The following is a 110227-nucleotide window of genomic DNA, read 5'->3' on the forward strand; positions in this document are numbered from 1 at the left end:
TGGGCATCGGCAGCGGCCTGGGCATCGGCGGCGGCCTGGGCATCGGCAGCGGCCTGGGCATCGGCGGCGGCCTGGGCATCGGCAGCGGCCTGGGCTGCAGCGGCCTGCGCGGCTTCAGCTGCGGCTACTGCGGCCTGGGCCTGTGCGGCGGCATTCTGGGCAGCAGCGGCAGCAGCACCTGCATCGCCCTGTTTCACAGCCTGTTGAGCAGCGGCAGCTGCGGCGCTGGCTTGCTCGGCCGCTGTTTGTGCGGCGAAGGCTGCACTTTCCGCGACTTGTGCAGACGTCTGCACGGGCGGATACTCTGCGGCGCGCAGCTCGTTCACCAGGTGATCGGCATATGCCTTGTCGGTACGCAGCACATCACCTGCATTCAGTACGCCATAGCGGGAGGTAATCACCTGACCCTTGATTTTCACTTCGACCAATTCCATGTCAGCTCCAGTTGGGATAAGAAGAAAGGGGCAGTTAGCCCCTTTCGGTTGAACAGTCGGAATTAGGCCGGGACCAGGTCGCCGTAGCGGCAAGCTGCCGGCTTCTCGACGGTCAGAGCTACCCGGCGCTCGGCGCGGATCGTGATCAGGTTGTTGGTAAAGTTGTCGGCATCGCTGTCCGACAGCGCAATGCCCACACCCTCGCGCTCGTGCAGCGTGACGGCCTGCGCCAGGGAACCCACCCACACCTTGCCGGTCGGGACAGCGTTGGAGGCAACGACCGGCAGACCGAACAGCATCGGCGGCGCCGACGAGCTGGGATCACCCATCAGGTAGCGGCCGGTGGAGTCCTTTTGCAGGCGAATGATCCACCAGTCGATGATGCTCAGCATGATCACGTCAGCCGGGTAGTCCGCCGCCGCGCAGTCGCCGATCATCTTGCCGATCACATCAAAGCGATTGTTCGCCAGGCCCTGCGCCGACAGCAACGATGCTGTGTAGCCATGCGGCGTGAAGTTGCCGGCCATGGTCAGGCCGCCGAGGTTGGGTGCAGCACCGTTCCCGGACACGATCTGCGACTCCACGCGCATGTTCACACCGTAGATCATGCGGCGATTGATGTAGGCGGCCAGCGCTGCATTGTCCGATGCGAGCTGCTTGGTGATGCGGATCCAGTGCGCGATGGTCTGCACCGGCGAGGTTTTCGGCACGAAGGTGATGGAGCTCTGCGGCTTGGCACTACCTTCGGCCACCTCGGCAGCGTTGTTGACGAAGGTCGACTCCTGGATCCAGTCGATGGCGTTCGAAGTCGTGGGAATCGAGGTCAAGAGGTTCTCGATGGTGAACACGCGCCAGGCGCCCTCCACCAGGCCTGGCCGACGCTCACTGTAAGTGTTCGCCACGGCATTGGTCACCGTGTTCTTCACTTCGGCATGAGTCTTGCCTTGCAGATTGCCGCTCACGAAGTTCTTGTATTGGGTGGTCTCGATGAAGAGCTCGCCGGCCGACTTCACTTCCGGCTCCACCTGATCTTCGCTGCTGGCTTTTTGCTCGATGGCGAGCAGACGATCTGCGAGTGCCTTCTGCTCATTGCCCAGCGCATCGATGGTGCTCTTGGTCTCCTGGGTGACCTTGCCGAGTTCCTTGATTTCGGCGGTGGCCTTTTCGCTGGCCTCGCCCATCTTCTTTTCCACGCGGTCGAGCGCCTCCATGATCTTGGCGTCGGCGGTCTCGCCCATGAAAGCCAGGCCACCGAGACCGGCCATGCCGGCAGCGCCAGTACCGAGGTGCGCCGTGACGAACGCCGCGACATCATAGCCGGCAGCATGAGCGCCGAAAGCGATCAGACCCATGCCCAGCAGGACCAGGGCACGCAGCGGGATGCGGGAGAAGCTGAAGTTTTTCATAACAATCCTCAAAAAAATAGCCGCTCAAGGCGGCTGTGGTTTCGACAAAAAGGGAACGAATTACGGCGCCGCCATGGCCTCCAGGCGGCGTAACATCTCGGCCTTCGCATCAGTCGGTGCATCCCGCACTTCCGTCAGCGTCTTGAACTTGGCGACCACGGCCTGGGCCGCCTGCTTGCTGAACCCGCCTGCATCCCGCAGGAAGTATTCAAGATCCCTGATGGTCTCGACCTCATCGAGCCCATCCAGATTCGATTTCACGCTGGCCCGGTCCAGCAGAGCCTTACCATCAGCAGGGAATGTCACGATTGAGACCTCGGGCAGGCGTGCGACCTTGCGAATGGTCCGCCCCGTCTCGGTGATGTCGAAATCACCCTTCTTCAGTCGGTATCCGATGGACAGGCCATCCAGCGTGCCGTGCTTGATGGCAGCGCGCACCTGGTCGGCAAGGGTGTTGCCCGGCGTGAACTCACCGGCCAACTTAAGCCCATGATCATCTTCAGCAGCATCGACCCACTTACCCATCGGAACTTCATAGGTGTTGTGGTTGAAGAACATCTTGGGCAGACCGTACTGCTTGAGCGTCTCGGCATAGGCGCCCTTGACGATAGTATCGCCATAGGAGTCAACATTGCCAAAGGTGCTGGCGTAGCCCTGGAAGGTCTTGCCATTGTCATCCAGCTTGAATTCGCTCAGTTCCAGCTTCAATACCTTGGTTTCCATGTTTTCTTCCTATTGCTTTATGGTGTCGCCGGAACCGCCCGAGGTCACCTTGACCTTACCGAGCATATCCAGCGGCACCAGGTTGGACTGAGCCGTGAGCTGATCGCCACCGGTCATCGGCGGATCGTTCTCTAGCTGGCGGACCTCGTTACGGGTCTTGATACCGTTCTGCACTGCCTTACCGTAGATCTCGTAGCGGTCCTTGATCGAGGCACGCATCAGCGCATCGAGGCTGATTTCCACGGTCATGGTGGCACGCTGCATGGGCGTCAGCACTCGCTTGGTCACGGCCTGTACGATGTTCACCGCGAGTGGCGCCAACGAGAGCGTGTAGAAGCCGTCCTTGATTTCGAAGATCCCCGAGCCCCACGATGTCACGTTGGCGTGATGTACCAGGACGGGCGGAACATCGAACCAGCGACAGATCTCCTCGACGCCGTACTTTCGTGTCTCAAGCAACTGCTGCTCCATCGGCGTCAGCGAGAGCTGCTGGTACTTCATGTTGGCCTCAAGAAGATGCACGCTATTTGTGGATCCAATGGCCAGATCCGCAAAGTTCTTCTTCACTGCTTTCCGTTGCTCTGTGCTCAGCACCTTGTCCAGCATCAGCACACCTGTCGGCTTCCCTCCGTTGCCGAAGGTCTCTGCTGCCGAGGCCTGCGCCTTGCGCATTTCATCGGTCGTCGAACGCATGAACTCCAGCTTCGAGAGGCCTGTGGTCCCGTTGCCCAGGTTCTTCAAGTGCAAGACGGTTTCAGCGGCATATACGACCACGTTGGCGCCGAGGGTGTACTTGTAGACCATGCTGCCGTCCTCAAGGACGATTGGCTCAACCTGGTCAGCCGGCATCGGCCACAGCGCGACAGCCTCGCCGCTCGCAGCTCGGTCGATCCGTGCGTAGGCGTTGCCGCGCAGATCATAGTTCAACATCATTGCGCGCCAGAACTCGAAGGGCGTCATCCTGGAGTTCGGTGAATCGTGCAACAGCTGGTAGAGCCGGTCCGTTCGCGAAGCCATCGTACGCGCGCCGCTGTTGTTTCGATAAACGAAGATCGGTAGGCTCGCCAGCAAGGAACCGCGCCGGTCCACGCAGGCCCAGACCGTACTGATCTGGAGAGCCGCGTCAACTGGCGTCATTGCGGTTCCGGGCACCAGCGCGACCGTCGGCTCCATGCGCTGCATGCCCTGCGTCTCTTCCAAGGCCGAGCCCCGCCACCAGCGAGTCATGGCGCTAAAAGCATTGATAAGGTTCATGTACGAATCGGGTCATTGAGGAAGCTATCGATATCCTCCTCGGTTTCAAGGGACATCGTGCCGGCGACTGCCATCACACCAGCGACGATGCCATCCACACGTCCACGCGCCTTCTGCTTGGTCACCTTCCGGTTGCCGGCAGCGTCACTATCCAGCACCGCGTTACCGGCGTTCCACGTCATCACCGGATTACCGTCATGACGCATCTTTTCGTCAACGAGGAGACGCTCGAACTCATCGACAGCAGGCGCCATATCTTTCATGCCCTGGCCGAACGGCTCAAACGGTGGCAGGGACACGTCCTCACGCTCCGCCAGTTGACGGTAGTCCTCCAGGCGCCAGCGGTCGGCATTGATGTGCCGGAGCTCGAACATCGCGGCCAGCTCTGAAACCTTGCGCAGCACCGCCAGCTTGTCGACTGCCTTGCCCGGCAGCGCCTCAAGGTGACCGGCCTCACGCCAGGCCACGTAGGGGACGCGATCGCGGTGCCCCTTCGCCTCCAGGTTGTCCCCAGGGAGCCAGAAGAAGGGGATCAGTCGCACGTACGGATCGTCCTCCGTCGGATCCAGCGACACGACAAACGATGTCAGATCCTGCGTGCTTGACAGGTCAAGACCAGCTGAGCCGGAGCGGCCGTAAAACTGAGTCCGGTCGACCATCCCTGGATCCTCGCAAGCGAACCATGCTTCCGCCGCCAGCCACGGCGCAATCGCCCCGGTCCACATGCAGAAGTTCAACCGCTTGACCAGCGCCTCCTTCGAGGGCATGCCGCGCGCCTGGGTGACCTGTTCGCGCAGATACTTGATGCCTGGAATGCCGTGGTGAAGGCTCGGATTGGCCTTGGCCCAGCAGGATTCATCCTGGAAGGGGTCATCGTCCTTGTCGAGACCGCAGATGTAACCGAAGAAGCTGTCATCGCTCAGCGTGCCTGCGCACACCTGGCGTCCGTACTCATGATAGTCACCGCACACCGACGTCATGTCGCTGCCGGAATTGGTGATCATGAAGATCAATGCCTGGCGCCGGCTCTTCGTGCCGGCACGCATCATTTCGACTACCGTGGCGGTTTTGTGCTCATGGATCTCATCCAGGATGCCCATGTGCGGGCGCGGCCCGGACTGCCCATCGTCGGCACTGATCGTCTTGAAGAAGGAGGACGTGGCGTGATACGCCAAGTTGTATTCCTTCCCCTTGCTACCCGATGGCACCAAGCGCTGCCGCAGCCGCGGGGACTGGTCATACATCGCCACCGCGTCGCGGAACAGGATCTGCGCCTGGTCCTTCTTCGTCGCTGCAGCGTAGATCTCGGCACGCTGCTCGCGGTCGGCGGTAAGGCCATACAGGCCAATGCCGGCAGCGAGCGGAGACTTCCCCGACCCCTTGGCCGTCTCTACATATGCGACCCGAAAGCGGCGCGTGCCGTCATCGGTCTGCCACCCGAAGAGGCTTCCCAGCACGAACGCCTGCCAGTCGAGCACCTCGAAGGGCTTGCCCTCGAACTTGCCACCGTTGAGCACCAGCACTTCTTCGAAGAAGGCGATGACACGCTGCGCCTCGGCCAGATTCCAGTGCAGGCCTCTCGCCGCCCCTTCTTCCAGGTCTTTCAGATGACGCCGACATGCCGCCCGCACGTGCGGGCCGGCCACGATCCTTTTCTCGACAACGTCCTGGGCGTACTGTGTGCAGCGGTCAATCTCAGTCGAAGAATCGGTCTCGTGCATCGCGCTCTTCCGTAGCGAACAACTCCCCCTGGGGGGCGCGCCAGTCATGCGCCGCGCGCGCGGATGGATTCATACCGAACGATGCGCCCGCCTTGTGCATGCGCTCCTCGGCACGGTTCGCATTCTGCATCCAGGCAGAGATCTGCTTGTAACCGCTGGGGGTGGTCTCAACGTAGCCCGAGTCTTCCTGCGCCTTCTTGATCTTCTCGCGGAAGAACTTCCAGTCGGCATAGGCCTGGCAGTAGACGGCCAGCTCGGCCCGGTCGACCCGCGCCACGTTGCCCATCAGCGCCAGGTCACCGATGATCCGCTTCCACTCGGCCTTGGCCGGCGCTGTGAGGAAGGTCGGGCACTCGGGCAGCGCCGAGGCCGGCACCGCCCCCTTCGCGCCGGCACCCAGCAGCTGGCTCGCGGGCAATTTGCTCGGATTTCCGTTGATCAGGTGGAGCGCCGCAGGCGTTTTGCGACGTCCGGAGTTTTGATTGCCAGCCATACTGGCCTCCTATTTCATCAGATACCCCCCTCCCATATTTCCCGATTTTGCGAGAAACGGGAGGCGAGCGGTCAGGAACGGGCTTTCGCGGGACTTTTTACCCGCCCTACCCCTTTTTTCCGGGCAGCTCCGCAAGTCACCAGCGCCGCCTGGAGGGCTCGAAGCGGCCCGAGATAGGCCCTCCAGGCACGGTAGCTGCGCCAAAGCCGAACGGGCCAAGGCCGAAGGCGCAGTTGGACGGCCATGGGCTTGCACCCGGCCACATCATTTTGCTGATCTTGCATAGGATCCCCAATGATGATTCGGATCGAGGGGCATGCCCGACTCATCGCACCCCCTCGCCACACCACTCTTTTCCATCTGCTGCTTTATGCTGTCGTGACAGTGCTTGCACAGCGACTGAAGGTTATCCGCATCGAAGAACAGATCTTCATTCCCGCGATGCGCCTTGATATGGTCAACGACGGCCGCCGGCCGCACTACACCTCGGTCGGCACAAAAACAACACAGCGGATCTTTCTGCAACTGCTTGTAGCGAAGCCGGTACCACCGCTTGCCTTGATAGAGATGACGGTAAGCAGCTGCTGCCATATCCGCACTCTGCCCGCACTAGGCTTCGACGAACGAGCTCGACTCTGCTAATGCAGCATAAGCCGGGCCCGAACCGAAGCTCTCGTGCAGACCGTCGATGGTGAACTCTTGGCACCCCATGAACGCTGTCACATTGGTTACCGCCGTGCCTGCCGTTCCTGCGCTGCCGCCAGGCACACCCTTCAGCGAAAGCGTATTGGCATTCACATAGGAAGCAAGCATCAGCAGGTTGCCCCCCGATGCGCCGGCCCCAGGGATATAAATCATGTGGTCGCTGTCCGAAGCAGAGACTGCTCCACCGGACACAGCGACCGTAGAAGATCCAGCAGTCGTGCTGACGGTGATGCTTCGCGCGCTCGGAAGAACCTTGAAGAAGCCCGTTCCTGCGTCGCACACTGCCGCGAAGAGGTCCACCATCTTTGCGTATGCCGACGCACTCTTCCGCCAAGCATTCAGAGCCGCCACCGCAGGAGCGCCTCCACCAGCGAGGCTCTGCCCTGCAATCGTTGTCCACTGATCGGTCGAGGACGTACGGTTCGGCAGCGTGACTCCAGCGATCCGCTTCCCCGCGATGCTTGGATGAGCGAGGAATGCCTGTTCCTTTGTGATGATCGATGATGCATCGCTCGCCGGAGCATCGTTCGTGCCGAGGCCGTTTGCGATCCCTGCACAATATTGGAGGTACGCCTTCCGCTTATCCCAGCTACTGGAGCTGGTGAAGTACTCCATCCGGTCATTCGACTCGGAAAGGTTGATGAACGCATTCGCGATCCCAAACACACGCTCCAGCGGGCCGACCAACAGGTCCGGCGTTTTGGAGATATCGCCGGATTCCGGCGCCGAACGAGAGTCGCCCAGCAGAGCAACCGAGTTCCGGCGACTGGTCGGGGCGATCAAGCATGTCGGCTTAAGCCCGAAGCCCGTGCCCAGCCAGATCACGTTGTCCGAAAGGGCAGCTCGCGCCGCTGGGGATGCATCCATGTAATCGATGCTGGTCGTACTGGAATTGACAGTCGAACCGTATGTCATGTCATGCGTGAAATCACGGGTCCAGTTCACACTCGACCCTCTCGTCATGCAAAGCTGACCACCTGCACCGGAATCGCCATAGATCCACATCCAGAACTTTGATCCGAATGGGATAGGCGCTGTCAAATTCAAGGCGTCGGAAAGAATTTTTCCACCGGAGGCCATTACGCCACGAACGGCCCCAGAGAATTGGAAGTGCTGCAACACACCGGAACCAATCGGAAATTCGATAGCAGCTCGAATAGTTGCCGTGCTCGGATTGGCCGTCTCCAGCCGACTATAGGAGTTTTCGAACCCTACTTGCAGACCGGTGAAGAGCGTGTCCATAGCGGTCATCTCGACCCGACTCTGGATCTGCGTATAGCTGCGCGTAGTGGGATAGCTGCATCGGGTCGCAACTTGGAGCACTTGTTTGGGCTTCGGTTTGACGGCGTTTGAAGGCGCCGACTGAGCTCCGTAGGCTGCCACCGCCGTGTTCTTCGCGGCCACCGTCACATATACCGGGACATCATTTGCCAGTCCAGTGATCGTCAGAGGACTAGAGCTACCGACAACCGAACCCACCAACGAGCCGTCGGACACCTTGTACGCATTCGCCTGGTAGCTCTCGATAGCAGCGCCACCGATGTCAGCCGGTGCCCCGCAGGTGACCATCACCGAGGTATCGCCAGGAGAGGCGACCACGGACGTCGGGGCACTGGGGCTCGACGCAGGCACCTTCACGCCTGGGACGACGTACGCCAGCCCTGTCACTCTACAGTCGATAGCCAGGCCCCTGTCCGATGCCAGCTGGGTATAGGTCGCAGCGGTTTGCCCTGCAATATCGACACCGTCGCGCGTCCACTGGTAGGCGGTCGCGCCATTGACTGCGTACCCCGATTGCGGTGTAACAGACAGAACGTAGCCCGCTCCTTTTGTGCCGGTTATCACGAAAGGCTTCTTCGCGAGGCCAAGCACAGCCGATTCAATCATTGCAGAAAGAATAGTCATGGTGCTTTCGTCCACTTCGAGATATTCACCTTACCATCGCTGTAGACGATGGATTTCAGGAATACCGTCCCATCATCACGGGTCGCTTTGATGCTGATCGGCCGATCACTCGAATCTTTCGTGATCTCCACATCGCACCATTCCGTCCATGTATCGCTAAGCCCCAGAGGACTGTTCGCCTTCATATCGACATACATGCGCACCACCGAATAAAAAAAGCCGCGAGGAATCGCGGCAAAGCTCCCGACCCAGCCTATGAAAATCGGAAGAAGGAGACTCATTGCAGACGTCTGCACCCGCAGAACGTCGGGATCTGGCTAGTCCGGTTCGGCGAGCAGCTGCTGCGCGAACTCACCTGAGACATCGATGTCGAGGCAGACGCCGACGCAGGTAATGACGGCCTCGACCTTGTTATCAGCAATGATCGGACGCAGCTCGATGCGTGTCACGCCTGGCACGATAGTACCGTCCGGCATAACCAGGCGCGTTCCCATTCCATTGCCATCGCTGACGATCTTGAGCATTGAAGCCTTCTGCGTTTCCATAAGCACCTCGAAAATGAAGAGCGCCGGCAACGGAAGCTTCCGGGCCGGCGCGCTGATTCGGAAAGCTGAATATTGGACGTCTGCAGTTCGTTGTTGGTGGCCGCGTATGGCGGCGGCCTCGCCAATAATTCAGGCGAAAAAAAACCGCGCAGCGGATGCTTGCGCGGTTTTTACGGACTTTTGACGTGTATCGGAAACGGACTATATATTGCCGCGATTTGGCAAGCAAGCTTTTTTTAATCGGCTGTGGATAACTCCAGAGCCGTCCTGATCTCGCCGAGTGCCTCAAGCTCCAACACCCTGAGCTTGTCCTGGATCTTTTTCTGATGATGACGCGCGGTCCGCAGGTTCATGTGCACGCGGTCTGCCGCGTCGGTCACCGAGACCTTTTTGTCAAAGTAATTCATGATGATCGCCTCTCTGACATTTGCGAAGGACAGGCCCGAGACCTGGAATGCAGACCACTCCCGCAAGAAGACTATCGCCTCGCGCCACTCTGGAAGCGGGCGCGTACCCTTGCAGCAAGGGCACTCATCGTATTTCGCCGAGAACCGAGCCACCAGGCAGTGACGACGATCATCCGCAAGGCGATCCAAGCGCTTACGAATGATCCCAGCCTGTGCCGCACCATCAACGGAAACAAGACCTTTTCCCCTGCCGAGGGCCTCCAGGCTTCCCAGTTTGGACATGGGCGACAGCGGATACTGCTGACTCTGGAAGTTGAAGGCAAAGGTCAGTGCCTCATGCTCATTGCGGAACAGGTCGTTGATATCGAGCCCAAATTCGTAGTTCATTTTTCCCTCGCTTGATGTTCACCGGACTTGCCCGGCCCAATTTTTAAATCACTGCCACCCTGGCTGCTGGCGTAATCCTCGGCATATCGATTGCCAGCAGCGTCAACTCTGATTGCCCCGACTGCCGGAGGCAGCGGCGTTCCAATTTCATGACCTCCCTCACTGGCGAAGAAGACTGGCTCGCCACGCACCCCTCTGCGCAACTGCTCATTGATCTCCGCCTCTCCAAAGGCCTGCCGCAGAAGATCGATCCAGGCGGCCACCTTCGGCATTGCCTCACGTGATTTCATCGCTTGCCTTTCCTACCCTTCACACCGTTAACATGACTGCCAACATGCTGAAACCCTTATATTTATTGAGTTTGTTAACAGTATTAATAGTGTGAAGAGTAAAAATTGATATCCAAGACGCATTAACATTTGCTCCCCTCGCACGTGCGCGCACGCACACACATGAAGGCACCTCAAAAATCTGTTCATACTGTTCACACTGTCAATAAAGCCTGATTTCATGCGGCTTTCAGCGTGTTGATAGTTGCGGACGATGTGAAGGGCTGACCGTTAACTCTCGTCCGGCTGGTCATACACGTGGCGATAGCGGCGCAGATCCTTCTCGAACATGTCGCAGGCGTTCTTGACGTAGTCCTGCAGCGACTGGCCCTCCTGAGGCTCTCCCAGGAGATAGACCGTACGCTGCTTGAACGCCTCGCCGAACTCATACTTCACGATGCGGTCCTGCAATGCATCACCGGCAATCCGCTTGACCTCAGATCCGAATCGGGTTTTCGTGGGCGTATAGCGCTCTCCGTTCAAGGTGCACCATCGCTGGAAGGCGCTGTAGAGCTGCTGCGAGCTGCAGGTCATGAATGGGACCGGCAGCGCCTGGTCTTCCCACTCACGGTAAAAGCGCTCTGAGGGCGAGAGCCCCAGGCTGATCAAGTTCTGCTTGGCCTGGTTCATGATCGGCTCTGTGTGGGGCGTGAAGCCGGCAAGGTCGACCTCGTGCTTCAGGTAGTGGAAGAAGGCCTCCATGCCGCCGTCATTGAGCTCCCTGCCGACATCGGCATAGAATTCTTTCTCGCGCTTGGGCGGCGTCCAAAGCACCAGGTAGCGGCGATCCGTCTTATCCAGGGCAAGCGGCTGCAGCTCGTTGGAGAGGAAGACGAAATTCATGTGGTTCGCCTCGTACCGCACGGACAGGTTCTTGGGATTGATCGGCAGCTCATCGCCCGAGATCATCTTCTTCATCCGGCCCTTGAGCTGCTTGAGCTCGTTGCGCGTGACCACCTCATCACAAACCAGGAACAGTTTGCGCGAGGCCCACTCGTTGAAGGGACTCTCCAGCTCGGCGTCACCGATCACCCAGGAATACTGGCCGTAGATCTGGCGGACCACCTTTTCCCAGAACAGGTTTTTCCCCGAGCCCTCATCGCCATGCATGATGATGGCCGTAGCCATCTTCGCGCCTGGATGCTGGAGCGGATAGGCAATCCACTTGAGCACCCAGGTGAACATCACCTCATCGTTGTTGCAGAGGTGCTTGAGGAGCTCCAGGATCTTCTCGCACCGCCCCCTTTTCGGAACGACGTCGAAGCCGTCGTACATGTTCACGTGCGTGACCTCATCCACCGTTTCGGTCGGATCGAAGACCAGATTCTTGATGTTGATCATCTGTCGGCGCTTCGTATTGAGCCAACCCTTGACCACGTCATTGCCATAGGCCAGGCGCAGAGCCGTGATCTCGATCTGCATCTTGCTGACGCGGTCCCAGGCAGTGCTGGTGCCGTACAGCAGCACGAAGTTATCGACCAGGTACCGCCACTTCTCTAAGTATTCAGGATCAGGCTCATCCCCATCACCCTTGGCCTTGCCCTTTCCCCTGCCCCCACGCCCGCCACCGGCGCCCGAGGCTTCGCCATCCTTACCAGGCTCCGCGTCGTCCTTGCTTTTTCGTTGCTTTTGCCCTTCGGGGGCGGGAGCCCCCGACCGACTTTCCTCCTCGGGGGAGCGGGGGACAAGGGAAAGCCGAGGGCCGGCCGCGACCGCCTCGCGTGCTGGCACCTCCGGAGCAATCGCCTCGATGATGGCAGCGGAGATCTGCTCGGAGACCGCCTCCAGGCCTTCGGCCTGGTGCAGGTCGTTGAAGTCGGTCAGCTTGTTCTCACCACGCTCCCGGAATAGTGGCTTCACGACCGAGGCATTGCCGACCTCGAAGGCCGCAGCATGGCAAGCAGCCAGGCCGGCGTTCTCGAAGCGAATCTCTTTGATGACGCGCCCGCACCGGATCTCCACATGCAGATAGGCGACGGACTGGCGATCAAAGCGATACTCCGCGCAGATCTCAGCCAGGTCGCCACGAGCAGTCTTGACCTTCCGCCACTCACCATCGACGGCCGGCGCCGGCTCAATGCCGAAATCCTCGCGCAGCCGCTCTTCGTAGCGAAGCTCCAGCTGGAAGTCATCGTCCGCCAGGAATAGCAGGTGCGCATCGGGGAAGTCTGCCCGGAGCTTCCGGGCGATATGGAGAATGTTGCCGGCGTCGAAGGCGACCATGACCGGAAGGTCGTGGCTGTGTTTTTCGGACAAGGCCGCACCCATGCGCGCTGACTGGCACGTCGCATAGCCTTCACCGACAGCGATGATCGGCGCATCCACGGCGACGCCGAGCAGGAAGCCAGCACCGATCTTGTCGAGGCCCTTGTTGTATCGCTTCTCGCCGCCATGCGAGATCTTCTGCAGGCCGACCAGGCGGCCGCCTTCATGGGAATAGTGCCGCATCGGCACCAGGAGCTGCCCTTCGCTATCGACGCGCAGCCCCTCAGCGACGACACCCTTACGCACCAGGTAGGGATGGGATCCCGCATCATCCTCGACGGCAGCTGACCACTGCCCCTTCGCGCGGTTCGCTGCCAGGCGCGCAGCATTGGCACGATCAGCAGCAGCCTTCTCCTCGAAGGCACGCTGGCGCTCCTTATACTCTTCGACATCCTCGGCTGAGAATCTTTCCGACTCGATGCGGACGGGGACCGTATTGTGATTGCTGCCGCGATTGATGCCGAAGTAGCCAGCGACGACTTCTTTGCCGGACTTCAATGTGAACTTGCGGAGTGAGTACCAGCCCTTTTTCTTAGGACCGAAGCGTAAGACTTTCTTGGAATTGAAGATGGGATGTCCAACTGGCAGTTCTGGCAGCTGATGCTCTCTCATCAGAGCGATGACTTCAGCCTCAAAATTCATGCCTGGCGTCCCTCGGCAGCATCGTGCCCTTCTGCCGGACAGTAGATCGCAAACATCAAGCCCACCAGCTCGCGCACGGTCTGATGGATTTCGTCTGCAGTGATTTCAAGCTGCGACCGCTCCCGCTTGTCGATCTTGTTATCGGAGGTGAACTCCACGTATTGCTGCGAGAGCCGGCCCAACTCTTGGTATAGCTCCTGGAACTTGTCGTGAAGCTCCTCACGATCCACGCTGCCAGGCTCGACCAGCTTATAGAAAACGCCACCGGCATCGGTGGCGATTGCCTGGGCCAGCAATGTCGTGCCCGAGGTTTTTTGCATCTGCACTGCGAGATCCAGGCTGACCGACTGACCGCGCCGCTCATAGACCCGATTTTCGAGCGCGTCACGGGTCATCCCCATTGCGGCGGACATGCTGTCCCATCCGCCTGGGAACGCCTTGATCATTCCCAGCAACGCCTGCCTTTGGTTCACAACGATTCCCCTTCAGTTGTGGTTTTGAGATTTTTTCTCACGGACTATGCTTCGCCCCATCAGTGAAAATCGTGAGGGAGAATGGGCATGAAAGCCGAGAGATATTTGGTGCTGGTCCACCTTGCCGCCAAGCCGACCCGCAAGCACCTGACCGATGTCGCCATACAGCTTGGAGCGACAATCAAGAGCAACTTGCGTCAGTGCGAGGCCGTCTGTCTGACGGCGACCTCACTCGCCTTCGTGGGCGAATCACCCTTATCAGCCGATTCGCTGTTCCGCCAGATGGCAGCAGGTCTCCACTCCGGTGACAACTTGAGCGTGCTAGCACTTGGCAACGAATTTGCGACTACGCATCCAGGGCTCTATGCATGGGCTCGCTTGCGGTCAGCGCAGGAACATCGGATGCCAACTCCGGCCAGATCTCCTGCCAATCCACAGGACGCAACTCGCGCCGAGTAACTTCCCCGTTCGTGGCACGCTCGATTCGCACACACATCAAGGGCTCAATGAGCGTTCCACGTGCACGCCAGTTACTTACAACGGACTGGCGCACTCCGATTTGGTCCGCCAATTTGGAGACCCCTTGAGCAACAGCAATCGCTTTATCTAGTGGTTTCATGACGGCATTTAATCACTGTAGTGATATTACCGTCAACACCCAAGTGATTCACACAAGTGATTTAATCCGCGCATGAACAAAGAAACCCTGGGCGCACGGCTTCGCGCCACCCGAAAAGCCAAGCAACTGACGCAAGCACAACTTGCGCAAAGGGCCGGCTTGACCCAGGGCACAATTGGCAATATCGAATCGGGTATCAGGGGGTACGGGGAAAGCCTGCTGGATATAGCCAAAGCATTAGGGGTCACTCCAGCGTATTTGCGCATGGAGACCGAAGTACCGCACGAAGAGGCGGCTTCCAACGACAGCGACGTGCCAGCGGACCTGTCAGCGCGACAGGTTGCATTACTGCAGTTATTTGACGGACTCACGTCCAAACAACAAGATGAAGTGATCAAGACTCTTGAGGCTACGAAACAAGCCAACTTTGAGCTGATCGAGGAGCTAGCCCAAAGGCGGCTGAAGTAGATCTCACTCCCGCCCTTACCCGTCGCCTGGCCAGAACATGCGATGCGGCCTCTTGCAACCTACACGTTCAGTTGCCACAAACACATCAAACTCAATTTCACCGAGACAAAATATCACTGAAGTGTTGAATTAATTAATCACTTGAGTGATACTCGCTCCCGTGTTCGATCACTGGAGCGATAAATGCCCGTCCCACAAATCCATTCCGGCTCTACAGCCCTGCCCAAGTTCTGCATTCACTGCGAACACTGCAAGCACGGCAAATATTCCGAGGCAGCCTGCACTAATCCGCGCGCCGCCATCATCGACCTCGTTCACGGCTTGCGCGCACCGCAATGCTCGGAGGCCCGCAAGTCGCAAGGAAAATGCGGCCCCGATGCGAAGCTATTCGCCAAGCTTGTCGGCAATGCTGTGAGCGGCGTCAGCCAAGGTATTTAGGCCTGGGACTGCGCGATGACTAAGCATGCTTGCCAAATACTCGGTCGCGGAAGCTTGAATAAGAGCCGCGACGATCTGCGGATATTTTTCTGCAGCCCCTTCGCCCCACTTTTCCTCAACGGCCCGAACAGCCCTGAGGAAATAGTCTTGCGCCCCTTGAGCGGCCTTCTCTCCCAGCTCCGTGTAGCTCATTGCGGTTTCAGCGCTCATTTCAATTCCCATCAGTGTTTTTCGGACATCCATTTTGCCATGGAGGCCTCAATGCACTTTCCGCTCCGTAAAGCGGCTGCTTTCCAGCTCCCGCCCAAGTTCAACTTCCTCGCGGGTCGCCGTGCGCCGCCCCCCCGCGACTGGCCGCTTGGCCATACCCCGACTGAAGCGCAGACCATCGCAGCCGCAGCCAGCAAGCGAGGCGCCAAATGACTCGCTTCCACCTGGCGCCGGAATCCGAGGCACGCTTCCGCGCTATCACCCATAAGACCCTCCATGTCTCGCACGTGCGCCACAAGTGCGCATGCGGCAAACAGACCACCGCCAAGGCCTTGACGCAGTACGGCCATTGCGTGATCTGCCAGAAGACCGTAGCGAAGCGAGCCGCCAAGATCCCCTTCGGCACCGGCCCCTGCGACCGCAGCGTCCCTGTCTTCCCTTCTGCCTGGACGAAAGCGAGGAATGCATGAGCGCGCCCGAAACCCAGAGACTCCAGGTCTCGACACCGATCAAAGCCCTGCATTTATCGGTATCTCGCTGCGAAACCCGTTGCTGGGCATCCCTTTTCTACACCTCCAAGGCACGCCCCAGCCAAATGCTGGCCTACGCAAGTGGACAAGCACTCGCGAACGCGCGCGTTGAATGCGTCGGCGGCAGTGTTTGGGCTCTGTGGATAGGAGATACGGCGTTCGACATCGCCGCGAAGGACGCTCCGAAGGTTGCCGCGTTTTTGGATTGCCAGATCAAGGAGAGCGCAGCATGAAAGCCTTCCTCGCCACCATTTCGTTTGAGAAGAAGCCCTCCCTGCGCCTCTACTACATCGCCCAGGACTGGCAGGAAGTGCATACGTCTGCACTCGATCAGTTTTGGCCGTGCGCCGTCTCCGTGAGGCCCGCATGAGTATCCGGACCGCCCTCATCCGCTTGATCGCAGCCATTGCGGTCGTCTACCTGCTCCTGATGGCCCAGGCCTTCACCAAGAACGGCCCCGAGCTGGAGGCCTTTGTTGATCTCGGCCGGCAGATGGCCATCGAGGAGAAACCTCCGGTCGATCAGCTGCGCGCCCTCTGCGCTGTCGAGTGGCCCGCCGATATTGCGGGCACCAAAACGGCAGAGGCACGCCGCAAGGCTTGCCGCGCATTTGGCGGGACGGACTGACCATGCGCCGCCTGGATCCCCCTGCCCGTCCCACGATGACGCTCCAGGAGCTGGGCCTTGCGATCACATCGAAGGCTGGCTGCTCTCCGCTGCTCGGCCAGGACGTGGCCCGCACGCTCCTGGATGAATTCAACGACATGCTCGCCGCTGGCTACCAGCTGGGCATTCCGCAACTTTGCCAGCCCGTCAGGCCTGGCTGCACTTACTGGCGCCTCGACATCGAGAACCCTCGCGATGGTTTCGCTGGCGCCGTGATTTTTTGCATTCCCACCGTTCACTAACGAGGAGTCCTCATGGAAGTCATCGACCACACCCAGCCCGCCGCTCCCTTCGATTGGGAGAAAGTCACCGAGCCTCTGTTCGGCAACATCCCCATCACCAGCATCGTCACCGCCGACTATCAGCCGCGCCAGACCTTCAATGACGACACCCTGCAAGAGCTCGCCGAGAGCATCAAAGAACATGGCATCAACCAGCCAATCCTTTTCCGCCAGGCGAAGGACCGGCCTGACATGCTGGAACTGGTCTCGGGCGAACGGCGCTTGCGCGCTGCCATCATTGCCGGGCTGGACCACGTCCCCGGCATGGTCAAGAGGATGACCGACGAAGAGGCGGCAGCCTTCCGCCTGGTCGAGAACATGCAGCGCGAGAACGTAGCGCCGCTGGAAGAAGCTCAGGGCATCAAGCGCCTGATGGACGAGTTCCACTTCTCGGTCGATGACATTATCAAGAAGCTCGGGAAGAAGCGCGGCGTGATCTACGGCAGCCTCAAGCTGCTGAACCTGTCAGCCACCGCGCAATCCCTAGTGGTCGAGAGCAAGGTGCCGGCATCGACGGCCCTCCTGGTCGCGCGTATTCCGGTACCGGCCCTGCAGGAGAAGGCCATGGCCGAAATCGTCAGCAACGGCGGTGCGAATGAGCCGATGTCGTTTCGCGCAGCCAAGCAGCACATCGAAGACCGCTACATGCTGGACCTGAGCGAGGCGGATTTCTCGCTGAAGGATGCCAAACTGATCAAGGCCTGCGGCGCATGCTCCGAGTGCCCGAAGCGGACCATCAATAGCCCCGAAGATTTTCCCGGAGTGACGGCAGACCTCTGCACGGATCCTGACTGCTTTGAAGCCAAGGAAGCTGCGCATCACAAAGCCGTCGTTGCCACGGCATTGAAGCGCAAGATCCCCGTCTTTGCTTGCCGAGTCGACGCCAATAACGACTTCCCCGGCACTGATTTCGTCTCCGGCGAGCACGCCCGCATGCACCAGTTCGAGCGCCTTGTGAGCTATTCCTCGAACCTACTCAGTCAGTCCGGCCTGCAGAAGTCTGATTACCCAACCCCAGCCGCCTACTACATGGAGGATGAGAAGGCGTTTCCGCTTTATGCGAAGAAAGCGATCCAAGCTGCTCTTGAGAAGGCTGGCCTGGCTAGAACCGAAGTAGAGGAAGAGGAATTCGAAAGGCAGGAAGAGCAACAGCGCGTCGAACTGGCGAAGGAGAAGCAAGCGACGGAAAAGGAAGACCCCGCTGCCGTTCTACGCAAACGTGTTGTTGATATCAACTGGAAGATCGCCAAGGCCTATAACGCTTTCCATGAAGAGCTCCTGGAGGAGATCAAGGATCTCGTCGATCAGCAGACCTTACTTCCGATCTACCGGACTCTGGCTGTGTTCTCAGCAGGACAGGCTGCGCGCTCCGAACAACTCAGTTTTTCGCAGAAAGTGGATGAGTCCTATAACGTCGATTTTATGGACGCAGCCGCCGTCGAGGAGTTGGTCGAGCACGCCTCCGATGAGGATATATGCCGCTTGCACCTTGACGCGGTACTCAGCAACATTCCGAGTGTCTACGGCGGCGCCATTGATGGTGGCCTGATCAAGTTCGAGGATGAATGGGAAGAGTGGAATTATCAGCACTACCAGATCCTCATCAAGCTCGGAAACATCTGCGGCATCGACATCGACCTGGCGCGAGACAAGCACCTCGCTGAGCCGCTGCAGGAGCTTGCCGAGGCAATGACGCCTGCCAAGGAAGAGCCGGCCGAAGAGCATGCCGACACGCCCAAGCCCAAGGCCACGAAGAAGCAGCCTGCCCGCCCAAAAAAAGCCGCGTCAGCACCAGAGGCTGATCCCGCCGCTGCGTGGCCCTTCCCGAAGTCGAAGGAAGGATTGTGAGCGGCCATCTGCGCAGCAGGGCGAAGCGCGCAGCCCGTAAGCACAAGCACCAGGTCGTCCGCGACCACGGCAGCCTGACGATGGCACAGATGCCGTGGCGCATGCGAGCCACCTTCGGCCCGGTGGAGGATCTGCTCACCGCGCTGGAGACCACTGGCGACATCGATGCCGACAAGGATGGTGCCGTCTACCGCGCGCCGAGTGGGCATGCCTGGTACAACCTGGCCGGCGCAATCGAGGGCTTTGCGGAGTTCTACGACGCACACGCCAGAATCAGTGGCCGCGACATGCCGACGCAGTCACTCCACCAGCTGGCGAACAAGTTCTCCTACGGCGTGATGATCTTCCAGTCCGATGTCGACGCAGTGCGCCGCGACTTGGCCATCCTCAAGCAAGAGACGCTTCCGATGACGGAGCACTACACCACGACCATCATTCAAAGTATGACGGAGGAAGCATGCTGATTAAGTGCATAGACGACTTCACTCGCCAATTCGGTGCACCAGCGGACTGGGACGGTAAGGATATGTCGTGCGGCGTTCTACCGGTCCTCGATGTCCAAACGGCGGAGGGGAATTTCATGTTCTCGGCTTGGGAGCCGACCCCGCCCGAGCTGGAAGCGCTGAACAAGGGCGCCAATATCATCCTGGGCGTGCGCGGCACAGTGCACCCTGTCGTCTCGGTACAGGTGGCAGCAGATATCACCCCGACCGAAAAGCATCCGGACGATATCGCAGTGGACCAGTTCGCAGAGGCGATGAAGGCGAAATTGGCTGACGCACGCGCCAAAGGTCGCAGCGGCTGGAAGGAATGCGATCCCGTTGAACTGTCCCATATGCTGCGCGAGCACGTCGAGAAGGGCGATCCGCGCGATGTGGCGAACTTCTGCATGTTCCTGTGGACCCTGGGAAAACCCATCGGGGATGCCCGCCCAGTGATTGGCCTACAGCTCACGCCGCTGGATGGCATCCAGGTATGGATCGAGGCATACACCAATGCCAACAACGGCCCACACTTCATGGGCCATGGCCGAATCGTTCAGCTCATGCGCGAGTATCTGGCGCTCCGCAAGTTGCTTGCCCAGCGCACCCTGCCTCCGCTTCCTGAGACGCACTACAACGGCTCGGGCGATGGCAGTGAGCCCCTATACACGGCGGACATGCTGCATCTGTATGCCAGCCAGTATGCTGCCTCTCTTGCGCTGCCTGTCGGGCGGGCGCCGACCGATGATCAAGTCAAGTCGGCCATCCGAGAACTGGACGAGTGTGAGGCATTCGATGACAACGGCGTGACCGATGAGGCTGTCGCCATCATCCGCAAGATGTTCGCTTCCTTGCCGATGGCGGATAAGCTGGATGCGGAGCGGTTGCACTGGATTGACGAGCAGCGCTCAGACTTCAATCACGGCGTCGTCCTCGGCCTGCACTTCATTAAGGGCAAGTCCGGCCAGCAGTTCCATGGCAAGACACTGCGCGCAGCCATTGACGCCGCCCGCGCCGCACGCTGCGAGCCAGCAGAAGAAGGAGGGAAATCGTGATCGCGCCGATGAAGATCTATTTCGACATAGACGAGCTTTGCGCCGCGACGACGCTCAGCGAGACGACGATTCAGAAAATGGTTCGTGAGCAAGCGTTCCCGGCTCCGCGCCACCTTGGTGGCCGTCGTGTTGGATGGCTGGTGAAGGAGATTCTGGAGTGGGCTGAAAACCGCCCAGTCTCAGATCTTCCACCACCACCCAACACCGGAGCTAAGAAGCCTGGTCGCCGCCAGCAGCAATCTGCTCCAGCCGTTCAGACAGGCGCGTGAGCCACTCGCGCCTTTCTTTGTCGTATTTGTGGCGGTTGTAGACTCCCCGCACGCCTTCCAACATATGCCCGAGGATCATTTCAGCGATGTCCTCCGGGCACCCCATCGCAGCCAACAGCGTCCGGGATGTCCGGCGCAGATCATGGGGCGCCCAGCCTGATACTGGCAGGCGCTTGCGCTGCGCCTCCGGCCTACTTTTATTCTCTGGCCGGTGATAATGCACTGCCACCCCCACGTTCTTCTGCTCCCACACCTCGCCCTTCCGCCCCGTGAACAGGTAGCCGTTCACCGGATCCTGCAGCCGACGCTTGACGACTGTAAGAGCCCGGCCGACCAGCGGGATGCGATGGTCAGTGGCGCCACCCTGGCGCCGATTCTTCGTTTTCGCCTTCGGTATCGTCCACCACCAGCCATCAGTCTCTTCAGATATTTCACTATTGTGGATCTGGCAGATCTCAGTGCCCCGTGCGCATGTCCACAGATACATGGTCAGGATGTCTTCGTTGGTGGCGGTGAAGTTTGGCAGCCATGGGATTAGAAGCGCCAGCTCGGCCTCGGATAACACCCGCTTGTCCGTTCCTCGGTACTCACCGCGCACCTGGTGGCCACGGCTCCGGAACTGCCCACGCATGATGTCACGCCAAAAATTCGGGGTATCGTCCGGAAGGTTGCCGGCGTCGAGGCTGTATGACCAGGCGGCACCGAGCTCGCGCCGGAGATTAGCGCCCTGGACCGGGATATGCAGGAACTGCTGCAGGAAAGCGAAGGCATCGCGCCGGCTGACTGTTATTGCGGCCCGATCTCCGAACTCTCCCAGCATGGTATCGAAGGTGCGCTTCACCTCACGGTAGCCCTTATCCATCCGGTTCACGCGGATGTGGCCCTCGAGGTAGAAGCGGCAAACTTCCGCGACGGAGAGGCTGGTCAGCCTCTCCGACTCCTTCATCGAATCAGCCAACTCCTGCGCCTGCTTGCGACCGTCTCGGCGTTGCACCGCCAAGTCGACGCCGGCATCGCGCTCGACCTTCAGCTCTTCCCAACGTACAATCGCGGCCGCGACCGACATTGCCGGCCAGGCACCGATCTTCACCTGGCGCATCTTCCCGTCGACGGGACTCTTATAGCGGTAGACCCAAGTCCGTGTAGACTCGGTGGCTTGCAGGCGAAGCCCAGGATGATCCGGCACCACCAGGTGCTGACCAGGCTGCAGCAGCTTCGCCGCCCTTGCGTCAAAATACATGCCCCCTCCGGCGTAACTTTTCACCACACGTGTGATGCGCCGGGATTGTAGCGTAACTTCGCCCCGAGGCGAGTCGAAAAACTTACGCTAAAAGCGAAGTGAACACTTCCTTTTACGATATTTGGCGGGGAAACCATTTACGCCACACGAAACAGCAAAGCCCTTATGAATCAAGTAGTTAAAGAAAATTCAGCCTTAAATCAACGGTTTAGCGAACAGGAGGTTTCGCGTCACACGCCAATGATGCAGCAGTACCTGCGCATCAAGGCCGACCATCCCAACACGCTGGTGTTCTACCGCATGGGCGATTTCTATGAACTCTTCTTCGAGGATGCCGAAAAGGCCTCGCGCCTGATGGGCGTCACCCTCACCCAGCGCGGCTCCTCCAACGGCAACCCGATCAAGATGGCAGGTGTCCCCTTCCATTCGGTGGAGCAATACCTGGCACGCCTGATCAAGCTCGGCGAATCGGTGGCGATCTGCGAACAGATCGGCGACCCGGCTACCAGCAAGGGCCCGGTGGAGCGCAAGGTGGTGCGGGTCGTCACGCCCGGCACCCTGACCGATTCCGACCTCTTGCCCGAGAAATCCGAGCGCTGCCTGCTGGCCATGCAGCTGCTGCCCTCGAAGTCGCGCAAGCAGATGCAGGTCGGCCTGGCCTGGCTGTCCATGGCCAGCGGCGCGCTGAAGATGATGGAATTCACGGTCGAGAGCAGCTTGCTCGATGGCCGCGTGAAGCAGGAACTGGAACGCATCTCGGCCGCCGAGGTGCTGGTGGCCGATGGCCAGCTGGAGCAGTGCGAGCCGCTCCTGCCCAACCGCGCCGTGACAGTGCCGGACTGGCATTTCGACCAGCCCAGCAGCGAGAAGGCCCTGCTCGATCAACTGGGCGTGGCCACCCTGCACGGCTTCGGTGCCGATGGCCTGGGCCTGGCCATCTGTGCCGCCGGTGCCCTGCTGCGCTATGCGCAATCGACCCAGGGACGCGGCCTGCAGCACGTGCGCACGCTCACGGTCGAATCCGAAAATGAATTCATCGGCCTGGATGCCGCCACCCGCCGCAACCTGGAACTGACCGAAACCATCCGCGCGCAGGATGCCAATGCCCTGGCCCCGACGCTGTTCTCCACGCTGGACCACTGCCGTACCGCGATGGGCTCGCGCCTGCTGCGCCATTGGCTGCATCACGCCCTGCGCGACCAGCAAGTCGCGCGCGAACGCCATGCCGCCATCAATGCACTGATGCGCACCGATGCCTGCTCGGGCCTGTCGGCCACGCTGGCGGCCGTGCCCGACATCGAACGCATCACCACCCGCATCGCCCTGCTCTCGGCCCGTCCGCGCGACCTGGCGGGCTTGCGCAGCGGCCTGCAGCAGCTGGGTTCATTGCGTGCCTACGTGGAGATGTGCGCCCGCGACGCTGAAGCACCGCTGCTGGGCCAGTTGCACGAAGACCTGGCCACGCCCGTGGAATGCCTGGACCTGCTGGAACGCGCCATCATGCTGGAGCCAGCCGCCATGGTGCGCGACGGCGGCGTGATCGCGCGCGGCTATGACGCTGAACTCGATGAACTGCGCGGCCTGTCGGAAAACGCCGGCCAGTACCTGCTGGAACTGGAAGCACGCGAGCGTGAACGCACCGGCATCGCCAACCTGCGGGTGGAATACAACAAGGTGCATGGCTTCTACATCGAGGTCACCCACGGCCAGACCGACAAGGTGCCGGAAGACTATCGCCGCCGCCAGACCCTGAAGAATGCCGAACGCTACATCATCCCCGAGCTGAAAGCCTTCGAGGACAAGGCGCTCTCAGCGCAGGAACGTTCACTGTCGCGCGAGAAATTCCTCTACGAGCAGCTCCTCAATGACATGGGCGCGCACATCGTGCGCCTGCAATCCATCGCCCATGCGCTGGCCCAGCTCGACACCCTGGTGGCCCTGGCCGACCATGCCGTGCGCAACAACTGGTGCGCGCCGCAACTGGTCGATGAGCCCTGCATCCAGATCGAGCAAGGCCGCCATCCGGTGGTGGAGAACCAGATCGAACGCTTCATCGCCAATGACTGCCAGCTCGCCGCCGAGCGCAAGCTGCTGCTCATTACCGGTCCCAACATGGGTGGTAAATCGACCTTCATGCGCCAGGTGGCGCTGATCACGCTGCTGGCCTACGTGGGCAGCTTCGTGCCCGCCACCAGCGCGGTGATCGGACCGATCGACCGCATCTTCACCCGCATCGGCGCTGCCGATGACCTGGCCGGGGGCCGCTCCACCTTCATGGTGGAGATGACCGAATCGGCCTCCATCCTCAACAACGCCACCGAACATTCGCTGGTGCTGATGGATGAGGTCGGACGCGGTACCTCGACCTTCGACGGCCTGGCCCTGGCCTGGGCGATTGCCAAGCACCTCATCGACGTGACGCGCAGCTTCACGCTGTTTGCGACCCACTACTTCGAACTGACGCAACTGCCCGAGATCCACCCGACGGCGGCCAACGTGCACCTGTCGGCCGTGGAGCACAAGGACAGCATCGTGTTCCTGCATGCCGTGCAGAGCGGCCCGGCCTCGCAGAGCTACGGGCTGCAGGTGGCGCAGCTGGCGGGGGTGCCGGCACCGGTGATCCGCGCGGCGCGCAAGCATCTGTCGGCGCTGGAAAGCCAGTCCATGCAGCCGACGCCGCAGTTCGACCTGTTCAGCGCCCCTTCCTTCATGGAAACGCAAGAGGAAACTGAAGAAGCGGACCATGAACGCAATCCCGCCAGCGCGGTCGAACCCGATCCGCTGGCCCAGGCGCTGCTGCAATCGCTGGAGGGTATCGACCCCGATGCCCTGACGCCGCGCCAGGCGCTGGATGCGCTCTACCAGTTGAAGGCCCTGAGCCGGGGACAATAACAACACCACGGGGACGCCGGCTTCGTGCCGCCCTTTGAACCGCAGAGAGACTGCATGCCGATCCGCCCGATCCGACGCATCCTGCTGTGCACCTGCTTCACCGCTGCCATCCTGATGGCGGGCGGTGCGGCGCAGGCCGCCGGGCAGGATTTCTCGTTCGGCGTGATCAACCATGCCGCGCCCGGCGTCAAGGGCGACCAGGCGCTGCGCCAGGCGCTGACCGAGACCGATGCCGACAACCTCGCCTTCGTGGTGGTCAATGGCATCAAATCCCCCTCCGAAAGCTGTGATGACGCGCTCTATGCCGAGCGCCACGAGATGCTCTCGCAGGCACAGAACGGCATCTTCGTGTCGCTGGCTGGCAGCGACTGGATCACCTGCCGCGACCGCGAGAACCGCTCGGACGCCATCGAACGCCTGGCCCGCATGCGCGAGATCTTCTATGCCAGCGAATTCTCGCTGGGCGCGAGCCGGCTGCCGATGCTGCGCCAGTCGCTCACGCCCAAGTTCCGCAGCTATGCCGAGAACACCCGCTGGGAAATCGGCAACGTGCTCTTTGCCACCGTGAACCTGCCGGCGGCCAACAATCACTTCCTGCTCGATGGCGGCCGCAACAATGAGTTCGAGGACCGCCTCATCGCCAACCGCAACTGGCTGCAGCATCTGTTCGCCTTTGCCGCCTTGAAGAAGAGCGCGGCCATCGTCTTCTTCAGTGATGGCAATCCCTTCGGTCCGCCGCCCAAGCGTTCCTTCTTCCGCACCCAGCGCGATGGCTTTGCCGAGACGCGCAAGCTGTTCTCCGAGCTTGCCGGCAAGTTCCAGGGGCGGGTGCTGGTGGTACATGCCCAGGGCGGCAAGAACAAGGCACCCGCCCATATCCTCTGGACCGGCAACCTGGGCAGCGTGGGCGTGGGTGAGCGCTGGCTCAAGGTGGTGGTGGATGACCATCTGCCACAGCTGTTTGCGGTGGCAGATGCGGATGGAGAACGGCGCTAGCTGCCCGATGCCAGGTACAAGATCCTTGCCGGTAAACGGATTTTTACGGTTTAAATGAAGAAAAACGCCCGCAGAGCGCATCTGCGGGCGTTTTTGCATGGTCGCCGGAAGGAAAATCCCGATTTCCGGGATCGGCTTGCGGCGCTGCGATCAGAATTCAGCGATCAGTTCAGCGGCTGGCTGCGGAAGTGGTCGCCGGCGTCGCCTTCATCTTCATCATCGTGGTGATGATGGTGGCCGTGGGCACCGTGGACGTGACCGTGGGCCACTTCTTCTTCGGAGGCGGCGCGCACTTCGGTGACCGCCAGTTCAAAGCGCAGCGCGATGCCGGCCAGCGGGTGGTTGCCATCGAGCACGGCCTTGCCGTCCGCCACTTCGGTGACGGTGAAGATGACCGACTCTTCGCTGTCGTCATCGGGCGAACCTTCGAACTGCATGCCCACTTCCAGCGGTTGCGGCAGGCGCTCGACCGGCTCGATCTTGACCAGCTCGGAATCATATTCGCCGAAGGCATCTTCCGGTTCGACCTGGATGGTGGTGCTGTAGCCGACTTCCTTGCCGTCCAGCGCTTCTTCGATCTTGGGCAGGGTGTTGTGATAGCCACCGTGCAGGTAGACCATCGGCTCGCTGCTTTGCTCGATCAGGTTGTTCTGGGCATCCGACAGCTTGTAGTTGACGGAAACGACGGTATTCTTCGCGATCTTCATCGTAAGGGTCCTTTGTATCGATAGTGGTGCGGGAGCGGCAGCTGCTGCGGAAGCGTCGCGCGGGACACCTGCCACCCGGGTTGGGGCCTAAGAACCATCCCCTTGCCATTCCCGCGAGGCAAGGACGCTTTCAAAAACGGTATCTCGACTCCGCGATTATACCTGCATCAAACTTGGCCGCCGCCAATGGCGTACGGCTGCGCTGGCACCTCTATAATGGCGACCATGAAAAAACTCGATCTGCTCGGCGGCATCACGCCCGCCCAATTCCTGCGTGACTACTGGCACAAGAAGCCGCTCCTGATCCGCAACGCCATCCCCAATTTCACCGCGCCGCTGCCGCGCCAGGAACTGTTCGACCTGGCCCGCCGCGATGATGTCGAATCGCGCCTCATCACCCATCGCACCGATGGCTGGGACATGCAGCACGGCCCCTTCAACAAGCTGCCGCCCCTGAAGCAAAAGGCCTGGACCCTGCTGGTGCAGGGCGTGAACCTGCACCATCCGGCCGCCGATGCCCTGCTGCGCCAGTTCCGCTTCGTGCCCGATGCACGCCTGGACGACCTGATGATCAGCTACGCCACCGATGGCGGCGGCGTCGGTCCGCACTTCGATTCCTATGATGTTTTCCTGCTGCAGGCCCACGGACAACGCCGCTGGCGCATCAGCGCGCAAGACGACCTGACGCTGGAAGAAGGCGTGCCGCTGAAGATCCTCAGCCACTTCCAAGCCGAACAGGAATTCGTGCTGGAACCGGGCGACATGCTCTACCTGCCGCCGCAATACGCGCACGACGGCGTGGCCATCGGCGAATGCATGACCTATTCGGTCGGCTTCCGCTCGCCAGCCTACCAGGAACTGGGCGAATCCTTCCTTGAATTCATGATGGATACCATCGACCTGTCCGGCCGCTATGAAGATCCTGACCTGAAAGCCACCGCCAAGCCCGCCGAATTGCCACTGGACATGGTGGCGCGCATCCGCGACGAGCTCAACAAGATCCGCTTCACCGACGACGACATCACCATCTTCCTGGGCGAGCATCTGTCAGAGCCCAAACCCAGCGTTTTCTTCGAAGCACGGACCGAGGAATTATCTTTTGCTCGCTTTTTCCAGGGCGCGAAGAAACGCGGTCTGGCGCTGCATCGCAAGACGCGCATGCTGTACCGTGGCTCTCACGTCTTCATCAATGGCGAATCCTTCCAGGTCAATCGCGGCGACAAGGGGATCCTGGCGCGATTGGCAGACTCGCGTGTGCTGGAGAAATCCGACCTCGACCTGGCCTCCGAAGACCTGCTGGAAGCCTTGCACCAATGGCATGAAAGTGGCTGGCTCGACATCATTCGAGATTAATGAAATTTATTGCGGACACTTCTCGAAATTACTTTAGAAAATCCCGGAGAGCGGCTTGCGCCAAGACTTTCCGGGCCGCTGAAAAGGGATGTAAGTTCTTACAAATTCTTACGAATTCCCATAGTGGCGATGTGATTCCGGAAAAAAATAGCTATAATGATGGGCTGGAAAGTTTTCGTTGTCAGGCGTTGTTTCGGCAGTAAAAAAGAAGCAAGAACCGAAGCCCGACCGTGAGGTCTTACCCGCGGCGAAAGCCTCCCAGTAGAGCGATAATTACCGGTAATTATTCATCGCACAATTTTTAAATATTGAAGGAATATTCATGAAAAAGACTCTGTTGATCGCTTCGTTGTTGGCTGTTGCCCTGGCTGCTTGCGGCAAGAAGGAAGAAGCACCGGCACCTGCTGCTGCTCCTGCTGCTGAAGCTCCGGCCGCTGCTGCTCCGGCTGCTGATGCAAAGCCGGCTGACGCCGCTCCTGCTGCTGACGCTGCCAAGCCGGCTGACGCCGCTGCTCCGGCTGCTGATGCGAAGCCTGCTGACGCTGCCGCTCCGGCCGCTGATGCAAAGCCGGCTGAAGCCGCTCCGGCCAAGTAATCTTCGGATTATTTTCGGAAAAAACCGGTCGCAAGACCGGTTTTTTTTCGTCCCGAGTTTTGTTGTCGTTTTGTTTTTGCCGGGCGTTCCAGTCCGAAACTTCATATCACTGTCTTTTCTCTTCACTTGGCACGTGAAGCAGCCTTCACTTCAGATCTCCCGGACATTGCCCTCGTTTGATCCAGCGCAAACCGCTCAGAACGGCCCAGGAACGCATCGCCGCATTCAATCCTGGCTCACCCACTGACAAGGACCTGACAAGCCCGCAGAAGCCGCATTTCTTATCGAAGACACAATATCGCAGCAGACGAGACGGAACCGCGGACCGGGATCAAATCAAGGCCCATCAAGCTGAAGAAAAAGAGAAACAAATTGTTTCTGACGCAGCGCACCCAAGACACAGACAGCCTGACAAAGGGCTGACCCACTCGCGTTTTGCGATCAGACGTCCAGCCAGGCGAAGCCTTCTTCCTGACAGGCGATGCCGATCTCGCCAAAAGTGGTGCCGAGTACGCTTTCGATGGCCGCGCGGGCCAGTTCGGGAGTGTTGTTCTGCTGGCTCAGGTGAGCGCCGATGACGCGCTTGAGCCGGCTTTTGTCGAGCAGCCGCAGGATCTCGGCGCTGGCGTCGTTGGCCAGATGGCCGTAGTCGCCGCCGATGCGGCGCTTGAGGAAGGCGGGATAAGGCGAGCGATCCAGCATGTCGCGGTCGTGATTGCATTCCAGCAGCAGCGCATCGCAGGCATCAAGGGCCTGCACCAGGTGCGCAGTCGGCTGGCCGGCATCGGTCAACACGCCGAGGCGACGATCACCATCGCTGGCCACGTACTGGACCGGCTCGCGGGCATCGTGCGGAACGGTATAGGGCGAGAGTTCGAGATCGCCGATGGCAAGCTTCTGGCCATCGGCGCAGAAACGTACATCGACATCGTTGGCCTGCTCGGCCACCGCCTGCCAGGTGCCATAACTGAGCCAGACCGGAATGCGATAGCGCCGCGCGAATTTGAAGACGCCGCTGACGTGGTCCGAATGCTCATGCGTGACCACGATGGCCGAGACATCGGAAGGATCCAGGCCCAGGCGCAGCATGCGCTTTTCCGCTTCGCGCAAAGTAAAGCCGCAGTCCAGCATGACCGTGGTCCCCGAGGAGGGACGCTGGTCGCCGGCTGCGGCCGAGATCAGCAGCGCATTGCCTTCGCTGCCGCTACCGAGGCTCGCGAACTTCATCTGAGCCCCGGGTCCTGCTTACTTCAGCTGTTCGTTGAGCAGGCCGAGGATCTTGTCGGAGATACCCGAGGTATCCGGACCGCCCTCGCCGTTCTGCACGACGATGTTGCTGCTGTCGGAACCGGCACCCTTGACCACGATGCGGTACTTGGCAGCCTTCTTGTCCTTGTCCTTGGAGCTGAAGATGCGCGAGAAGAAACCGTCATCCTTCTTGTCCTTGGCATCCTGGTTCTGGTCCACGTAGCGCACGAAGTAGATGCCCTGGCTGCGGTCGCGGTCTTCCACGGTGAAGCCCACGCGGTCCAGTGCCAGGCCGACGCGACGCCATGCGCGGTCGAAGCCTTCATCCACTTGCACGCTGGTGCCGGTGGCGGTCTTCTGCAGGCGCGAACGGGCTTGCAGCGAGGGAGCATTGGCCACGGCTGCCTTGGCCTTGGTTTCTTCTGCACCCAGGCGCACCATCAGGCGCGACAGGAATTCAGCTTCCAGGCCAGGATCGGAGGGACGTGCGGTCCAGACCGAGGTTTCCTTGGCCGAACCGGTCAGCACTTCTTCGGCACCGCGATGGCTGATGAAGATTTCGGTGGTGCCGTTCGGGCCGCGTTCCAGACGGGTGCGGAACTTGTCGCGCTCGCCGGTGGAGTACAGCGAATCAAACACCTTGCCCAGGGTATTGCGGATGAAGTCCTGCGGGATCTTGGCGCGGTTCTCGGCCCAGTCGGTTTCCATCACGCCGGTATCGGGCGACTCGATATTGATCAGGAATCCGCTGTCCTGCCAGAAGTCCTTGATCTGCGGCCACAGCTGTTCCGGGGTCTGCTTGACCACCAGCCAGCGCTGCGAGCCATCGCGCTCGATACGGATTTCGTTGCCCTTGGACGTCGGTGCCACGGAGGTGACATCGGTGGTCGGCTTGTTCTGCTGTTCCAGCTGGTAGCCGGAAGCAGTGGCCACACCCTTGTTGGCTTCGGGGATGGCGTAGCGGTTGTCGCGCTGCAGCTGGGTCAGGTCGGGCGGCACTTCCAGGCGCGGGCCACGGGCCTTTTCGGCGCTCTTGTAATCGATACGGTCGCCTTCGAGCATGTTGCCGATGGACGAGCATCCTGCCAGTCCGGCCAGCGCCAGTGCGACGACGATGCTGCGTTGGGTAAGTGTGTACGCGGAGCGGGAGACCGGACGAACGTTATTGCTATTAGTCATATCGTTACTAGTGAAAGCGGAATCGGATTTCAGGAGACCTGCGCCAAAACGGCCAAGCCGATCAGTTTAAGACGCCGGACTCGCGCAGGGCAGCGCGCACGGTGTCGTGGAAGGACTCGCCCAGCGGCGCCAGCGGCAGGCGCATGCCCGACGGGATCAGCCCCATCTCCTGCATGGCCCACTTGACCGGCACCGGGTTGGGTTCGACGAAGAGCTTGTTGTGCAGCGGCAGCAGCTTGTTGTTCAGTTCCACGGCACGGGCGATGTTGCCGCTCATGGCAGCCACGCACAGCTCGTGCATGTCGCGCGGGGCGACGTTGGCCGTCACCGAGATGTTGCCGGCGCCGCCATACAGCATCAAGGCGATGGCGGTGGCGTCATCACCGGAGTAGACAGCGAAGTCCTTGGGGGCCAGGCGGATCAGGTCGGTGCCGCGGCCGATGTTGCCGGTAGCATCCTTCACGCCCACGATGCCCTTGACCTGCGCCAGGCGCAGGATGGTCTCGTTGCTCATGTCTGCGACCGTACGGCCGGGCACGTTGTACAGGATCACCGGCAGATCCACCGCTTCGGCGATGGTCTTGAAGTGCAGGTACATGCCTTCCTGGGTCGGACGGTTGTAGTACGGCACCACCTGCAGCGAGGCGTCGGCGCCGACCTTCTTGGCGAAGGCGGTCAGCTCGATGGCTTCGGCAGTGGAATTGCCGCCGGTACCGGCGATGATGGGGATGCGTTTGGCCGTGTGCTCGACCGCGACCTTGATCAGTTCGCAGTGCTCTTCCATCGAGACGGTGGGCGATTCGCCGGTGGTACCGACGATGACGATGCTGTCGGTTCCCTCGGCGATATGCCAGTCGATCAGCTTGCGCAGGCCATCGTAGTCGAGGCTGCCGTCCGGATGCATGGGAGTGACGATTGCAACAATGCTACCCTTGATCATGGTGTGCGTATGTAAGGTGGTGGTCAGAATAAAGGCCTGATTGTAGCGGATAGACGCCTCATCAGGTCAATTTGCGGCTGCCAGAGATGAAAGCGGACGTAAAAAAACCGGAGAGCCCGCCCCTGCGGGCCCGCCAAAGGCCTGCAGCCCGCTTGCCGCTGGTCAATAACCCAGCCCCATGGCTTCGCGCACGTCGCGCATGGTGTCCTGGGCCAGCTTGCGCGCTTTCTCGCAGCCATCGGCGACGATGGCGCGCACCAGCGAAGGATCGTCCAGGTAAGGCTGCGCACGTTCCAGCATCGGCTGCTGCTCCTGCAGGATGGCATCAATCACCGGTTGCTTGCACTCCAGGCAACCGATCCCGGCCGAACGGCAGCCCTTGGCGGCCCATTCCTTCACTTCCGGGGTGGAATAAACCTGGTGGAATTGCCAGACCGGGCATTTGTCCGGATCGCCCGGATCGCTGCGACGCACGCGCTGCGGGTCGGTCGGCATGGTCTTGACCTTCTTGGTGACCGAAGCGGCCTCTTCACGCAGGGCGATGGCGTTGCCGTAGCTCTTGGACATCTTGGCCCCATCCAGCCCCGGCAGGCGTGAAGCTTCGGTGAGCATGGCCTGCGGCTCGGTGAGGATCAATTTGCGGCTGCCTTCGAGGTAGCCGAACAAACGTTCACGATCGATCATCGACAGGTTCTGGGCATCGTCCAGCATGGCCTTGGCCTGCTCCAAAGCTTCATCGTCGCCCTTTTCCTGGAATTGCGTACGCAGTTCCAGGTACAGCTTGGCGCGCTTGCTGCCCAGCTTTTTGGTGGCGGCCAGGGCCTTTTCCTCGAAGCCTTTTTCCTTGCCGTACAGGTGGTTAAAGCGGCGCGCGATCTCGCGCATGATCTCGATGTGCGGCACCTGGTCTTCACCTACCGGCACCTGGCTGGCACGGTAGATCAGCACGTCAGCCGCCTGCAGCAGCGGGTAGCCCAGGAAGCCGTAGGTGGCCAGGTCGCGGTCGGCCAGCTTTTCCTGCTGGTCCTTGTAGGTCGGCACGCGTTCCAGCCAGCCCAGCGGGGTGGCCATGGACAGCAGCAGATGCAGCTCGGCATGCTCGGGCACGCGCGACTGGATGAACAGCGTGGCCTGGGAGGGATCAACCCCGGCGGCGAGCCAGTCGATCACCATTTCCCAGGTGCTGGTCTCGATCACGGAGGGATCGTCGTAATGGGTGGTCAGCGCATGCCAGTCGGCCACGAAGAACAGGCAGGGCAGCTCGGATTGCAGCTTGACCCAGTTCTTCAGGGCACCGTGATAGTGGCCCAGGTGCAGCGCGCCCGTGGGGCGCATGCCGGAGACGACGCGGTCAGGATACATGGCGTTTGGCGTTGGTTGGCAGGTGGCGGTTCGACATGAACAGGATCAGCGACATGAAGGATCAGAACAGCAAGGTGATGGGGAAGGTAATGAGCTGCAGCAGCTTGCCGGCCACATACATCACGGGGGCCATCCACCAGGCGTAAATCACCTTGAGCAGCACCAGCGCCATGACGATGAAGAAGCCATAGGGCTCGATCTGGGCGAATTTATACGCATATTTGTTCGGCAACAAGCTGGTGAGGATACGCCCGCCATCCAGCGGCGGAATCGGGAACAGGTTGAAGGCGAACATCACCAGGTTGGTCAGCACCCCCGCCCTGGCCATCAGTGTGAAGAATTCTTCCTGTACCCCACCCAGCGCCAGGGCATAGATGGCCAGCATCCACAGCAGTGCCATGAAGAAATTGGCAGCGGGACCAGCCAGCGAGACCCAGGCCATGTCGCGCTTGGGCTTGCGCAGGTGGCCGAAGTTGATCGGCACCGGTTTGGCGTAGCCGAACAGGAAAGCGCCATTGGTGGCGAAGTACAGCATGATGGGAATGAGGATGGTACCAAAGGGATCAATGTGCTTGAGCGGATTGAGGCTCATGCGCCCCATCGAATACGCCGTGGTATCCCCGAAAAACTTGGCCGCATAGGCATGGGCCGCCTCGTGCAGGGTGATGGCGAAGAGCACGGGCAGCGCGTAAACCGCGACGGTCTGGATGAGTTCATTCATGGGCGGGGATTTTAGCAGAGGGACAACGAACTGCCCCGGATTCGCTCGGGGCCGCTTCCGCTGGCCGGATGTGGGTGAACAAAAACTCGCTCAGGCAGCCTGCAAACCGAAGATGCCTGCATCTCCCCTGCCCTGGCGTACCAGCACGGGTTCATTGTCATCGGTGAGATCAATCACGGTGGTCGGCTCCAGGCTGCAGGCACCGCTGTCGATGACCAGTTCGATCTGCTTTTCCAGATGGCTGCGGATGTCTTCGGCGCTGGTCAGCGGCAGATCTTCGTCCGGCAGGATCAGGGTGGTACCCAGCAGCGGCTGTCCCAGTTCTTCCAGCAGCATGTGGGCGATGCGGTTCTCCGGCACGCGCAGGCCGATGGTCTTGCGCGAGGGGTGCGAGAGGCGGCGCGGCACTTCCTTGGTGGCTTCCAGGATGAAGGTATAGGCACCGGGGGTGGCGGCCTTCAGCAGGCGGTACTGGCGGTTGTCCACCTTGGCGTACTGGGCGATCTCGGAGAGGTCGCGGCACAGCAGGGTGAGGTGGTGCTTGTCGTCCACGCCACGGATGCGGCGCACACGCTCCACGGCATCCTTGTTGTCCAGCTGACAGACCAGCGCGTAGCAGGAGTCGGTGGGCAAGGCAACCAGGCCGCCCTTGTGGATGATCTGCGCGGCTTGCTTGATCAGGCGCAGTTGCGGGTTGTCGGGGTGAATCTCGAAAAACTGGCTCATGATGCGGTTTCCGTTTCCAATCCAAATCCAAATCGTAAAAAGCACAACGGCGGTGTCACCACCGCCGTTGTCGCTGCCCACCGGGCTTAGCGCTGGCCGCGCAGGGCGGCGATGCGCTGTTCCAGCGGCGGGTGTGTCGAGAACAGCGCCATGATGCCGGGCTTGTCGCTGATGCCCAGGGCTGCCATGTTCTGCGGCAGGCCTTCCGGCGAAAAGCCGCCCAGGCGCGCCAGGGCATTGATCATCGGCTGGGGCGTGCCCAAGAGGCGCGCCGCACCGGCATCGGCGCGGAATTCACGATGGCGCGAGAACCAGGCCACGATGATCGAGGCACCGATACCGAAGACGATCTGGCACACCATCACCGTCACCATGTAACCGATGCCGGGGCCGGAAGACTCGTTGTTGCGGCGCAGGGCCGAATCCACGAAATAGCCGACCACCCGCGACAGGAACACCACGAAGGTATTCACCACGCCCTGGATCAGAGTCATGGTGACCATGTCGCCGTTGGCGATGTGAGCGACCTCGTGGCCCAGCACGGCTTCCACTTCGTCCTGCGTCATGCCCTGCAGCAGGCCGGTGGACACCGCCACCAAGGCCGAATCCCGGAAGGCACCGGTGGCAAAGGCATTGGGTTCGCCGTCATAGACCGCCACTTCCGGCATGCCGATGCCGGCGCGCTGGGCCAGCTTGCCCACGGTCTGCAGCAGCCAGGCTTCGGTACCGTTCATGGGCGTTTCGATCACGCGCGCGCCGGTGGACCACTTGGCCATGCTCTTGCTCATCAGCAAGGAGATGATCGATCCGGTGAAGCCGACCACCAGCGAGAACACCATCAGCATCGGCAGGTTCAGGCCGGAACGCGTGAGGAAGCGGTCCACGCCCAGCAGGGAGAGGATCACGCTCATCACCACCAGCACGGCGATGTTGGTGGCGATAAACAGCAGGATGCGTTTCATCGGGGAAAACTCCTATCGGAAAAGTGGTTATTAGATAGGAATCGGCCTGCTGAATTCAAGAGCTTCACAGCCCCCAGTCATGCCAGACCGGCTTGACCCCGGTCGGCAGGGGCGGCAATCCCCCGAGGTCCATGCGCGACTCGCCCGGACCGTGGAAATCCGAGCCCATCGAGGCCAGAAAGCCGTAGCTGCGCGCCACCTGGGCGTATTCCTGGTACTGCTCCGGCGTATGGCTGCCGGTATTGACTTCGATGGCCGCGCCGCCCAGTTGCTTGAACTCGTCGAACAATGCGCCGAACTGGGTCTGGGTGTACTTGTAGCGCCCCGGATGGGCGATCACCGCCACCCCGCCGGCCCCGCGGATCCAGCGCACCGACTCTTCCAGCGTAGCCCAGCGATGCGGCACGTAGCCGGGCTTGCCTTCGGTGAGGTAGTTGGCGAAGACTTCCTTGGTATCGCAGCAGGTGCCGCATTCGACCAGGTAGCGCGCAAAGTGCGTGCGCGAGATCAGGTCGGGGTTGCCCACGTGCTTCAACGCGCCTTCATACGCGCCGCCAATGCCGTGACGATCCAGCGCCTCGGCGATCTCGCGGGCGCGCCGTTCGCGGCCGTTGCGGGTGGCGGCCAGGCCGTCGACCAGGGCCTGGTTGGTCTCGTCGATGCGCAAGCCCACGATATGCACCGTATGCCCGGCCCAGGTGACCGAAATTTCCACGCCGGCCACATGTTCCATGCCCAGCGCGCGCGCAGCCGCCCGGGCGCGTGCCACGCCGCCCACTTCATCGTGGTCGGTCAGCGCCCACACGCCCACGCCGTTGGCCTTGGCGCGCGCGGCCACCTCCTCCGGCGGCAGCAGGCCGTCGGAGACGTTGGAATGGCAATGCAGATCGAACTTGAGTTCAGACATAGGAAGTCGCAATGACCTCAGCGACCGCGCCGGTCGCTTGTGGCTGCCGTCGGTCAGGGAGGTCCGGGTGATTGGAATGTGTCCATTTTACGCGCTTGATGCCAACCCCGCACTGCACCGCACGATGCGGCCGGCCTCAGGCCGGCTGCTGCAGGAAAGCCTCGATCAGTTGTGCCAGCCGCTCGGGCTGGTCGTGATGCAGCATGTGGCCGGCGTCGGCGATCATCTCCACCTGCGTCTTGGGGATACAGGCGATGCGGCGGTCGATTTCTTCACGTTTCAACGAGGCCGGACCGAAGAAACGCCAGATATCGCTGTCTATCGCCTCGATCCACAGCACCGAGGCGGTGATGCGGCTCCAGCAGGCCATCATTTCATCGACCCGGTACAGGATGGGGCTGACCTGCTTGTGGGCCGGATCCCCCAGGATCTGCCACAGGCCGCTCTCATCCTGCTGCGCCCAATGCTGGGCCAGGAAACCGGCGCGCTCGTCCGAGAGACGCGCATTGTTCTTCTGCAGCCGTGCCGCGACCTCTTCGAGCGTCTCGTAGCCGCGCAATACGGGACGATTCTTCATCTCGTCCAGCCATTGCGTGAAGCGTCCCGGCGCCTGCTCCGGCTTGGCCGTGGGCAGGCCGATGCCTTCCAGGTTGACCAGCCGCTTGATGCGCTGGGGGCGCACGCCCGCATACAGGCTCACCACATTGCCGCCCATGCTGTGGCCAAGCAGGTTGATGGCCTCCTCACCGGCGTAGTGGTCAAGGATGGCATCGAGGTCGGCCAAATAATCGGGGAACCAGTAGGACTGCGCCGGGGCCCGCTCGGTCAGGCCGAAACCGCGCCAGTCGGGAGCAATTACGTGCCATTCCCCTTGCAGGGCATCGACCATGAACTGGAACGACGCCGACATATCCATCCAGCCATGCATCATGAAGATCTTGGGGGCCTGGGGGTCGCCCCAGTGGCGCACGTGGTAGCGCAGGCCGCGCACGTCGAGGAATTCGGAACGGGAGATTTTCTGGGCGATGGTTTGGCGCATGGCTTGTCTTTTTTTGTCGGTACTGCGGGGCGGAACGAAGGATCAAGCCGCAAAGTATAGACAAAAGTGAACGATCGTGCGTCCGCCCTGCCCCGCGAACCGCCTCAGGGCAGGAAACGTCCGAGGTCGAAGGTGGAGGCATGACCGATCTGGGCGAAGTTCTGCTCCAGCCATTCCGAGGCGCGCTCGCGGCCCTGTTGGAACAGGCTGCCGATGAAACTGGCCTGGGTATTGAGCTTGGAGAGGTTGGTCAGCTGCTCCATGAGCTCATTGGCATCGATCATGTGGATGTTGAGCTGGCGCAGCCGCCGTTCCAGCGAGCCGAAGGCCAGAGTGGAATTCTCGGCCTCGCGCTTGGCCAGGGCCAGTCCGCTCAGCTCGGTGAAGAAGGCCGAGCTGAAGCTGATTTCCGAGAGCCGCTGGCCGATGTCGTGGCTGGAAGTGGGCGTACCGGCGCGACGGCTGGGATGCAGCAGCACCACCATCACGTCACGTGCGGCACAGGAATGCAAGAGCGGGAAAATCGGCGGATTGGCGGTCAGGCCGCCATCCCAATAGGCTTCGCCATCAATCTCGATGGGCCGGTGCAGCGAAGGCAGGCAGGCCGAGGCCAGCAGCACTTCTACCGACAGATCGGGATTGCGGAAAATCTTCAGCGTGCCGGTACTGACCTGGGTGGCCGCAATGAACAATTTCAGCTCACGCTGGCTGCGCAGGCGTTCGAAATCGACCTGCTCCACCAGGATGTCGCGCAGGGGATTGATATCCAGCGGATTGAGTTGCGTGGGCGAGAAGAAGCGCGTCATCGCCAGCAGCGCCTGCATACCGGGCATGGGCGTGGGGTTGGCGATGACGGGCGCGCCTTCGGCCGTAACATGGTCCAGCGGCACGCCATTGGAGAGCGCCGTCCAGAAGCGCTCCAGCGCCGCACGGGCACCGTCGCGGCCGTCCTGCACGTAGCCCTGGGCCATCACCGCCGCATTCATGGCCCCGGCCGAGGCACCGCTGATGCCTTCCAGGTCCAGCCGGCCATCCTCCAGCAAACGATCCAGCACGCCCCAGGTGAAGGCGCCATGCGAGCCCCCGCCTTGCAGGGCCAGACTGACGATCTTGTTCGACATGATGTCCTTTATCTTCACGTGCCGCGTGACAGACCCGCACAATGTGGCCGGGCGCATGCGCAGTGCCGCGCTGTCACGCCGGCGTCACCACTTCAGCTTATGCTGCACTGCACTATCATGGTATAACAGGAAGACGGCTGGAGATAGTGGCAGCTTGGAGAGACATTCTGGTTCCAGCAGGAAACATCTGGCTATCCAGCTCAGCCATTGTAACCATGTACTGACGTAACGACGGACACAGCAGAGGACACATGAAATCGATTTGCGTATATTGCGGTTCTTCCCCCGGCGCTTCCCCGGCCTATGCCGAGGCAGCGCGCAAGCTGGCCCAGGAGATGGTGAAGAACAACATCGCCCTGGTCTATGGCGGCGGCAATGTGGGCCTGATGGGCATCATCGCCAGTGAAGTCATGAAGCTGGGCGGCGAAGCCACCGGCGTCATCCCCAAAGCCTTGCTGGACAAGGAACTGGGCCACGACGGCCTGACCCGCCTGCACATCGTCAAGGACATGCACGAACGCAAGGCCATGATGGCCGAGCTCTCCGATGGCTTCGTGGCCATGCCGGGCGGCATGGGCACCCTGGAAGAACTGTTCGAGGTGCTGACCTGGGCCCAGCTGGGCTTCCACTACAAGCCGATCAGCCTGTACAACGTGGAGGGCTTCTACAACAACCTGATCGCCTTCGTCGATCACCTGGTCTCGCAGCGCTTCGTCAGCAGCGACCAGTCCGGGCTGATGATGCATGAGGCCGATCCGGTCAAGCTGATCGAGCGCTTCCAGACCTTCAAGCCGACCTACAAGACCAAGTGGGCCGATCGCGAAGCGGTCGCCAACCTGGTGCCCTGACACCGGTTTTTTACAAAAGCGTTCATCTGGCGACACCAACGACAACGCCCGTCCCTCTTGCGAGGCGACGGGCGTGTCGTTTCATTCACTTCGGCCTGGAACCGCCGTCATGGCGGGCTTGCCGCTTCAGGCCTCCAGCGCCTGGCGGAAATCGGCCACCAGGTCATCGGTATCTTCCAACCCCACGGACACACGAATGAGCGACTCGGCGATGCCCATGCTGGCGCGGCGCTCGGCCCCCATCTCGTAGAAGATGGTGTGCGCCACCGGGATCACCAGCGTACGGGTGTCGCCCAGGTTGCTGGCGGCCACGGCCAGGTTCAGCCGGTTGAGGTAATCGAAGCAATCGATGCTGTCCTTCAGCTCGAATGACATCAGGCTGCCGAAAGAGCGGAACAGCTGCTTGCACAAGGCGTGCTGCGGATGCGACTCCAGCCCCGGATAGTGGACCGCTGCCACGCGCGGATCAGCTTCCAGCATCTGGGCCAGCGCCAGCGCATTCTTGCATTCACGTTCCTGGCGCAGGGCCATGGTCTCGGCGCCAACGGCGATGTGGTGTGCCGCTTCCGGGCCCAGCGTGGCGCCGAAGTCGCGCAATGCCTTGGCGCGGATCTGCGCCATGCCCCATTGCGGGGCCGGGTTCTTCTTGTAGCTGTCGGCGATGTGCGGGTAGCGCGTCCAGTCGTATTCACCGGTATCGGTCAGGGCGCCACCGAGGGCATTGCCGTGGCCGCCGATGGACTTGGTCAGCGAATTGACGACCAGGCCCGCACCGACCGTCTTGGGACGGAACAGATAGGGCGAGGTCATGGTGTTGTCCACCACGTAGAGGATGCCGCGCTCGCGGCACAGCTCGCCGATGCGCTTCAAGTCCGCCACCTGGGTGCGCGGGTTGGCGATGGTTTCCACGAAGACCAGGCGGGTCTGCGGCGTGATGGCCGCTTCCACGTTCTTCACATCGGTGGCATCGACCATGGAGACCTTGGCCCCCTGCGCGCCCACCGTCATCCACAGGCTATTGGTATTGCCGAACAGGAAAGCCGAGGACACCACATGATCACCCTCGCGCAGCAGACCCTGGACGATGGCACCAATGGCGGCCATGCCGGTGGCGAAGCAGATGGTGGACTTGCCGTCTTCCATCTTGGTGATCTTGTCTTCCAGCGCCGAGAGGGTCGGGTTGCCCTGGCGACCATAGCGATAGCCGGGCTGCTTGCCCTGGAACACTTCGGCCAGCTGGCGCGCATCTTCATAGCCGAAGGTCACGGAGGTGTGGATGGGCTTGTGCAGCGACCCGTGTTCGATGCCCTTCTGGCGGTCGCTGTGGAGGATGGTGGTGGTGAAGCCGTAGGTCTTTTTATCGTTCATCGCGTGATCGGAAAAGCAGAAGAAATGAGCAAGGCCGGCGCACGGCCAAAGGCAAAATGATAAGCCAGATTCCCGTCGGCTGGTTTGCATGGCCCATCAACGCAAAACGCCGGTGCCGCCAAAGCGGCCACCGGCGTCCTGGTCCAGCCTGGAATCAGACGGCGGGGATCAGTCCACGCGCGCCAGGTTCAGGTTCAGCTGGGAACGCACCACATCTTCCAGCGCCGGCTTGGGATTCTTGCGGGCGTATTCGATGCGGTCCAGGTATTCCTGGGTGATGTCGCCGGTGATGTAGTGACCATCGAAGCAGGAGGCCTCGAATTGCTTCAGGGCCGGGTTGGCGTCGGAGATGGCGCGCTTCAGGGCTTCCACATCCTGGTACACCAGGGCGTCGGCGGTGATCTCGCGGCAGACTTCTTCGTCGCTGCGGCCGAAGGCGATCAGTTCGTCACGGGTCGGCATGTCGATGCCGTACACGTTGGGGAACTTCACCGGCGGCGCGGCCGACGCGAAGATCACGTTCTTGGCGCCCGACTCGCGGGCCATCTGCACGATTTCACGGCTGGTGGTGCCGCGCACGATGGAGTCATCCACCAGCAGCACGTTCTTGCCCTTGAATTCGCTGCCGATGGCGTTGAGCTTCTGGCGCACCGACTTCTTGCGCAGCGCCTGGCCCGGCATGATGAAGGTACGGCCGATGTAGCGGTTCTTGATGAAGCCTTCGCGGTACTCGATGCCCAGCTTGAGGGCCAGTTCCATGGCCGCCGGACGCGAGGAATCGGGAATCGGCATGACCACGTCGATCTCGCCATGCTTGAACTGGCTGCGGATCTTGTCGGCCAGGAATTCGCCCATTTTGAGACGGGTGGCGTAGACCGAAGCGCCATCGATGATGGAGTCCGGACGGGCCAGGTAGACGTATTCGAAGGCGCAGGGGTTCAGCGTCGGGTTCTCGGCGCATTGCTGGTTGTACAGCTTGCCGTCGTTGTCGATGAAGATCGCTTCACCCGGGTTGACGTCGCGCAGGAAGCGGAAGCCCATGCCTTCCAGGGCCACCGATTCGCTGGCCATCATGTATTCGATGCCCTTGTCGCTCTCGTTGAAGCCCAGGCACATCGGACGGATGCCGTACGGATCGCGGAAGCCCAGCAGACCGTAACCGGCGATCTGCGCCACCACGGCGTAGGAGCCGCGCACGCGCTTGTGCACCATGGCCACGGCCTTGAAGAGTGCCGCCGGGTCCAGCGAGTAGCCGGTAGTGGCTTGCTGGATCTCGTGGGCCAGCACGTTCAACAGCACTTCGGTATCGGAATCGGTGTTGATGTGGCGGCGATCGTTCTTGAACATCTCGATCTTCAACTGTTCCGCATTGGTCAGGTTGCCGTTGTGCGCCAGGATGATGCCGAAGGGGGCATTGACGTAGAAGGGCTGCGCTTCTTCTTCCGAGGACGAGCTGCCTGCGGTCGGGTAGCGCACCTGGCCGATGCCGGTGTTGCCGGGCAGCGAGCGCATGTTGCGGGTACGGAACACGTCGCGCACCAGGCCATTGGCCTTGTGCATCGAGAAACCGTTGCTGTGGTTGGTTGCGATCCCCGCCGCATCCTGGCCGCGGTGCTGCAGCAGCAGCAGCGCGTCATACAGCATCTGGTTGACGGGACTATGAGAGACGATACCGACGATGCCACACATGGTGGACTCCTAACGAAAAACGAAAACGAAAATGAACCACGACTGCCACGCCACTCCCGCGATACTATGGTCCCCGCCACGGGGCGCCCATCCGCTCACACCGGAGTGCAAAAACTCACATGCTCGGCCAGCTTGCCCGGCAGGTAGGGCAGCACCGCTTCGGCGGCCTGCTCGACCCAGGGACTGAAGCGCGCCTGCTTCCAGAAATCCTGTTGCGGAATGGCCGTGGTACCGCACAGCAAGGCCACCGCCACCACCAGCAATACCCCACGCGCCACACCGAAAATGCTGCCCAGCGTGCGATCGAGGAAACCCAGGCCAGTCGCCTTGACCAGCTCGCCCAGCGTCTTGGCCACCAGCGCCATCAACAGGCGCGTGCCGATGAAGAGCGCAATGAAGGCCACGATCAAGCGGGTCAGTTCACCGGGCACCACATCCGGCAACATGCCCGACAGCGCCTCGCCATAAGTATTGGCCACCACCAGCGCGACGATCCAGCCGGCCAGCGACAACACCTCGCGCACCAGTCCGCGCAGGGTGCCGATGATCACTGAACAGACAAGGATCAGCAGCACCAGGTAGTCAAATATCGTCACGATGACAACAATATGCGGCTATCTGTAGCCAAATTCAAGCAGGAACAATCGTGGCATTCAGGCCCAGCTTCTTGATTCGGCCGCCCATGCGTTCGGCTTCCTCGCGGCTGGCGAAGGGGCCGACGCGAATCCGCGTGCGCTCTCCTGCCTCGGTTGCGATCTTTTGCGTGTACGAATGGATGCCAGCGGCGCTGAGCTTGTTGCGCAATTCATTGACCTTGTCCTGGGTGGCCAGCGCAGCCACCTGGATGACGAACTTGCCACCGGCCGCGGCCGGTTTCTTTTCCGCCGGGGCCGCAGCGGCACTGGCCGGCTTGCCCTCGAGAATGGCCAGCGCACGAGCGGCATCGTCGTCGGCAGTGTGCGCAGGCGCCTTGGGCTTGGCGGCTTCCTTCTTCGGTTCTTCCTTGTGCTCGGCCACGGCCGGCTTCTTTTCCTCGGCCTTGGGGGCGGGCTTTTCAGTATGCTTTTCCACCGGCTTGTCAGCCGGCTTCTCGACCACCTTGGGTGCCACGGCAGCCACCGGCGGCGTCACCGGCTGGGCCGGGGCAGCCGGCGTGGCCGCTGCTGCGGGCTCAGGGGCGATGCTGGACGGCTCGACGATCTCTTCCTTCTGGTCCAGCGAAGCCTGCTTGGCATCACGGCCACCCGGCTGGGCCACGCCGGAAGCCGGCTGGTCCTTGGACGGGATCTGGATGGCGATGTCGTCGTTGAGCGGCTTGGGCTCGGAATCGAGGATCATCGGCAACACGATCACCACGGCCAGCGTCAGCGCGACGGCACCGATCAGGCGGCGGCGGGCACGTTTCTTTTCCGGCAACAGCGGATCGGCAGCGGCATCCTTGCCGGCCTTGCTGCGGCTGCTGCGGGCAGAACCGGCGGCACCACTGGCCGCACTGCGGCTGCTACGGCTGCGGATGACGGAAGATTGCTCCTCGGAACGTGAACGGAAGGACCCTTGGTCAGCAGAAGAATCCTGCTTGTTTTTACGGAAAAACGAGAACAAGCCCATGCGGAGTCGTCTTGAATTGATCTGGAAATCGTGGAAAACCTGCCTGGCCACTCAGGTCCTGGCACCGTCTGGCAAGGACGGCCGGCTCCGGAACGCGGGTTCGGAATCAGTGCAGACCGGGGCGGCGCGCCTGCATGACGCCGGCTACGGTCAGGAAGGACCCGAAAACCACAATTCTATCATTCTCCCCTGCTCTGCTTAATGCATTTGCATACGCCTCCGCCGGTGTAGTGAAGGTTTCTACGCTGCGTGCCGCGTCCCGCCTGAATTCCGGCTGCACGCCGGCCCCCAGCAGGGCTTCCTTGAGCTGTTGCGCGCTGGCCGCGCGCGGCAGCGGCAGATCGGTCACGCACCAGTGATCGATCTTGTCCTTGAGGTGGCCGATGACGCCTTCGATGTCCTTGTCCAGCATGGAGCCGAACACCGCGTAGGTGTAGGGGTGGAAGCCCATGTTGTCCAGGTTCTGCGCCAGCGTGGCGGCCGCATGCGGGTTGTGGGCCACATCCAGGATCACCAGCGGCTGGCCCGGCAGCACCTGGAAGCGGCCCGGCAGCTCCACCGTGGCCAGGCCGGTGCGCACCTCCTGGGCACCCACCGGCAGCACTTCGCGCAGGGCTTCCAGCGCAGCCAGGGCGGCCGAGGCGTTGAGGATCTGGTTGGCACCGCGCAGGCTGGGATAGGCCAGCGAATTGCGGCGCATGCCGCGCCCGCCATAGGCCCATTGCTGCTTGTCGCCCTGGTAGTTGAAGTCGCGGCCCATGAGCCACAGGTCTGCACCGATCTTCTCGGCGTGAGCGATGAGCGACTTGGGCGGCACCGGGTCGCCACACACGGCGACCTTGCCGGGACGGAAGATGCCGGCTTTCTCGAAACCGATCTCTTCGCGCGTCTCGCCCAGGTATTCGGTGTGGTCGATGTCGATGCTGGTGACGATGGCCACATCGGCATCGATCACGTTGACCGCATCCAGGCGGCCGCCCAGACCGACTTCCAGGATCACCACATCCTGCCGGGCATCGGCCAGCAGCTTCATGATGGCCAGGGTGGTGAATTCGAAATAGGTCAGCGAGATGTCGCCGCGCTGGGCCTCCACCGCCTCGAAGGCGGCGATCAGCTGGGCATCGCTGGCCATGTCGCCGGACAGGCGGGCGCGCTCATTGAAATGCAGGAAATGCGGCTTGATGTACAGGCCCACGCGATAACCGGCGCGCAGCAGGATGGATTCCAGCATGGCGCAGGTGGAACCCTTGCCATTGGTGCCGGCCATCATGATGACGGGGCAGTCGAAGCGGATGTCGAGCTTTTCCTTGACGGCCAGCACGCGGTCCAGGCCCATGTCGATCTGCTTGAAGTGGCGTTGTTCCAGCAGGGCCAGCCATTCGTTCAAGGTGGCGGGAGTCGGGGAGGCTTGGGAAGTCATGGCGCGTCTCGGTCGGTGAAGCTGCTGCTCGAAAAACGGATTACGGATTACGGCTTGCGGATGTCGAAAAGACAAAGCCCGGATTTGCACTTCTGCAAATCCGGGCCTGAAGTATAGCGGCTAATCAGGAAACCGTTTCGGCGGACTGATTTTGCAGCAGGGCCAGCAGATGGGCGATTTCCTCGCGCATCTTGCGGCGGTCGACGATCATGTCGATGGCGCCCTTGGTGACCAGGAATTCAGCACGCTGGAAGCCTTCCGGCAGCTTCTCGCGCACCGTGTTCTCGATCACGCGCGGGCCGGCAAAGCCGATCAGGGCCTTGGGTTCGGCCATCACCACGTCGCCCATGAAGGCGAAGGACGCCGAGACGCCGCCCATGGTCGGGTCGGTCAGCACGCTGATGAAGGGCAGCTTCTTTTCCGACAGCTTGGTCAGCATGGCGGTGGTCTTGGCCATCTGCATCAGCGACAGCAGGCCTTCCTGCATGCGCGCGCCACCCGTGGCGGTGATGCAGATGAAGGGGACCTTCTGTTCCAATGCCGCCTGGGCACCGCGCGCAAAGCGCTCGCCGACCACGGAGCCCATGGAACCGCCCATGAATTCGAACTCGAAGCAGGCCACCACGACCGGCAGGGTCATGATGGCGCCGCCCATGACCACCATGGCGTCGGTTTCGCCGGTGGATTCCATGGCGTCCTTCAGGCGATCGGGGTACTTCTTGCTGTCCTTGAACTTCAGGGTATCGACCGGCAGGGCTTCCTGGCCGATCTCATAGCGGCCGCCTTCGTCGAGCAGGGCATCGAGACGAGCGCGGGCGCGGATGCGCATGTGGTGGCTGCACTTGGGGCAGACATGCAGGTTCGATTCCAGGTCGGTACGGTACAGCACGGCCTCGCAGGAGGGGCACTTGACCCACAAACCTTCCGGGATGGCTTTGCGGCTGGTGGAACCGCGTTGAATCTGGGGTGGCAATAACTTCTCGAGCCAGCTCATAGAGACCTCATAGATGTTTCCGGTGGCGCGCATTGTACCAGAGCCCACCGGCGGCGGACGTAAAGCACGGTCATGCTTTCTGGCGAGCAAGTAAATTCACGCTGCCCGCTTGCGCCGTATCAAAAAACAAAGCCTCCGGACGCTGCCGGAGGCTCCTCATTGCGCTCCCCTGCCCTGCCGGACCGGGACGCTGCCGCTCAGGCGTCCAGCGCCTGGCGGATATCGGTGACGAAGGCTTGCACGGCTGCGCAGGCCTGGTCATGCGGGGTGTTTTCCAGTTCGGCAATGATGCGGCTGCCGATCACGACCGCATCGGCCACGCTGCCGACGGTACGGGCGGTCGCGCCATCACGGATGCCGAAGCCCACCGCGATGGGCAGCTTCACGTGCTGGCGGATGGCGGCGATGCGCTCGGCCACTTCGGCCGTGTCGATGTGGCCGGCGCCGGTGACGCCCTTCAACGAAACGTAATAGCAGAAGCCGCTGCTGACGGCCGCCACCTGGCGGATACGTTCTTCCGAAGAGGTCGGGGCCAGCAGGAAGATCGGGTCCATGCCCCTGGCCTGCATCTTTTGGGAGAATTCTTCACATTCCTCGGGCGGATAGTCCACCACGATGGTGCCATCCACGCCCGCCTCGCTGGCCGCTGCGATGAAGGCATCCACGCCAAAGCGTTCGATGGGATTGGCATAGCCCATCAGCACGATGGGGGTGTGGCTGTTGGTCTTGCGGAATTCGCGCACGTAGCCCAGCACGTCGTGGGTGCTGATGCCGAATTTCAAGGCGCGTTCGCAGGCGCGCTGGATCACCGGGCCTTCGGCCATGGGGTCGGAGAACGGCACGCCCAGTTCGAGGATGTCGACGCCGCCGGCCACCAGCGCGTGCAGCAGCGGCACGGTCAGCTCGGGGGCCGGGTCACCGGCGGTAATGAAGGTAATGAGCGCCTTGCGCTTCTGCTCGGCCAGTTGGGAAAAGGTGGTCTGGATTCTGGACATGATGATATGAAGTTTTTTGTCGAAACTGCCGACCGGCTCCAAAGAGCCGACCGGCACGTGCGGGCCAGCTGGGCCGATCAACCCTGATGCTGTTGCACGGTATGCATGTCCTTGTCCCCACGGCCGGACAAGTTGACCAGCACGATCTGGTCCTTGGGCAAGGTCGCCGCCAGCTTGGCCGCATGGGCCAGGGCATGGCTGGACTCCAGCGCCGGGATGATGCCTTCGATGCGGCAGCAGTTATGGAAGGCTTCCAGCGCTTCTTCATCAGTGATGCAGGCGTAGCTGGCGCGGGCGCTGTCCTTCAGCCAGGCGTGTTCCGGACCCACGCCCGGATAATCCAGGCCGGCCGAGACCGAATGGGTCTCGATGATCTGGCCGTTGGCATCCTGCAGCAGGTAAGTGCGGTTGCCGTGCAGCACGCCGGGCGAGCCCAGGGTCAGCGAGGCCGAGTGACGGCCGGTGTCCAGGCCGTCGCCGGCGGCTTCCACGCCGACCAGCTTGACGTCCGGATAGTCGATGTAGGGATAGAAGATGCCCATGGCGTTGGAACCGCCACCGACGCAGGCCACCACGTAGTCCGGCTGGCGCGAGGCGATTTCCGGCATCTGCTGGATGCACTCGTTGCCAATCACCGACTGGAAGTCGCGCACCATCATCGGATAGGGGTGCGGACCGGCGACGGTACCGATGATGTAGAAGGTGGTCTCGACGTTGGTGACCCAGTCGCGCATGGCTTCATTGAGCGCATCCTTCAAGGTCTTGGAACCGGATTCCACCGGCACCACCTTGGCGCCCAGCAGGTTCATGCGGTAGACGTTCTGCAGCTGGCGCTTCACGTCTTCGCTGCCCATGTAGACGATGCATTCCATGCCGAAGCGCGCACAGATGGTGGCGGTCGCCACGCCGTGCTGGCCGGCGCCAGTCTCGGCGATGATGCGCTTCTTGCCCATGCGCTTGGCCAGCAAGGCCTGGCCGATCACGTTGTTGATCTTGTGGGCGCCGGTGTGGTTCAGGTCTTCGCGCTTGAAGTAGATCTGCGCGCCGCCGGCGATCTCGGACCAGCGCTTGGCGTGATACACGGGGCTGGGGCGGCCGACGAAATGTTTCAGTTCGGTATGGAATTCGGCCAGGAACTGTTCATCGTGCTGATACTTCGCATAGGCATCGCGCAGCTCGTTCAAGGCCAGGGTCAGCGTCTCGGAGACGAAGCTGCCGCCGTAGGGACCGAAGTGGCCACGGGCGTCGGGCAGGTTGTAATTGGCCGTCTGGTGCAGGGCGGCGGCGGGAATGGCTTGACGCTCGGCGAAACCGCCGAGGGGATTCAATTCTTTCATGGTGTTCCTCTGAAACTCGTTGGGAGGTGTGCTACGCGGGGGTAGCATCCGCCAGACGCACGGCCTGGATGAAGGCCTCTATCCTGGCGGCATCCTTGATGCCCTTGGCGGCTTCTACGCCACTGCTGATGTCGACCGCGTAGGGGCGAACGCCAGCGACCGCCTCAGTGACGTTGTGTACGCTCAAGCCACCACTCAAAACGGCCCGAGGCGCGAGTTCTTTTGGAATGAGAGACCAATCGAAAACCTTTCCGCTGCCGCCATACTCCTCGACCAGGGTGTCGAGCAGCAGTCCGGTGAAAAACGGACTGGCAGAGCGATATGCCCGCTCGTATTCTAACAAATCCGCGGGCTGCGTCGAACTTCCTATTCTGGCCGCGCGTATGAAGGGTCTGACAACGGCCCGGGCGATGGCGGCGCACTGCTCGGGCGTCTCGTCGCCGTGGAACTGCAGCACCGTGAGCGGCGCCTCGGCCAGTACCTGCTGCACCTCTTCCAGGGTCGGATTGACGAACAGCCCGACGATGCTCACGAAAGGCGGCACCGCACGTGCGAGCTCGCCGGCACGCTGCGGCGTCACGTAGCGCGGGCTCTTCGGATAGAACACCAGGCCCAGCGCATCGGCGCCGGCGGCCACGGTGGCGCGGACATCTTCTTCACGGGTCAGGCCACAGATCTTGATGCGGGTACGAAAGCTCATGGAGATTGCCTCATGGGTGAAAACTTCTACGGGTCTGGCCGCCGACAGCCTCACAGCCAGGGCCAGGACCGCGCCTCCTGCGGCAGCGCCCAGCTATCCGGATAGTCGACCCGCGCCAGGTACAGGCCGTCTGGCATGAAGGTCGGTGCGGCGCGGCTGCGATCGCGCAGGGCCAGCACCTCCCCCATCCATTCCGGTCCGTGCTTGCCGCTGCCGACCACGATCAGCGAACCGACGATGTTGCGCACCATGTGGTGCAGGAAGGCATTGGCCTTGAGGGTGAAAACGATCATGTCGCCATGGCGGCGCACGGCGATGCTTTCCATCTTGCGCACCGGCGACTTGGCCTGGCACTCCACGGCGCGGAAGCTGGTGAAGTCATGTTCACCGATCAGGTATTGCGCGGCGCGGTGCATGCGGTCAGCGTCCAGCGGGCGGAAAGTCCAGCCAGCCTTGCCGGCCAGCAGCGGCGAGCGCACCGCGTGGTTGTAGAGCACGTAGTGATAAGTACGGGCGATGGCTGAAAAGCGCGCATGGAAACCGAATTGGGCCAGGCTCTCGGCCCCTTCCCGCTCGGCCCCGTGCAACTCGGCCGCCTGGGCCGCAGCAGTGGCGCCGGCGATGGCCGCGTCATCCACCCAGGGCAGCTCGCAGGCCCAGCGCACCGCGATCGTGGGCGGCAAAAACGCATTGGTGCCACGCACCCAGGAAAAGCTGTCGCGGGCAATGGCCGTATCGAAATGCACGACCTGCTCCAGCGCATGCACGCCCGAATCGGTGCGGCCGGCGCAGGTGGTCGCAATCGGGGTCGTGCTGAAGCGCCGCAGGGCGGCTTCCAGCTGGTCCTGCACGGTCTGGCGGTGCGGCTGGGTCTGCCAGCCCTGCCAGCTGGCGCCGTCGTATTGCACGCCCAGCACCACACGGCGCAGGCCCTCGGACGGGGAAGAAAGTTCTGTCATGGATGTTCACTGCCTGCCGCAAGCGGCCGGGTTCCTGCGCAAGCCTGCAGAAAGCTTCATACAGCCCGCACACCACGGTCTGGCGGCACGATAAAAACGAACGGGCAGCTCATGCGAGCTGCCCGCGAGATGAAGCTATTGTAATCGCTCCTGATGCCGGGATCAGCCCAGGGCGGCGATCATGGCCTTGGCGCGCGCCACCTGGGCGTCATTGCCGCCGCGCATCACTTCTTCCAGCAATTCGCGGGCGCCTTCCTTGTCGCCGATTTCTTCATAGGCGGCGGCCAGGTCCAGCTTGGTGGTCATTTCCTGCTCGAAGGCCGATTCCTCGTCCTCTTCCAGAATGTTGGCCGCTGACGGTGCCGGGGTGTCTTCCGGCAGGCTCAGGTCCAGATCGGCCAGAGTCGTGGCCGCCGGCGCATCGTCCAGGCTGTCCAGCAGCATGGAGGCCGAGGCCGCGCCGCTGGAGGCCGGCAGGATGGGCTCGTCGGCATCCGGCTTGGCGCCGTTTTCCAGATCCAGGTCGAAATCGATGTCCTTGCCCAGGTCCATGGCGGCCGCCGGCGCCGGCGTGGCTTCCGGCTGTACCTCGGCCGCCTTGAAGTCGGACAGGTCGAATTCCATGCCCGGAGCTTCTTCCGGCTCAGGCTCCGGCTCGGCCGGTGTGCCACCATACAGCGGATTGGTCGGATCGATGGTGAGGCCCAGTGCAGCCGCCTTGACCCAGGCTTCGTTGAGGCCGCCGCTCAGGGCATGCAGGTTCAGCGCCACGCGGTTGAAATTGTCCACGTCGCCGCGCTTGGCATAAATCTCCAGCAGCTTGGCGTGCAGGGCCTGGCGCTCGGGCTGCGTCTGCAGGGCCAGCTTGAGGATGTCCTCGGCCTGTTCGTCGCGGCCATAGGCGATGTACATGTCGGCCTCGGCGATCGGGTCGACCGGCGGCTCTTCGACAGGTGCCGCCACCACCGGTGCCACGACAGCTTCGGCGGCGGGCTCGGGCTCGGCCACCGGAGCGGGCTCAGATTCAGGCTCGGGCTCGGGTGCGACGGCAGCCACCGCCGCCACGGGTTCAGGTGAAGGCGCAGGCTCAGGCTCGATGGCAGGTTCAGCCGGTCCGTCCTCGGACTTCTTCTTGCGGCGGCGCATGGCCAGCACGCCGCCACCGACTGCCAGCAGCGCGACCAGGACGCCCGCACCGGCCACGATGTAGGGATTTTCCTTGATCTTGTCGACGAAACCACCGGACTTGGCGGACTTGTCCGCCGGAGCCGCCGCTGCGGGCGTCGCAGTGGCCGGCGCAGCCACGGGAGCCGGGGCAGGCGCAGCGGCCGGCATCGGCTTGTCCTCGGGCTTGGTGTCGCCACCCTCGGCCGGCTTGTCGGCGGCGGGCGCGGCCGTTGCCGCCGCAGCAGCTGCCGGCTTGGCGGCCTCCGCCTCCTTCTGCTGCTGTGCGGTCAGGTCGGCGATGGTCTTGTTCTTCAGCTCCAGCAGTTTCTGGAGGTTGTCGACGTTCTTTTCCAGATCCTTGACGCGGTCATTGGCTTCGGCCAGCGCACGTTCGCTGGCCGCCTTGTCCTCGGCAGCGGCGCCCGCGTTGCCAGTCTTGCCACGGCCCTTGTTGGCGCGCGAGAGCTCCAGGCGGTCCCGTGCATCCTGGGTGCCGGAACGCTCCTCTACCCGGGCGGTGATCTTGCCCCCGCCGCTCTGGCGATTGCTGCCCGCCTTGCCGGCCGGCGCATTGGCGACCTGGCCTGCCAGCTTGTTGCGGTAGGCGTTGAAGTCCTGGGCCTGCGCAATGACCATGCCGCGCGCTTCGTCGCGGTCGACGGCGGCAGCCGTGGGCTGGTCGGGGATCGACAGGATCTTGCCCGCCCGCAGACGGTTGATGTTGTTGCCCTGGAATGCGTCCGGATTGGCGCGGTACAGCGCAATCAGCATCTGATCCAGCGAGACGTTGGGCTGCTGGTTGCGGTTGGCGATGCTGCCCAGCGTATCACCGGGCTTGACGCGATAATCGGTGCTCTTGCCGCCACTGGCCGCGGCCGGGGCTGTTGCGGGGGCGGCCACGCTGCCGGAGGCGGCAGGACCGGCGGCCGGCGCGGCCGCCATGGCATCCGGGCTGGCCGAAGCCGGGGTATTTTCGGGGGCGGCCTGCTGGCGGCGGATCAGTTCTTCGGCCAGCGGCGAAGGAGCAGGACGCTGCACGATGCTGGTGGCCGGCTCTTCACCGCTGACCGGGATCGCCGCACTGGCCATCGGCGCAGCCGCGGCAGGCGCAGCAGCCGGTGCAGGCGCTGCGGCGGGTTCAGCCGCAGCAGGTGCCGCCATCGCAGCAGCCGGCGCAGGGGTGGCGGCCGGTGTGGCCGGTGACGCGGCCGCAGCCGCCGTGGCGGCCTGCGCATTGCCCGGTGTCAGCGGCGCGACCTGGGCGTTGCGCGGGGTCTTGCTGTCCGGAGGATCGAGCAGGAAAGTATATTCACGCAACTGCCGCGCTTCACCCGAACCCAGTTCCAGCAACAGGTCGACGAAGGGATCGCTGACCGGCTGGGACGAACTGATGCGGATGACATGACGTCCCTGCCGCTGCTCCAGCACGATGGACAGCGAACTCAACACCGGGTTGTAGTCCATGTTGGCGCGGCGGAAGGCTTCCGCCGGGGCCAGGCGCGCCGTGAGCTTGCCGGCCTCGTCGGCACCGACGGCGGTGACCTCGATCTCCGCGCGCAGCGGCTGGCCCAGCGACGAGAGCACGGTCAGCTTGCCCAGGGCGGCGGCCTGCGCCCCCAGCGGCAAGGCCATGGCCAGCGCGATGGCAGCGCTGAGTGTCTTCATCTGGGACAGGGGAAGCTTCTTGTTGGTATGTACAGGCATGTTTTGTTTGGCTTAGAGAAACGTTCCGCTTCAAACCCGTCACGCTGGCGTTCAACCCGGTGCTGGCCTGGGAATGCCGTACCACTCCGTGAATGGGGCAGATGCCGCGCGGCCTGCAACCCGGCCTGCGCCACTCCTTGTCCGTGCCGGCTTGCTGTTTTCACGGCTTTTCTTGCAGGCCAGCGGACGGAGCAGATCCATTTCATCAAATCCAGCAGGCGTCCGTCCGGGGCGCTGCCACATGTTGGCTTTCATGAAATGGATTGGCTTTTCAAATTAACATCAAGAACTTACACCCGCAAGTGTACTTACTTTCTCAAGATGAGAAAAACCCGCCAGCATCCACTCGCATGGACGCTGGCGGGCTATTGTTGCAGACTGACAACGCGAAAGGCAAGTCCTATTCGCATTGCAGCAACGCAGCGGGTGCAGTGACCGGGATGAATCCCGGCCGCCGGCATCACTCCAGGTTGCCCAGGATGATGCGCAGCATGCGGCGCAGCGGTTCGGCCGCGCCCCACAGCAGCTGGTCGCCGATGACGAAGGCGGAGATGTATTCCGGCCCTTGGTTCAGCTTGCGCACGCGGCCCACGCCGATTTCCAGGCCGCCGGTGATGGACGCCGGGGTCAGTTCCTTGACCGTGACGGCGCGGTCATTGGGCACCCACTTCACCCACTGGTTGCCGGCACGGATGATGGACTCGATCTCGGCCAGGGGCAGGTCGCGCTTGAGCTTGATGGTCAGCGCCAGGCTATGGCAGCGCATCGCGCCGATACGCACGCACAGGCCGTCCACCGGGATGATCTGCTCGTTGCCCAGGATCTTGTTGACTTCAGCCTGGCCCTTCCACTCTTCCTTGGACTGGCCGTTTTCCAGCTGGGCGTCGATCCAGGGGATCAGGCCGCCAGCCAGCGGCGCGCCGAAGAATTCGGTCGGCACGTCTTCACGGATGGTCTTGGCAACCTTGCGGTCGATGTCCAGGATGGCCGAAGACGGGGTCGCCAGCTCATCGGCCACCGCCGCGTTGATGACGCCCATGCCCTTCAACAGCTCGCGCATGTGGTTGGCGCCGCCGCCGGAAGCGGCCTGGTAGGTCATGGAACTGACCCACTCGACCAGGCCTTCCTTGAACAGGCCGCCCACGCCCATCAGCAGGATGGAGTTGGTGCAGTTGCCGCCGATGTAGTTCTTCACACCCTTGGCCAGCGCATCCTTGATGACGTTGTTGTTGACAGGATCCAGCACGATCACGGCGTCATCCTTCATGCGCAGCGAGGAAGCGGCGTCGATCCAGTAGCCATCCCAGCCAGCGGCGCGCAGCTTGGGGAAGATCTCATTGGTGTAGTCGCCGCCCTGTGCGGTGATGATGATGTCGCATTTCTTCAGTTCTTCAATGCTGTTGGCGTCTTTCAGGGTCGTTGCCGTTTTGGCAAACGACGGCGCCTTGCCGCCCGCATTCGAAGTCGAGAAAAACACCGGTTCGATGTGATCGAAATCACCTTCATCCTGCATGCGTTGCATCAGGACCGAACCCACCATTCCACGCCAGCCAACCAAACCAACCAGTTTCATCATCTTTCCCTATTTAGAACTTCCATGGTGAACAAATCAGATTGAACACATTTGCGCCGGACCATCCGGCATTTCAAGCGCCTGGCCGCACCGGTTGGGGCGCGGCCAGGCGACGTTGATCTCAGGCGAGGGCCTTGACCACGGCTTCACCCATCTGCTGGGTGTTGACCTTGGTGCAGCCTTCTTCATAAATATCGGCGGTGCGCAGACCTTGCGCAAGCACTTTCTTCACGGCGTTCTCGATGCGATCGGCCTGCTCGGCACGGTTCAAGGAGAAGCGCAGCATCATCGCTGCCGACAGGATGGTCGCCAGCGGATTGGCGATGCCCTTGCCCGCGATGTCCGGGGCCGAGCCGTGTGAAGGTTCATACAGGCCCTTGTTGTTGGCATCCAGCGAGGCCGAGGGCAGCATGCCGATCGAACCGGTCAGCATGGCGGCGGCGTCCGAGAGGATGTCGCCGAACATGTTGCCGGTGACGATGACGTCGAAGTTCTTCGGTGCCTTCACCAGCTGCATGGCGGCGTTGTCCACGTACATGTGCGACAGCTCGACGTCCGGGTATTCCTTGCCGACTTCGGTGACGATGTCTTTCCAGAACTGGAAGGTTTCCAGCACGTTGGCCTTGTCCACGCTGCACAGGCGCTTGCCGCGCTTGGCGGCGGCCTGGAAGGCGACGTGGGCGATGCGGCGGATTTCCGGTTCCGAATAGCGCATGGTATCAAAACCTTCACGAGCGCCCTTGAACGGACCGTCCGGCGCTTCGCGCATGCCGCGCGGCTGACCGAAATAGATGTCGCCGTTCAGTTCGCGCACGATCAGGATGTCCAGGTTGGCCACCAGCTCGGGCTTCAGGGAAGAAGCACCGGTCAGTTCCGGATAGCAGATCGCCGGACGGAAGTTGGCGAACAGCTGCAGGTGCTTGCGCAGGCCAAGGATGGCTTGCTCGGGGCGCAGGGCGCGTTCCAGCTTGTCGTACTTCCAGTCGCCCACCGCACCGAAGAGAATCGCATCGGCTTCCTTGGCCAGCTTCAGGGTGCCGTCCGGCAGCGGATGGCCGTGGGCTTCATAGCCGGCGCCGCCGACCGGGGCGGTTTCCATCTCGAACTTCTCGTCCAGGGCATTGAGCACGCGGACGGCTTCGTCGACGATCTCGGGACCGATGCCGTCACCCGGCAGGATAGCAATCTTCATGGTTTCTCTTTCTCAGTGTTTCCAGCCGTGCTGGAAGACGTTCTTGGAATAAGTAACGACAGTAACGACAAGGGCGGCCATCTGACCGCCCTTTGCTGTTGTCTCGACGATCCTCTTCAGATCGTGTTGCTCAGCCAGGGCTGTTCGTGCAGGTGTTTCTCTTCGTAGGCACGAATGGTGTCGGCTTTGCGTAGGGTCAGGCCAATGTCATCGAAACCGTTCAGCAGGCAGTACTTGCGGAATTCGCTGATGTCGAACGGATAGACTTCGCTGCCATTGGTGGTGCTGACGACCTGTTTTTCCAGGTCGATGACCAGGCGATAACCCGGGAAGGCCTTGACTTCATTGAACAGGTGATCGACCTGTTGTTCGGTCAGGACGATGGGCAGCAGGCCGTTCTTGTAGCAGTTGTTGAAGAAGATGTCGGCAAAGCTGGGCGCGATCACGGCGCGGAAGCCGTACTGGTCCAGCGCCCAGGGCGCGTGTTCGCGCGAGGAGCCGCAGCCGAAGTTCTTGCGCGACAACAGGATGGACGAACCCTGATAACGCTCCTGGTTGAGCACGAAATCGGGATTGAGCGGACGCTTGCTGTTGTCCATGCCCGGCTCGCCATGGTCCAGGTAACGCCATTCGTCGAACAGGTTGGGGCCGAAGCCGCTGCGCTTGATCGACTTCAGGAATTGCTTGGGGATGATCGCATCGGTATCGACGTTGGCGCGATCCAGCGGCGCCACCAGTCCTTCATGCACGATAAATTTATTCATGAGCTTGACCTCGGGTCGGCGGGGCGATTGCTGATTGCTCTGCCCTGCCCTTCCTGTTTCCTGTTCAAAAACTGAAGCTGCGACACGCTGGCCGCAGCCTGTTGCACTGTCCTGCTTACTTCTTGCTGGCGTCCTGCATCTTCTCGCCGACCTTTTCGACATCCTTGCCGAAGCCGTTGACGGTATTGCAACCAGCCAGCGCCCCCAGGGCGACGGCCAGCAGAACCAGAGCGGAGATTTTTTTCATGGTTGTATTCTCTCGAAAAGATTCACAAGCCCGTGCTTACAGAGAACGCACGTCCACGAAGTGACCGGCAATGCCAGCCGCCGCGGCCATGGCCGGGCTCACCAGGTGAGTACGGCCACCGGCGCCCTGCCGGCCTTCGAAATTGCGGTTCGAGGTCGAGGCGCAGCGCTCGCCCGGTTCCAGGCGGTCGGCATTCATGGCCAGGCACATGGAGCAGCCCGGTTCACGCCATTCGAAGCCGGCATCGCGGAAGATCTTGTCCAGACCTTCACGTTCTGCCTGTTCCTTCACCAGGCCCGAACCCGGCACCACCATCGCCAGCTTGACGTTGGAGGCGCGGAACTTGCCACGCACCACCTTGGCCGCTTCGCGCAGGTCTTCGATGCGGGAATTGGTACAGGAACCGATGAAGACCTTGTCGATGCGGATGTCTTCAATGGGGGTGTTGGGCTTGAGGGCCATGTAGGCCAAGGCCTTTTCCATGCCGTCGCGCTTGGTCGGGTCCTTTTCCTTGTCGGGATCGGGAACGCGGGCGTCGACTGCCACCACCATCTCGGGCGAGGTGCCCCAGGTGACTTGCGGCTTGATCTCGGCGGCATTCAGGGTCACGACCAGGTCGAACTTGGCGCCCTGGTCCGAATGCAGGGTGCGCCAGTACGACACGGCGCGCTCCCAGTGCGGACCGGAGGGCGAGAAGGGACGGCCCTTCAGGTATTCCAGGGTGGTGTCGTCGAAGGCCACCATGCCGGCACGGGCACCCGCTTCGATGGCCATGTTGCAGACCGTCATGCGGCCTTCCATGGACAGCGAACGGATGGTCGCCCCGGCGAATTCGATGGCGTAGCCGGTACCGCCTGCGGTACCGATCTTGCCGATCACGGCCAGCACGATGTCCTTGGCGGTGACGCCGGCCGGCAGCGCGCCGTCGACCTGCACCAGCATGGCCTTGGACTTGCGCGCCAGCAAAGTCTGCGTGGCCAGCACGTGTTCGACTTCGGAGGTGCCGATGCCATGGGCCAGCGCGGCAAACGCGCCGTGGGTGGAGGTGTGCGAGTCGCCGCAGACCACCGTCATGCCCGGCAGCGTGGCACCTTGCTCAGGGCCGATCACGTGCACGATGCCTTGACGCTTGTCGTTCATGCCGAAGTACGTCAGGCTGAATTCTTTTGCATTGCCATCCAGCGTTTCGACCTGCAGGCGCGAGATCGGGTCGGCGATGCCTTGGGCGCGGTCAGTGGTGGGGACGTTATGGTCCGCCACCATCAGGTTGGCCGAGTTCCGCCAGGGTTGGCGACCGGCTAGCTTGAGGCCTTCGAAGGCTTGCGGGCTGGTCACTTCATGGAGCAGGTGGCGGTCGATATACAGGATGGCGGTACCGTCATCTTCCGTATGAACGACGTGCGACTCCCAGAGTTTGTCGTAAAGCGTCTTGAGCATGTTGCGGTCCGGCGGAAACGAGAAAGGGATGCTGAACGGGAAAAATAGCGTTTGATTATGCCATAAAGCGACAGGTCTGACCTCCCTGCCGTGTTTTCCGCCGCGTCGCAGCAACAGGGAATAATGCTGCAAGGCAGCAGAAAAAGCGCAGAACTTGCGGCAGACATGAAAAAACCGGCATTTCTTCCGTGCAGGAAGCGATGCCGGTTCGGTCTTTCCCGAAAACGCCGGGATCAGCGCTTGCGGGTCTGCTGGTACAGCGGCTCCACACGCTGGGCGTAGACCGTCAGGTCGGCGATGCGCTCGCTGCTGGAGGGGTGGGTGGACATGAACTTCATCGGCTCATCGCCGCCCAGGCTGGCCATCTTCTGCCACAGCGTGACGGCGGCCTTGGGGTCATAGCCGCCGCGCGCGGCCAGTTCCACGCCGATGCGATCGGCTTCGGTTTCGTTGGCGCGCGAATTGGGCAAGCCCATCAGGCCCATGTACAGGTATTGGCCGCCCTGCTTGCCGACATCGCCCAGGCCCAGCAGCGCGGCACCGATGGAAATGGCGGAATTGGCCACCACCTGCTGCGAAGCGCGCTCGCGGGCATGCTCGCGCAGGGCGTGGGCGATCTCGTGACCCATCACGGCCGCCAGTTCGTCGTCGGTGATCTTGAGCTTGTCGATCAGGCCGGTATAGACCGCGATCTTGCCGCCCGGCATGCACCAGGCATTGGTCTCATCCGAGGTCAGCACGTTGACTTCCCAGTTCCACTTCAGCGCATCCGGGCGGAACACGCCGGTCTGCGGGATCAGGCGGTTGGCGATGGTACGCACGCGCTGCGCCTGGGCGGCATTGCGGTTGAGCAGGCCCTTGCTCTTGGCTTCGGCCAGTACCTGGGCGTATTCCTTGGCCGAGGAGGCCTCCATCTCGGCCGAGGACACCAGCATCTGCTGCTTGCGATCGATGCCGACGGCACCGCCCTGCGTGGTTTGTACGGTTTCGCAAGCCACCAGCCCCACCAGGGCTGCGGCCAGCAGACTGTTCTTGAAGATAGGTTTGAGCACCATGCCCGCCTCCATTGAGTAATTGATATTGATCTCGGGTCCGGTCTGCTGGCGTGCGTGTTGCCGTCAGTCAGCCGTGAGCCGCTTCGACCCGGCTCTTTGCAAATTGTTTCAGACAAGAAAAAACCGGCGACCGCATGTGCGATGGCCGGTTTCCTGGCAGGGCTTGCCGGCCGCTCAGCGCAGGGCCGGCGTCTCAACCTTCACATCGCCGCATTGTGCGCGATGACGCAGGGCGTGATCCATCAGCACAAGGGCCAGCATGGCTTCGGCAATGGGGGTAGCGCGAATGCCCACGCAGGGATCGTGGCGGCCGAAGGTTTCCACCGAGATCGGCTCGCCGTTCTTGTCGATGGACGGGCGCGGCGTGCGGATGCTGGAGGTCGGCTTGATGGCAATCGAGGCCGTGATGTCCTGCCCGGTCGAGATGCCGCCCAGGATGCCACCGCCGTTGTTGCCGACGAAACCTTCCGGGGTCAGCGCGTCGCCGTGCTCGGAACCCTTCTGCGCCACCGCAGCGAAACCGGCGCCGATCTCCACGCCCTTGACCGCATTGATGCCCATGAGCGCGTAGGCGATCTCGGCATCGAGCTTGTCATACAGTGGTTCGCCCAAGCCCACCGGCACGTTCTGCGCCACCACGTCGATGCGCGCGCCGATGGAATCGCCCTCCTTGCGCAGGCCATCCATGTAGTCTTCCAGGCGTTCGATGATGCTGGCGTTGGCGGCGAAGAAGGGGTTGTTGGGCACGTGCTCCCAGGATTCGAAGGGAATCGCGATCTCGCCCAGCTGGCTCATGCAGCCCTTGAAGGTGGTGCCGTATTTCTCGAACAGCCACTTCTTGGCGATGGCCGCCGCGCCCACTACCGGGGCGGTCAGGCGCGCCGAGGAACGGCCGCCGCCGCGCGGATCGCGGATGCCGTACTTGTGCCAGTAGGTGTAGTCGGCATGGCCGGGACGGAAGGTATCGAGGATGTTGCCGTAATCCTTGCTGCGCTGGTCCTGGTTGCGGATCAAGAGCGCAATCGGCGTGCCGGTGGTCTTGCCTTCGTAGACGCCGGAGAGGATCTCCACCGTATCCGGCTCCTGGCGCTGGGTCACGTGGCGCGAGGTGCCGGGACGGCGGCGGTCCAGTTCGGGCTGGATGTCGGCTTCGGACAGCGTCATGCCCGGGGGGCAGCCATCGATCACGCAGCCGATGGCCGGGCCGTGGGATTCGCCGAAGGTGGTGACGGTGAAGAGCGTGCCGAAGGTATTGCCGGACATGATGGAATTCGCGCAAAAAATAGGGGAAGCCGCGATTCTACCAGCCTCGGCCGATGCCGACGAGCCGCACCAGGCCGCAGGCTCCCCCTCAGGCAGACTTATTTCCAGTCGCCGCGCAGCGCCCGGACCTGCTCCTGCAGCCCTTCCGGGCTCACGGCGTCGGGCGCAATCGGCTCACCGACCGCCAGCTCCAGCCGCGAGAACAGCCCGCGCTTGAAGGTGCGTGCCACCGGATTGCTGGGGTCGCGCGAGAACAGGCTGCCCCACAGCCCGCGCAAGGCCATGGGCAGGACCGGCACCGGGCTGCGGTCGATGATCTTCTGCACGCCGCCCTTGAAGGGATTCAATTCGCCATCGCGGGTCAGCTTGCCTTCCGGGAAAATGCACACCAGTTCGCCTTCATGCAGGGCCTGGGCGATATCGACGAAGGCCTTTTCGGTCAGCCAGGGATCTTCCTTGACCGGTGCGATCGGAATGGCGCGCACATTGCGGAACAGCCAGGACATCACCGGAATCTTGAATATCTGGTGATCCATCACGAAACGCACCGGGCGCGGGCTGGCGGCCATGATGGCAATCGCGTCGACATAGCTCACATGATTGCACACCAGCACGGCCGGTCCTTCATCAGGAATGGCCTGGCCGTTGATGATGCGCACCCGATAAAAGGTGTGGATCAGGATCCAGGCCAGGAAGCGGATCAGGAATTCCGGCACCAGCGAGAAGATGTAGACCGCCACCACGCCATTCATGATGGCCGTGGCCAGGAAGATCTGCGGGATCGTCAGCCCTGCCTTGAGCAACACCATCGCCACCACGGCCGAGACCACCATGAACAGCGCATTCATGATGTTCATCCCGGCGATGGTGCGGGAGACGTGGGCCGGGTCGCAGCGGGTCTGGATGAGCGCAAACAACGGCACGATGTACAAGCCGCCAAACAGGCCGATACCCAGGCAATCGAACAGGATGCGCCAACTGCCGCCCTGCGCCAGGAAGCCGCCCAGGTCCAGCATGGCCGACGGCGTGACATAGGCCTGGCTGGCGAAATACAGCTCCAGTCCGAACACCGACAAGCCGATCGAACCAAAGGGCACCAGCCCGATTTCCACCTTGTGCCCGGAAAGCCGCTCGCACAGCAGCGAACCGGCACCGATGCCGACCGAGAACACCGCCAGCAGCAGCACGAAGACGCTGTGGTCGCCATGCAGGTAGTTCTTCGCATAGACGGGGAATTGCGCCAGCATGATGGCCCCGTAAAACCAGAACCAGGAATTGCCCAGCAACGACAGGAACACCGGCCGGTTGCGGCGCGAATAACCGAGGTTGCGCACGGTCTCGGTAAAGGGATTCCAGTTCACCTTCAGGTCCGGCACCGGGGCCGGCGAAAGCGGAATGCGCAGGCTCGCCAGCCAGCCCAGCACGGCGATACCGATGGTGATCCCGGCCACCAGGTGCAGGCCCCAGGGCTTGTGCACGACCAGCACCGCACCCAGGATTTCACCCAGCAGGATGCCGACGAAGGTGCCCATTTCGATAAGGCCATTGCCCCCGACCAGTTCCTCGCGCTTCAACTGCTGCGGCAGGTAGGCGTATTTCACCGGCCCGAACAGGGTCGAATGAATACCCATGCCGATCACGGCGGCGATCAGCAGCCACAGGTGATGCGTCATCCAGCCATAGGCGGCAACGCACATGATGGCGATTTCGAGCAGCTTGACGAAGCGCGCCACTCTGCCCTTTTCCAGCTTGTCGGAGAGCTGGCCGGAGGTGGCTGAAAACAGGAAGAACGGCAGGATGAACAAACCCGGGATAAGGTTGTTGAGCAAGCCCGGATCCATGTCCGTCCAGGACAGCGCGTCATAGGTGAGGATGGTCAGCAGCGCCGTCTTGAACACGTTGTCATTCAAGGCCCCCAGGAACTGGGTCCAGAAGAAGGGAGCGAAGCGCCGTTGGGAGAAGAGCGTGAACTGGCTGTTCTTTTGCATGGGCAATCAGGTGAGGGAGGAAGCGCGCAGTCTGCGCCGCGCGGGTCAGGATTGGCAACAATACCAAGGGGCAAGGAACTGCGGGCAATAAAAAACCGCTCCAGCAGGAACGGTCATGACGGCAGCGCCTGCACCAGCCAGGCGGCTGCCAACGGAAAAACGCGAAACGCAGAGCCTTCAGCTGTTGCCTTCGCGCTCTTCTTCCTCGGCCGGCCAGTCGCGGATGTAGGCCTTGAGCATCTTGTTCTCGAAGCCCTGCGCATCCAGCACCGCCTTGGCCACGTCGTAGAAGGACATGACGCCCAGCACGGTACGGGCCTCCATCACCGGCACATAGCGCGCGTGCTTTTCCAGCATGATGCGGCGCACTTCGTTGAGGTCGGTATCCGGGGTGACGGTGATGGGCGCATCGTTCATGTGCTTGCGCACGGTCGAGCCGCCCAGCTCGCCGCCGTTTTTGTGCAGCGTCAGCAGCACTTCGCGGAAGGTCAGCATGCCGACCAGGTCGCCGTATTCCATCACGACCAGCGAGCCGATGTCTTTCTCGGCCATGGCGGCGACCGCCTCCTGAATCGGGGTTTCCGGCGTGACGGTAAAGAGGATGTTGCCTTTGACCTTGAGGATTTCAGAGACTTTCATGATGTCGTCCTGGTTTGGTTATATGAAGCTGTTTTGACTGTAGGCGATGACGCCGGGAAAATCCAATTCATGGGGGCAACAGGATAACTGATCCTGCCCGCAACCGCAGCGGACGCCTCCTCCAGGCCCTCCTGGCGCGCTGGAAATCACATGGTACGGGCAAGGGCGACCTTTGGGCAACCCGCAAAGACGCTGCTGCGCAGTATTTCCCTGCAGAATTTACGTTTTGCAGCTGAAGCTTGCTTCAGCACAAGGATTGCAAACAGGCGCGGCGCTGACTACTCTGAAAGGGTCAGGACTCTCCGGAGAAGACCATGGCCGCTACCCTGCCCGAACGCCATTACGCCAGTTTCAGCGAGTTCTATCCGACCTACCTCAGCGAGCATGCGCACCGGGTCAACCGGCAGCTGCATTTCCTGGGGTCGACGCTGGCGCTGTTGAGTCTCTTGCTGCTGCTGATCACGCACCAGTGGTGGTGGCTGGCGGTGGCGCTGTTCTGCGGCTACGGTTTTGCCTGGGTCGGACATTTCATGGTGGAGAAGAACCAGCCGGCCACCTTCCGTCATCCGTTCTATTCCTTCATGGGCGATTGGGTGATGTACTGGCAAATGCTCACGGGGCAGGTGTCGTTTTAGAAAGCTTCATAAAAGGGCCGACAAGGGCTGATCCGGGGGCCTTGGCGTCGGATCAGCGCTCCCACAGACGCCGGCGCGCCTCCAGCGGCACCGCAGCATGCGGCATGGCGGCCACGGTGGCGGCGACTTCTTCCTCGGCCACCCGCCCGGCCTGGCAATACTGCTCCAGCGACTGCGCCAGTTCGGCGTTGATGGCATCTTCCACCCGCGCCACCAGCGCTTCTTCCTCTCCGGCCTGGGCCAGTACCGCAGGATCGAACACGAACAGGCGATACACCCGCGCCAGCTGGATGGTGCTGGGATTGGCCACCAGGGTCCAGCGATCCATGTCATCGGTAATGCGGCGGTTCCAGCCGCGACGGCTGCGGCTGCCCGACTCGGGCTTGACCGAGGCCACCCAGCCCTCTTCGCTCATGCGCGCCAGCAGTTGCTGCAATTCACCCAGGCCCAGCCGGGTGGCGCGCCGCACCTCCTCCATGCTGACCACGGCCGACTCCACGCCCACGCGCGCCGCGTGCAGGAATTTCAGGACCTTGACCGCATCGATGAATTCCGCGCCCGGCGAGGGGACATGCCACCAGCGTTCATAGCGCACCACCGGCAGCGCCGCCGTCAGCAGCGCCCCGAAGAGCGTGATCATCCACATCATGTAGATCCACACCAGGAAGATCGGCAGCACCGCCACCGTGCCATAGACCATGGTGTAGGTCGGGAACTGCAGGATGTAGGCGGCGAAGAGCCGCTTGGCGATTTCCAGCCCGATACCGGCCAGCAGGCCGCCGGCGGCCGCATCACGCCAGTCCACGGTCTGGTTGGGCACGGTGCTGTAGAGCAGCGTATAAGCCAGCGTGGAGAGCATCAGCGAGACCAGCGTATAAAAGCTCGCGCCCAGCCACGGCAGGCTCTTGACCGCGCCGCCGGTGGCGGTCGACAGATACGAGGTCACGCTGATGGAAACCCCGATCAGCAGCGGCCCCAGCGTGATGATGGCCCAGTACACCAGCACCCGCTGCACCAGCGGGCGCGACTTCTTGACGCGCCAGATCTGGTTGAACACGCTCTCGATGGTGGACATGGTCAGCACCGAGGTCAGGATCAGCAGCACCCCGCCCACGGCCGAGATGCGCGCCGATTTGGCGGCGAACTGATTGAGGTAGCCGAGGATGGTGTTGGCCACGCCCTTGGGCATGAGGTTCTCGACGAAATAGGCTTCCAGCGAGGCGCGGAAGGTCGAGAACAGCGGGAAGGCCGTAAACAGCGCCAGCGCGATGGTGAGCATCGGCACCAGCGACAGGATGGTGGTGAAGGTCAGGCTGCCGGCCACTTGCGGCAGGCGATCCTCGCGCAGCCGCCGGCCGGCGAAGCGCAACAGGTCGCTGAACTGCTCACGGGTCAGACCACGCATACGGGACAAGGAAAAACGCAAAGAAGACATCCGTTCGACTTCATCGGAGACGCCGCACCCGCAGATGCGCCGCCCCATCGGGGTTGAATCAGGCCGCATGACGGCGCGCAGGCTTGCTGCCGGCCAGACGACAAGTTTGGCGATTATCGCCCAAGCGGGCAGCAAAATCCCGCAAAAACGCAGAGCAGGCCCAAAGTTTCTGCTTCCTCATGGTGCAGATGAAGAAAAAGCGGGGACACTCAGGCTTTTCCTGCTGTCTGGGAGCAAAAAAACGGAAATATAATAAGTCACATGATGACCTCTTCGACCGCTACTTCCGTGCAGACCTCCTCCAACGCCACCATCCTGGTGCTCTACTATTCGCGCCATGGTGCCACCCGCAAGCTGGCCGAGCTGATCGCCCAGGGCGTGGAAAGCGTGCCCGGCTGCGATGCCCGCCTGCGCACCGTGCCGGCGGTTTCCACCGTCACCGAAGCGGTGGAACCGGACGTGCCAAGCTCCGGCGCGCCCTACGTGGAAGCCAGCGACCTGGCGGAATGCGATGGCCTGGCCCTGGGTTCGCCCACGCGTTTCGGCAACATGGCAGCGGCCATGAAGTATTTCTGGGATGGCACCTCGCCGCAGTGGCTCTCCGGCGTACTGGCGGGCAAGCCGGCCTGCGTCTTCACCTCCACCGGCAGCCTGCATGGCGGCCAGGAATCGACGCTGTTGAGCATGATGCTGCCCCTGCTGCACCATGGCATGCTGATTGTCGGCCTGCCCTATTCGCATCCCGAGCTGATGAATACTTCCAGCGGCGGCACACCTTACGGTGCCAGCCACTGGGCGGGCGTCAACGGCAATCAGCCGCTGTCGGACGACTCGCGCACCCTGGCCATCGCGCTGGGCAAACGGCTGGCAGAAAACGCCATCAAATTACGGAGACCATCATGAACAGCAGTGCGCGCTACTTCCACCTCGGAGCCAGTTCCAGCCTGATCGCCCTGATCCTGCTCTGTCTGGCGTGGGAACTGGTGCTGGCCCCGCTGCGACCGGGCGGTTCGTGGATGGTGCTCAAGGTAGTGCCCTTGCTGCTGCCGCTGCGCGGGGTATTGAAGCGCGACGTCTACACGCTGCAATGGTCGTCCATGCTGATCCTGGTGTATCTGGCGGAAGGGCTGGTGCGCGCCACCAGCGACAGCGTCCATGCTTCGGTGCTGCTGGCCTGGGTCGAAGTGGCGCTGACCGCGCTGTATTTCGTCTGCGCACTGGCGTATTTGCACCCGTTCAAGAAGGCCGCCAAGGAAATCGCCCGCCAGGCGATCCAGAAGGCCTCCCAGTAATACGCACCGCTTCCCCACATCGATTGGGCGCGCCACTGCACGTGGCGCGTTTCGCTTTCATGACCGACTTCCTCGCTGCCTGCCGTACCGCCATCGGTGCTGCTTATGTCCTCACCGAAGCCGCCGACACCGCCGGCTACCTGACCGACCAGCGTGGCCGCTACACCGGCCGTGCCCTGGCCGTATTACGCCCGGCTGATACGGCCGAAGTGGCGGCGCTGGTGCAACTGTGCGCGCACCATGGCATCCCGCTGGTGCCGCAAGGGGGCAACACCGGCCTGGTGCTGGGCAGCGTGCCCGACCAGCAGGGCAATGCCGTGGTGCTCTCGCTGCGTCGCCTGAACCGCATCCGTGCGGTGGACCCGGTCAACAATACGATGACGGTGGAAGCCGGCTGCGTATTGCAGCATCTGCAGGAACAGGCGGCGGCGGTCGAACTGCTGTTCCCGCTGTCGCTGGCGGCCGAAGGCAGCTGCACCATCGGCGGCAATCTCTCCACCAATGCCGGCGGCACCGGCGTGCTGCGCTATGGCAATACGCGCGAGCTGTGCCTGGGGCTGGAAGTGGTGACGGCCGCGGGCGAGATCATGAGCAGCCTCAAGGGCTTGCGCAAGGACAATACCGGCTACGACCTGCGCGATCTTTTCATCGGCGCGGAAGGTACTCTGGGCATCATCACCGCTGCGGTAGTGAAACTCTTCCCGCAACCGCGCGCGCAACTGACTGCACTGGTAGCGCTGCAATCCCCGGCGCAGGCGCTGCAACTGCTGCAGCAGGCGCAAGCGCGCTGTGGTTCGGCCTTGACCGGTTTCGAGCTGATGTCGCACTTCTGCCTGCAGCTGGTCTGCAAGCACTTCCCCGACCAACGCCTGCCCTTCAGCCAGCGGCATCCGCAGTACGTGCTGCTGGAACTGTCGGACAACGAATCCGAAGACCACGCCCGGGCGATTTTTGAAACCCTGATTGGCGAGGCCCTTGAACAGGGTTTGGTGGACGATGCCGTGATCGCCGCCTCGCTGGCCCAGTCCAGGGCCTTGTGGCGACTGCGTGAAAGCATCTCGATGGCACAGGCGCACGAGGGCAAGAACATCAAGCACGACATCTCGGTGCCGATCTCGCGCATCGCCGAATTCATGGAAGCGACCGATACCCTGGTGCAGCAGGCCGCACCGGGTTGCCGCATGGTCAGTTTCGGCCACCTGGGCGATGGCAACCTGCACTACAACGTCTCGCCGCCGGTGGGCGTGCCCGATGCCGATTTCCTGGCGCGCCAGGGCGACATCAACCGCGTGGTCCATGACAGCGTCGACCGCTTCGGCGGCTCGATCTCGGCCGAGCATGGATTGGGAGCGCTGAAGCGCGAAGAGATCCTGCGCTACAAGTCACCGGTGGAACTGCGTCTGATGCGCGCCATCAAGCAGGCGCTGGATCCGCAGCAATTGATGAATCCGGGCAAGGTGCTGTGACGCCACTTTGAAGCAGGTATCAACAAAAAGGGACGGACGCCAGTACGAGCCGTCCGCCCCAACCTCCCCCTCAGGAGCCTGCCTGAAACGCTCAAATTCCTTGCGTTTCCCTATGTCGTGATCTTTGCATCAAGCGCGCTTCTCCAATTCGAGGAATAGCAGGCGATGCCACAGCCAATTTGTGAATTCAGGCCGCCGTCTTGTGCTCGGCGGCATGGTCGCGCATGGTCTGCAGGAACAGGTCCGGAGCCATCGGCCGTCCCAGCAGATAGCCCTGCATGGCGTCGCATCCGACCTGGTGCAGGAACTCCTGCTGGCGCTCGGTCTCCACGCCTTCGGCGACGATGCGCAGATTCAGCGTGCGCCCCAGGGCCACGATGGCCGATACGATGGCGGCATCCTCGGTGCCTTCGCTCAAGTCGCGCACGAAGCCGCGATCGATCTTCAGTTCGTTGGCCGGCAGGCGCTTCAGGTACAGCAGGCTGGAATAGCCGGTGCCGAAATCGTCGATGGAGATCTCCACGCCCAGGTCGGCGATCTGCTGCAGCGTCTGCAGGCTCTGCTCGGTATTGTTCATGGCAGTCGACTCGGTCACCTCCAGCGTCAGGCAGGACGGCGGCAGCTGGTGTTTCTCCAGGGCAGCACGCACCACGTCCAGCAGATGCGGATCGGCAAACTGCACCGGCGAAAGATTCACCGCAATCTTCCAGTCGGCATAGCCCAGGGTCAGCCACTCATGCATCTGGCGACAGGCTTCATCCAGCACCCAGGCCCCGATCGGGATGATCAGGCCGGAACGCTCGGCCAGGCCGATGAACTCATCCGGCCCCACCAGTCCGCGTTGCGGATGCTGCCAGCGCAGCAGCGCCTCGGCCCCCAGCACCGGACCATCAAGCAGGCTGAACTTGGGCTGGTAGACCAGCCGGAATTGCTTGCGCTCCAACGCTACCCGCAGGTCCTGCAGCCACTGCAGCTGATGATGCGCATTGGCATTCATCGACGGTTCGAAGAAGTTGTAGCCGTTGCGGCCGGCGCGCTTGGTGTGATACATCGCGGCGTCGGCGTTGATGACCAGGTCGTGGCGCGTGGCCCCGTCCTCCGGGTAGATGGCGATGCCCACGCTGGCCGACACGCGCAGCTCCTGCTCGGCCAGGCGGAACGGCAGGTTGACCACTTCCACCAGCTTCTCGGCCACCGGCATGGCGTCTTCCGGCTGCGCCAGTTCCACCAGGATCACGAATTCGTCGCCACCCAGCCGCGCCACCGTATCGTGTGCGCGCATGGCACCGGTCAGGCGCTGCGCCACTTCCACCAGCATGCGGTCGCCCACATGGTGGCCGAGCGAGTCGTTGATGGCCTTGAAGCCATCCAGATCCATGAACATCAGCGCGAAATGTCCCTGGCTGCGTGCGGCCTTGTTGATGGCCTGGCTCAGGCGGTCTTCCAGCAGGGTGCGGTTGGGCAGCTTGGTGAGATGGTCGTGCAGCACCATCTGCGTCAATTCTTCATTGGCTTCGGCCAGCGAGCGCGCCAGCTTGGCGGTACGCGACTCCAGCCGCGCATCCAGCACCGAGGTCAGCAAGGCGATGCTCAGCACCGCCAGCGTGACCACGATGACCAGGATCGCCAGCCAGCCGGTCCCCACGCCCTCGCGTGCCGAGAGGCACACCGAACCGTTGGGAAAAGTGGCAGCCGCCATGCCGGTGTAATGCATGCCGACGATGGCCACGCCCATCACCACCGAAGCGCCGGCGCGCGCGGCTTTCACGTAAGGGGTATTGCGGCGCAGGCTGAAGGCGATCCACAGCGCTGCCGCCGATGCCGCTATGGCGATCAGGATGGAAGCGATGAACAGCACCAGGTCGTAATCGATGCCCGGCGTCATGCGCATGGCGGCCATGCCGGTGTAATGCATGCCGGCAATGCCGGTCCCCATCAGCAAGGCGCTGCCGAACAGCCGCCGCAGCGGCAATTCGCTGCGGGTAACGATCCACAGCGCATAGCCCGAGGTGGCGATGGCGATGAGCAGCGAGAGCGTGGTGATCCAGACATCGTAGCCCAGCGCGATGGGCAGCCGGAAAGCCAGCATGCCGATGAAATGCATCGACCAGATCCCCAGCCCCATGGCCACCGCACCGCCGGCAAGCCAGAAGCGTGCGGCACGCGAATGCAGATGGCTGGTGGTGTTGATGCGCTCGGCCATGTCCAGCGCCGTATAGGAGGCGAGGATGGCCACCAGCAGGGAAACGACCACCAGCGGCTTGTCGTAGTTGGCGATGAGCATGGCGAAGAGTGATGCCTGTGAAAAACGGCGATTGAGCGAAGGTCGCTGGAAGGCAGGTGATTCGGTGCGCGCACGCACCGGCACGTCCCGCCCCGGCAAACAGCTTGGCAACATGGACGACTTGTCATCAAGCTTAGGGGGCGGCGCATTGTCACACAATCAGGAAATACCCGTTGTCACAATGGCATTTTCCGTCGACCAAACCTTATCCGGACGAGGCAAACAAACAACATTCCGTGACCAACCGCATGCCAAATTGATCATTTGGTCAGGATTGCGCCTCCCAAAGGCATACGGAGGTCAGAAGATGTCGATGGAATGGCAACTTTATGGAGCGCCGCTGATCTCTTGTCACGGCAGTCCGTGCATCGCCGCCCGACGTGCGCCCGGCCCCGCCCGGCCACACTTCGCGCCTGCACGCCACCGAACAAGCTGCAAAACGACAACAAAACACAACAAATCGACAACAAGGACAACATGCTGAACTTACCCCACTCCCGTCTGCATCCGCACCAGGACGGCCTGCCGGCCCGTAGCCGCCTGTCGCGCCGCGTGGCGCTGGCCTTGTGCGGCGTGGCCGCGCCGCTGTGGCTGGCCGCCCCGGTGCATGCCGGCATTTCGATGGTGCAGCCGCCCAAGCGCATCGATGCCACCAAGCCACTGGAACTGACCCTGCTGGTGTCCGAGGATGAGCAGGCCCAGCGCACCTATCAGTTGCCCGCCACGCTGCTGGTGGCGGCCTCGGCCGACATGATTCCGCCGCAGCAGATCGCCCTGCAGCGCGTCGATGGCGAAGACAGCCTGACCCTGAAGCAAGGTGAGTTCCGCAAGGTGCGCTATCGCGGCGAGTTGCCGCGCCGCCTGCGCGGCATGGTGCGTATCGAACCGATCGGCATGGATGCTTCGCCGGTGCTGGTGGCGGTGGTGCGCCCGGATCCGTCGCTGGGGCCCTTGCCGGAGTCGCCCGACCTGATCAACACGCCGCTGGCCGATTCGACCAGCAAGGTCGCGCCGGTGGCCCCTTCGGCCACGGTATTTACGCCGGGTGCCAATGCCTCGCCCATCGACAGTGCACCGGCAGCTGAGGACATCCTCTCCAACAATCGCCGGCTGTCCTTCAATGAGCCGATGTATTTCACGGTGGGGCACAACAATGGTGATACCAATGCGCGCTTCCAGCTCAGCTTCAAGTTCCGCGTGTTCGTGCCGGACGATCCGCGCTCGCGCGGCCTGCTGGACAATCTCTACCTGGGCTACACGCAGTTCTCGCTGTGGGACCTGTCGGCCCCCTCGGCCCCCTTCCGCGATACCAGCTATCGCCCCAGCCTGTATTACTACCTGCCGGACGTGGGCATACAGAACCGCGTCTTCAGCCGCATCGGCATCGCCACTGGCCTGGAGCACGAGTCCAATGGACGCGACGGCACGGCCTCGCGCAGCATCAATACCTACTTCATCGAGCCGACCTTCAACTTCGGCAATCTCAACGACTATCACTTCAAGGTCGCGCCCAAGGTCTATGCCTATCTCGGCCCGACCCGCGACAACCCGGACATCGCCGACTATCGCGGCCACCTGGACCTGAAGCTGGCCTATGGCAAACCCGACGGTCTGGAAGTGGCGACCATGCTGCGCAAGGGCAAACTGGGCGGCAAGTACAGCGCCGAAACCCAGGTCACCTACCCGCTCTCGCGCCTGCTGCCCGGTACCGCAGGCTATCTGATGGCCAGTTACTTCTACGGCTATGGCGAGAGCCTGCTGACCTACAACCAGAAGGATCATCCGCAACTGCGCATCGGTTATGCGCTGTGGCGATGAACATCGTGTGAGCGTGCTTCGCGGGGCATGATGCAAGCAAAACGGGGATGCCTTGGCATCCCCGTTTTTTTCCGTTCCTTGGGTACCGCTTGCAGAAGACGGTGGACTCAGGCCACCGGCGTGCGCATCGTCACGAACTCTTCGGCGGAGGTCGGATGGATGCCGATGGTGGCATCGAACTGCGCCTTGGTGGCACCGCATTGCAGGGCCACTGCAAAGCCCTGGATGACTTCACCGGCATCGCCGCCGACCATGTGCACGCCGAGCACCTTGTCGGTCTGCGCATCGACCACAAGCTTCATGAAGGTGCGCTCGGTATTGCGCGAGAGGGTGTTCTTGAGCGGCTTGAAGTCGGTCTTGAAGATTTTTACTTCACCATGGGCTTTTCGCGCCTGTTCTTCGGTCAGTCCCACGGTGCCCACATTGGGATGACTGAACACCGCTGTCGGAATATTCTGATAGGACATCACGCGCTCGCCCTTGCCGAACAGGCGCGCCACCACCACCATCGCTTCGGCCAGCGCCACCGGTGTCAGGGCCACGCGGTCGATCACGTCGCCCACGGCGAGAATCGATGGCACGTTGCTCTCGAAATTCTCATTGACCACCACGGCGCCGTTTTCCTTCAAGACGACACCGGCCTGCTCCAGCCCCAGGCCGCGTGTATTGGGCGTACGCCCGGTGGCAAACAGCACGCACTCCGCCGCCACGGTTTCGCCATTGGTCAGGCGCACCTGCTTGACGCTGTCTTCACCCGCATGCGGCGCTTCGATGGCGGCGATGCTGGCATCGAAGACCAGGCGGATGCCCTTCTTGGCCATTTCATCGGCCAGGTGGATGCCCAGGTCGGCATCCATGTTGCGCAACAGGCGCTCGCGGCGATACACCAGCGTCACGTCGCTGCCCAGGCCATTGAGGATGGACGCCAGTTCCACGGCGATGTAGCCGCCGCCCAGCACCACCGCGCGTTTCGGCAGGCCCTTGAGATGGAAGAAATCGTCCGAAGTGATCCCCAGCTCGCGGCCCGGGATCTGCGGCTTGTCGGGATGGCCGCCGGTGGCCACCAGGATGTGGCGGGCCGTGAAGCGCTTGCCCTCCACGCTCACCGTATGCGCATCCTCCACCGTGGCGAAGCCACGATGCAGGCTCACGTTGGCGCCATCGAGCAGACGCTGGTAGATGCCGTTCAGGTGCGTGATCTCGCGGTCCTTGTTGGCGATCAGGGCCGGCCAGTCGAAGGTGGGCTCGCTGTGCAGGGTCCAGCCGTAACCGGCGGCATCGGCGAAATCCTCGTGGAAATGGGCGCTGTAGGACATCAGCTTCTTGGGGATGCAGCCGACGTTGACGCAGGTGCCGCCCAGATCGCCCTTCTCGGCCAGCCCGACGCGGGCCCCGGCCTGGCCGGCGAAGCGCGCTGCGCGCACGCCACCGGAACCGCCGCCGATGGTGAAGAGGTCGTAATCGTATTGGCTCATGGTTTCTCCAGAGAGTGGCCGCAGCCCCTTGGCCACGCCCATTGTTGGTCTTTGCGTGCTTGGGTTAGGCGGGCGGAAGCGCGCTTTGCAAGTCCGTGCGGCGCCGGCCATCGAGTGCCCGCATCACCAGCAGCACGGGTGCCAGCCCCACCAGCACGATGGACAAGGCCGGCAAGGCCGCCTCGCCCAGGCGCTCGTCGCGCGCCAGATTGTGCGCGATCACGGCCAGGGTATCGGTATCGAAGGGACGCAGCAGCAAGGTCGCCGGCAACTCCTTGACCACATCGACGAACACCATCAGCGCGGCCACCGCCAGCGAGCGCCACAACAGCGGCATGTGCAGGCGCCAGGCAATCAGCGCGCGCGAACTGCCCAGGGTGCGCGCCGCTTCGTCGAGACTGGCCGGAATACGGGTGTAGCCGGACTCCACCGACTGCACCGCAACCGCCGTGAAGCGTACCAGATACGCATAGATCACGCCCAGCGAGCTGGCCGTGAGCAGCACGCCCAACCCCGCGGCAGGCCATAGCGCCTGCAGCCAGGCCACCGGCAGCAGGATGCCGACCGCGATGACCGACCCGGGAATGGCATAGCCCATGCCGGCCAGGCGTGCGGTCAGCCGCAGCACCAGCCCCTGAAGGCGCGGCAGGTGTGCGCTGCGCAGCGCGAAGCACAGGCCCAGCGCCAGCACGATGGCCGCCAGCGCCGCCATGCCGCCGAAGCGGAAGCTGTTCCACACCCAGCCGGCATAGCGGGCCAGATCGAAAGCGGGCATGGCGGCGTCGCTGCTGCCCCACTGCCCGGCCCACAACTGCAACAGGATCGCCACCGGCAGCACGAAGCCCAGCACCACCGGCAAGCCGCACACCGCCCAGGCCGCCAGCGTCTGTGCGCGAGACAATTGCGGCAGGCGCGCCTCGGCCCCCTCGCTGCCGCGCGCACCGCGTGTGGCCGCAAAGCGCATGCGGCCCTGCTCGCGCCGCTCCAGCCACAGCAGCACCGACACGAAGAGCAGCAGCAGCGACGCGTACTGGGCGGCGGCAATGCGGTCATCCAATACAACCCAGGCCTTGTAGATGCCGGTGGTGAAAGTGGTCAGGCCGAAGTAGGCCGAGACACCGTAATCGGCCAGCGTTTCCATGAGCGCCAGCGCCGCCCCGGCCGCCAGGGCCGGACGCGCCAGCGGCAAGGCCACGCGCCGGATGCGTTCGGATAGCGGCGTGCCCAGCATGCGGGCAGCCTCCATCAGGTGCATGCCGCGCTCGGAGAGCGCATTGCGCGCCAGCAGGTAGGCATAGGGATAGAGCGTGAAGACGAACATGCACACCGCCCCCGGCAAGCCGCGCACATCCATGCGCCAGCCCGGGAACCAGCCGCGCAGCGTGCTCTGCACGGCCCCCGCGTATTGCAGGAAATCGGTATAGGCATAGGCCGACACGTAAGCCGGCATGGCCATCGGCAACAGCAGCGCCCAGGACAGCCAGCGCCGTCCGCGAAACTCGAACAGGCTCACCGTCACCGCCGCTGCACCACCGACGATGACCACGCCCAGCGGCACCATCAGCGCCAGCCAGCCGGAGGTGGCCAGGTAGCCGGGCAGCACGGTCTGCATCTGCTGGCGCAGGTTGTCGATGCCGGCCGCATCCAGCCCGAACCAGGCAGCGAGGATGCCGAAGAGCGGCAAGGCGATCAGGACAGCGAGCAAACCGATGATGTGCATAAACAGGAACGGCCCAATGAAGAATTGCCAAGGGAAGTCGGCGGTCCATGCGCTACACTGCGCACTCCGAGACAAACGCGAATTGTAACCATTTCATCGAGCCTGCCCATGTTTCTGGAAGTCGATCACGTCAGTATCCGTTATCCCCGCAGCGCCCAGGCGGCCGTCGATGCCGTCTCGCTGCGCCTGCAGCCGGGCGAGCTGGGGGCCCTGATCGGCCCCTCCGGCAGCGGCAAGACCAGCCTGCTGCGCGCCGTGGCCGGGCTGGAACCGGCGCAATCAGGCCGTATCCGGCTAGACGGAACATTGCTGGAAGGAGATGGCGTGCGCGTGCCGGCCGAGGCGCGGCGCATCGGGATGGTGTTCCAGGATTTCGCGCTGTTCCCGCATCTGGATGTGGCGGCCAATATCGGCTTTGGCTTGCGCGGCATGGCGCGTGCGCAGCGGGAACAGATCGTCACGCAGATGCTGGCCCTGGTCGGCCTGCCCGAGGCGGGCAGCAAGTTCCCGCACCAGCTGTCCGGCGGCCAGCAGCAGCGCATCGCGCTGGCGCGCGCGCTGGCACCGCAGCCGCGCCTGCTGTTGCTGGACGAACCGTTTTCGAGCCTGGATGTGGAACTGCGCGAACGCCTGGCGCACGACGTGCGCGACATCCTCAAACGCACCGGCACCACCGCCCTGATGGTCACGCACGATCAGCTGGAAGCCTTTGCGGTGGCCGATGTGGTGGGGGTGATGCGGCACGGCCGATTGGAACAGTGGGATACGCCCTACGCGCTCTACCATCGTCCGGCCACCCGCTTTGCCGCGGATTTCATCGGACATGGGGTGTTGCTGCGCGGCGAGGTGCAAGCTGCAGCGGATGCCGGGGTACAAGGCGAGATCAGCGTCCAGACCGCAGCAGGCCTGTTGCGCGGACTGCCGGTGGAAAGCGGACGCGATGCCAGCGCCGCGCAGGTCGATGTATTGCTGCGGGCCGACGACGTCATGCACGACGATGCGTCCCCCTTCAAGGCGCAGGTGGTGCGCAAATCATTCCGGGGCGCGGAATTCCTCTACACCCTGGCGCTGGAGAACGGCCAGCAACTGCTCTCGCTGGTGCCCTCGCATCACGATCATGCGGTGGGGGAATGGATAGGGATCAGCCTGGATGTGACGCATCTGGTGACGTTTCCGAACATGGAATCGTCATTGGCAGCGGCACCTTCGGCCCCGGCAGGGACCGCCTCTGGGGCCACCGGCAACCCGGGCTGATCGACCCCGGCCGCCCTCCCCAGCGCGTCCACCACCAGCCAGTCAAGCGCACGCCGCATCAGCCGCGCGCCTTCGACAGCACCACCAGCCAGCGGCGGAACAGCAGGATTTCCACATGGCCTGGCTCGATGCCCGCGCTGCATTCAATCACCGGATTGACCCGATAACGGCGCACGTAGGTATCACGGCAGATGAAGATTTCGCGGCGACCCAGGCGGATGGCCAGCGAAGACGGGGTGGACGATGCAACAGCGAAGCGAGCGTCGGAAGCAAGATCAAAGTGGGTCATGGCAGCGATTCCTCTTCTTGTCGATAGGAGGCTTCACTTTAGCATAACACTGTATGAATACACAGTACTTTTTATACAGTACTGTACACACCATGGCGAGCATACAACAGCCGCCGCCACCCTGCCCTTCCGAGCCCCTTACGGCGTGGCGCTCAGGCCACACCGGCCGCCAGCCGGGCCCGCACGAAGCCGATATGCTCGCGCAGCACGTAGAACTGGTCGGCAAAGGCCAACGGCATCTTCATGCGATTGACCGCAATCTCGATCTCGTCCAGGCGTTTGAGCATCTCGGCCTGCTCCTCCGGCGACTCGCGCGAGAGCCCGCGTTCCAGCGCGATCAGCTCGCCATACCAGCGATAGATGCGCGAACGCACACGCCAGCCATAGAGCATCGGCACCAGGCGGATGCCCGGAATCAACAACAGGATTACCGGCAGCACGATCACCACCGCACGATCCACCAGGCTGGCCATCCAGAAGGGCAAGGTGCGGTAGAAGAAGGTCTTGCCGGACTTGTAGTAGCGCGCCGCATCGTCGCTGATCGGGTATTCATGCTCCAGCGGGGCCGGGAATTCCCCGGCCTTCTGCATCACGTTGGCCTTGCCGTGCACCTCGCGGGCGGCGGCGATGAGCAGGTCCGAGAGCGCCGGATGCAGGTCCTCGCGCGCCACCAGTTCGGCCGTGGGCGCAATGAGCTGGGTATCGCGCGCCGGCAGGTTGTGCGCCAGGTCGAACACGCCCATGGGCATTTTGAGGGTATTGAGATAGCGGAAGCGCCGCACGTAGGCATCGGCCTGCGAGAAATCCAGCAGCCGGATGCCGGGCGCGCGCAAGAGCTTGCCCATGGTGGCCACCGAGACCGAATCGCCCATCAGGAAGGCCGCATCGATCTTGCCGCTGGTCAGCGCCTGCGCGGCCTCGTCGCCCCCGATGTTCAACAGCTGGGTGCTGCCGCGCGACTCGACGCCATTGGCCTTGAGCAGCGTGGCCGCCAGCACGCTGGAACCGCTGCCCTCCCCGCCGATGGCAATCCGCTTGCCCGCCAGCTCCGACAGCTGCCGCAGTGGCGGTACCGGGCGGCCATCCTCACGCGGCGGCGGGACGCGGTAATACACCGACACCGGCACATAGGAAATACTGCCCAGCGATACCAGCGGGCTCAAGGATTCGGCCGGTACTGCGCCGGCCAGGCCACCCTGCACGAAACCGACGTCCACATTCTGATCCGGGTCGGCCAGGCGCTTGAGGTTGTCCAGCGAGCCGCCGGTCTCGACGATGTCCAGCCGGATGCCATCGCGCGCCAGCAGCGCCTTGTAGCGTTCGGCCACGCGCCAGAAATTGCTGTCCTTGGGACCGGCAGCAATGGTGATGGAAGACGGCGGCGCCGGCCGGATCAGCCAGATCACCAGCCATGCGCCGATCAGGATCAGCAGGATGATGGGACCGAAGCTGACGGCGAGATCGCGCCACGAGATGGCCACGAAGCGAGCCCGGATGCGGGTGGCCGAGGGCGCGTAGGCGGAGAGTTTCTTGTCTTTGAGCATGCGCGCTATTCTAGCCGCGCATTCCGCCTTTGCATCGCCGCGCTTGTAACCCGATGTGACTCAATAGGTTTTATAAGGCAGGAACTTGCCCGACAGCATCACATTGACGCGATCGCCATTGGGGTCGGCCTGGCGCTGGATATCCATCTTGAAATCGATGGCGCTCATGATGCCGTCGCCGAACTCTTCGTGGATCAGCTCCTTGATGGTGCTGCCATAGACACTGACGATCTCGTACCAGCGATAGATCAGCGGATCGGTCGGCACCGGGGTCGGCAGCGAACCCTTGTAAGGCACGATCTGCAGCCACAGCGTTTCTTCGTCGGTCAGTTCAAACAGTTCCTGTGCCACGGCGGCCTGCTTGGCCGTCAGGGTCATCTGGCCCAGCATGGCGGCGGTAGTCCACTCCTTGCTCTGGCCGATGCGTTCGGCGATCTGGGCCCAGGTCATCTTCTTGCTGACCTTGGCGGTGACGATCTTCTGGGTGACTTGGTTGCGGTCCATGCGCTCTCTCCTTGTGGTGGACGAAAAATGAAAACCGACGACACTTTGTAGTGTGCGTCATCGATCGTGACGAAACGATGCTGCAAAACGACGATATAAACTGACGAAATGGCAGGTCACCCTGCCCCTGCCTTCATGCCGCAACCTGCTCCAGCCCCGGCATGACGATGCGGGTCGGCAGGCGCGCTGCGCCGCTGGCCTGCGCTGCCTGGATCTGGCGCGAACGATGCACCAGGAAATCGACCAGGTGATTGCGGATGCGATAGAACTGCGGATCGTGGTGCATGCCTTCGCGTGTGCGGTTCTTGGGCAGCGTGTTGATGACCACCTCGGCGATGCAGGCCTGCGGGCCGTTGGACATGAGGAAGATCTTGTCGGCCAGCAGGATAGCTTCATCGACGTCGTGGGTAATCATGAACACGGTCTGGTGCGTGGCCGCGCAGATCTTCAGCAACTCGTCCTGCACCACGCCACGCGTCGAGGCATCGAGCGCACCGAAGGGCTCATCCATCAGCAACATCTTGGGCTCGATGGAAAAGGCGCGTGCAATGCCCACGCGCTGCTTCATGCCGCCCGAGAGCTCCGAGGGCTTCTTGTGTTCAGCGCCCTTCAGTCCCACCATCTCGATGAAACGCCGTGCATGCTCCTCGGCCTTGGCCCGTGGCCAGTCCGGCCAGCGCGAACGCACCGCGAACACCACATTGCCCAGCACGCTGAACCAGGGCATGAGGGCGTGGCTCTGGAACACCACACCACGATCCAGGCTCGGTCCCTTGACTTCGCGCTGGTCCATGATGACGACACCCTCGCTGGCCGCTTCCAGCCCGGCCAGCACGTTGAGGATGGTGGTCTTGCCGCAGCCCGAGTGCCCGATCACGCAGACGAATTCACCGCGATCGATACCAAAGGAGACCTGCTCGAACACCGGCGGCGCGCCTGCTGCATAACGCTTGGCCAGGCCCTGCACGCTCAGGAAATTGTGATCCATGCTGCTGCTCCCTTCATTCGACATAGGTGACCCACTTCTGCAGCCGCGCGAAGATCAGGTCCAGCACCATGCCGGTCACGCCGATGACCAGGATGGCGAAGATCACGCTGGTCAGCGACAGGTTGTTCCATTCATTCCAGACGAAGTAGCCGATGCCGGTCCCGCCCACCAGCATCTCGGCGGCCACGATCACCAGCCAGGCGATCCCCATGGAAATGCGCATGCCCGTCAGGATGGTGGGCGCTGCCGCCGGCAGGATCACCAGGAAGGCGCGCCGCAGCGGTGCCACCTCCAGCGTCTTGGCCACGTTCAGCCAGTCGCGCCGCACCGAGGCCACGCCGAAGGCGGTGTTCATCAGCATCGGCCAGACCGAGCAGATGAAGATCACGAACACCCCCGACACCGAGGAGTCCTTGATGGTGTAGAGCGCCAGCGGCATCCAGGCCAGCGGGGAAATGGGCTTAAGGATCTGGATGAAGGGATTGAGCGCACGCTGCATCAGCGGCGACATCCCCAGCAGGAAGCCCAGCGGCACCGCCACCACCGCCGCAATCGCAAACCCCAGCCCGACCCGGCCCAGCGAATAGGCCAGCTGGATGCCGATGCCCTTGTCATTGGGACCGTTGTCGTAGAAGGGATTGCTCAGTTCCTTGAGGATGGTCTCGCCCATCTGCGCCAGTCCGGGGAAGCCATCACGCTTGGCCGCGCCGCTGCTCTTGCCCATCAGCCTGGCGTACTCATCCTGGGCGGCACTCGCGGCGCTCTCCTTGGGCAGCGTGGCCAGGTGCCACACCATCAGCAGTGCGGCCAGCAGCAGCAGGGAAATGAGCGCGGCGCGCCAGCCGATATGCCGGGCCGGCATCACGCGCTCCTCTTGATGGCGAAGCTGCTCACGTAGGCGTCAGCCTTGTTGGCATCGAACTCCTTGCCCATGATGGAATACTTGCGGTAGGCCCCTTCCGGGACCGGCTGGCCCAGCTCCTTCATGTGCTTCTTGGCCTCGGTCAGCAGCAGTACCTTTTCGGTGATGGCCTTGTAGTCGACGTCGCCCTTGATGTAGCCCCAGCGCTTCATCTGCGTGAGAATCCACACCCCCATCGAATCCCAAGGCACCGGATCGAAGTCGGCGCGGCCCGGCACGTTCTTGACGTTGCCCAGGCCATCGGCGAAGCGGCCGGTCAGCACCTGCTCCACCACCGTCTCCGGCTGGTTCAGGTAGGCCGGCGGCGAGATCACCTTGGCCACCAGCGAGCGGTTGGCCGGATCGCGTGCCATGGCCGCAGCAGTCAGCACGGCGCGGAACAGTGCCGCAAAGGTGTTGGGATTCTGCTTGATGAACTCTTCGGAGGTACCGAAGGCGCAGCAGGGGTGCCCGTCCCAGATCTCCTTGGAGAGGATATGAATGAAGCCGACCTCGTCATACACCGCACGCTGGTTGAACGGGTCCGGCCCGAGGAAGCCGTCGATATTGCCTGCGCGCAGGTTGGCCACCATTTCCGGCGGGGGCGTCACGCGAATCTGCACGTCGCGGTCCGGGTCCAGTCCGTGCTCGGCCAGGTAGTAGCGCAGCAGGAAATTGTGCATCGAATATTCGAAGGGGACGGCGAACTTGAAGCCCTTCCATTGCTTGGGATCGCGCTTGTCCTTGTGCTTGGTATGCAGCGTGATGGCCTGGCCGTTGATGTTCTGGATGGTGGCCACGCGCATCTGCGTGGCATTGCTGCCCACGCCCATGGACATGGCAATGGGCATGGGCGAGAGGAAGTGTGAGGCGTCGTGTTCCTTGTTGATCATCTTGTCGCGGATCAGCGCCCAGCCGGCCGTCTTGTTGAGCGACACGTTCAAGCCCTGCTTGCGATAGAAGCCCAGCGGATCGGCCATGATGAGCGGCGCCGCACAGGTGATGGCGATGAAGCCGATCTTGAGGTCCTTCTTTTCCAGCGCGCCATTCTTTTCCTGCGCCATGGCCTGCAGCGAACCCAGCGGCAGCACGCTGGCAATGGCCGCGCGCGCAGCGTTCTTGCCCACTGCCCTCAGGAAATCACGGCGTTCGGCCACGCGCGGGAAGAGCGAACGCATCAGCGCTTCCTCCACCACGTCATTGGTCAGGGTTTCCACATCGAGGCCGCGCTGCAGGCGCTGCTGCCCGGCCAGCACATCGGCCTCGTGCTGCTGCTGGCTGCCGTGGCGGCCGCAGGAACAGCCCTGCCCGGCGCGTTCGGCGTCATAGGTGTGGAACAGATTGGTCTCTGGTGCGTCCGGCATGATTCCCCCGTTTGGTGAATGTGAGGTGAGTTGCTGCTTTCACTTTCACTACCTGCAAGGGATTTGCCAGCGCGCTGCATTACGTCATGGGCGCACGACATCTTGTAGTGCTGCCACTACAAACAGCGTCGATCACATCGTCAGAATGACGAAAACGCGCTGCAAAATGACGACACTCGGTGAGAAATGCTCACACCGGCAGCAACTGGTGCCGCACGGCATACATGGCAATGCCCACGTCATTGGAAGCGCCGGTCTTCTCCAAGATACGGCTGCGATAGGTGCTCACCGTATTGGGGCTCAATTCCAGCTGGTCTGCGATTTCCTTGACGCTGCGCCCTGCGGCGATCAACTGGAAGACCTGGTATTCGCGGTGCGACAGGCTCTCATGCGCGGCCCGCTGCGGGGCCGTGGCGCGCTGAGCCAGGCCCGAGGCCAGGGTCTCGGCCATCTGCGCGCTCACGTAGAGGCCGCCGCCAGCGGCCTTGCGGATGGCTTCCACCAGTTGCTCGGGGTCGGTGCTCTTGTTGAGATAACCTGCTGCGCCCAGCTTGTAGCAGCGGGCCGCGTATTGTTTCTCGGGATAGGTGGACAGCATCAGCACCGGCAGGCGCGGCATCTCCTGCTTGATCTGGCGCAGCACGTCCAGCCCGTCCTGCTGGGGGATGGCGATGTCCAGCAGCACCAGGTCGATCGCCTCCACCCGCGCACTGTGCAGCACCTCCGGCCCGCTGGCGCATTCGGCAGCCACCTCGATGTCGGGCGTGTCGGCCAGGATCTGCTTCAAGCCCTCGCGCACGATGCGATGGTCGTCGCAGAGCAGGATGCGGATGTTGTCACCGGGGCGGCTCATGGCAGCTCCCGGCTGGCGTGATGGGGCAGGCGCAGGCAGACCAGCGTGCCGGGCCTGCCGTGCTCTGGTGCATACCGCGCACCAGCAATGCTCAGTGCGCCACCGAAGTGCAAGGCGCGCTCGCGCATGCCCATCACGCCATAGGACGTGGCCGCTTCCTGGGCGGCACGGGGCGTGCCCACGCCATCGTCTTCCACCTCCATGCGCAGTTCTGCCGGGGTGAGGTGAACCGCGATGCGCACCTGCGTGGCCTGCGCGTGGCGCGCCACGTTGGAGAGCATTTCCTGGAAGATGCGAAACGCCGCCGTGGCCTTGGCCCCATCCGGGACGAAGGCTTCCGGCGCGATATCGAACTCGACTTCGCAGGGCAATTCGGTGGCTTCCGAGAATTCCTGCACCTGCCATTCCAGCGCGGCGATCAGGCCCTGGTGATCGAGGATGCTGGGGCGCAGGTCGGTGATGATGCGTCCCACGTTGTCCACTGCGGTTTCGATCAGGCGGCTCATGGCCTCGCACTTGCGCGCCACCGGATCGAGATCGGTCACGCGCTTGGCCATCCAGTTCACATCCAGTTTGAGTGCCACCAGCAGGCTGCCCAGTTCGTCATGGATTTCGCGGGCGATGCGGGTGCGTTCATCCTCTCGCACCGAATGCGCATGCGCCGACAACTGCCGCACCTGGCGCAGTGCAGCCGAGAGCTCACGGGTGCGCTCGGCCACGCGCACTTCCAGTTCGGCCTTGGCCCGTTGCAACTGTTCCTCGGCCTGGCGCCGTTTGGAGATATCGCTGAAGGCGATCACCGCCCCGCGCACCTGGCCGGCATCGATGATCTGGTAGGAGGAATATTCGGTCGCGAAGCAGCTGCCATCGGCGCGCCAGAACACTTCCTGGTCGACCCGGCAGGACTCGCCCTTGCGGAAGGCCTTCAGGATCGGACACTCGGCCTCGGGGTAATGGCCACCGTGCTCATGGCTGTGATGCACCAGTTCGTGCATGTTGTGGCCCAGCACGTCTGCCGGCGCGTAGCCCAGCATGGCCGCACCGGCGCGGTTGATGAAGGTGCAGCGCCCCTCCAGGTCGATACCGTAGATGCCCTCGCCGGTGGAGTCCAGCAGCAGGGCCAGCTTGTCGCGCAGCAGTCCGCCTGGCGGGGCCAGGGCGGCTGAAGCGGAAACGGGCAGGAAAGGATCGTGGCGCATGATCCTCCCTGCCCGCAAGAGCCATGCCAGAACCGGCGTGGCGTGGCGCCGGACCTTACGGCATGTACTGGCCGCCGTTGACGTCGATGATCTGGCCGGTGACGTAGCCCGACATCTGGTCCGAGGCCAGATAAAGGAAAGCACCGCTGCATTCATCAGGCTCGCCGATGCGGCCCATGGGGATGGTCTTGCGGAAGCCTTCCAGTTGTTCCGGAGTGGTGAAGCGTTCCTGGAACGGCGTCATGATCACGCCCGGTGCCACTGCATTGACGCGGATCTTGTCGGCCAGCAATTCCTTGGCCATGCCGCGCGTGATGGTGCTGACGAAGCCTTTGGAGGCCGCATAGATCAGCGCACCGGGGCCGCCGCCATGGCGTGCCGCCACCGAGGTGACGTTGATGATGTTGCCGCCGCCCTGGGCGCGCATGACGGGAATGACCGCACGCGTGAAGGCCACCACCGAGCGGGCATTGATGTTGATGATCTCGTCGAAGAGTTCATCGGTAACCGTTTCCAGCGGGGCCCGCTTGACCAGTGCGCCGGCATTGTTGATGAGCACGTCGATGCGGCCCATCTGCTCCACGGCCTTGGAGACGGCGGCGTTGATGGCTGCCGTATCGCGCACGTCCGCGCCGATGGTGACGGCCTTGCTCCCAGCGGCGCGCACTTCTGCGGCCACGGCCTCCGCCTCTTCCTTCGAGCTGTTGTAATGGACCACCACGTGGGCGCCACGTGCCGCGAAGGCGCGCGCGGCGGCGGCGCCGATACCGGTGCTCGCACCGCTGATGAAGACGACTTTACCTGCCAGATCCAGCATGCTGTTCTCCTGCAATCGATTGATAAGGAAAGATCCTGCCTGTCCGGCTTGTAGAAGTGCTGCATCAACAGGCGGCCCTGCGCGCCTTGCCGGTATCGCTTCTTGTGAGGGGCACCGCGGCCATGCTGCGGCTGTGCTGCCACGCCGCCGTTGTGGAATGCTGCGGGACCAGCCCGGCAGCAACGGCGACGCTTCTTGCGTTGGATCGTACTTGTTGACTCAGTCGTGGACCGATTCGTTCTGGCTGCGTCCGGCGCTGCGATAGGCATCGCGCACCCGCAGCAGGTGGTTGCGCATGGCTTCGGAGGCCTGGTGCGGATTGCGGGCCTTCAGGGCGTCCAGGATGTCGCGGTGGTCCTGCAGGCTGCGTTCCAGCGTGGAGGGGATGCGCGAGGTGATGGAGCGGCTCTTCTTGCCCAACATGTAGAGACTGCCGGCGACGCTTTGCAGGAAGGGATTGTTGCAGGCCTCGATGATGGCCTCGTGGAATTCCACATCCGCTGCCGAGAAGGCCGCCGGGTCCGACAGCAACCGCGCCTCATCCTCGACGTTGCGCGCCAGGCGCGCCAGTTCGGCGTCGTCGATATGGGTGGCGGCCAGCGCGGCCACGCCGGTCTCGATGATGAGACGGGCGTCGAACAGCGCTTCCAGCGTGCCGGGGTTGAGATCGATGATCATCTCCAGCGGCTCCAGCAGCTCGCGCGTTTCCAGCGAACTGACGAAGGTGCCCTCGCCCTGGCGGATGCGCAGCAGGCCCAGCAGGGCCAGCCCGCGAATGGCTTCCCGCACGGCAGGACGGCCCACGCCCAGCATGGCTGCCAGTTCGCGCTCGGGCGGCAGTTGCTGGTCGGGTTTCAGCAGGCCGCTGCGGATCATGGTCAGCAGCCGCTGGGCTACCTGCTCGGAAATGGATTTCTGGACGATGGGGTCGAAGGACATGCTCTCTGGGTATCTGCCTGTAGGGTGAATCGCTGCCGTCGCGGCAGTGTCGGCCTGGCCCGCCAGCCCGGCGTGTGCGGGCGACAAAAGGTATGACCAATCGGGGGTGAGGATAGGTATGGGGGAGGATTGTGTCAAGCGGCGGGAAAATTGGTGCGGTGCGCAAGAAACTAGGCGATATCGCACCACCCATCAGGTTCCGTCACACAAGCGCGCTGATCCGTGCGAAGAGCGTGGGGTCTTGGTCCACCAACTTGAGCAACACGGCTGCCTGCGCGTTGGGCCGTGATACGCCCTGCTCCCAGTTTTGATACGTCCGCGGATTGACACGCAGGCTGCGGGCCATGATCGCCTGAGACACCCGAGCCTTGCCCCGTACCCGTTGAATCTCCTCGGCGGTGATCGTGACCGGCTCCGGCGATAGCTTGACTTTGCTTGTGCGCAAGGTCAGCTTGCCCTCTCGCTCATTGGCCATGTCTTGCACGCCCGCCATCAACTCTTCGAATAAATTTCTTTTTTTCATGATGTCTTCCTTGAGGACAGTTCATCTTCCAGCGCACGCCTGAGCAGTTTTCTCTGATGAGCAGTGAGGTCGTTCATCTCATCTTTGTCGTAGATAGAGCAAAGCCAGAAGTGGCATTGTTCGTCCCAAAAATAGTAGATCACTCTCAGGCCACCACGTTTTCCCTTGCAACGACGCGCATCAGGAAAACGAATCTTTCGAAGTCCCCCCGCATCCTTGATGAGGCTTCCCGCTTGCGGCTGCCGCATCAGCATCTGCTGAAGCGTTGCAAAGTCATCGTCCGAGAGGTAGTTCTCCCGGACTGCTGCAAACATTCGCGTTTCTTTGAAGATCGCTTCCATCCGCGAACCATACGCATCTCGCGTATAGTTCGCCATCGTACCATAGTGCAGCATCAATCCAGCTTCCGCCCCGCCGTCTCCCGCACCATGGCAATGGCCACCAGTGAGATGAGGCCGGTGCCGATCACATACCAGGCCGGACCCAGGTTGGAACCGGTGGCCTTGACCAGCCAGGTGGCGATGAACTGCGAGAAGCCGCCAAAGATCGATACGCCCAGTCCATAGCACAGGGCCAGCCCGGTCGCCCGCACGCGGCGCGGGAACAGTTCGGTCATCATGACCACGCTGGAGACCGAAGTGAAGACCATGGGAATGACCATCACCGTCACCGCCGTCAGCAGGCCCATGCCGCTGCGCAGATGGTTCATCAGCATGAAGGCCGGGAACACCAGGACGATCAGCGCCAGGCGCGACCAGGTGGCCACCGGCTTGCGGCCGAGGCGATCAGTCAGGATGCCGGCCGGCGCACACAGCAGCAACTGCAGCAGGCCGGCCAGCCAGGAGGCCCACAGCGCCAGCGAGAACGGCATGTGCAGGATGGCCTTGGCATAGGTGGTGATGTAGTGCATCACGATGTAGTTGGCCGAGGTCCCGCCGATGACGATGGCCGTGCCCAGCAGCAATGGTTTGCGATGCGCCTGCAGGATCTCGCTCAGGGCACCCGGTGCCCGCTTGCCCGGCTGGCCTGACGCGGGCGCATGTTCCACCTCGGCGGTCTCATCGAGGAAACGGCGGATGTAATTGCCGATCGGCACCAGCAGCAGGCCGACGACGAATGGCAGACGCCAGCCCCAGCTTTCCAGCTGCTCAGCAGTCAGCGCATAGGTCAGCAACAGTCCCACGCCGGAGCCGACCAGCGTGCTGAGCGCCTGGCTGAACAGTTGCCAGCTGCTGTAGAAACCACGTGTCCTGTCGTCCGCGTATTCCAGCAGCATGGAGGTCGACGCGCCCACTTCGCCGCCCACCGCAAAGCCCTGGATCATGCGGCCGGCGATCATCAGCAGCGGCGCGGCCAATCCGATCTGGGCGTAGGTCGGGGCCACGATGAAGATGGCCGAGCCCACCGCCATGAGCCACAAGCTCAAGGTCATGGCCGGCTTGCGTCCGCGCCGGTCGGCGAACTGCCCCATGATGATGCCGCCCAGCGGGCGCATCAGGAAACCCACCCCGAAGGTGGCCAGCGACATCATCAGCGAAGCCCATTCCGAGGTACTGGGAAAGAACTGGCGACCGATGATGGCCGCAAAGTAGGTGTAGATGGAAAAATCGAAAAACTCCAGGCCATTGCCGATGGTGATGGCGGCGATCTTCTTGGCCTTGGAAACCGGAGCGGGTACGGCAGCAGCGGGGCTGACGGCGGCTGAGTGGCTGTTGCTGTTCATGGTGTGGGTGGCCCTTCTGTCGTGTCTGTTGTGCGTTGGCAGCGCCCGGCGAGATTGCGCCGCCGGGTGCCGTTCTCCCCTGTGACGGATCAGGCCACCAGCGGCGCGTCCGACAGGAAGCGCTGGGTCAGCTTGACCCAGTAGCTGGCCGCGATCGGCAGGATGCCGTCATTGAAGTCATAGCGCGGGTTGTGCACCATGCAGCCGCCCTGCTCTCCTTCCCCATTGCCGATGATGACGTAGCAGCCCGGGCATTGCTCCAGCATGAAGGAGAAATCCTCGCTGCCCGTCAGTTGCTGGACGTTCTCGATGAAGGCGTCCTGTCCCAGCCAATCACGCACCACGCCTTCGGCAAAGGCGGTCATGCCCGCATCGTTCTGCAGCGCCGGATAACGCCAGTGGTAATCGACCTCCGCCCGCGCGCCCATGGCCTGCGCCTGGGTCTGGGCCAGCTCGGTGATGCGCTGGCGCAGCAGCGCCCGCACCTCGGGCGAATAGGCGCGCACCGACAGGCGCAGCTCGGCGGTCTCGGCGATCACGTTGGGGGCATTGCCCGCATGCAGCGCACCGACTGTCACCACCGCCATCTGGCGCGGATCGACATTGCGCGCGACCACGCTCTGCAAGGCCACTACCAGATAGGAGGCCACCAGAATTGCATCGACCGTGATGTGCGGCATGGAGCCATGCCCCCCATTGCCGATGATCTTGATGATGACGGTATCGGACGAAGCCATGAAGGCCCCCGGCAGGGTACCGAACTTGCCCACCGGATAACCGGGCATGTTGTGAAAGGCGAACACGCCATCGCAGGGAAATCGCTCGAACAGGCCATCTTCGACCATCTTGCGCGCACCGCCCAGGCCTTCTTCGGCGGGCTGGAAGATCAGGTGCAGGGTGCCATCGAAGTCGGTGTCCTTGAGCTCGCGCGCGGCCGCCAGCAGGCTGGCGGTATGGCCGTCATGGCCGCAAGCATGCATGGTGCCGCCGTGCTGGCTGGCATAAGGCAGCTTGGTCTCCTCATGGATGGGCAGGGCGTCCATGTCGGCACGCAGGCCAAGGCGGCGCGGACCGCTGCCCTTCTTCAAGGTCCCCACCACGCCGGTCCCGCCCAGGCCGCGATGGACCTCGTATCCCCATTCGGCCAGCTTGCCGGCGACCAGCTCGCTGGTGGCGTGCTCCTCGAACGCCAGTTCGGGATGGGCGTGAATGTGGTGACGCAGCGCCACGCTTTCCTGCAGGTGGTGCAGGATGCCGGGCACGAGGGCGGAAGAGGACGGGTTCTTGGTCATTGCGGGTCTCAGGGTAGTGGAATGCGATCCTGCCGATGCGCACTGGCAAGCACGCTGGCATGGCCGGTCTCACCATGCAGCATGCATACCAGTGCGTCTCCGGCAGACGGAACAGGCCGGGCGGGAGAGCCCCGGGAGCTGCGTAAATCATTTACACTTCTGCCCGCAACACCCTGCCCTTCCTGGTGCGGCAAGTGTGCAGCCATTGCGCGGCGGCGTCGCGTCAACGGCTCGTTGACATGAATAGATCCGGTTGAATCGAAAAACAGATGCGCGAATACGGTGCAGCGTTTATCCTCGCCGCACCCCTTCATGAGGCCCCCCGAGGAGCGAACCCATGGCGCGTCCGCCCGAACTGAAGCTGCAGCAACTGCAATATCTGATCGCCATCGCCGAGCATGGCGGCCTGCGTTCGGCTGCACAGGCCCTCAACGTGACCGCCGCCGCTGTCAGCAAGGGCTTGCAGGAGTTGGAGAATACCGCCGGTACCCGCTTGCTGGAACGCCAGGCACAGGGGCTGCAGCTCACGGCTGCGGGCCGCAAGCTGCTCACTCGAGCCCGGCTGATCCAGTGTGAAGTCGAACAGGCCATGCAGGAACTGGGCGCTGCGCGGGCCAGCAATCGCATCCGTTTCACCGTCGGTGTCACGCCGTGGATTTCGCTGACCCTGCTCACCCCCACGCTGCTGCGCTTTGCCGAACTGCGGCCGGATGTGAGCCTGCGCCTGTCCGATGTCTTCGGTTCCGACTATGCTGCCCTGCGCGAGGGCAGCATGGACCTGGCCATCGGCCTGGCACCGCCCGATGAGGGCAGCGCTGAACTGGCGGCACGGCCGCTGTTTTCCTACGAACACGCGATTGCCTGCCGCCGTGGCCATCCGCTGCAGCAGGCCCGCCATCTGGAGCAACTGGCCGGACAATCATGGTTGGTCAGCCACGAGATCGGCCAGTACCAACCGCCCCTGCGCGATTTCTTCCAGACACACTATGGCGACGGTGCGCTGCCTGGCGGCGGCCAGGTGCATCAGTACCGTTCCCTACACATGATGGAACTGATCTGCAACAGCGACCTGCTCACCGTGGTCCCCTGGCCGGTGATCGAAGCCAGCCGCCAGCACTACCCGCTGGAAGCGCTCACGCTCAAGGAGCGGCTGCCGGCCAGCATCACCTGCTACGTCACGCGCAAGAACGCGCCCATCCATGGCTGCGTGAGCGATTTCGTCGGGGCCATGATGCATGTGCTCACCGACGAGGCCACCCGCAGCCGCTTCCTGCATCCGCGGGTGTTGCGTTCGCTGGACGTGATCGCACAGCGCTAGCCGGCAGGCGCGCGCATCTGGTAGCCTAGGGCCTGCCCACCCCACCGCCGAGCACCCATGAACCTGCGTTTCGTCGAGGCCTTCCACTGGGCCGCCTCGCTCAAGAGCATCACCCGCGCCGCTGAAAAGCTCCACATCACGCAATCGACCATGTCCAGCCGCATCGCCTCGCTGGAAGAGGAACTGGGCGTGGTGCTGCTGGACCGCCGCGAGAAACAGTTTCGCCTCACCGTGGCCGGCCAGCGCTTCCAGCGGCTGGCGGTGAAGCTGCTCGACATGCAGCGCCAGATCCGCCAGGAGCTTGGCGGCAACAGCGCCGGCCCGCTGCTGCTGCGCATCGGCAGCATCGAATCGGTGGTGCACAGCTGGCTGCCGGCGTGGCTGCAGGAAATCCGCAGCCGCTATCCCGATTTCGCGCTCGAACTCACGGTGGAAACCTCGCCCGTGCTGACCGAGCAGATCCGGCGCGGTGCCCAGGACCTGGTCTTCACCTCCACCGTAGGCAGCGACACGGCCGTGCGCTCGCGCCTGATGACGGCGATGGAAATGGTCTTCGTGGGCCATCGCGAACGCTTCGGCACTCGTTCTCACACGCTGGAAGAACTGGCCGCACACGACCTCATCACCTTCCAGCGCGGCTCGCAGCCGCACCAGGGATTGCTGCAGCTGTGCCAGGAATGGGGCGTGATCGAACCGCGCGTGCATGCCATCTCTTCCATCTCCGCCATGGTGCAGCTGGTCGAAGGCGGCTTCGGTGTAGCCACCCTGCCACGCGCCTCGGTGCGCGAACTCACGCGCCGGCTTCCCTTGCGCATCCTGCGCTGCGAAGCCACGCTCCCGCCCTTGCAGATCCACGCCAGCTATCGCGAAGACCCCAGCTCCAGCCTGGCCGAACTGGTCCTCGATTCGGCGTTGGAGCATGCACGGCGCACCCAGGGCAAAGGCCGCACCGCAGAAAAATGAGCCACTGGCACGGAAATCGCTACAGTGAATTTTCCGTTGTCCTCATCGAAAAAATCGATAACAAAAGATATAAATTTTTTGTTGGACGCTGTCCCGGCACGCTCCTAACATCGGCTCCATTCCAAGAAGGAGACCGCCATGCCAGAGACTGCCACCGCCTCGCCTGCCGTACCGATTCATTCCGCCGCAGCGCCTGTGCTGTCGGCTTCCTCCAGCGCGCTAGACGTGCGGCTGGCCGCCCGCAGCGGGGCATTCACCGGCCACACCAGCGGGGTGGCCAGTGCCCATGTGCAAGTCAACCTGGCGATCCTGCCGGCGGCGTTGGCCGATGATTTTCTCGCCTTCTGCGAACGCAATCCCATCCCCTGTCCCTTGCTGGCCGTGTCCAAGCCGGGCTCGCCCGCCCTGCCCGCGCTGGGCCTGGATTTGGACGTGCGCAGCGACGTGCCGCGCTATCACCTGTGGCGTGACGGCGAGCGCGTGGCCGAGGTGAACGACCTGCGCGCGGTGTGGCGCGACGATCTGGTCACGTTCGCGCTGGGCTGTTCCTTCTCTTTCGAGCATGCGTTGCTGGCCGCCGGCATTCCGCTGCGCCATGTCAGCGAAGGCCGCAACGTGGCCATGTACCGCACCAATATTCCGACGCAGCCGGTGGGCGTGTTCCAGGGACCGACGGTGGTGTCGATGCGGCCGCTCAAGGCCGCCGATGCCATCCGCGCCATCCAGATCACCGCACGCACGCCGCAGGTGCATGGCGCACCCATTCACATCGGCGACCCGGCCTTGATCGGCATTGCCGATCTCCACCAGCCCGACTATGGCGAAGCGGTGGACATCCACGCCGATGAGCTGCCGGTGTTCTGGGCCTGCGGCGTCACGCCGCAAGCCGCCATCGTCGCCGCCCGGCCCGAATTCTGCATCACCCATGCACCCGGCTACATGCTGGTGACCGACAAGCTCAACAGCGAACTGCTGCTCGACGCGCAGGCCTAGCGCCTGCTGCCGCTCTACCGTTTTTTCATCGATGGCCGCATGCTGCCTGCACGCGACCAGCGATGCCGCACGTCAGTGATTTACACATTCATTACGGGGATCAACATGTGGCTGCAAGAGACAACGACATCCGAGCGACGCACGCTCACGGCGACCTTCACCGGCTATGCGGTGGATGGTTTTGATTACATGATCTACACCTTCCTCATCCCCACGCTGCTGGCTGCGTGGAGCATGAGCAAGGCCGAAGCGGGCTATATCGCCACTGGTGCCCTGCTGACCTCAGCCATCGGCGGCTGGGCAGCAGGCGTGCTGGCCGACCGCTACGGGCGGGTGCGCGTGCTGCAATGGACGGTGCTGTGGTTTGCGCTCTTCACCTTCCTCTCGGGCTTCACGACGTCCTTCGGCGAGCTGTTCTTTACCCGTGCGATGCAGGGCTTCGGCATGGGTGGCGAATGGGCCGTGGGCTCGGTGCTGATCGCCGAGACCATCTCGGCCCGCCATCGCGGCAAGGCCTCGGGCCTGGTGCAGAGCAGTTGGGCGGTGGGCTGGGCAGCGTCGGCACTGGCGTTCTGGGGCGTCTATGCGGTGCTGCCGCCGGAGACGGCGTGGAAGGTGCTGTTCTGGATCGGCGTGCTGCCGGCCCTGCTGACGCTCTACATCCGCCGCGCCATCAGCGAACCGGCCGTGTATCTGGCGACCCAGGCCCGGCTGCGCGAGAGCGGCCAGCGCGGCAACTTCCTGCGCATCTTCCATCGCGACCTGCTGCGCACGACGCTGCTGGCCAGCCTCCTGGCGACCGGCATGCAGGGTGCATATTACTCGGTGACGACCTGGCTGCCGACCTTCCTGAAGACCGAACGCCACCTGTCGGTGCTGGGCACCAGTACCTATCTGCTGGTGTTGATCGGCGGGTCTTTCTGCGGCTACCTGACCTCGGCCTGGCTGTCGGACACCATCGGCCGCCGCCGCTGTTTCATGCTGTTTGCGGCCATGGGGATCGTGCTGGTGCTGAGCTATACGCAGCTGATCATTACCGATGCGTGGATGCTGGCGCTGGGCTTCGTGCTGGGATTTTTCCTGTCGGGGATTTTCTCAGGAATGGGGGCTTATCTGTCTGAACTGTTTCCCAGCGATGTGCGCGGTTCGGGACAAGGATTCTGCTACAACTTCGGGCGTGCGGTCGGGGCGATCTGTCCTGCGCTGGTGGGCTATCTCAGCAACAGCCTGCCGCTGGGGCAGACCATCGGGTGGATTGCGGCCGGGTGTTATGGGCTGGTGATCGTGGCTTGCCTGATCCTGCCGGAGACCCGGGGCAAGGAGCTGGAGGCGGTGGTGGCGGCGTCGTGATCCACCACCGTCCCGTTGAACAACGCCATGCTCAGTTCACGCCGGATTCGTTTTCCATGTCGGCGTGAGCGTTCTCGGCCAGCTCGCTCAAGTAAATGGCTGGCACGGAATCGGTCAGCCAGACAGCGTTATCGGCGATATGGAACACGCTTCCCGCTGCGGCCATTTTCTTTGCATCGACCACAAGCACGACCGGCTTGCCATGCCGGCTGCCGACCTGCCTTGCCACCTCAGGACTGGCGGACAGATGCACATGCTGGCGGGATCCTGCATGCAGTCCGCTGGCGCAGATGGATTCCAGAAAGCGCGTCGCCGTGCCGTGATACAGCACGTCCGGCGGCACGCTGGGTGGGAGTCCAAGCGCAATCTCGACGGAATGGCCCTGATTGGCGCGAATCCGTTGGCCATCGGGGCTCAGTGCAAAACGTTTCTTGTCGCTGCTCGCAACGATGGCTTCGACCAAGGGGCGGTCGAAGCTCAGGCCATTGGCGTGAGCATTGGCCAATCGAATCAGTTCATCTACGTCTGCCCAGCCGGCGGGATCCAGTTGAAGGCCGATCTCTTCGGGCTTGTGGCGGAGTACCAGGCTCAGGAATTTGCTGGAGGTCTCCATTGATTTTCGGTTGCTGTTCATTTTCAATCATGTGTTGGTGATGTCTGCCTACTGCAATGGCGGGCATTCAGGACATAAGTGGCCACTGCTCCGTATCGCGATGGCTATTCAAACCTGCCGCAGCGAACCTGTCGACATGTTCGGAAACATTGACGCCGACCAGAGCATCCACTGGAGTGGTATCAATCAAGTCCTCCTCTGGCCGAAACGGTTTCTAGATGACTATTTTCTGAAATCGATCATCGTACGGCAACAGGTCATCATGCGGCTTGACGCACCTGATGAAGCAACGGTTCGTCAGGAGCTCGATTCGCTCGTCGAGGGTCAGCTCCGGACAGGCTTCCAGGACCTCCTTCAATTCAGATCCTTTCGCGTGCAGATCGTATTTGCCATCGACGTTGAAGTACTGCATGTTACCGATGGCATAGTCTCGCCGAAAAGCCGTTCTCCATTGCGAGTTGCTTCCCCAGCCGTGGGACAGATCACGGTGAGGCCTCGCTTTTCGGCGATAGGCCCAATACAGAGTCGTGCTGCGCGCCAGATCAGGATCAAGAACCTTGGCGTTTGCTTCCAATTCAATTCCGCCGCGCAGGACAAGCAGATTGCCGAGCATCACGCACGGCCATCGGCAGGAGATGATTTCAGGGACAGGAGAAGCCTTGTCCGATACACGTGCATCGACGATCTCATGATGGAACGGCGAAAAGGAAGCAGGCGTCAGCGATCTCAGGCCCAGAACCTTGATGAACTCCAGAAATTCATCCATGGAAATCTGCGGACCCTCCCAGCCCGCGTCTGGCCCCGGCTTCTGGAAACCCAGAATCAGAAGATCCAATACGCGGCTCAGCGCATAAAGCTCCCACGACTCCTCCAGGCTCACCAAAGGAACAGGCGCACCTTCTCGGTGACCCAGGGAGCGCAACCACGTTTGCTGGTCTCCACTTGTCCTGAGCCAAGGCAATAGAAGCTCGGCATAGACGCTTTCGCCATCATGCGCCAACAGCGCATCATGCAAATCGCGGAAGGAGATCTGGTTCAACATTCAATTTCCTGGACAAGAGATTGTCTTCTTCGCGCCCGCCAGCAAGAGGACTTCCATCATTCAAGGCCGATTGTCCGAGGCAGTGCCCGAACAAAATCCGAGCGCTCTCCATAATGCGGGGCCAGCTCCGTAATCATTTCGACCAAGTCCTTCCTGGTGGCTTCCGGCGCGCCATGAAGTTGAGCAGCAAGAGCTTCCATCTGAGAAACGGCAACATCTTCATCGATCTGCGAATCTTCAGAGAATTCCAGAAAGATGAACATATCGATGATGGAACGTACAATGGCTTTGTCGAGCATATTCAATAGTCGGGAAGATATGATAGTGGCCGATTGCGGACCGAGCTATTCGCTACTTTTGTGGATCATAGGCCAATGTCAGGCTGTCCCAGTGCAGATCATGATCTTCAACAGAGGCAGACCAGTCGCATGAATTTAACAGGCGACGCAGTTCGGAGAGACAGCCGCACCAGTGCTGCACACCTATCCATGTCGCTTCGCCTGAATTGTCCGGAAGCTTGGTGCTACCAGAAAAGACGATAGCGCTTTTGAACATGCCTGGTCGCTGACCGTTGAGTTCGAAATGAAAGGATTCCCAGTTAAGGCCAACACCTGTCGACAAGAATTTTTCTATTTGGGAATCAACTGAATATCTTGCACAGATCAATTCTATTTCCTTGATCTCCGAGGGACTTAATGGATTTTTTCTGCGGGCGGAGTAGTAGATGGAAACTGACACTTTCAGGAGTCCTATAAATTGATTTCGCTCATTATGTCCGTTATTGGCTGGAAGCAAACAACCATTCCAAGAGCTGTTTCTCTTCTGATAAAGATGGACGTTCCGCGACAGCCCCGTAGAGGAAAGGAATATTGATGCCTGTGTTTACCAAGAAGTTCCAACAGAGCCTTCGGCTCCAATTGTTGGATCAATCTCGAGAAATTATGGCAAACACTGACGTGGGCAGCCTGGGGGAGATTTTAAAGAAAAACTTTCCTTCTATTACTCGCCCTCTTCTCATCAATTGCGTGCCGGACCAAGGGGAAGACATTTATTGGATACTAGTCAGTTCAAAAGAGATTGCGGTTATTGAGATCCCGCGCAAGAAAACCGATACGGCTGGCAGCATCCTTGAAATTATCGAAGTCGATGCCTACCAATTTAAACGACTTTCACGGGGGCCAAGGCAGCGGCTCGCAATCGCACTTGAATTGATCAGCTAGAGACCTGTGTTTGCTCCATATCTCTCGACAACCCGCTCACTGCCTGACTGGCTACAAATCACCTACGCAGGTCCGATGCCCGGTTTGTAACGCGCAAAGCGAGAGCCGCCAGGCAAAACTCATTTTTGAAGTTCCATTCGCACTGAGTAGTCAGTCGTACCATGGTGAAACCAGTGCGCCAAAGAGAAACGCTGTCACCGAAACAACGGCCAGCAAAGCTGGAGATATCTTTTCCGATGAAACACGCAGTCTCGTCAGGAGAAAAGCCCTGACATTCAGAAGGAGAGCTCCCGGCAATATGGCAATGGCCGGATACAGAATCACGCCCCACCCAACTTGCGCAGCTTCATTCAAAAGCGCCAGCCCGAACAACACGGATAACGCCGGTGCAAAAGGCAATACGATGTCTGAAAGAAGCAAGGTCTCGTGTTTCCAGAGATATCGCCACGGAGCGATGAGTGCGGTCAGGATCGCCAGGAGTGTCACAGCGAGATGAATGTATATCAGCATCATTTATATATTTCTTCGAAATGGCTGTTTCTGCCCGGATGCAGCCCTAACGCTCCAATACCTGAACGTCGGCCTTCTCTCCCGTATCAAACAACTGTGCGAATTCGATCACCTCTGCAAGGGACTCATCGATATGAGAAGTAGTAGTAATGAAATGAGGCTCAGTTGCCCCTTGATCCAAGGCTAGCCAGTCCAACGCCTCCTCCCATTTGTCGGCATCAGCCCCCAAGACGCAAAAGAGCCTGACACCATCACGACAAAGCTGGCGAAGGAAATCCTCATCTCGCTCAGGAACATAGCCGGATCGGGATAGAAGAACAATTTTCTTGGAAAAGGTCATCCTGGATTACCTTTTCTACTCCTGGCAGATTGCTGACCTGGTACGCGGCACATCTGTATCTTCTAAGACTTGGCTACCGCGCATTGAGATTCAGCAAGGTGCGATTCAGTCTTTCAAAATCAATAGGTAGAGGCACATCGGTGATGCAGTTTGGATTGCATCTGAAGTCGCGGTCATTCATCTGGAGCCAAACGCTAAACATGGCTGAATCCCTTTCCAGAACCTTTTCAACCTTGACAGCAATATCCTGCCAAAGCCTGACATCGTGATTGTTAGAGCAAACGAATATCGAATAGTCCTCACCCTCTCGGTTAGCCGACACGCATGTTCAAACCACCACCCCAATCTCTTTGAATGCCACCCCGATTAAATGGCGCTCACATTGCCTCTTGAACTTCTCTGTAACAAAAACTTTTGCACGGTTGGAATCTCCCAAGGTGAAAATATCCGCAGAGAGATGTGCCCGCTCAATTACCAGGTGCTCTATCGCAAAAATCTCCCCAACACCGAAGCGATGTACCACTGAATCTGGCGAATACTTAGAAACGCTACCGAGGCAATTCATTAATTCCCATTGAACGCCATCAATTAGGACGGGTAAAAATTCTAGATCTGGCAGCAGCTCTGCAAGAATGGCCCGCTTCGCACCGCCGTCGACTGCGATGAAACCGTTACAGTAAACGCAAAGCGCCGTGAACGCCCGCACATCACTTGCCGGTTCCAGATATAGATTGAGTTCGCGCCAATGATCCTTTAGTACTGCTCTATTTAGCCCCTGAGTCGCCGAGTGCCATAGCTCGAAATGTGAGGCAATAACACCCGGGGCACTTTCGGCAGGCAACAACGTATAGAGTTTTTCGCTCAACATACCTCCTCGAAATGTCACCGTACAGATGTCGTATTTTGGAACGTAGCCTTGGTGCGTATCATCGAGAGTGAATCCTTCGAACAAACCATTTTCTTGAATATAGTCGCGCTAGCTGCTTGGTATCGATAGACGCATGATATCCAGCTTATCATTTTGAACTTCGGGTGGCACGCTTGGCGCTTGGGCATTGGTTATTGGCGAAAGTCAGCCACACTTGCCCAGCAGTTCCTCACTCAATACATCGTCAACCGACACGATCTTCAATTGACCCGTGAAAGCGCGCAGTCCACGGAAGAACTTTCCTATATCGCCTGTCGGCCTCTCGTACGCAGGTACGCGGACCGGTAGCGCGTAGCCCTTCTCAACAAATGGCCCGAACAGGTCCGCCAGTTTGTCCGGTGCCACAACGCAAGTGTCCTTTGTTCGCGGACGAAACAGGGGCTTGGGAGCCAGTTCGTCTCTCACCACAATCACTATGTCCGTCTGTGGCATGAGCGTTGGAATACCATCCCCCCACACTACTGCCGAGCGCAAGTGGCCATCAATGGTCGCAAACATGATTGTGGGCACGAACAGCACCTCGCCGAATTCCTCCTGCAATGCCGACTTCGTGCGATTCCATCGCCAGGCCGCCTCGATCTTCGCTTCAGGACAGGCCAGAAACGGGCCCTTGTGCTGTGATGTGATTGCCTTGTAGCCGAACTCATTGCCGGCATTCCACCCGGCGAGGAACCCTTCGCGGGTGTACGGCCCTCGGTCCATGCCGTGCGTTTGCGGGTCTTCCACGTCGGGCTGAAAGTGCTCCACGAACGCGCGGACCTCAGGCTCGGCCTCCAGGCCGAAGATGTGTGGGCGGAAGTAGTTGAGGTTCAGTGATGCACCCACCAGCTGATTCGGGTCGTCATCACTCTCCTGAAATTCGAACAGGAAGTACACCCCCGTGTCCTGGCTCTGGTAAACCGCTGACCCATTGAGCTGGTAGTGCGGACGGCGGCGGAAATATTCCTCCACGGCACTTCGCTGTGTGGGCTGCGGGAAAGTGAAAAAGAGATCGTAGCTCATGGTCTGTCCAGGTTTGTCATCGGGTTCTTTGCATCGGCCTGCACGCCAGCCAGCCGCTCAATGATCTGGCTGGCCACCGATTGCAGACTTTGCCGGCATTCTCGCCAGAAACGCGGCACTCCCGGCCGTCGATTATGGCAATCATTTCTGAACCGCCCTTCTGTAGAAGACACGGAAAATCAGATAGGCCAGGAAAATGACCACCATTAAAAACAGGCAGAACGGCCAGATGCTGAAGGTGCCAAGGACAAGCACACCAGGCTCTCCAACTATCCGGTAATGCTGTCCATCCCGCGGTTCAGGTATGGAGAAAATTCCAAGAGATGAGTCCAGGACGAAATAGCAAGCGTAACTTGCCACCACGGTAGAAACGAAATAGGTCCGAGGACGTGAAAGCCTGCGTCCAAAAAGAACTGCTGCTACTGCTGCACAGAACAAAGGAAGCACCAGTATCAACATGGTTTCCCATTCCAAGTGGTCCAGCAGCACCAATATCGCAAGGCCAATGGTCAATATCGCCAAAGCAGATCCGGATGCCAAGGATGGATTCTTCATGAAATCATTTGAATGAGGTACGGGTTGTCAATCCGCTGCGCTTCTGGCCGCTTGCGGACTTCGGCTATTTGATCCCGACGGTTCCCCAGCCATCGTAGTAACCATGATGGCTGGCGGCCAAGGCTGAAAGGTCGCGTGTTATCGCTTGCATTGCACCGATCTCCGGCGCCATTTTTCGCTTCGCATGCACCTCCCACAGCGTTCGCTTGGGGACCTTTCCGATACTGGCAATCTCGTAACCGTGAGCGCGAAGGTTGTCAGCTGCCGCCACTGCATCGCTCTCCTGGCCGAAGACAAGAAAGAAGTCGATGTCGTGCGTCTTGGTCAAATCTGCGCCATTACGCTGCAGGTTCTCGATCACCCGGGCATCCTGTTGTTCAGCAATTGAAGTCTGCGCTACCGCAGGAAAACCCGTAAGCGATGCGCCTGCCAATAGCGAGCATAGAAGCAAATGAAACGGTTTCATCATGATTTTCCAATAGAACAAGTCGACGGCATCAGTTGTATCTCGGCTACTTCCATCGAATTTTATTATCGATTGCAGCGATACCAGGAAATGACCATGCATACGTCATGGCAAATTTTTAAAAGTGACAAGCTGCTTCTTCCGGTGAAAACGATCACACTCCCTCAACTGCCCAACCGATCTCTGAACATTGCGGCTCTTCAGAACTGAAACAAAAATGCACGTGCCGTGAAGTGCCTGGGTTTCATTCGAGTCGATTCCAAGGTCAGCAGAAATTCCTGACAGGGTTGATGTTCGTTGACTGTTCCTGGCCAGATGCGGACAAGAGTTCACCGGGTATCAGGGACAGGCAGTTTCTCCAGCGATTCCACCTGAACCGATTTGCATCGGAATGTTCCTTTCAAGCCCCAGGAGGATTCGATGCTTACACTCGCTTCCAAGGTATCCGACATCGCGTCCACAGCGATATCCAGAGAATGAATGACATTCTGGCCGTTGAAGTCAGACATGACGAGATCCTGTAGCTCCTTGAAGACGAGATGAACAAGAAGGTTCTTGTGCAGCCTCAAGTGATACTGCGCAGTTCCCAGTCCAATCTGCTCATGTCGTCGGACATGAATGCTGAGGCGGAGTGATGAGCCCCCTTCTTTCCCGAAGTCTGCTTCTCGCTGAAGAAGAGCAGCAACGACTTCGTCATCGTGAAACGATGGCCATTCCCCTAGTTCAACAACTAGTTGCTCAGAACCATCGATGAAATCAAGAATGTCTGTGTTTGCGTTCATGGTTTGGATACATGGCAGGTCTGGTGCTAGCCGATTGCGGGTTGCTTGTAGCCATTCACTGCGGTAATCATCGTAAGGAAAGCGGATAGCGTTATCCCAATGCGCATCATCTGGCCTTCACGAACGTCATGGCGACACCAAGTCATGGGTGATAATTATTACATCTGCGTCCGCAGGGCATCTTCATGTTGAACCAAACACTTGCGAATGCCATGGGGCATTGGCATCAGCGAACCAGGAAGAATTCGATTGATTGGCGAACTGAGCAAGCTCACTCAGTTCGCCCTGATAACGCAGATAAAGAGCAAGCAGCTCCTGAAGACTTGAAGCGGAGATCCTTTTGGAACGCAGGCGGATGTGCAGTTCCCTACCATAACCTTTGACCGACACTACCCCGGGGATAGATTGAAGCCACGTGAAAAATGCTGCCTCGTCCCCAGGAGAGAAATAGCGCATAGGTGCCTGCCAGATAAGTGTGGCCATATCAAACTGATGGATAAAGGAACATGAACGGATAATACTGCCTGCTGAAACACATCCTGTTGAAGCAAATTCAAATCGACGGGAGATGAACGAAATGCCGAGTCTGCATCTAGCGGAAATCAGACCGGCTACTCCAATTGCCTGATCGTTTTACTGAAGGCTGGCAATCCCAGCAAACGGGCATGCTGATGGAAACTCTCCTCCGTCATGGGTCCTGTAACGCTGTCTTTTTCCATCTCCAGGAAAAAGTACTGCACGATTTTTCTATCGTTGTCTGGATGCCGCTTCGCGACGATATAGCGTTCATCCCAACCCACTGCGAATACCGTTTTCTGAATTCTCCCGACGCAGTTTCCTTCGGGCAGCTCGTAACACAGGTACATATCCTCCTGGCTGTCGATATGAGCCAAGAGGTAGGGGCCGACCAAGCGCTCATCTGACGGACCACATCCAGCCAGCAGCAACATGAGAGCCATTAAGACAAAGATTTTCAGTCCCTTGCGATTGATGAACATGGTTGATCTACCGTCTCTTTCATGCGGGTCCTGCCTGTTCGTGGACGCCCCGTTCAGGAAGCAGCATTCGCTCGTGTCGGCATCCACAGTTTCACAGGGCGCAATTCGCGCTTTGCCGCTGGCCAGATGTAGACCGAATACAAGTCGTCGGCGGGCTCCCATTCATTTTTAATCGTATGCACCCCGCTGATCAGGTACATGAAGCCATAAGACCCGGGCCCTATCTCCAGTCGAGAGGCATCCGGAAAGTACTCGGTGCAGCCGAGCACGACGAGTTTTCCTGTGGGAGAGGCGAATGCACCTTCTACCACGTGGTCGAATTGGTCCGACTGGATCTCGGGAGGCTCATCGACAACATGGAGCTCAACCTGCACATCAACATTTCTCAGGGTTCCGAAAGACAGTGCTGTTTCGCCCGCGGCGACCATCATGCCAACGGGTGCATCGCGCCAAAGCTCACCGAAATCATCATTCGATTCTTCATCCTGGACGATGAACTGAAAATAGTCCGCAAAAATGCGCAATTGATATTTCGCCACGCTTCCCTCTTGATGTCTCGCTAATTTCGAACTGACACTCCGCGCGAAAATTGGGGGGAGGACAGCCTCGATTGCGGTGCTCTGCAAATATCGAAGACGGCTACCAGCCAATAGCCAAGTTTCTCACCTGCAGATTTGCCCGAGAATTTCCTCGACTTCCGGAACAATCGCCTTCCGGGCTGCGTAGGCTCCCTTGTCCAAAGGGGGAAAAGTTACCCAGATTTTCAACATGCGACGGCCCATCGGAACACCCCAGATGGCCGTCACAAACTTCTCTCCCGTTTTCTCCTCTGTCCAGAAGAAGCCCAGATCCATGCTGGCCATACTCTGCCCGCCCACGTTCAGCGTCCCACGCTGGGAAAAAAACATCAACACCCCCTCGTGCAAGGATCTCACGCCAGAGACGGACTGCGCCATATCCTTGATGTCATCGTCCCTGCTGTCTCCTTCCCGGTCCATCAGGAAGATAGTGAAGTCAAGATAAGGATCTCGGCGAGTGTATCCGGACAGCATGGTATTTCTGGACGCCCTGGCTTGAGCCAGGAATTCCGGTGGATACTCCACTGCTGCAAAACCTGTGGTGGAAGCTGGCGGGCAGATTTCAGCCTCGCCGGTCGCACTCTTGCACGAATCACATTGCACTGCTGCCAGAGCCGGGTTCGAGTTCAACAGCATTTGCAAGAGAATGCCGACGGCTAAAGCTGGCTTGAATATTTTCTTCATGACGCGTGAATGGGCGGAGGAGTTATTCGACAACGCTTATTATCGCCATCAATTTGAATTCAGATGGGTGGTGCGAATACGCCAGGTTCAGCACTTGACGGCATACGCCGCTTAACTTTCTTACGCTGCAGCAGATCGAAACGGAAATATTTTTTAGAAGCAACAAAGTGCCTGCGTCAATTATGTCCGCAATTGACCGATTGCGGATATCAAGTCCTCAACCGCCCAACCGGTCTCTGAACATTGCGGCTCTTCAGAACTGAAAACACTCAGACAGCCGTTACCTGTTACCACCATCCATTCCCGACCATCAAGCTCCAAGCCTTGGAGCCTGCTTTCTTCCGATAGCCACCCACCATCAGTCACCTCGATGAGATGAGTACCGAAGGGAAATGCTTCGGAATGAACATAACGATACAAGTCCGTTCCATCCAGAAAGCGAAAACCTGCTACCGGCGGTGGAAAGACTATTTTGAGACCACGGACAATATTCCCATCCATTGAACAAGCGACAGTGACGACGAGCTCACCATGGGTGTCCAAGGCAAGTGATGAAATATCGGAATTTGATTGGACGCCGCTAGCCGGCAAAAATGCACGCGCCGTGAAGTGCCTGGGTTTCATTCGAGTCGATTCCAAGGTCAGCAGAAATTCCTGACAGGGTTGATGTTCGTTGACTGTTCCTTTTATCTATTCGACGCGAACCAAGCCATGAGTGATAGCAAAGTTTTCGATTCGCGTCGCCAGATTGTCAGCGTCTCGCCAGAACGCATTGTCGAGTTCGTCCAGACGCTGCTGCAGTTCGTCGTTGTCGGCCGCCATTTGCATTCTTCGCCTGGCAGCTGTTTCGACGGGGACGTCCGCAGGTCCGAAGATTATCTTCTTTGCTTCTTGAAGCAACAGCAGGCTGGACGTGGCACCTATCGCCATCAAGCCATCAACGGCGTCAGAATAAGTCGAGCCTGAACTGTTATGAAAATACTGATCGAAACCACCGTTGTAGACCTCGCCAGACAGGCAACTCACCGCCCAATATTGTCTTTCCATATCGGACAAGCCCGCCATCCCCGCATCAGACTTGTGTACCCTGTTCACCAGCTCCCGCCAATAAAGCCGAAATGGATCCGTGTTATCTAGCTCACGTTCTCTTCTCCTCGCGACTTTCGCTGCCTCAATTTCCGCGCGCTTTCCTGACTTGCAGGGCATGCAAAGTCCGCCCGTTTTTTTCGCAGTCTCGGGCAGGATCAAAGCCGAGCATGTAGAACATGGAATCTTCATTTTGAGGATGGAAGGTCAGTTTCTGACCGGAAGCGTACATTCATTTATCAAGGAGCGTGAATTATTCCAGCTCTTTCATCTTCTGGTGCAATACCTCGACCCGCTGCAGGTGTCCATTGCCCCGTTCGCGCAGCTTTTCCGCCGTCAGCGAGCAGATCAGATTGACTATCGCTGAAACCGCCACCACGCTGTCAAACAGCATCATGCCGTCGGTGTGGCAGCGGATCACCCAGTCGGCGCGTCTGGCCGGTTTTCCCGTAATCACGTCGGATAGGTACAAGGTCTTCACGCCGCTCTCGGAAAGCGCATCCATCGCCAGCGAGATGGCCGGCACCCGGCGGCGCAAGCCGATCACGATAGCCATGTCTCGCTCGCCCAGATCACTCAGGTATTCCGCCAGCGTGTCGCCGGGTGCCGGCAAGACCAGCACATTGCTGCGGACCTGCACCAGTTCGCGACGGATCATTTGGGCGATCGTATGGCTGTGGCGATAGCCGATGATCGCAACGCGCTGCGCATTGGCGATGCAGCTTACCGCCTCGGTCAGCGCCTGCTGATCCAGCGAACGGTAGGTATTGGCCAGATTCGAGACTTCATGGTTCAGGTGCGCTTCGATGGAGGCGTCGAGCCCGCTGCCCGCTTGCTTCTCCCCCCGTTTCAGCAGATACAGGGGTGATCCGCCCACCAGCGCCGCGCGCGCGCTTTCCCTTGCATCGTCATAAGACGCATAGCCCAGTTTCTGAAAGAAGCGAGTGGCCGTCGCCTTCGATACTTGCGCACTCTCGGCCAGCTCGGTGGCGGTTTGCATCGCAAGCTGACCGGGCGCGCTGAGAATGACGTCGGCCAACCGCAGGTCGATCTCCGACAGCTGGTCATACTGCTCGGCGATACGGCTCTCGATGGAGGCGGACGCCTTGCTTTTCTTGTGGGGGGAGATAGCCATGTCGATCTGGAAATACGTGAAAAAGAGGAAATGCCATGGTGCAAGAATCATTCCAATGCGGTGCGACGCACTTGTTTTGTGCGGCAGCGTTCTGGAATGGAACGTAGGCATTGTATGCCGCCCTTGCACCACTGAAACGAGCATTTCAAAAAAATGCCCCGTGAATCCATTGTTTCCTTGGCACCGCAATTAGAAACTTGTGTTTCTAAAACCATTGGCATGAAACATGCATTGCACTATTCGTCTTGCTCGTTCCTTCGTCAGCCACCTCAAGGAGTCCGCTCATGTCTGCACAACGTTTCTCCCGTTTCCTGATGTCCGCCTTGCTGTTCTGCAGCGCCGTCGCCCATGCTGACACGCTCGACGACATCAAGAGCCGCGGCAAGATGATCGTCGCCATCGATCCCACCTTTGCCCCTTACGAGTACACCGATGCGTCCAATGCCATCGTCGGCTACCACCCGGCGGTGCTGGCCGCCGTCGCCAAGAGCCTGGGCGTGAAGATCGAATACCAGCGCATGGCCTTCAGCGGCATCATTCCCGGACTGCTGTCGCGCTCCTTCGACATGGAAGGCTCGGCGCTGAACGTGACCGCCGAGCGCGCCAAGCGCATCGCCTATGTCGTGCCCACCGGCAAGACCGTCAACGGTGCTCTGGTGCGTGACGATTTCACCAGGATCCCGGCCAAACCGACGCCGGAATCGCTGGCCGGCCTGACCGGTGCGGTGAAGACCGGCAGCGCGCCGGAAGGCATCCTCAAGCAGTTCAACGAGACGCTCAAGTCCAAGGGTCTGGCACCGATCAGCCTGCTCAGCGTAGATAGCGTCGACCAGACGGTCGCGGCACTGATGACCCGCCGCGCCGACTTCGTCTTCGACGATGTGACGGTCCTGGCCGATGTCATCAAGCAGAATCCGGGCAAGATGAAGATCACCGGTGAACTGGGCCCCTCCCAATGGATCGCGCTGGCCACCCGTCCTGAAGACACGCGCCTGAACAAGGCCGTCAGCGAACAGATCATGGCGATGAAGAAAAGCGGCGAGCTGGCCAAGCTGCAGCAACAATACCTCGGCGTGACCTTCGCCACGCCGGACACCGATTTCATTCCCGCCAAGTAACTGCCCCATGTGCAACTCCACTCATTCCCTGACCGTGCAAGCCGGTCATGGCCGGACCTTCGAGGTGAAGGCCTGCCAGTTCCTCACCATCATCGATGTCGAAGGGCAGCAAGCGGCTGACTTCGTGGCCGTCGTGGCCCGCGACAAGCACGAGAAGCTGTCGCCCACGCATACACGCCGCAAGCTCAACTCGATCTTCTTCGACGTCGGCGATCATCTGTATTCCTCGCTGGACCGCCCGCTGCTGCGCGTGGTGGCGGACACCGTCGGCGTACACGACGCCAACGTGCCCGCCTGCGACGACACCCGCTTCACGGTCGATTTCAACGTGGCCGGCCATCGCAATTGCCTGGACAACATGCACGAAGGCCTGGCCTTGCACGGTCTGTCGAAGTTCGACGTGCCGGAACCGTTCAACCTGTTCCAGAACGGCCCGGTCACGGCTGACCGCCGCATGCAGGTCACTGATCCCACCAGCAAGCCGGGTGATCACATTACCTTCGAGGTGCTGGAGGACCTGCTGTGCGCCGTCTCGTCCTGCCCGCAGGACATCATTCCCGGCAACGGCCTGCGCGTGACCGACATCGCCATTTCCATCCACGACGCCGATCCGCACAGCAGTGCCGCCGCGTCCATCGACTGACCATCATGCTGCTGTTAAAAGAGACTCCCTCCCGTAGCCCCCTGCCGCCGAGCCGCCTTGCCGTGCCAGCCGGAGAAAGCCGCGCCGTCGAGGTCAGGGCCGGCCAGATCCTGCGCATTGAAGCGAAGGAGGCCGGCGCAACCGCCATGCTGTTCGCCTTCGATCGCGCCAGCCCGGACATCTTCATGTCGGTGCATCACACCCGCGTGTTCAGCAATTCCTATGTGCTGCAGGCCGGCATGCGCATCGTCAGCAACTACCGGCGCGCGCTGATGGTACTGGGCAAGGATAGCGTCGGTACGCACGATCTTCTGATGCCGGCATCGACTACTGCATGGCTGCAAGCCAACGGCTACACCGGCCAGACCGGCTGCGTCGAATCGGTCTCGGCCGTGATCCGGGAGCAGGGACTGAACCCGCCCAAGTTGCCGGATCCGATCAACCTGTTCATGCACGTTGACCTGGACCAGAACGGCCGTATCATTCCCTTGCCGAACCGCACGCGCGCGGGCGACTTCATCGCGTGCCGCGTCGTCGCCGACATGGTTTTCGTGGTCTCTGCCTGCTGCTCCGGCATACCCGGCAACGATCAGCCGGGTGCCCTGGAAGTGGCGCTGGCCGAAGAACCGAACGCGCTGTAAACGCAGGAGACCTCGCATGTGGCTGAGTCCCCAGGTGATCCAGAGCATTCCCTCGCTGATCGACGGCTGGATGATGACGGTCGCGCTCACCTTGCTCGGCGCGATCGGCAGCCTGATCTGGGGGCACATTGCGCTGGCCATGCAACTGGCACCACTGGCACCAGTGCGCTGGCTGGCACGGCTTTACATCAGCTTCATGCGCGGCACGCCGGCGCTGGTGCAACTGTTCCTGGTGTTCTTTTCTCTCCCTCTGGTGGGATTGGGAGGCCGCCCGCTGCTGGCGGCGGCGCTGACGCTGGGGCTCAACAGCGCTGCCTACACCGCCGAGATCCTGCGGGGCAACCTGCGCATCATCACGCGCGGGCAAATCGACGCAGCCACCGCACTGGGCATGGCGCCGTGGCGCATCGCCACGCGCATTGTCATGCCGCAGGTGATCAAGAGCAGCATCCCGGCGCTCATCAACGAATTCACCATCCTCCTGAAGACCACGCCGCTGGCTTCGGTAGTTGCCGTGACGGAGCTGACTTATGCAGGGCAGATGGTGATCGCGCGCACTTATACCTCCTCCCAGATCATGCTGATGGTGAGCATCGGCTATCTGGCCGTGGTGCTGCCGGTGCTGGCGCTGGGCAAGCACCTGGCCAGAGCACCGCTCGCCGCTACGGGAAGGAGCTGACATGGCCTTCGAGCCCGCCATCCTGCTTGAACACGCAGGGACCTTGCTCGGCGGCCTGGCCGACACGCTCTGGCTGAGCACGGTCAGCGCATTGCTCGCCGTGGTAGTTGGCGTCGCACTGGTGGCCTTGCGCCGCACCGGCCCGCGTCCGCTCGCCCTGCTGATCGACGCGTATATCGCGCTCACGCTGGCGCTGCCCTTGCTGGTGCTGCTTTATGTGACGTTCTACGTCCTGCCTGACTTCGGCCTGCTGCTGCCAGCTCCGGTGGTGGGCGTAGTGACGCTGGCGATCTATTACGCCCCTTACATCGCGCAGGTGATTCAAGCCGCCATCGACAGCCTGCCCAAGGGCACGGTGGAAGCGGCAATCGCCATCGGCATGTCGCCGCTCGCGATCGTGCGCAGGATAGTGGCACCGCAGGCATTGCCCCTGCTGCTGCCAACCATGACCGGATTGATGATCGGCCTGTTCAAGGATTCCGCATTACTCTCGGTGATCTCGGTACATGAGTTCATGTTCGCCGCCAAAGGCGTGGTGTCCGAGACTTACGCATCACTGGAAGTCTATTGCATGGTGGCGCTGGTTTACTGGGCCGCCACTGCGCTGCTGAATGCGCTGACACGCCGCTGGGAGCAGCGTATCGCCGTGGCCCACGGCATCCCCTTAACTCGCTAGCCTGCCATGAATCAGACTGAACCCCATTCGAATGTGAACGGCAACATCGCCCTGCGTGCGCGCGACATCGTCAAATCCTTCGGCTCCCAGCGCATCCTTGAT

At 61.5% G+C, this 110227-nt stretch carries 118 protein-coding genes (1 of these 118 cut by a window edge); 34 read left to right on the plus strand and 84 right to left on the minus strand.

Annotated elements, in window-relative coordinates; all coding sequences use genetic code 11:
* From JOD78_RS17665 to JOD78_RS17730, 14 genes are all read right to left on the minus strand, one after another.
* Positions 1–434 (minus strand): hypothetical protein (locus tag JOD78_RS17665; RefSeq protein ID WP_209570821.1); only part of this gene is annotated, 434 nt, incomplete at its 3' end.
* A 62-nt stretch (positions 435–496) separates the two neighbouring features.
* Entirely contained in the window at positions 497–1840 is a 1344-nt protein-coding gene (locus JOD78_RS17670) for a phage major capsid protein (RefSeq protein WP_209570822.1), read from the minus strand.
* Positions 1841–1900: 60 nt separating this feature from the next.
* Entirely contained in the window at positions 1901–2563 is a 663-nt protein-coding gene (locus JOD78_RS17675) for an HK97 family phage prohead protease (protein ID WP_209570823.1), read from the minus strand.
* Positions 2564–2572: 9 nt separating this feature from the next.
* Positions 2573–3817, minus strand: coding sequence for a phage portal protein (locus tag JOD78_RS17680; protein ID WP_209570824.1), 1245 nt, complete (start codon positions 3815–3817; stop codon positions 2573–2575).
* On the minus strand, positions 3814–5538 hold the full coding sequence (locus JOD78_RS17685) for a terminase TerL endonuclease subunit (protein ID WP_209570825.1): 1725 nt from the start codon (positions 5536–5538) through the stop codon (positions 3814–3816). Before JOD78_RS17685 ends, JOD78_RS17680 begins: the two co-directional genes overlap by 4 nt.
* A complete protein-coding gene (locus JOD78_RS17690; RefSeq protein WP_209570826.1) occupies positions 5513–6031 on the minus strand; it encodes a phage terminase small subunit P27 family in 519 nt (172 codons plus the stop codon). Before JOD78_RS17690 ends, JOD78_RS17685 begins: the two co-directional genes overlap by 26 nt.
* Before the next feature lie 264 nt (positions 6032–6295).
* Positions 6296–6622 carry an HNH endonuclease signature motif containing protein gene (locus JOD78_RS17695; protein ID WP_209570827.1) on the minus strand — a complete coding sequence of 109 codons (327 nt, stop codon included), beginning with the start codon at positions 6620–6622 and terminating at the stop codon, positions 6296–6298.
* 18 nt (positions 6623–6640) lie between these two features.
* Positions 6641–8641: a fibronectin type III domain-containing protein gene (locus JOD78_RS17700; protein ID WP_209570828.1), complete on the minus strand. Its 2001-nt coding sequence runs from the start codon at positions 8639–8641 to the stop codon at positions 6641–6643.
* Entirely contained in the window at positions 8638–8922 is a 285-nt protein-coding gene (locus JOD78_RS17705) for a hypothetical protein (protein ID WP_209570829.1), read from the minus strand. Before JOD78_RS17705 ends, JOD78_RS17700 begins: the two co-directional genes overlap by 4 nt.
* 36 nt (positions 8923–8958) lie before the next feature.
* Entirely contained in the window at positions 8959–9165 is a 207-nt protein-coding gene (locus JOD78_RS17710) for a hypothetical protein (protein ID WP_209570830.1), read from the minus strand.
* A 257-nt stretch (positions 9166–9422) separates the two neighbouring features.
* On the minus strand, positions 9423–9980 hold the full coding sequence (locus tag JOD78_RS17715) for a DNA-binding protein (protein ID WP_209570831.1): 558 nt from the start codon (positions 9978–9980) through the stop codon (positions 9423–9425).
* Positions 9977–10270: a hypothetical protein gene (locus tag JOD78_RS17720; protein WP_209570832.1), complete on the minus strand. Its 294-nt coding sequence runs from the start codon at positions 10268–10270 to the stop codon at positions 9977–9979. The genes JOD78_RS17715 and JOD78_RS17720 overlap by 4 nt, the downstream gene beginning before the upstream one ends.
* Before the next feature lie 270 nt (positions 10271–10540).
* The gene (locus JOD78_RS17725) at positions 10541–13216 is read right to left on the minus strand and encodes a DUF5906 domain-containing protein (protein WP_209570833.1); all 2676 of its coding nucleotides are present in this window, start codon (positions 13214–13216) and stop codon (positions 10541–10543) included.
* Entirely contained in the window at positions 13213–13689 is a 477-nt protein-coding gene (locus JOD78_RS17730) for a YmfL family putative regulatory protein (protein WP_348534272.1), read from the minus strand. The genes JOD78_RS17725 and JOD78_RS17730 overlap by 4 nt, the downstream gene beginning before the upstream one ends.
* An 87-nt stretch (positions 13690–13776) precedes the next feature.
* On the opposite strand from JOD78_RS17730, the gene JOD78_RS17735 reads away from it, so the two are divergent.
* On the plus strand, positions 13777–14148 hold the full coding sequence (locus JOD78_RS17735; RefSeq protein ID WP_209570849.1) for a hypothetical protein: 372 nt from the start codon (positions 13777–13779) through the stop codon (positions 14146–14148).
* On the opposite strand, the gene JOD78_RS17740 is transcribed toward JOD78_RS17735, so the two are convergent.
* Positions 14036–14308, minus strand: coding sequence for a YdaS family helix-turn-helix protein (locus JOD78_RS17740; protein WP_209570835.1), 273 nt, complete (start codon positions 14306–14308; stop codon positions 14036–14038). The two genes, JOD78_RS17735 and JOD78_RS17740, sit on opposite strands and share 113 nt — an antisense overlap.
* A 72-nt stretch (positions 14309–14380) precedes the next feature.
* On the opposite strand from JOD78_RS17740, the gene JOD78_RS17745 reads away from it, so the two are divergent.
* The gene (locus JOD78_RS17745; protein ID WP_209570836.1) at positions 14381–14776 is read left to right on the plus strand and encodes a helix-turn-helix domain-containing protein; all 396 of its coding nucleotides are present in this window, start codon (positions 14381–14383) and stop codon (positions 14774–14776) included.
* Between the two features lie 384 nt (positions 14777–15160).
* Here JOD78_RS17745 and JOD78_RS17750 read toward each other — a convergent pair whose 3' ends face one another.
* Positions 15161–15424, minus strand: coding sequence for a hypothetical protein (locus tag JOD78_RS17750; RefSeq protein WP_209570837.1), 264 nt, complete (start codon positions 15422–15424; stop codon positions 15161–15163).
* Between the two features lie 209 nt (positions 15425–15633).
* Between JOD78_RS17750 and JOD78_RS17755 the strand changes: the two genes are divergently transcribed.
* The 9 genes from JOD78_RS17755 to JOD78_RS17795 are packed head-to-tail and all read left to right on the plus strand — an operon-like array spanning position 15634 to position 20555.
* Positions 15634–15894: a hypothetical protein gene (locus JOD78_RS17755; protein ID WP_209570838.1), complete on the plus strand. Its 261-nt coding sequence runs from the start codon at positions 15634–15636 to the stop codon at positions 15892–15894.
* Positions 15891–16187: a hypothetical protein gene (locus tag JOD78_RS17760; protein ID WP_209570839.1), complete on the plus strand. Its 297-nt coding sequence runs from the start codon at positions 15891–15893 to the stop codon at positions 16185–16187. Before JOD78_RS17755 ends, JOD78_RS17760 begins: the two co-directional genes overlap by 4 nt.
* The gene (locus tag JOD78_RS17765) at positions 16184–16324 is read left to right on the plus strand and encodes a hypothetical protein (RefSeq protein WP_209570840.1); all 141 of its coding nucleotides are present in this window, start codon (positions 16184–16186) and stop codon (positions 16322–16324) included. The genes JOD78_RS17760 and JOD78_RS17765 overlap by 4 nt, the downstream gene beginning before the upstream one ends.
* Positions 16321–16581 carry a hypothetical protein gene (locus JOD78_RS17770; protein WP_209570841.1) on the plus strand — a complete coding sequence of 87 codons (261 nt, stop codon included), beginning with the start codon at positions 16321–16323 and terminating at the stop codon, positions 16579–16581. The genes JOD78_RS17765 and JOD78_RS17770 overlap by 4 nt, the downstream gene beginning before the upstream one ends.
* 2 nt (positions 16582–16583) lie before the next feature.
* Entirely contained in the window at positions 16584–16862 is a 279-nt protein-coding gene (locus tag JOD78_RS17775; protein ID WP_209570842.1) for a hypothetical protein, read from the plus strand.
* A gap of 12 nt (positions 16863–16874) precedes the next feature.
* Entirely contained in the window at positions 16875–18749 is a 1875-nt protein-coding gene (locus JOD78_RS17780; RefSeq protein ID WP_209570843.1) for a ParB/RepB/Spo0J family partition protein, read from the plus strand.
* Positions 18746–19213: a hypothetical protein gene (locus tag JOD78_RS17785; RefSeq protein WP_209570844.1), complete on the plus strand. Its 468-nt coding sequence runs from the start codon at positions 18746–18748 to the stop codon at positions 19211–19213. The genes JOD78_RS17780 and JOD78_RS17785 overlap by 4 nt, the downstream gene beginning before the upstream one ends.
* On the plus strand, positions 19207–20286 hold the full coding sequence (locus tag JOD78_RS28035; RefSeq protein ID WP_245202192.1) for a hypothetical protein: 1080 nt from the start codon (positions 19207–19209) through the stop codon (positions 20284–20286). Before JOD78_RS17785 ends, JOD78_RS28035 begins: the two co-directional genes overlap by 7 nt.
* Positions 20283–20555 carry an AlpA family phage regulatory protein gene (locus JOD78_RS17795; protein ID WP_348534273.1) on the plus strand — a complete coding sequence of 91 codons (273 nt, stop codon included), beginning with the start codon at positions 20283–20285 and terminating at the stop codon, positions 20553–20555. Before JOD78_RS28035 ends, JOD78_RS17795 begins: the two co-directional genes overlap by 4 nt.
* On the opposite strand, the gene JOD78_RS17800 is transcribed toward JOD78_RS17795, so the two are convergent.
* Positions 20497–21795, minus strand: coding sequence for an integrase arm-type DNA-binding domain-containing protein (locus JOD78_RS17800; RefSeq protein WP_209570845.1), 1299 nt, complete (start codon positions 21793–21795; stop codon positions 20497–20499). The two genes, JOD78_RS17795 and JOD78_RS17800, sit on opposite strands and share 59 nt — an antisense overlap.
* A gap of 240 nt (positions 21796–22035) precedes the next feature.
* Here JOD78_RS17800 and mutS point away from each other — a divergent pair, with 240 nt between their 5' ends.
* Both mutS and JOD78_RS17810 read left to right on the plus strand, forming a co-directional pair.
* Positions 22036–24687 carry a DNA mismatch repair protein MutS gene (gene mutS, locus JOD78_RS17805; protein ID WP_245202194.1) on the plus strand — a complete coding sequence of 884 codons (2652 nt, stop codon included), beginning with the start codon at positions 22036–22038 and terminating at the stop codon, positions 24685–24687.
* A 54-nt stretch (positions 24688–24741) separates the two neighbouring features.
* Positions 24742–25683, plus strand: coding sequence for a hypothetical protein (locus JOD78_RS17810; protein WP_204725761.1), 942 nt, complete (start codon positions 24742–24744; stop codon positions 25681–25683).
* A 164-nt stretch (positions 25684–25847) separates the two neighbouring features.
* Here JOD78_RS17810 and JOD78_RS17815 read toward each other — a convergent pair whose 3' ends face one another.
* Positions 25848–26390, minus strand: a complete 543-nt coding sequence (locus JOD78_RS17815) for a peptidylprolyl isomerase (protein ID WP_088754969.1) — start codon at positions 26388–26390, stop codon at positions 25848–25850.
* Between the two features lie 225 nt (positions 26391–26615).
* On the opposite strand from JOD78_RS17815, the gene JOD78_RS17820 reads away from it, so the two are divergent.
* Both JOD78_RS17820 and JOD78_RS28040 read left to right on the plus strand, forming a co-directional pair.
* Positions 26616–27743, plus strand: coding sequence for a cupin domain-containing protein (locus JOD78_RS17820; RefSeq protein WP_209567208.1), 1128 nt, complete (start codon positions 26616–26618; stop codon positions 27741–27743).
* 322 nt (positions 27744–28065) lie between these two features.
* Positions 28066–28338 carry a hypothetical protein gene (locus JOD78_RS28040; RefSeq protein ID WP_075259113.1) on the plus strand — a complete coding sequence of 91 codons (273 nt, stop codon included), beginning with the start codon at positions 28066–28068 and terminating at the stop codon, positions 28336–28338.
* A gap of 441 nt (positions 28339–28779) precedes the next feature.
* On the opposite strand, the gene JOD78_RS17830 is transcribed toward JOD78_RS28040, so the two are convergent.
* The 10 genes from JOD78_RS17830 to JOD78_RS17875 all read right to left on the minus strand — a co-directional run bounded on the left by JOD78_RS17830 (position 28780) and on the right by JOD78_RS17875 (position 38543).
* Positions 28780–29565: an MBL fold metallo-hydrolase gene (locus JOD78_RS17830; RefSeq protein ID WP_121044979.1), complete on the minus strand. Its 786-nt coding sequence runs from the start codon at positions 29563–29565 to the stop codon at positions 28780–28782.
* A gap of 18 nt (positions 29566–29583) precedes the next feature.
* A complete protein-coding gene (gene bamC, locus JOD78_RS17835; RefSeq protein ID WP_121044981.1) occupies positions 29584–30765 on the minus strand; it encodes an outer membrane protein assembly factor BamC in 1182 nt (393 codons plus the stop codon).
* Between the two features lie 61 nt (positions 30766–30826).
* Positions 30827–31705: a 4-hydroxy-tetrahydrodipicolinate synthase gene (gene dapA, locus JOD78_RS17840; RefSeq protein ID WP_039784688.1), complete on the minus strand. Its 879-nt coding sequence runs from the start codon at positions 31703–31705 to the stop codon at positions 30827–30829.
* 162 nt (positions 31706–31867) lie between these two features.
* Positions 31868–33067: a tryptophan--tRNA ligase gene (locus tag JOD78_RS17845; protein ID WP_204725764.1), complete on the minus strand. Its 1200-nt coding sequence runs from the start codon at positions 33065–33067 to the stop codon at positions 31868–31870.
* A gap of 61 nt (positions 33068–33128) precedes the next feature.
* Entirely contained in the window at positions 33129–33788 is a 660-nt protein-coding gene (locus JOD78_RS17850) for a site-2 protease family protein (RefSeq protein ID WP_039784686.1), read from the minus strand.
* Positions 33789–33878: 90 nt separating this feature from the next.
* Positions 33879–34514: an L-threonylcarbamoyladenylate synthase gene (locus JOD78_RS17855; protein ID WP_121044987.1), complete on the minus strand. Its 636-nt coding sequence runs from the start codon at positions 34512–34514 to the stop codon at positions 33879–33881.
* A gap of 86 nt (positions 34515–34600) precedes the next feature.
* Complete coding sequence (htpX, locus tag JOD78_RS17860; protein WP_121044989.1) at positions 34601–35476, minus strand: protease HtpX; 876 nt, start codon at positions 35474–35476, stop codon at positions 34601–34603.
* Positions 35477–35540: 64 nt separating this feature from the next.
* On the minus strand, positions 35541–36383 hold the full coding sequence (locus JOD78_RS17865; RefSeq protein WP_121044991.1) for a 3',5'-nucleoside bisphosphate phosphatase: 843 nt from the start codon (positions 36381–36383) through the stop codon (positions 35541–35543).
* A 136-nt stretch (positions 36384–36519) separates the two neighbouring features.
* Entirely contained in the window at positions 36520–37422 is a 903-nt protein-coding gene (locus JOD78_RS17870) for an alpha/beta hydrolase (RefSeq protein WP_209567212.1), read from the minus strand.
* Between the two features lie 104 nt (positions 37423–37526).
* Positions 37527–38543, minus strand: a complete 1017-nt coding sequence (locus JOD78_RS17875) for a patatin-like phospholipase family protein (protein ID WP_209567213.1) — start codon at positions 38541–38543, stop codon at positions 37527–37529.
* Positions 38544–38794: 251 nt separating this feature from the next.
* Between JOD78_RS17875 and JOD78_RS17880 the strand changes: the two genes are divergently transcribed.
* The gene (locus tag JOD78_RS17880; protein WP_121044995.1) at positions 38795–39391 is read left to right on the plus strand and encodes a TIGR00730 family Rossman fold protein; all 597 of its coding nucleotides are present in this window, start codon (positions 38795–38797) and stop codon (positions 39389–39391) included.
* Positions 39392–39517: 126 nt separating this feature from the next.
* Here JOD78_RS17880 and JOD78_RS17885 read toward each other — a convergent pair whose 3' ends face one another.
* The 20 genes from JOD78_RS17885 to JOD78_RS17980 form a co-directional block, all read right to left on the minus strand.
* Entirely contained in the window at positions 39518–40759 is a 1242-nt protein-coding gene (locus JOD78_RS17885; RefSeq protein ID WP_209567214.1) for a cystathionine gamma-synthase family protein, read from the minus strand.
* 168 nt (positions 40760–40927) lie between these two features.
* Positions 40928–42448, minus strand: a complete 1521-nt coding sequence (purF, locus tag JOD78_RS17890) for an amidophosphoribosyltransferase (protein WP_088754955.1) — start codon at positions 42446–42448, stop codon at positions 40928–40930.
* 95 nt (positions 42449–42543) lie between these two features.
* Complete coding sequence (locus JOD78_RS17895) at positions 42544–43044, minus strand: CvpA family protein (protein ID WP_209567215.1); 501 nt, start codon at positions 43042–43044, stop codon at positions 42544–42546.
* A 34-nt stretch (positions 43045–43078) separates the two neighbouring features.
* Positions 43079–44056, minus strand: a complete 978-nt coding sequence (locus JOD78_RS17900) for an SPOR domain-containing protein (protein ID WP_121045000.1) — start codon at positions 44054–44056, stop codon at positions 43079–43081.
* A 106-nt stretch (positions 44057–44162) separates the two neighbouring features.
* Positions 44163–45476, minus strand: coding sequence for a bifunctional tetrahydrofolate synthase/dihydrofolate synthase (folC, locus tag JOD78_RS17905; RefSeq protein WP_209567216.1), 1314 nt, complete (start codon positions 45474–45476; stop codon positions 44163–44165).
* A gap of 124 nt (positions 45477–45600) precedes the next feature.
* Entirely contained in the window at positions 45601–46470 is an 870-nt protein-coding gene (gene accD / locus JOD78_RS17910) for an acetyl-CoA carboxylase, carboxyltransferase subunit beta (RefSeq protein WP_034331674.1), read from the minus strand.
* Between the two features lie 197 nt (positions 46471–46667).
* Entirely contained in the window at positions 46668–47465 is a 798-nt protein-coding gene (gene trpA / locus JOD78_RS17915) for a tryptophan synthase subunit alpha (protein ID WP_034331676.1), read from the minus strand.
* Between the two features lie 77 nt (positions 47466–47542).
* Positions 47543–48802, minus strand: coding sequence for a tryptophan synthase subunit beta (gene trpB, locus JOD78_RS17920; protein ID WP_121045003.1), 1260 nt, complete (start codon positions 48800–48802; stop codon positions 47543–47545).
* 31 nt (positions 48803–48833) lie between these two features.
* Positions 48834–49502, minus strand: coding sequence for a phosphoribosylanthranilate isomerase (locus tag JOD78_RS17925; RefSeq protein ID WP_121045005.1), 669 nt, complete (start codon positions 49500–49502; stop codon positions 48834–48836).
* A 50-nt stretch (positions 49503–49552) separates the two neighbouring features.
* Positions 49553–50461 carry a tRNA pseudouridine synthase A gene (locus JOD78_RS17930; RefSeq protein WP_121045007.1) on the minus strand — a complete coding sequence of 303 codons (909 nt, stop codon included), beginning with the start codon at positions 50459–50461 and terminating at the stop codon, positions 49553–49555.
* A gap of 162 nt (positions 50462–50623) precedes the next feature.
* On the minus strand, positions 50624–53332 hold the full coding sequence (locus JOD78_RS17935; RefSeq protein ID WP_209567217.1) for a FimV/HubP family polar landmark protein: 2709 nt from the start codon (positions 53330–53332) through the stop codon (positions 50624–50626).
* Between the two features lie 460 nt (positions 53333–53792).
* A complete protein-coding gene (gene asd, locus JOD78_RS17940) occupies positions 53793–54905 on the minus strand; it encodes an aspartate-semialdehyde dehydrogenase (protein ID WP_039784953.1) in 1113 nt (370 codons plus the stop codon).
* Positions 54906–55026: 121 nt separating this feature from the next.
* Positions 55027–56097, minus strand: coding sequence for a 3-isopropylmalate dehydrogenase (gene leuB, locus JOD78_RS17945; RefSeq protein ID WP_017452965.1), 1071 nt, complete (start codon positions 56095–56097; stop codon positions 55027–55029).
* A gap of 116 nt (positions 56098–56213) precedes the next feature.
* Entirely contained in the window at positions 56214–56861 is a 648-nt protein-coding gene (leuD, locus tag JOD78_RS17950; protein ID WP_034333116.1) for a 3-isopropylmalate dehydratase small subunit, read from the minus strand.
* A gap of 115 nt (positions 56862–56976) precedes the next feature.
* Positions 56977–57108 carry an entericidin A/B family lipoprotein gene (locus tag JOD78_RS17955; RefSeq protein WP_121045014.1) on the minus strand — a complete coding sequence of 44 codons (132 nt, stop codon included), beginning with the start codon at positions 57106–57108 and terminating at the stop codon, positions 56977–56979.
* Positions 57109–57144: 36 nt separating this feature from the next.
* A complete protein-coding gene (leuC, locus tag JOD78_RS17960; RefSeq protein WP_121045015.1) occupies positions 57145–58545 on the minus strand; it encodes a 3-isopropylmalate dehydratase large subunit in 1401 nt (466 codons plus the stop codon).
* A gap of 233 nt (positions 58546–58778) precedes the next feature.
* Positions 58779–59600: a M48 family metallopeptidase gene (locus tag JOD78_RS17965; protein WP_199725127.1), complete on the minus strand. Its 822-nt coding sequence runs from the start codon at positions 59598–59600 to the stop codon at positions 58779–58781.
* 174 nt (positions 59601–59774) lie between these two features.
* Positions 59775–60863: a chorismate synthase gene (gene aroC / locus JOD78_RS17970; RefSeq protein WP_121045020.1), complete on the minus strand. Its 1089-nt coding sequence runs from the start codon at positions 60861–60863 to the stop codon at positions 59775–59777.
* Between the two features lie 98 nt (positions 60864–60961).
* A complete protein-coding gene (locus tag JOD78_RS17975; protein ID WP_121045021.1) occupies positions 60962–62851 on the minus strand; it encodes an MFS transporter in 1890 nt (629 codons plus the stop codon).
* A gap of 177 nt (positions 62852–63028) precedes the next feature.
* Entirely contained in the window at positions 63029–63490 is a 462-nt protein-coding gene (locus JOD78_RS17980; RefSeq protein WP_121045023.1) for a CBS domain-containing protein, read from the minus strand.
* Between the two features lie 314 nt (positions 63491–63804).
* On the opposite strand from JOD78_RS17980, the gene JOD78_RS17985 reads away from it, so the two are divergent.
* Positions 63805–64125 carry a DUF962 domain-containing protein gene (locus tag JOD78_RS17985; RefSeq protein WP_034338162.1) on the plus strand — a complete coding sequence of 107 codons (321 nt, stop codon included), beginning with the start codon at positions 63805–63807 and terminating at the stop codon, positions 64123–64125.
* 52 nt (positions 64126–64177) lie between these two features.
* On the opposite strand, the gene JOD78_RS17990 is transcribed toward JOD78_RS17985, so the two are convergent.
* Positions 64178–65530, minus strand: a complete 1353-nt coding sequence (locus JOD78_RS17990) for a YihY family inner membrane protein (protein WP_245202196.1) — start codon at positions 65528–65530, stop codon at positions 64178–64180.
* 64 nt (positions 65531–65594) lie between these two features.
* On the opposite strand from JOD78_RS17990, the gene JOD78_RS17995 reads away from it, so the two are divergent.
* Genes JOD78_RS17995 through JOD78_RS18010 form a run of 4 tightly spaced genes read left to right on the plus strand, consistent with a single transcriptional unit; the run spans position 65595 to position 68318 of the window.
* Entirely contained in the window at positions 65595–65813 is a 219-nt protein-coding gene (locus JOD78_RS17995; RefSeq protein ID WP_134040380.1) for a hypothetical protein, read from the plus strand.
* An 8-nt stretch (positions 65814–65821) separates the two neighbouring features.
* A complete protein-coding gene (gene wrbA, locus JOD78_RS18000; RefSeq protein ID WP_034338170.1) occupies positions 65822–66463 on the plus strand; it encodes an NAD(P)H:quinone oxidoreductase in 642 nt (213 codons plus the stop codon).
* Positions 66460–66852, plus strand: coding sequence for a DUF2069 domain-containing protein (locus tag JOD78_RS18005; RefSeq protein WP_134137372.1), 393 nt, complete (start codon positions 66460–66462; stop codon positions 66850–66852). The genes wrbA and JOD78_RS18005 overlap by 4 nt, the downstream gene beginning before the upstream one ends.
* 59 nt (positions 66853–66911) lie before the next feature.
* Positions 66912–68318, plus strand: a complete 1407-nt coding sequence (locus JOD78_RS18010; RefSeq protein ID WP_121045356.1) for an FAD-binding oxidoreductase — start codon at positions 66912–66914, stop codon at positions 68316–68318.
* 187 nt (positions 68319–68505) lie between these two features.
* Here the strand turns inward: JOD78_RS18010 and JOD78_RS18015 are convergent, their stop codons facing one another.
* Entirely contained in the window at positions 68506–70602 is a 2097-nt protein-coding gene (locus tag JOD78_RS18015) for an EAL domain-containing protein (protein ID WP_209567677.1), read from the minus strand.
* Between the two features lie 477 nt (positions 70603–71079).
* Between JOD78_RS18015 and JOD78_RS18020 the strand changes: the two genes are divergently transcribed.
* Positions 71080–72420 carry a phospholipase A gene (locus JOD78_RS18020; protein WP_245202197.1) on the plus strand — a complete coding sequence of 447 codons (1341 nt, stop codon included), beginning with the start codon at positions 71080–71082 and terminating at the stop codon, positions 72418–72420.
* 107 nt (positions 72421–72527) lie between these two features.
* Here JOD78_RS18020 and gorA read toward each other — a convergent pair whose 3' ends face one another.
* Both gorA and JOD78_RS18030 read right to left on the minus strand, forming a co-directional pair.
* Positions 72528–73895, minus strand: a complete 1368-nt coding sequence (gorA, locus tag JOD78_RS18025; RefSeq protein ID WP_209567218.1) for a glutathione-disulfide reductase — start codon at positions 73893–73895, stop codon at positions 72528–72530.
* A 64-nt stretch (positions 73896–73959) separates the two neighbouring features.
* Positions 73960–75615, minus strand: a complete 1656-nt coding sequence (locus tag JOD78_RS18030) for an iron ABC transporter permease (protein ID WP_209567219.1) — start codon at positions 75613–75615, stop codon at positions 73960–73962.
* A 108-nt stretch (positions 75616–75723) separates the two neighbouring features.
* On the opposite strand from JOD78_RS18030, the gene JOD78_RS18035 reads away from it, so the two are divergent.
* Complete coding sequence (locus JOD78_RS18035) at positions 75724–76869, plus strand: ABC transporter ATP-binding protein (RefSeq protein ID WP_121045034.1); 1146 nt, start codon at positions 75724–75726, stop codon at positions 76867–76869.
* 58 nt (positions 76870–76927) lie between these two features.
* Here the strand turns inward: JOD78_RS18035 and JOD78_RS18040 are convergent, their stop codons facing one another.
* From JOD78_RS18040 to JOD78_RS18105, 14 genes are all read right to left on the minus strand, one after another.
* Positions 76928–77158, minus strand: coding sequence for a hypothetical protein (locus JOD78_RS18040; protein ID WP_034329828.1), 231 nt, complete (start codon positions 77156–77158; stop codon positions 76928–76930).
* Between the two features lie 152 nt (positions 77159–77310).
* Positions 77311–78702 carry a TAXI family TRAP transporter solute-binding subunit gene (locus tag JOD78_RS18045; RefSeq protein WP_209567221.1) on the minus strand — a complete coding sequence of 464 codons (1392 nt, stop codon included), beginning with the start codon at positions 78700–78702 and terminating at the stop codon, positions 77311–77313.
* A 60-nt stretch (positions 78703–78762) separates the two neighbouring features.
* Positions 78763–79206 carry a cyanase gene (cynS, locus tag JOD78_RS18050; protein WP_034329823.1) on the minus strand — a complete coding sequence of 148 codons (444 nt, stop codon included), beginning with the start codon at positions 79204–79206 and terminating at the stop codon, positions 78763–78765.
* A gap of 133 nt (positions 79207–79339) precedes the next feature.
* Complete coding sequence (locus tag JOD78_RS18055; RefSeq protein WP_209567223.1) at positions 79340–80194, minus strand: ABC transporter ATP-binding protein; 855 nt, start codon at positions 80192–80194, stop codon at positions 79340–79342.
* Between the two features lie 13 nt (positions 80195–80207).
* Positions 80208–81056 carry a nitrate ABC transporter permease gene (gene ntrB, locus JOD78_RS18060; RefSeq protein WP_209567225.1) on the minus strand — a complete coding sequence of 283 codons (849 nt, stop codon included), beginning with the start codon at positions 81054–81056 and terminating at the stop codon, positions 80208–80210.
* Positions 81056–82459 carry a CmpA/NrtA family ABC transporter substrate-binding protein gene (locus tag JOD78_RS18065; RefSeq protein WP_209567227.1) on the minus strand — a complete coding sequence of 468 codons (1404 nt, stop codon included), beginning with the start codon at positions 82457–82459 and terminating at the stop codon, positions 81056–81058. The genes ntrB and JOD78_RS18065 overlap by 1 nt, the downstream gene beginning before the upstream one ends.
* A 190-nt stretch (positions 82460–82649) precedes the next feature.
* The gene (locus tag JOD78_RS18070) at positions 82650–83312 is read right to left on the minus strand and encodes a response regulator transcription factor (protein ID WP_121045044.1); all 663 of its coding nucleotides are present in this window, start codon (positions 83310–83312) and stop codon (positions 82650–82652) included.
* Positions 83309–84511 carry a PAS domain-containing sensor histidine kinase gene (locus JOD78_RS18075; RefSeq protein ID WP_209567229.1) on the minus strand — a complete coding sequence of 401 codons (1203 nt, stop codon included), beginning with the start codon at positions 84509–84511 and terminating at the stop codon, positions 83309–83311. The genes JOD78_RS18070 and JOD78_RS18075 overlap by 4 nt, the downstream gene beginning before the upstream one ends.
* 55 nt (positions 84512–84566) lie before the next feature.
* Positions 84567–85328, minus strand: coding sequence for a glucose 1-dehydrogenase (locus JOD78_RS18080; RefSeq protein ID WP_121045048.1), 762 nt, complete (start codon positions 85326–85328; stop codon positions 84567–84569).
* Between the two features lie 219 nt (positions 85329–85547).
* The gene (locus tag JOD78_RS18085) at positions 85548–86267 is read right to left on the minus strand and encodes a FadR/GntR family transcriptional regulator (RefSeq protein WP_034329812.1); all 720 of its coding nucleotides are present in this window, start codon (positions 86265–86267) and stop codon (positions 85548–85550) included.
* A gap of 202 nt (positions 86268–86469) precedes the next feature.
* Positions 86470–86790, minus strand: a complete 321-nt coding sequence (locus JOD78_RS18090) for a transcriptional regulator (protein WP_121045050.1) — start codon at positions 86788–86790, stop codon at positions 86470–86472.
* A complete protein-coding gene (locus JOD78_RS18095; RefSeq protein ID WP_243442889.1) occupies positions 86787–87185 on the minus strand; it encodes a toxin in 399 nt (132 codons plus the stop codon). Before JOD78_RS18095 ends, JOD78_RS18090 begins: the two co-directional genes overlap by 4 nt.
* On the minus strand, positions 87185–88513 hold the full coding sequence (locus tag JOD78_RS18100; protein ID WP_121045052.1) for an MFS transporter: 1329 nt from the start codon (positions 88511–88513) through the stop codon (positions 87185–87187). Before JOD78_RS18100 ends, JOD78_RS18095 begins: the two co-directional genes overlap by 1 nt.
* An 89-nt stretch (positions 88514–88602) precedes the next feature.
* Entirely contained in the window at positions 88603–89805 is a 1203-nt protein-coding gene (locus tag JOD78_RS18105) for a M20 aminoacylase family protein (RefSeq protein WP_121045054.1), read from the minus strand.
* Positions 89806–90142: 337 nt separating this feature from the next.
* Here JOD78_RS18105 and JOD78_RS18110 point away from each other — a divergent pair, with 337 nt between their 5' ends.
* From JOD78_RS18110 to JOD78_RS18125, 4 genes are all read left to right on the plus strand, one after another.
* Positions 90143–91123 (plus strand): LysR family transcriptional regulator, encoded by a 981-nt coding sequence (locus JOD78_RS18110; protein WP_121045055.1) that lies wholly within the window; start codon positions 90143–90145, stop codon positions 91121–91123.
* Between the two features lie 57 nt (positions 91124–91180).
* Complete coding sequence (locus JOD78_RS18115) at positions 91181–92086, plus strand: LysR family transcriptional regulator (RefSeq protein ID WP_121045057.1); 906 nt, start codon at positions 91181–91183, stop codon at positions 92084–92086.
* A gap of 138 nt (positions 92087–92224) precedes the next feature.
* A complete protein-coding gene (locus tag JOD78_RS18120) occupies positions 92225–93079 on the plus strand; it encodes a putative hydro-lyase (RefSeq protein WP_209567231.1) in 855 nt (284 codons plus the stop codon).
* 105 nt (positions 93080–93184) lie between these two features.
* Positions 93185–94429, plus strand: a complete 1245-nt coding sequence (locus JOD78_RS18125; protein ID WP_121045062.1) for an MFS transporter — start codon at positions 93185–93187, stop codon at positions 94427–94429.
* A gap of 31 nt (positions 94430–94460) precedes the next feature.
* Here the strand turns inward: JOD78_RS18125 and JOD78_RS18130 are convergent, their stop codons facing one another.
* The 4 genes from JOD78_RS18130 to JOD78_RS18145 all read right to left on the minus strand — a co-directional run bounded on the left by JOD78_RS18130 (position 94461) and on the right by JOD78_RS18145 (position 96822).
* Positions 94461–95063 (minus strand): RNA 2'-phosphotransferase, encoded by a 603-nt coding sequence (locus tag JOD78_RS18130; RefSeq protein WP_209567234.1) that lies wholly within the window; start codon positions 95061–95063, stop codon positions 94461–94463.
* 193 nt (positions 95064–95256) lie between these two features.
* Positions 95257–96084, minus strand: a complete 828-nt coding sequence (locus tag JOD78_RS18135; protein ID WP_209567235.1) for a hypothetical protein — start codon at positions 96082–96084, stop codon at positions 95257–95259.
* 56 nt (positions 96085–96140) lie between these two features.
* A complete protein-coding gene (locus JOD78_RS18140) occupies positions 96141–96383 on the minus strand; it encodes a hypothetical protein (protein ID WP_209567237.1) in 243 nt (80 codons plus the stop codon).
* A gap of 52 nt (positions 96384–96435) precedes the next feature.
* Positions 96436–96822, minus strand: coding sequence for a hypothetical protein (locus JOD78_RS18145; RefSeq protein WP_209567240.1), 387 nt, complete (start codon positions 96820–96822; stop codon positions 96436–96438).
* A 134-nt stretch (positions 96823–96956) separates the two neighbouring features.
* Here JOD78_RS18145 and JOD78_RS18150 point away from each other — a divergent pair, with 134 nt between their 5' ends.
* Positions 96957–97304, plus strand: a complete 348-nt coding sequence (locus tag JOD78_RS18150) for a hypothetical protein (protein ID WP_209567242.1) — start codon at positions 96957–96959, stop codon at positions 97302–97304.
* A gap of 150 nt (positions 97305–97454) precedes the next feature.
* Here JOD78_RS18150 and JOD78_RS18155 read toward each other — a convergent pair whose 3' ends face one another.
* The 14 genes from JOD78_RS18155 to JOD78_RS18220 form a co-directional block, all read right to left on the minus strand.
* Positions 97455–97817, minus strand: coding sequence for a hypothetical protein (locus tag JOD78_RS18155; RefSeq protein WP_209567245.1), 363 nt, complete (start codon positions 97815–97817; stop codon positions 97455–97457).
* A 43-nt stretch (positions 97818–97860) separates the two neighbouring features.
* Complete coding sequence (locus tag JOD78_RS18160; protein ID WP_209567246.1) at positions 97861–98154, minus strand: hypothetical protein; 294 nt, start codon at positions 98152–98154, stop codon at positions 97861–97863.
* Positions 98155–98482: 328 nt separating this feature from the next.
* On the minus strand, positions 98483–99106 hold the full coding sequence (locus JOD78_RS18165; RefSeq protein WP_209567249.1) for a hypothetical protein: 624 nt from the start codon (positions 99104–99106) through the stop codon (positions 98483–98485).
* A 120-nt stretch (positions 99107–99226) separates the two neighbouring features.
* Positions 99227–100084, minus strand: coding sequence for a hypothetical protein (locus JOD78_RS18170; protein WP_209567251.1), 858 nt, complete (start codon positions 100082–100084; stop codon positions 99227–99229).
* Between the two features lie 141 nt (positions 100085–100225).
* Positions 100226–100639: a hypothetical protein gene (locus JOD78_RS18175; protein WP_134040374.1), complete on the minus strand. Its 414-nt coding sequence runs from the start codon at positions 100637–100639 to the stop codon at positions 100226–100228.
* Positions 100640–100703: 64 nt separating this feature from the next.
* Positions 100704–101108: a ribonuclease E inhibitor RraB gene (locus JOD78_RS18180; RefSeq protein ID WP_209567252.1), complete on the minus strand. Its 405-nt coding sequence runs from the start codon at positions 101106–101108 to the stop codon at positions 100704–100706.
* Positions 101109–101434: 326 nt separating this feature from the next.
* Complete coding sequence (locus tag JOD78_RS18185) at positions 101435–101887, minus strand: Imm50 family immunity protein (protein ID WP_209567254.1); 453 nt, start codon at positions 101885–101887, stop codon at positions 101435–101437.
* Positions 101888–102070: 183 nt separating this feature from the next.
* On the minus strand, positions 102071–102370 hold the full coding sequence (locus tag JOD78_RS18190; RefSeq protein WP_209534478.1) for a hypothetical protein: 300 nt from the start codon (positions 102368–102370) through the stop codon (positions 102071–102073).
* Positions 102371–102498: 128 nt separating this feature from the next.
* The gene (locus tag JOD78_RS18195) at positions 102499–102885 is read right to left on the minus strand and encodes a hypothetical protein (protein ID WP_209567256.1); all 387 of its coding nucleotides are present in this window, start codon (positions 102883–102885) and stop codon (positions 102499–102501) included.
* Positions 102886–102938: 53 nt separating this feature from the next.
* The gene (locus JOD78_RS18200) at positions 102939–103424 is read right to left on the minus strand and encodes a hypothetical protein (RefSeq protein ID WP_209567258.1); all 486 of its coding nucleotides are present in this window, start codon (positions 103422–103424) and stop codon (positions 102939–102941) included.
* Between the two features lie 123 nt (positions 103425–103547).
* Entirely contained in the window at positions 103548–104147 is a 600-nt protein-coding gene (locus tag JOD78_RS18205; protein ID WP_209567259.1) for a hypothetical protein, read from the minus strand.
* Between the two features lie 180 nt (positions 104148–104327).
* Positions 104328–104771, minus strand: coding sequence for a hypothetical protein (locus JOD78_RS18210; protein ID WP_209567261.1), 444 nt, complete (start codon positions 104769–104771; stop codon positions 104328–104330).
* A gap of 66 nt (positions 104772–104837) precedes the next feature.
* Complete coding sequence (locus JOD78_RS18215; RefSeq protein ID WP_209567263.1) at positions 104838–105353, minus strand: DMP19 family protein; 516 nt, start codon at positions 105351–105353, stop codon at positions 104838–104840.
* Between the two features lie 133 nt (positions 105354–105486).
* On the minus strand, positions 105487–106479 hold the full coding sequence (locus JOD78_RS18220; RefSeq protein WP_245202199.1) for a MurR/RpiR family transcriptional regulator: 993 nt from the start codon (positions 106477–106479) through the stop codon (positions 105487–105489).
* A 173-nt stretch (positions 106480–106652) separates the two neighbouring features.
* On the opposite strand from JOD78_RS18220, the gene JOD78_RS18225 reads away from it, so the two are divergent.
* The 6 genes from JOD78_RS18225 to JOD78_RS18250 all read left to right on the plus strand — a co-directional run.
* Positions 106653–107486, plus strand: a complete 834-nt coding sequence (locus JOD78_RS18225) for a transporter substrate-binding domain-containing protein (RefSeq protein ID WP_121045084.1) — start codon at positions 106653–106655, stop codon at positions 107484–107486.
* A 7-nt stretch (positions 107487–107493) separates the two neighbouring features.
* Positions 107494–108129: an urea carboxylase-associated family protein gene (locus JOD78_RS18230; protein ID WP_209567264.1), complete on the plus strand. Its 636-nt coding sequence runs from the start codon at positions 107494–107496 to the stop codon at positions 108127–108129.
* Positions 108130–108191: 62 nt separating this feature from the next.
* On the plus strand, positions 108192–108770 hold the full coding sequence (locus JOD78_RS18235; RefSeq protein WP_227022816.1) for an urea carboxylase-associated family protein: 579 nt from the start codon (positions 108192–108194) through the stop codon (positions 108768–108770).
* 16 nt (positions 108771–108786) lie between these two features.
* On the plus strand, positions 108787–109449 hold the full coding sequence (locus JOD78_RS18240; protein ID WP_209567266.1) for an amino acid ABC transporter permease: 663 nt from the start codon (positions 108787–108789) through the stop codon (positions 109447–109449).
* A gap of 1 nt (position 109450) precedes the next feature.
* Complete coding sequence (locus tag JOD78_RS18245; RefSeq protein ID WP_121045091.1) at positions 109451–110125, plus strand: amino acid ABC transporter permease; 675 nt, start codon at positions 109451–109453, stop codon at positions 110123–110125.
* Positions 110126–110131: 6 nt separating this feature from the next.
* On the plus strand, positions 110132–110227 hold the 5' end (the start) of the coding sequence (locus tag JOD78_RS18250; protein ID WP_209567268.1) for an amino acid ABC transporter ATP-binding protein. Its footprint extends 720 nt past the window's final position; the window shows 96 of its 816 coding nt (coding positions 1–96); the start codon lies at positions 110132–110134; its stop codon lies beyond the right edge, outside the window.

This window comes from Herbaspirillum sp. 1130, from assembly GCF_017833835.1.
GTDB lineage: Bacteria > Pseudomonadota > Gammaproteobacteria > Burkholderiales > Burkholderiaceae_D > Herbaspirillum > Herbaspirillum huttiense.

Bases quoted from the DNA above. Each gene is read 5' to 3' on its own strand.
- JOD78_RS18170 (WP_209567251.1), bottom strand. From the start codon at position 100,084: ATGAGCTACGATCTCTTTTTCACTTTCCCGCAGCCCACACAGCGAAGT.
- JOD78_RS17735 (WP_209570849.1), top strand. From the start codon at position 13,777: ATGAAAGCCGAGAGATATTTGGTGCTGGTCCACCTTGCCGCCAAGCCG.
- JOD78_RS18135 (WP_209567235.1), bottom strand. From the start codon at position 96,084: ATGTTGAACCAGATCTCCTTCCGCGATTTGCATGATGCGCTGTTGGCG.
- JOD78_RS17875 (WP_209567213.1), bottom strand. From the start codon at position 38,543: ATGTCGAACAAGATCGTCAGTCTGGCCCTGCAAGGCGGGGGCTCGCAT.
- JOD78_RS18240 (WP_209567266.1), top strand. From the start codon at position 108,787: ATGTGGCTGAGTCCCCAGGTGATCCAGAGCATTCCCTCGCTGATCGAC.
- JOD78_RS18225 (WP_121045084.1), top strand. From the start codon at position 106,653: ATGTCTGCACAACGTTTCTCCCGTTTCCTGATGTCCGCCTTGCTGTTC.
- JOD78_RS17810 (WP_204725761.1), top strand. From the start codon at position 24,742: ATGCCGATCCGCCCGATCCGACGCATCCTGCTGTGCACCTGCTTCACC.
- JOD78_RS17880 (WP_121044995.1), top strand. From the start codon at position 38,795: ATGAAATCGATTTGCGTATATTGCGGTTCTTCCCCCGGCGCTTCCCCG.
- trpB (WP_121045003.1), bottom strand. From the start codon at position 48,802: ATGAAAGAATTGAATCCCCTCGGCGGTTTCGCCGAGCGTCAAGCCATT.
- gorA (WP_209567218.1), bottom strand. From the start codon at position 73,895: ATGAGCCAATACGATTACGACCTCTTCACCATCGGCGGCGGTTCCGGT.
- JOD78_RS17755 (WP_209570838.1), top strand. From the start codon at position 15,634: ATGACTCGCTTCCACCTGGCGCCGGAATCCGAGGCACGCTTCCGCGCT.
- bamC (WP_121044981.1), bottom strand. From the start codon at position 30,765: ATGACTAATAGCAATAACGTTCGTCCGGTCTCCCGCTCCGCGTACACA.
- JOD78_RS17770 (WP_209570841.1), top strand. From the start codon at position 16,321: ATGAGTATCCGGACCGCCCTCATCCGCTTGATCGCAGCCATTGCGGTC.
- JOD78_RS17675 (WP_209570823.1), bottom strand. From the start codon at position 2,563: ATGGAAACCAAGGTATTGAAGCTGGAACTGAGCGAATTCAAGCTGGAT.
- JOD78_RS17925 (WP_121045005.1), bottom strand. From the start codon at position 49,502: ATGAGCTTTCGTACCCGCATCAAGATCTGTGGCCTGACCCGTGAAGAA.
- ntrB (WP_209567225.1), bottom strand. From the start codon at position 81,056: ATGCCGGCCCGGCATATCGGCTGGCGCGCCGCGCTCATTTCCCTGCTG.
- JOD78_RS18180 (WP_209567252.1), bottom strand. From the start codon at position 101,108: ATGATGAAACCGTTTCATTTGCTTCTATGCTCGCTATTGGCAGGCGCA.
- accD (WP_034331674.1), bottom strand. From the start codon at position 46,470: ATGAGCTGGCTCGAGAAGTTATTGCCACCCCAGATTCAACGCGGTTCC.
- JOD78_RS18010 (WP_121045356.1), top strand. From the start codon at position 66,912: ATGACCGACTTCCTCGCTGCCTGCCGTACCGCCATCGGTGCTGCTTAT.
- JOD78_RS17980 (WP_121045023.1), bottom strand. From the start codon at position 63,490: ATGAAAGTCTCTGAAATCCTCAAGGTCAAAGGCAACATCCTCTTTACC.
- JOD78_RS17760 (WP_209570839.1), top strand. From the start codon at position 15,891: ATGAGCGCGCCCGAAACCCAGAGACTCCAGGTCTCGACACCGATCAAA.
- JOD78_RS18030 (WP_209567219.1), bottom strand. From the start codon at position 75,615: ATGCACATCATCGGTTTGCTCGCTGTCCTGATCGCCTTGCCGCTCTTC.
- JOD78_RS18045 (WP_209567221.1), bottom strand. From the start codon at position 78,702: ATGCTCAAAGACAAGAAACTCTCCGCCTACGCGCCCTCGGCCACCCGC.
- JOD78_RS17820 (WP_209567208.1), top strand. From the start codon at position 26,616: ATGAAAAAACTCGATCTGCTCGGCGGCATCACGCCCGCCCAATTCCTG.
- JOD78_RS18115 (WP_121045057.1), top strand. From the start codon at position 91,181: ATGAACCTGCGTTTCGTCGAGGCCTTCCACTGGGCCGCCTCGCTCAAG.
- JOD78_RS17685 (WP_209570825.1), bottom strand. From the start codon at position 5,538: ATGCACGAGACCGATTCTTCGACTGAGATTGACCGCTGCACACAGTAC.
- JOD78_RS17700 (WP_209570828.1), bottom strand. From the start codon at position 8,641: ATGACTATTCTTTCTGCAATGATTGAATCGGCTGTGCTTGGCCTCGCG.
- JOD78_RS17725 (WP_209570833.1), bottom strand. From the start codon at position 13,216: ATGAATTTTGAGGCTGAAGTCATCGCTCTGATGAGAGAGCATCAGCTG.
- JOD78_RS18125 (WP_121045062.1), top strand. From the start codon at position 93,185: ATGTGGCTGCAAGAGACAACGACATCCGAGCGACGCACGCTCACGGCG.
- JOD78_RS17815 (WP_088754969.1), bottom strand. From the start codon at position 26,390: ATGAAGATCGCGAAGAATACCGTCGTTTCCGTCAACTACAAGCTGTCG.
- JOD78_RS17975 (WP_121045021.1), bottom strand. From the start codon at position 62,851: ATGCAAAAGAACAGCCAGTTCACGCTCTTCTCCCAACGGCGCTTCGCT.
- JOD78_RS17765 (WP_209570840.1), top strand. From the start codon at position 16,184: ATGAAAGCCTTCCTCGCCACCATTTCGTTTGAGAAGAAGCCCTCCCTG.
- JOD78_RS18085 (WP_034329812.1), bottom strand. From the start codon at position 86,267: ATGTCCTTCGACCCCATCGTCCAGAAATCCATTTCCGAGCAGGTAGCC.
- JOD78_RS18140 (WP_209567237.1), bottom strand. From the start codon at position 96,383: ATGCTCGACAAAGCCATTGTACGTTCCATCATCGATATGTTCATCTTT.
- JOD78_RS18005 (WP_134137372.1), top strand. From the start codon at position 66,460: ATGAACAGCAGTGCGCGCTACTTCCACCTCGGAGCCAGTTCCAGCCTG.
- JOD78_RS17680 (WP_209570824.1), bottom strand. From the start codon at position 3,817: ATGAACCTTATCAATGCTTTTAGCGCCATGACTCGCTGGTGGCGGGGC.
- JOD78_RS17930 (WP_121045007.1), bottom strand. From the start codon at position 50,461: ATGACAGAACTTTCTTCCCCGTCCGAGGGCCTGCGCCGTGTGGTGCTG.
- asd (WP_039784953.1), bottom strand. From the start codon at position 54,905: ATGAAACTGGTTGGTTTGGTTGGCTGGCGTGGAATGGTGGGTTCGGTC.
- JOD78_RS17830 (WP_121044979.1), bottom strand. From the start codon at position 29,565: ATGAAGTTCGCGAGCCTCGGTAGCGGCAGCGAAGGCAATGCGCTGCTG.
- trpA (WP_034331676.1), bottom strand. From the start codon at position 47,465: ATGTCCAGAATCCAGACCACCTTTTCCCAACTGGCCGAGCAGAAGCGC.
- JOD78_RS17985 (WP_034338162.1), top strand. From the start codon at position 63,805: ATGGCCGCTACCCTGCCCGAACGCCATTACGCCAGTTTCAGCGAGTTC.
- JOD78_RS17965 (WP_199725127.1), bottom strand. From the start codon at position 59,600: ATGGTGCTCAAACCTATCTTCAAGAACAGTCTGCTGGCCGCAGCCCTG.
- aroC (WP_121045020.1), bottom strand. From the start codon at position 60,863: ATGTCCGGCAATACCTTCGGCACGCTCTTCACCGTCACCACCTTCGGC.
- JOD78_RS18105 (WP_121045054.1), bottom strand. From the start codon at position 89,805: ATGACCAAGAACCCGTCCTCTTCCGCCCTCGTGCCCGGCATCCTGCAC.
- JOD78_RS18100 (WP_121045052.1), bottom strand. From the start codon at position 88,513: ATGAACAGCAACAGCCACTCAGCCGCCGTCAGCCCCGCTGCTGCCGTA.
- JOD78_RS28040 (WP_075259113.1), top strand. From the start codon at position 28,066: ATGAAAAAGACTCTGTTGATCGCTTCGTTGTTGGCTGTTGCCCTGGCT.
- JOD78_RS17775 (WP_209570842.1), top strand. From the start codon at position 16,584: ATGCGCCGCCTGGATCCCCCTGCCCGTCCCACGATGACGCTCCAGGAG.
- JOD78_RS17845 (WP_204725764.1), bottom strand. From the start codon at position 33,067: ATGTATCCTGACCGCGTCGTCTCCGGCATGCGCCCCACGGGCGCGCTG.
- JOD78_RS18160 (WP_209567246.1), bottom strand. From the start codon at position 98,154: ATGACCTTTTCCAAGAAAATTGTTCTTCTATCCCGATCCGGCTATGTT.
- JOD78_RS18040 (WP_034329828.1), bottom strand. From the start codon at position 77,158: ATGACCCACTTTGATCTTGCTTCCGACGCTCGCTTCGCTGTTGCATCG.
- JOD78_RS18230 (WP_209567264.1), top strand. From the start codon at position 107,494: ATGTGCAACTCCACTCATTCCCTGACCGTGCAAGCCGGTCATGGCCGG.
- JOD78_RS17745 (WP_209570836.1), top strand. From the start codon at position 14,381: ATGAACAAAGAAACCCTGGGCGCACGGCTTCGCGCCACCCGAAAAGCC.
- JOD78_RS17990 (WP_245202196.1), bottom strand. From the start codon at position 65,530: ATGCGTGGTCTGACCCGTGAGCAGTTCAGCGACCTGTTGCGCTTCGCC.
- JOD78_RS17690 (WP_209570826.1), bottom strand. From the start codon at position 6,031: ATGGCTGGCAATCAAAACTCCGGACGTCGCAAAACGCCTGCGGCGCTC.
- JOD78_RS28035 (WP_245202192.1), top strand. From the start codon at position 19,207: ATGCTGATTAAGTGCATAGACGACTTCACTCGCCAATTCGGTGCACCA.
- mutS (WP_245202194.1), top strand. From the start codon at position 22,036: ATGATGCAGCAGTACCTGCGCATCAAGGCCGACCATCCCAACACGCTG.
- leuC (WP_121045015.1), bottom strand. From the start codon at position 58,545: ATGCTCAAGACGCTTTACGACAAACTCTGGGAGTCGCACGTCGTTCAT.
- JOD78_RS17695 (WP_209570827.1), bottom strand. From the start codon at position 6,622: ATGGCAGCAGCTGCTTACCGTCATCTCTATCAAGGCAAGCGGTGGTAC.
- JOD78_RS17850 (WP_039784686.1), bottom strand. From the start codon at position 33,788: ATGAATGAACTCATCCAGACCGTCGCGGTTTACGCGCTGCCCGTGCTC.
- JOD78_RS18220 (WP_245202199.1), bottom strand. From the start codon at position 106,479: ATGCCTACGTTCCATTCCAGAACGCTGCCGCACAAAACAAGTGCGTCG.
- JOD78_RS18070 (WP_121045044.1), bottom strand. From the start codon at position 83,312: ATGAGCCGCCCCGGTGACAACATCCGCATCCTGCTCTGCGACGACCAT.
- dapA (WP_039784688.1), bottom strand. From the start codon at position 31,705: ATGATCAAGGGTAGCATTGTTGCAATCGTCACTCCCATGCATCCGGAC.
- JOD78_RS18065 (WP_209567227.1), bottom strand. From the start codon at position 82,459: ATGCCGGACGCACCAGAGACCAATCTGTTCCACACCTATGACGCCGAA.
- JOD78_RS18015 (WP_209567677.1), bottom strand. From the start codon at position 70,602: ATGCTCATCGCCAACTACGACAAGCCGCTGGTGGTCGTTTCCCTGCTG.
- JOD78_RS18150 (WP_209567242.1), top strand. From the start codon at position 96,957: ATGCCTGTGTTTACCAAGAAGTTCCAACAGAGCCTTCGGCTCCAATTG.
- JOD78_RS18210 (WP_209567261.1), bottom strand. From the start codon at position 104,771: ATGAAACCCAGGCACTTCACGGCGCGTGCATTTTTGCCGGCTAGCGGC.
- JOD78_RS18090 (WP_121045050.1), bottom strand. From the start codon at position 86,790: ATGAAAAAAAGAAATTTATTCGAAGAGTTGATGGCGGGCGTGCAAGAC.
- JOD78_RS17705 (WP_209570829.1), bottom strand. From the start codon at position 8,922: ATGAGTCTCCTTCTTCCGATTTTCATAGGCTGGGTCGGGAGCTTTGCC.
- JOD78_RS17740 (WP_209570835.1), bottom strand. From the start codon at position 14,308: ATGAAACCACTAGATAAAGCGATTGCTGTTGCTCAAGGGGTCTCCAAA.
- JOD78_RS17865 (WP_121044991.1), bottom strand. From the start codon at position 36,383: ATGTCTGAACTCAAGTTCGATCTGCATTGCCATTCCAACGTCTCCGAC.
- JOD78_RS18130 (WP_209567234.1), bottom strand. From the start codon at position 95,063: ATGAACAGCAACCGAAAATCAATGGAGACCTCCAGCAAATTCCTGAGC.
- JOD78_RS18175 (WP_134040374.1), bottom strand. From the start codon at position 100,639: ATGAAGAATCCATCCTTGGCATCCGGATCTGCTTTGGCGATATTGACC.
- JOD78_RS17720 (WP_209570832.1), bottom strand. From the start codon at position 10,270: ATGAAATCACGTGAGGCAATGCCGAAGGTGGCCGCCTGGATCGATCTT.
- JOD78_RS18155 (WP_209567245.1), bottom strand. From the start codon at position 97,817: ATGATGCTGATATACATTCATCTCGCTGTGACACTCCTGGCGATCCTG.
- JOD78_RS17750 (WP_209570837.1), bottom strand. From the start codon at position 15,424: ATGAGCGCTGAAACCGCAATGAGCTACACGGAGCTGGGAGAGAAGGCC.
- JOD78_RS17710 (WP_209570830.1), bottom strand. From the start codon at position 9,165: ATGCTCAAGATCGTCAGCGATGGCAATGGAATGGGAACGCGCCTGGTT.
- JOD78_RS18095 (WP_243442889.1), bottom strand. From the start codon at position 87,185: ATGCTGCACTATGGTACGATGGCGAACTATACGCGAGATGCGTATGGT.
- JOD78_RS18185 (WP_209567254.1), bottom strand. From the start codon at position 101,887: ATGAACGCAAACACAGACATTCTTGATTTCATCGATGGTTCTGAGCAA.
- JOD78_RS18080 (WP_121045048.1), bottom strand. From the start codon at position 85,328: ATGCTGGATCTGGCAGGTAAAGTCGTCTTCATCAGCGGTGCGAGCACC.
- JOD78_RS17855 (WP_121044987.1), bottom strand. From the start codon at position 34,514: ATGAGCCAGTTTTTCGAGATTCACCCCGACAACCCGCAACTGCGCCTG.
- JOD78_RS17800 (WP_209570845.1), bottom strand. From the start codon at position 21,795: ATGTATTTTGACGCAAGGGCGGCGAAGCTGCTGCAGCCTGGTCAGCAC.
- htpX (WP_121044989.1), bottom strand. From the start codon at position 35,476: ATGAAACGCATCCTGCTGTTTATCGCCACCAACATCGCCGTGCTGGTG.
- JOD78_RS17935 (WP_209567217.1), bottom strand. From the start codon at position 53,332: ATGCCTGTACATACCAACAAGAAGCTTCCCCTGTCCCAGATGAAGACA.
- JOD78_RS18205 (WP_209567259.1), bottom strand. From the start codon at position 104,147: ATGAAGAAAATATTCAAGCCAGCTTTAGCCGTCGGCATTCTCTTGCAA.
- JOD78_RS18075 (WP_209567229.1), bottom strand. From the start codon at position 84,511: ATGCGCCACGATCCTTTCCTGCCCGTTTCCGCTTCAGCCGCCCTGGCC.
- wrbA (WP_034338170.1), top strand. From the start codon at position 65,822: ATGATGACCTCTTCGACCGCTACTTCCGTGCAGACCTCCTCCAACGCC.
- JOD78_RS18020 (WP_245202197.1), top strand. From the start codon at position 71,080: ATGCTGAACTTACCCCACTCCCGTCTGCATCCGCACCAGGACGGCCTG.
- leuD (WP_034333116.1), bottom strand. From the start codon at position 56,861: ATGAATAAATTTATCGTGCATGAAGGACTGGTGGCGCCGCTGGATCGC.
- folC (WP_209567216.1), bottom strand. From the start codon at position 45,476: ATGACTTCCCAAGCCTCCCCGACTCCCGCCACCTTGAACGAATGGCTG.
- JOD78_RS18055 (WP_209567223.1), bottom strand. From the start codon at position 80,194: ATGGATCACAATTTCCTGAGCGTGCAGGGCCTGGCCAAGCGTTATGCA.
- JOD78_RS18190 (WP_209534478.1), bottom strand. From the start codon at position 102,370: ATGGCCACACTTATCTGGCAGGCACCTATGCGCTATTTCTCTCCTGGG.
- JOD78_RS17995 (WP_134040380.1), top strand. From the start codon at position 65,595: ATGCGCCGCCCCATCGGGGTTGAATCAGGCCGCATGACGGCGCGCAGG.
- JOD78_RS18110 (WP_121045055.1), top strand. From the start codon at position 90,143: ATGGCGCGTCCGCCCGAACTGAAGCTGCAGCAACTGCAATATCTGATC.
- JOD78_RS18195 (WP_209567256.1), bottom strand. From the start codon at position 102,885: ATGTTCATCAATCGCAAGGGACTGAAAATCTTTGTCTTAATGGCTCTC.
- JOD78_RS18215 (WP_209567263.1), bottom strand. From the start codon at position 105,353: ATGCCCTGCAAGTCAGGAAAGCGCGCGGAAATTGAGGCAGCGAAAGTC.
- JOD78_RS17780 (WP_209570843.1), top strand. From the start codon at position 16,875: ATGGAAGTCATCGACCACACCCAGCCCGCCGCTCCCTTCGATTGGGAG.
- leuB (WP_017452965.1), bottom strand. From the start codon at position 56,097: ATGAAGATTGCTATCCTGCCGGGTGACGGCATCGGTCCCGAGATCGTC.
- JOD78_RS17870 (WP_209567212.1), bottom strand. From the start codon at position 37,422: ATGCGCCAAACCATCGCCCAGAAAATCTCCCGTTCCGAATTCCTCGAC.
- JOD78_RS18120 (WP_209567231.1), top strand. From the start codon at position 92,225: ATGCCAGAGACTGCCACCGCCTCGCCTGCCGTACCGATTCATTCCGCC.
- JOD78_RS17900 (WP_121045000.1), bottom strand. From the start codon at position 44,056: ATGGGCTTGTTCTCGTTTTTCCGTAAAAACAAGCAGGATTCTTCTGCT.
- purF (WP_088754955.1), bottom strand. From the start codon at position 42,448: ATGTGTGGCATCGTCGGTATCGTCTCTCATAGTCCCGTCAACCAGATG.
- cynS (WP_034329823.1), bottom strand. From the start codon at position 79,206: ATGGACCGCAACCAAGTCACCCAGAAGATCGTCACCGCCAAGGTCAGC.
- JOD78_RS17885 (WP_209567214.1), bottom strand. From the start codon at position 40,759: ATGAACGATAAAAAGACCTACGGCTTCACCACCACCATCCTCCACAGC.
- JOD78_RS17715 (WP_209570831.1), bottom strand. From the start codon at position 9,980: ATGAACTACGAATTTGGGCTCGATATCAACGACCTGTTCCGCAATGAG.
- JOD78_RS18245 (WP_121045091.1), top strand. From the start codon at position 109,451: ATGGCCTTCGAGCCCGCCATCCTGCTTGAACACGCAGGGACCTTGCTC.
- JOD78_RS18035 (WP_121045034.1), top strand. From the start codon at position 75,724: ATGTTTCTGGAAGTCGATCACGTCAGTATCCGTTATCCCCGCAGCGCC.
- JOD78_RS17955 (WP_121045014.1), bottom strand. From the start codon at position 57,108: ATGAAAAAAATCTCCGCTCTGGTTCTGCTGGCCGTCGCCCTGGGGGCG.
- JOD78_RS17670 (WP_209570822.1), bottom strand. From the start codon at position 1,840: ATGAAAAACTTCAGCTTCTCCCGCATCCCGCTGCGTGCCCTGGTCCTG.